Raw genomic sequence first — 90,346 nt, forward strand, 5'->3', positions numbered from 1 at the left:
GCCTTCAAGGACTGGGCGCACGAGCTCTCCCCCTCCCCCTACACCGAGCCGTTCGCCGCCCTGGACAACGGCGCCGCCGCATCGAGCCCCGAGACCGCCCCCGAGCACTACCGCGGCAAGGGCATGGAGCCGTGGGATGTGGTCGACGCGTTCGGGCTGGACTACTACCGGGGCTCGGCTCTGAAGTACATCTTGCGAGCCGGACGCAAGGGCCCCGCCGCTGAAGACCTGCGCAAGGCGATCCACTTCCTGCGTAAGGCGCTGGAGCTGGAAGAGAACAGAACGGACAACTGAATATGGCTAAGTGCGCGGTAAACAATTCGCAAATCGCAATCAAGGCGACAGGTTCGACAGAGTGGACCGACATCTCGGATCACTGCACTCGGTGGAGCATCGACGCCCGGGTTGGGGAGATTTATGAGTGCCGGCTGACGCTGTTTGACGGCAGCATCATCCAGATAGACAAGCGCCATAACGGGCTCAACGACCAGCCGATCAGGGTTGATGCAGGCGGCGAATCGGTGACAAGGGTGACGCGGAAGCACAATCCGCACTCGCTGAGGCTGGCGACCAACGATGTGATCTCGGTAGCCGGCCACGATCTTTCCGACCATATCAGCGGATACAGCCAGCACGTACGCGCGGGAGAACTCGACACGGTCGAGCTGGTCATTCAGTGCGACGACGATGTCCTCCGGATCAACGGTGTGCACCCATGGAACGAGAAGGACAACTGAATATGTACGAATACCCCAGCAACTCCCGGTCTCACGAAGAACAGCGACGCGCGTGGGCCCTCGAACTGGCCGCCAGCACCTTCGGCAGCCGAGCGGTGTCCAGCGACGTCGTCGCGTCCGCCCGGCGGTTCGAGGAGTACCTGAAGACCGGCGGGGAGCTCAGTAACGGGCCGCTGATCGGCGTCCAGATACAGTCCAAGCCCCAGAGCGACGCGGCCTGCGACAGCGGGCGCGCGTTCGAGAGGGCCATCGAGGAAACCATGAAGGTGATGAAGCGCAAGGGCAGCCTCCCCCGATGAGCTACGCACGCCTCGGCCAGAGCGGCTCCGACGTCTACGTCTTCATGGACATCAGCGGGCACCTCGAATGCTGCCTATGTGCGCTGATGCCGGTCGGCCGCATCCTGCCCGGGAGCTTCAGGGCGCACTGCACACAGGGCATGGTCGACCATCTGGCCGAGCACGAGGCGGCAGGCCACCACGTCCCCGATTACGTCGTGCCCGAACTGCCGGCCGACGACGCCGAGAACTTCCCCCGCGCGAAGGGAGGTGAACCCGAATGACGGGGCCGATTGACCCGATAACCGACCTGGCTATGGCCGCCGCGCAGGCACACGAGCTGTACCAGGCATATGTCGAAGCTGGATTCACCGAGGAGCAGGCTTTCGAAATCCTCAAAATCCAAGTCACTGCTGCTGCCATGCCCCCGCTTTTCGGACGGAGGTGAATTCGATGACAAGACTCCTTGAGATGAGTGACGAGGAACTCGCCGCCCGTTTGCGGGCCGCGCGCACCCTCTCACAGGATGACGTGTACGGTAAACGCTGCTGCAATAATCTGCCGATCCCCGCCCAGGCCAGGTACGAATCTGCCGCGCATCATCACGGCGTCGACGCCGCATCGGAGCACTGATGCACCGCGGCGACGCCGTGTGGGGCGGCCTCTTCGCTGCTGGTATCGGCTACGAGCTGTGGGCGATCCGCAAGGCCCGCCTGGACTACACGCTGTCGCGAACTACCCGCCGTGCGATGTTCCTGCACACCCGTGGCGGGCGGCTCGTGTTCACGGCCGGGTGGATGTGGTTCGCGGGGTGGTTTCTTCGTCACGTCATGGAGTTCGGAGAGGAAGGATTGTGATGGAGGAGGAACGCAAATGCCCGCCGTTTCGGCATTACTGGTATTCCGAAGCGGCGCGGGCACCGCGGGTGATCGCGATGGACTGGTGCTGCGTTTGCGGCCATCCGCGCCCGGTAGAGGACATTCCCGGGAACCGAAGGGCGGTGAAGCGGTGACCACCCCCAAGACGCATGTGCACGTCTGGTTCCAGCTCTACGTGTGCTACGACCCGAAGGCGCGGCTCGGCTCCCCCCTGGTCGAAGTACGGGCTTGCGGATGCAAGAAGCAGCATGCCCGACCCTGGCGGCCCGTCCCCGAACCATCGTGAGCCAGCCCGACGAACCAGCCCGGCCCGAACCCACCGTCGAACCCCAGCCACCAGCCGATGTCGGAACCGAATGGCGCTACTGCTCTTCCTGCGCCCGCCTCGAACCCGCAGACGAAGCGGGTGTCCTGCTGCCGCACCTGGCCTCCAAGTCGACGTCGTCGACGCTGATGTGCCAGGGCGGCGGCGAGAAGGGGCCGCTACTGCCGCCCAAGCCTGACATGGCCGCGGTGCACAAGTGCCCGTACATGAACGGCTGCAACATCTGCAAGCCCAAGGACGACGATGACGACTACGACGACTGAAACCGCGAGCAAGGGCGTGGACTCCGCCCTTCCGCCGGGGCACTGGGTGTGCCCCGGATGCTCCCACGACGGCACGATCGCGCTGTGCGGTGCCTGGCTGCTGGGCATTCCGGCGCCGCCGTCGGCGCCCCGCTGCGAGAGGTGCGACGACGCCCTCGCCGACCACATGGCTAGCCATCGAGGAGGTCACCGATGACCGACGACACCGTACGACAGATCCTGCGTGACGCGGCCGACTACATCGCCGAGCACGGGCACTGCAAGGGCCGGCTCGAATCCTGGTCGCCCGATGCCGATCTGCCGGCGGTGTGTGCGCTGGGGGCGCTGCGCCGCACCGGCCTGAGGCATGGGATCGCTGCGTACGGCGCCGCCGTGGGGCAGCTGGCCGACCACCTGCGCTCGCGGGACGACGACCCGCGCATTCCCTACGCCTGGAAGCGCTGGGTGGACAGCGCCCAGCTCATACCCATTTACAACGACCACGAGGCTACGACGGCTGAGGACGTGATCCTCGCTATGAAGCGGGCCGCGGAGGACCGGTGACAGGCCCTGGAGGAAGGAGGCGATCCGAATGCGGAAGGAGGGGTGGGCGCGTCGGCGTAAGGAACTCGACCTGATGCGCGCCAGGGGTATCGATCAGTACGTGCCCAACGACCAGCTCGTGGAACACCTGCGGTTCCTGGAGCGGTGGTGGCCTCGTACCGTGATCGCGGAGCGTATCGGGATGAGCCCCACGTTCGTACACGACCACCTGGAGGGGCGTTGTGTGCGGGTGCACCGGGACCATCTGGCGAAGGTGCTGGCGGTCACCGTCCCCGAGGACGAGCGGGTTACTGACGAGGACCGGTTCCTCGGTGCTCAGCGCATGGCCCGCGGCCTGATCGCGAAGGGGTTCACGTCGCGGGTCATAGCCGAGCATGCCGGGATGTCCGAGGAGTCGATGCGTTCGCTGACGTCGGGCACGAACCGGAACTGGCAGGGCATGAAGCCGTGGACGTACGAGCGTTTTCTGCGTGCGGCGGAGAAGCTGGACGCGGCCAGCCCGGGGGACTACGGCGTCTGCACAACGGCACAAAAGACCAACAAGACGCGGTCGGTGCAGAAGCATTGGGCGCCGCTCGGCTGCTGGGAACTGGCCGAGATCCACAAGCCCGATGCCATCCCAGAGTGGACGGGGGCATGCGGCACCGAGCAGGGCTACCAGATCCACTACCGGGAGAAACACGAGTTTCCCGACCCCGAACTGGGCACGGTCAGGGCCTGCGGGCCATGCCGCGAAGCCCACCGGGAGTACCGGCGCCGAAACCCGCAGGCGCCCCCGTGGGAACCGCACGCCGCCGCCGTACGCGAACTCATCGCCGACGGCCTGGGCGACACGGACATCGCCGCCGAGCTCGGCATCAACCCGCGAACCGTCGAACGCATCCGCAAACCGAGGAGGAAACAATGACTAAACCCGAAATCAACCAGGAACTCTTCCAGAAGATCCGCGACCAGTTTGTGCTACATCCCGAAACACACGCCCAACGGGACTGGGAAAGCTATGCCACCTGCGGCACTCAACGGTGCGTCGCAGGCTGGGCGCTCCACTTCCACAAGCCGCACCAGGACATTGACACGACCCGCAAGGAAGTGCTCTACACCCACGACAAGTACCATTTCAACCTCAACGGCGGCTACGAGGAGAGCGCCCGGATAATCCTCGGCCTCACCCCGGACGAGGCCACCCGCCTCTTCTACGAGATGGATGACAGCGCGGCCCGACGCATGGTCGAACTGTACGCGCTGAAGGGCCGCAACCGGGATCTTGCATGAGTGACACCGAGCGCGACGCCCGCATCCTCGCCGGCCAACACATCCACAGCCGCTACCCAGAAGGCGACGAACACTGCCACGGCGGCACCTCCGCCCACCTGTGCTCACAGTGGGAGCGGCAGCTCGAAGAATGGCGAGAAGGACTATGAGCATCACCGCTATCAAGCCGGAACTGGTGCCCGCTCCCTGCGACTGTTACGGGCACCCCGAACCTCTCAGAACCACCTTTGCTCCACCCTGGCTATCAACCTGCGGCTACGCCCACTGGAAGTACGGAACGACATACCACGATGGCGTCAAGATCTCTGCGGAGGCCGCGAACAACAACAAGATGAACACCCGCTGGTTCATCGACGACATCGAAGTCACCCATGCGGAAGCGCATGACGCCCTATTCCCCAACGGGCACCGGACAGCAGGCAACTGTGACGTCGGATCCTGCGCCAAGGCAGCAAAACCATGATCTTCCTTAGAGCCGCCCTCACCGCCACGCAGCTCGCCGTCGCCGGCCTCGTCATCGCCACCGCCCCACCACCCGGACCCGGCGACGACCACGCCCCCGACCCACGGCCCGCCGCCGAAACCCTCCGCGACAGCATCGCCGACACCGACACGGGCGGCGTCGAGGTCACTGTCGACGGCGCCGCCGTCGTCGTCCACACCGGGGCCGGGCAACGCTTCGACGCCGTGTGGATCACCCAAGACACCGACGGAAGTTGGACCATCGTAGAGAGGGCTCCGGAATGAGCAACCAGGAAGAAATCAGGAATATCCTGCGGGAAGCGGCCCGCATCATCGAGCGTGACGGCTGGCACCAGGGCGACTTTTTCCGGGACGATCCGAAGACGGGGCCGGTGTGTGCGCTTGGCGCTCTTCGGCGGGCCATCGCCAGCAGCGCCTCAGGCGAAGCCGTCAGTGGCAAACTGTACTGCGAGGCCGCCGGCCTGGTCGAGAAGGCCGCCAGCGAGGTCATTCCTCGTGTCGTCCTTCCGGCGTGGAATGACGCTCCTGAGCGGACCGCCGAGGACGTTATTCTCGCGTTGAAGCGGGCCGCCGATGGGTGACCACACGCCCCTGGACGGGTTCATGGCCGAGGCGGACCGGTGGCGGTCGGAGCACCCGTGGCGGTGCCGTTGGGGGCGGGTCTGGCGGCGTGCCGGCGATGTGTGGCGTGCCGTGCGCTTGGAGCCGGTGTGGGCGTGGCAGCGGGCCCGGCGCGGCTACTCCGAACGCGACCTGTGGTCGCTGGACACCTACATTGCCGGCGTCGTCGGGGCCGGCGTCCAGCATCTCAAGGAGGTCAAGCACAGCCATCCTGTTGAGGTCACCGAGCAGGAGTGGGACGACATCCTCGACCGCATTGCGGGGCCGCTACTCGCGTACGCGGAAGGCAAGTTCGATCCCGGGCTCAGCTTTGAGGACGAGCTGGTGCAGTACGAGGCTGCGCGTGAGGCGATGCGGTTGTTCGCTGAGCACCTGGGCTCGATGTGGGACTGACCCTCTCAGCGAGACAGCGGCTCGAAGGACACGGTCGGGGCGATGAGCCGACCGCGTCCGTCGGCCACGGCACGCCCGTAGTCGATCAACGTGTTGTTGACCTCGGCCTCGACGTGGTCCTCGGGCGACTGGCAGCCAGGGCAGCGGTACCCGGCCAGCCTGCCGTTCGCCATGACGGCGTTCCATTCCTGAAAGTCGCTGCCGTCCTTCCAGCATGCCCGGCCGCACGTGTCACAGTATCCGACCGGCCCAATCCTGCGCCCCACACCAACCGCCCAGTGTCCGTATCCCGGTAGCCCCCGTACAGCGTAGCGGCTACTGGCGCTGCCGGTTCTGGGCTTTGATCTGGCCGAGTAGTTGCGGCGCCAGCTCCCACGGGAACTCGTCGTGCGGCGGCATGGCGAGGATCTGCCACAGCCACACCGCCCAGTCTCGGGGCATGGTCAGCGTGAACCGCTGGTGGTGGCTGATGGCGGCCCCGTCGTACATGGCCCGCGCCCAGGCAGCGACCGCCAGGCGGCCAGCGTCGTGCGCCTCCGGCCACGGGTGGCACATCGACCAGTCCTCCATGCGTTCGGCAACGCACAGCCAGTCCAGGGCCTCGAAGGTGACCTGGTACGACGCCTTCCGCAGTTCGATCCTCACCGGGCGGCCTCGATGCCGAGAGCAGCCAGCAGCCTGGAGGCTTCGGCCCTGATCTCGTCCGCGGTGTCCCAGAAGGTGTCGAAATACTCGACGACCTTCTTGTCCATGAGCGTCGGGTCGTCCTCGTGCCCGTCCTCGTCGCGGTGGGCGTCGCGGACCTCGGACCACTCCGCGTTCAGCACCTCCCACGCCCTGATCGCATCAAGCAGCGGTGAGGGATCAAATGTCAGCCATGCGTCTGATCGTACACAGGCCGGCCCCAACCGAAAGAGAAACGAGTACATGACCATATTCGCTTGGGTGCTCATTGCGCTCATCGGGATACCCGGGGTTATTGCCCTGCTGTACGCGGCCTTTGTGGAGCCAGCCGTTGCCTTCGCCCTCGGCGTCGTATCCCTGGCCCTCGTATTCGGCTGGGCGCTTTCGGTGGTGGTGCAATGACCCCGTCAACCGCGAAAGTCGCCTCAGAGGGGAAGGTGCTGCTGTGAACACCGTCAACTTCACCGACGAGGAACTCCTCGCCCTCGCCGAATTCTTCAAGCCCGAAGGCGGCAGCATGGATGACGCCATCTTCGACCGCATCGGCCGACGGCTGCTCGTCGTCGCTGCCAAGGCCGACCTCATCGACCCGGAGGTGGCGTGATGGGCGCCCCTGAGATGTATCCCGAGGTGTACGCCGAGCACCTGACCGGCGACCCCGTATACGACAAGGCATTCATCGCCCTGGCCGATTGCCCCAGCTTCGCCCAGGTTGAGGCGGCACTGAAAACCTACGCTCGCGGACTGGCCGAGAAAATCCGGGAGGAGTCCCGCTTCTATGTATTGGAGTCCCCTACCGGGCACCGCTTTGACCCATACATGAGGGCGGCAGGCGTCATGGCCGCAGCCGCCGACCTCATCGACCCGGAGGTGACGTAATGAGCGCACGAGACAAGCTGGCGACCGTCGTAGCCGCATCGGTTAACGATGTGCAGGACGAGTCGGTGTTCTACAGCGCCCGGCAAGCTGGCGCCGACATCATGAAGGCGGTAGACGTCTACGCCCACGAGCTGGCGGAGATGATCCGGGACAACTGCAACTGCCCTTCTAAGGGCTACTGCGATTGTGACGGCGCCGCCGACCTCATCGACCCGGAGGCGTCGTGAGATGGAAGTTCTGCCTTCACAAGGGCGCGGCCTGGTGCTGGATGTGCCACGCGTTCCACTGCGACCCGTTCGTTGACATCACCACCCTCAGCGACCCGAAGCGCGTCTACTTCTGCCAGTTGTGCAGCGGGTTCAAGTACGAGGACTACGACGAGGAGGAGTTCGAATGACCGCCCGCGACCGCTTCTTCACCGCCTACAACGACCCCGGTGAATGCTATTGCGGCGGAACGTACTGCCTATCGCTTGAGCATCTCGTCGACACCCTTCTCCGCGAACACGCCCACGAGCTGGCGGAGAGGCTCCGGGAGGAGTTGGGCAACTGTACATCCTCCTACTCCTGGGATAGCCACAGTCGAAGGTGTCGCGAATACCACTACCGCGAAGGCGACGACGCGCCGCGAGTCCCCTGCGATGACTACACATCCGAGGACGCCGCCGACCTCATCGACCCGGAGGTGTCATGACCGACAACCCCATCAAGACCTACACCTACGTATTCGACATCGAAGAAGCGCGGCGTTCGCTGTTCAGGCGGCCGAGATATGACCTCAAGGTGTTCCTGAACGTTGGGGATCCGTATCCGTACGAACATGTTGGCCAGCAATACGGCTTCAGGACCTACGACCAGGCTTACGAGGCGGGCAGGCGTGCAGCTCAAGAGGACTACGAGCGCCGACTCTTCGAGTACTGGAAAGACGGGCAGCACGGTCTGGTACCCAAGATCCCGCCATCGCGTAAGCGGGTCACCTACCACCCGGAGGGCACCGATGACTGACACCCTCATCGACGCCCGAGGCGTCCCCATCACCCCCGGCGACACCGCCATCTACGGCTTCACCGTGGGCCGCAGTGTCGCGATGGCCGAGGCCGTCGTCCTCGGGGAGCTGGTCGGCCCCGACCTGCCTCCCGGCGTCACTGCTGCCATCGTACTGGAGGAGAAGGTGTCGCTGACGCCGTCGGGGCGGGTCCGCCTCCGCGTCGTCCGCAGGTCGTACGGCGGCGGCGAGAAGCCCGTCGTGGACGTCGCCCCTGACCGGCTGGTGGTTTTGAAGCGCGAGTCCGTCATTGTCGGCGACGTCGTTTGCTCCGGCTTCCCCTACCTCCCGCCGTTGCCGACGCAGGACGAGGAGGCGAGGGCGAAGATCGAGAGGGCGATCGAGTCCTACAAGCGCGGCCTCCGGGCGACGGAGGTGCCGCCCTTCTGGGCCGGGGAGGATGGCGACCTCCTCGGTTACCACGTCTGGTGCGCAGAACGCCTGGCCGACTGCCACGAGGAGTTGGAGAAACTCGATGAGTGAGAGGTCCGACCGCGACAAGGTGTACGACGCCCTCAGCGAGCTGTACGTCTCGCATCAGCGCGGAGCTGCCCCGTTCTGGGCCAAGTCGCCACACAACTGCACCAGTTGCGAGGCACGCATGGCGAAGGTCATGGCCGTCGTGGACGAGTACGCCGAGGAGGTCGCCTATCAGGCGGTCCGGGAGTACAGGGGGTTCGCCTGATGGGATACGGACCCTCGAAGAGGCCGATCAGGATTGCCGGGCGAGTGGACTGGTGGTGGGCCTGGCGGGCGTGCACCTGGCGCGGGCGCGCCCGGCTTGTCGCCACCGATCTGGCCTGGTACGCGTGGAGGACTGACCGTGATGAGTGAGAGCGCTGAGCTGCCGAGGTTCGTCCGGCGTCACCTGCCGGGCGAGATCGTGGACGAGATCTTCGCTTACGAGGCGAAGATCGACGGCGAATGGGGCTGCTGCTGCTCCCGCGGCCAGATCGAGCGCGGGGGGTGTCCGAACACCGACGTGGACCAGATCCAGATCCTCCGCCTCCTCGCCCGGCAGTGGCGGTGGGGCCCCGGCTTCCAGAGCAGGTGGGATTTCTGATGGAGCTGGAGGAGCGCTTCTGGTCGAAGGTCGACTGGGATATCCACGATGAAGATCGTTGCTGGGCATGGGAGGCCACAAAGATCTGGAACGGATACGGGCGCTTCAAGGTGACCCGCACCTGTCTGGGTCTAGCGCACCGTATCGCCTATGAGTTGGAGGTAGGCGAGATTCCAGAGGGTATGGTCATTGACCACCAATGCGGCGTCCGGCATTGCGTAAACCCCTCCCACCTTCGCGCGGTTACCCCAAGGCAGAACACCCTAATGGGCAACGGGCCGACCGCCGTCAACGCCCGTAAGGTCAACTGCCGCTGCGGTGGTCCCTATCGACAGATCAAGCTGCAACGCATATGTGAGAGGTGTGATTATGGCAGGGCGTCCTGACCGTGATGAATGGCATCTCCGTGGTGCGCAGTGGCTTTCCGAACAAGGTGACTGCACCCGCCGCAAGGTCGGCGCCCTCATCGTCGGCCCCGACAAGCGGTTCCTCGGCATGGGCTACAACGGCGGCCGACCCGGCGGCCCGAGCTGCCTCGAAGGGGATTGTCCAAGAGGACGGCACTACGAGCGGCCCCCGAAGCACCCCTGGCGACGGAACTGCCAATGCGTGGACTGCGATCCCGACCGCTGCGCCTGCGGCAACGCCTGGCCCTGCCAGCAGGCCGCCCAGCCGGGTGAGGGCTACGACGGCGTCGGCCTGGCGTCCTGGAAGTGCATCGCCACCCACGCCGAAGCCAACGCCGTCGCCGACGCCATGCAGCGCGGCGCCGGGCGCCTCGCCGGAGCCGTCATGTACATCTCCTGCGAACCCTGCGATGGCTGCGTGCGGCACATCCGCAACACGACCGACATCAAGGCCATCGTCTGGCCGAACGGAAAGATAGGACTGCCATGAACTACAGGCGCCTCGCCCTCCTGGTCGGCACCCCCGCCGGCGTCGCGGCCTGGTACGGACTGTGGGTGGTGCTGTTCTCGACGGTCATCTCCCCAATGGCAGACACGAACGCCTGGGGCTCGGCAGTCCTGGTGGCGCTCTTGTTCACCGGCATGGCCGTTTTCGTCGGAGCCGCCATATGGACAACTGGACTCCTCGAAGAAGTCTGGGACTGGCTTCACGAATGCGGCTGCAAGAAACAGTACGCCTACGGAGAAGGCCGGTACGCGGTCACCCGCCCCTGCAAACGCCACCGACACCGTGCCGCTGAGGACCGAATCCGCGAACTCGAAAAGGAACTGGGCCTGTGACCATCATCAACCTCGGCGACCTCGTCCACCGCATCTGCCAGCGCATCGACGCAGACCCCTCCACCGTCTTCCGCCTCAACATCACCCCAACCGAACTCACCGTCCACACCCACGTCCGCAACGACAACGGCAACTACATGTGGGACACCATCACCGACGCACCCGCCGAAACCATCACAAGATTCCCGATCAGCACCCAGCTCTCCCACGCCGAAACCAACGCGCTGATCGAAGAACGACTCAAGGAACTCCGATCATGACCGACCTCTACCCCGGCAGCCTCACCGGATACCGCCACTTCCACGCCGCCCCCGACAGCGAAACCATCACCTCGGTTTCATTCCGCAACCACCACTGGCACGCCGGCGACAACACCGCCACCTGCCACCGCCACCACGACCCGAACCTCTCCACCCCAGACAGCATCGAACAGCAAGCCGCCGCCACCGAAACCGAACTCGCCCACATCTACGACCTGCTACTCAACCGGGCAGCGCTCGCCAACTCCCCCCTCGCCTACGACCAGTGGCTGTTCCGGCAAGCCGAGCACGGCAGGTTCGAGACGGAAAACCGGCTGGGCCAGCTCTACCGCGCCCTGGAATCCGTTTCACCGCACCACCGCCTCGCCGGCTGCCGGTGCGGCTTCTACGCCAGCTACGACCCCGCCACCGACTTCTACAACTACCGCGGCGGCTCCATCACACGCCAGCTCCACGGCGTCGTCGAAGCCTGGGGCACCATCATCCTCGGCACCAAGGGGTTCCGTGCCAGCACCATGCGCATCAAGGCCCTCGCTCCCGCCTCCGGCTGGGACGACACCCCGGACAAGATCCGGCTCCTTGCCGGCCGCGTCAGCAAGGTTCTGCCGTCCGTGCACTGGTACGACACCACCAACGACATGATCGCAGACTGGCCGGAGCCCGACCGCAGCGGCCTCCCCGTCACCATCGACCGCACAGAAACGGGCCTCGGCCAGAATCATTACGGCGGCGAAGAGTGGGCGCCGTGAGAACCATCATCATCGCCAACACGGGATGGCGACGTCGCCCGCGGCCCGAAGCGCGCAGCGAACACGGTGACCGATACCTGTTCCTGGAACTCCGCACCCAACAGGACGCCCTGAAAGTCCGCGGCCTGAGCGTGTACGACATCGTCTGGGTGGAACCGGCACCACCCGAAGTCGTCGACGCCGTCATGCCCTGCCTGGCGTTCGGAACCAGGGCCCCGAGACGCACCTTCGCACGCCCCCCTGACACGAACCGCCCAGCACCCTAAAAGGACCCGCCATGTACGAATACATCAACCCCGACAACGACAACATCACCATCGGCGTCGACGTCATCACGAACGGCACCTACACCGTCGTCAACGCCAATACCGCCGACCGCGTCGGCCTGGGCGTCGCCAAGCGGCACCCCGACGACCAGCACGACACGGACACCGGCGCCTACCTCGCCATCGCCCGCGCCCTCATCGACCTCGGCCAAACCATCGAAGCCGACATCCGGGCGGCACTGTGACAACCCGACCCTGCTACTGCCAGGAAAACGACGGCTACCTCGCCGTCCCCGACACCGGCGCCTACCTGATCATCGACGGCGCCGTACGCCAAGTCACCTCCAGGTGGGGGGAACTGGGCCCGACCACCGACGGGCGCATCCGGTGGGGACTGGTCACCCAAGACGAGCACGACGCCCAGGGAGGCGAATTCAGGTGAATGCCCGCAGGAAGAAGTACATCGCCGGATCCCTCGCTGCTGCCGCCCTCCTCGGCGGAGGACTGGCCGCCTGCTCCACCGACGCCAGCATGGTATCCGAGAACCTGTCCAAGGCCGCCGACAACTTCGAAGTCAACCGGCGCATCGTCATGTTCAACGGCATCACCGACCAGTACCTGCTGACCATCGAAGGCCCCTGCTCGATCACCGACGAAGGCCACCAGCTCGAAGTCGTCTGCAAGACCGGATCCGGCGCCTACAAGAAGCACTTCCTCGGCCTGTCCGACAACGTGTCCTACTTCGTGGAACAAGGCGAGCCGGTCACCGCGAGCGCCAACCACTACCGAGTCACCTTCAAGCCCCAGCAGATCATCCCCGATGTCGACTTCCGCGGCAGCACGGAAGACCTGCCGAAGAACCAGCCGTAAGGACCCCACAATGAAGATCAAGTACAAGAAAGACGGCACCGTCAAGATCACAATGTCGAAGGAAGAAGCCATCAACATAGGCGGCCTGCCGCGTCCGCAGGACGAAACCATGCGTGCGCTGTGGCTAAACCTTCCCACATCCACGCCCGGGAGCATGCAGGTGCGTTTCGAAACCGAAATGACCATCGAACTCGAACGCCAGCGCATCCCTGAAAGCTTCATCTACCGGCAGATACACAACCCGTGAACCGCGACTGCAACACAGAAAGAGAACCGCTATGACACCCGAAGAACACCTCATAAAAGCCGCCGACGACCTCGCCCAACACGGCCACGCCAAATACGCCTTCTTCACCAACCAGGCCGCGGAGTCCTGGACCACAGCCCGCGCCTGCGCCCTCGGCGCCCTCGCCCGAACCGACACCGAAACCCACATCGCCCAGCAGAGCTGGGGCGTCCTGGTCAAGGACGTGCAGAACTGCCCGGCCGCCCACAAGCTCGCCCATCACCTCCGGGCCAAACACCCCGCACTCTTCGCCGAACCCCCTGCCGACGACTACGACACCATCACACAGTACAACGACCACCCCGACACCACCGGCGAAGACGTCATCCTCGCCATGAAACAGGCGGCACACGACACGGAACCGACATGACCACCCACACCCACACATGGCGCCGGCTGACCGTCCTCCTGGAGGACGGCGGCCCGGCCCTCACCTACAAACGCTGCACCGGCTGCGGAAAGCTGCTGCTATGAACCCGCATCCCCCTACCCGCGGAAACACCATGACCGACGACCTGAACGACCGCCTCTGCAAAGGCATCCACCTGTCCTGGCTCGTCGGCCACCACCACGGCACCTACAACGTCCACGACGGCCCCGCCGACCAATGCACCCGATGCTGCCCCTGCCCCAACCACGGCGGCCCCCACATGCACCCCTCACAGTGGCAACACCGCTGCCCAGAATGCCGCCAAGCAACCGGCCACAAAATGGACTGCACCACCGGACGGAAACAAACACCATGACCGCCCGCGACAACTTCCTCACCGCCTACAACGACAGCGCCGCCTGCTACTGCGGCGACGACACCTGCCCCAGCATCGGAACCCTCATCGACACCCTCCTCCACGACCACGCCCACGAGCTCGCGGAGAAGCAGCGGAACCAGTGTCGATGCTTTCGCTCCTGCGGCTGCTGCTCTTGCCGTATTACCCCCGGAGAGGCTGCCGACCTAATAGACCCGGAGGTGGCGTGATGAGCGCATGGCGACCCTGATTCGCTCGTTCGCCGTCATGTGCACCCACAAAGGAAGCCATGCATGGACGCGGTCCGCCAGTTCGAGAATGAGAACAGACCGTACAACTGAACACAGGAGAACGGATGCCCGACACGCTCACCGCCGCCCTCTGCTGGTACGCCGCCGGAGCATCCGTCGTCCGCACCGCAACCGACGGCACCAAGCGGCCGGCCGGCGAGTGGAAGCAGTACCAGCACACCCGAGCCACCCCCGCCCAGATCCACGCCTGGTTCGCCGGCGGGCACCCCGGCCTCGGCATCATCTGCGGAGCGGTATCCGGCGGCATCGAACTCCTGGAATTCGAAGGCCGCGCCGTCGACGACGGGCTCGTCCAGGAATTCCAGGAGATCGCGGAGAACTCCGGGCTCGGCGGCATCTGGCACCGCCTCATGCAAGGGTACGTCGAAGAGACCCCGTCGGGCGGGCTGCACCTGCTGTACCGCGTCACCGAAGGCCAGGTCCACGGCAACACCAAGCTCGCCCGCCGGCCCGCCACCCAAGCAGAGCTGGCGGACAATCCCGCCGACAAGATCAAGGTGCTGGTCGAGACCCGCGGCGAAGGCGGCTTCGTGATCACCGCCCCCTCCCACGGCCCCGTCCACCCCACCGGCAAGCCGTGGATCGCCTGCGTCGGCAGCCCCGCCACCCTCCCCGAGCTCACCGCCGACGAACGCGACGCGCTGTGGACCGTCGCCCGCACCCTCGACCGGATCCCCGCGCCCCCCAGCCCGGCCGCCATGCCAGCCGCACGGACACCGGGCAGCGGGCAGCGGGACGACGGGCCCTCCCCCGGCGACGACTACGAGCAGCGCACCGACTGGGCGGAGATCCTGGCCGGCTGGACCCTCGTCTACCAGCAGGGCGGCACCCGCTACTGGCGGCGCCCCGGCAAGACGACCGGCATCTCCGCCACCACCGGCCGCAACGACGACCGCGACCGGCTGTACGTCTTCACCACCAGCACCGCATTCCAGCCCGAAACGCCGTACACGAAGTTCGCCGCCTACTGCCTGCTGCACCACGGCGGCGACTACCGGCAGGCCGCCGGGGCGCTCGCAGGGCAGGGGTACGGGGCGCGCCGGGACACGCCGGCGGTGCAGCAGGGCGAGACGGTTCCACCGCCGGCGGAGGTGGGGGGCGGCGAGGGGGCCGAACCCCTCCGACGGCTGCATGTCGCCCCTATGTCGTCGGTCATGCCGAAGCGGGTGCGCTGGCTCTGGCGTGACCGGATTCCGCTCGGGGAACTGTCGCTCATAGTAGGACGAGGCGGCATTGGGAAATCCACACTACTCGCAGAATTCGGTGCGTGGATAACGCGCGGCACCATGAAAGGCGAATATCTCGGCGAACCGAGAGATGTCCTTTATGTCGTCAACGAAGATTCGCTGGAATACACAGTCGTCCCCCGACTTATAGCGGCAGGGGCGGACCTGTCACGCATTCACCGGGTACGGGTGCAAATAGGTGACGACTGGAGCCGCCTTATGCTCCCGCGCGACTGCGAACTCGTCAAGACAGAAGTGCAACAGCGCGACGCAGCCGCCATATTCTTCGACCCGCTCTCCTCGAATCTCACCGCTAAGAAAAACGACCAGGACGAAATGCGTTCTGCGCTGGAACGCGTACGCCTCATGGCCGAAGAGGCGGGCATCGCCGCCGTGGGTCTGGCCCACACCCGCAAGGCTCTGTCCACGAATCTCCTCGACGCCATCATGGGCTCCGTCGAGCTGGGAAACGTGACCCGCTCCGTCATGGGCGCCATGCGCGACCAGGACGACGAGGAGATCGTCGTGCTCTCCCAGGAGAAGAACAACCTGGGACGCATGGATCTGGAGCCGTATCGCTACCGCATCGTCGGCCACGCGCTCGACAACCCAGACGACCCGTTGCAGCCGATCACCACGTCACGCATCGAGTGGGACGGCAAGGGCGGCCCTACGGTGTCCGACATGCTCGCCGAGGGGATCCAGACAGTCAGCCGCAGCGACGTGAACGAGGCGGCCCAGTGGCTCAAGCAGTACCTGATGATGAACCCGGGGACGCAGCGCCAGCGGGTCGAGATCGAAGCGATGAAGGTCGGGTACAAGCCGTACACGCTGAAGCGGGCCGCGAAGAAGATCCACGTGGTTTCCGAGCTGTCCGGCTTCCCGTGCGTAGCTCACTGGAGCCTCCCGGCTCCGTAGAGTGCATAGCTGGCGCAATTCCCCGCCAGTGAGGGGCGTGCTCTGACTTGCTCCAGCTTGCGCCAACCTGCTCCAACTGTAGCGTCACGGAGAGTGAGCAGTTAGGGCCGGTTGGAGCAAGTTAGAACAAGTTAGTACATATATTCTCTCTCAGAGACACCGCGCCAACCACAGCGCCCCCGGCACGCAACGTAACCACAACTGAATACGGAGATCCCGGCCCATGACCCAAGGCCCTGTCGACACCGAGATCAAACTCGCCCGATGCCCCCGATGCGGCGGATACGTCTTCGCGTGCACCAGCTCCGGACTGAAAACCGCAGCGGACCCGGCGCCCGTCACCCGCGACGGCTACGTCACCGCCCTGGCCGCAGGACGCCGCCTCTTCGACCTCGTCACACAGGCTGGACGCCCCCACAAGCTCCTCACGCGCCCCCGAACAGCCCCAGCGCCCACCTTCGACCCCACAGGCGCCCAGACGCCCGTACACAGGCCCCTCGGGGGCGCCCTGCACGAACAGCGTCCCGTCCTGGCCGAGCACGGATGCGGCGCCCACGGCATGGACGCCACCCGGGTGGAGGAGATACCCGTGGGCCCTCCCCAAGCCCCTGTGACGCCTGGCGCGCACAGGGGTGGACCCCACCAGCCACCTGCCCACGCCTCCACGCCGACCTGGCCGCACCCGGCGGCATCATCGACCACCTCCCCGCCTCCTGCGGCACCTGCGAGCCGCCGCCGTTCTAGGGCGGTGGTCGACCTGGAGCTGCCCGCCGATCCGCTGCCGGTGTGCGGCGCCTGCCAGGCGGTGATCGGGCCGGGCGAGGCATTCACCGGCGTCCATCACGAAATATGGCAATGGGCTTTTCATGAGGAATGCAATGACAACTGAAGAAAGTACCCCCCTGGCTGTTCAGGTAACCAGCGAAGAGAACGGTGTATGTCTGGCACTGCTCACAGCTGCCGATATGGAACTCGTTCTGTCGGTGACCATAGCGCCCGAGCACGCTTACAGCATCGCCCAAAAACTGACGATGGCGGCTATTCGTGTCGAGGAGAGGGGAAAGCGTTGATTTGTGATGAGTGTCGTCACGAGGCGGACTCTGATTCCAGTACCCTGCCGTCGAATGCGTGCCCGGTGTGCCGATACGAATTCGGTGTGACGAAAACGGGGCGGGTGATCCAGCACGTAGATCCGCGAGACCCCGAGTATCGGAAATGCGCCGGTTCCGGCAAGGCGCCGCGTGGAAGGGGCCACGCCGCTTGCAAGGGGCACTGCCCCTGCCAGCACAAGCCGCGCCAATCGTGGAGAGGAGAGGGTCCTGGTGTCGATGCGTGAAATCGAGCGTAACGTCGCCGCCCTCAAAGACGGCTACGACGAGCGCATCGAATACAGAATCCGGGTCAACGGCGACTTTGAAGAGCGCGCCAATACCGTGCGCATGGCGGGGTTGCTGGAGCAGCTCCGGAAGGTCGCCATAGAGGGCGGCAGGTCGCCGGCGGGCCGTGCCGCGCGCCGGCCCCCGAACAAGCCGGGCAGCCAGCCGCCGGGACGCACAGACGGGCTCACCCTCCTGGACGAGATCACCGGGGAGGTCTACTACTGGGTCGACCGCGTCCTCATGGAGTCCGGCCGTGACCGCACCCTCGGCCTCAGTCCCATGCCCGCCCTGCTGGACGCCCTCGTCGCCGAAACCCGGCTCCTGGAAGACACACACCCCGCCCTGGTCGCCGACATCGCCGACGCCACCCGCACGTGGGTGCGGCGGGCGCGGCGCCTCCTCGGCCACGACGAGTCGTACGTGATGTTGGAGGAGAGGGTGTGTGGGGAGTGTGGTGGCGCTTTGGCGGTGGCCCGGGATGCTTCGACGGCGGTGCGGTGCGTCGGTAGCCCGGACGGCGGCGGTTGCGGTGCGCGGTATGAGCGGGATACGTGGCTGGGGCTTCTTGTTGGGGGTGGGGAGGCCGCGTGAAGTTGCTGACGACTGATGCGGCGGTTGCCGGCCTGACGCCGCCGGGGGCATCTCGGGCGGTTATGGCCTATTGGAGGCGGGCTATCTACAACGCGGCCGGACGTGGAGAGATCAGGAATTATGGGGGGTCTGGAAAGGGTGAGGCTCTCTGGGCGCCTGAGGAGATACTGGCCCTGCGGGAAAAACTTTCCCGTTAGGGCTTGACAAGCCCTGGTATGGATGTCCGATAATGTGGATCGTGCGGCACCCCCTACCCTGAAACAGGGTGCGAAAGGTCCGTCGCCAACAGAAGACCCCCCTCGCACGCACGAACAAGGCCCCCGGTCCTCATCGAGGTGAGGAAGCGGGGGCTTTTTGTGTTTGGTGTGGGGGGAGATGCCGCGTGGAGCGCAGGACTGCGACCGGGATGGGCCGCCGGTGCGAGTAGGCCCCCGTCCGCTGCGCTCCACGCAGGGTTACCCCGGCTTGAAGCGTGTCATTCCCACGGGGCGGGGAGACATTTGGGCCCGCCGTCCACGAGAATCTGATCCCGTGGAGCAAAGGTGCGTGATCATGACCGCCGCCAGCGCCGGACGCTCCACCAGGCGGTGGAAACGACTCTGCGTCGAACTACGCGCCACCTTGCCCCCGCTCTGCGGCATCTGCGGACAGATCATCGACCTCGACCTACCGCCGAGACACCCCCAGTCGTGGACGCTCGACCACATCATCCCCCGCTCCGTGCGGCCAGACCTCGCGGAGGACCCGGACAATCTTCGGCCAGCGCACTACGGGTGCAACAGCGCCCGGGGCGCCGCCGGGCATGAAAAAAGGCCGGGACACCTTCGGGTGTCCCGGCGATGGGGATGAATCACAGCCTTCCCTGGCGGTGCAGCGCCATGCGGCCCTCCAGCGTCCGCCTGAACGCCTCCTGCCGCGCCTGCCGCCTGTCCCTGCGGGCCGGTTCTGCTGCATCGGCTCCGTTGCGGGCACGGTGCGCCTCGCGCACCAGGGTGGCGGCCTCCTCCTCGGACAGGTACAGGAACTGCGTCTCCCTGGCTTTGCCGGCGCGGCACACCATGCCCCGGCCCGGCTCCTCCGGGGACGGCTGCGGCGGCCACACGTCGGTGAGCATCTTCCATGCCCGGTCGCTGTAGCGGATCAGGATGCGGGTCGAGAAGTTCTCCCGGATGTCGCCGCCTCCGAGGGCCGCTGCGGTCGCGTACTGCGCCACGGCCACGACATGCATCTTGGCGGCCCGGCCCATGAACATGATGTCCCCGAGCGCGTCGATGGCGTCGTACTTGTCGCGTGGCAGCTTTCGGCCGAGGGCCTGAAGCTGGCCCATCGTCGCGTTCATCTCTTCGAACACGACGATGATCCGCTCCCCTACCGGGGCTTCTTCGACGGGCCCGGGGAAGCTGTCGACGATCTCGTTGCGGCGGTGCACCTCCATGCCGAGCGCCACCAGGGCGTCCCCGATTTCAGGCAGGGTGGAGGCGTAGTCGGCGCCGGGCAGGTTCTTGGCCCATCGGTGGCTGTGCCGCTTCACGTCGAGGAAGGCGACCTTGTTGCCGGCGGCGAGGGCCTGGGCGGCGATGCTGCGGAGGATGACGGACTTGCCGCCTCCGCTGGCGGCGGAGATCAGTACGTGTGGGCTGTCGCTGTCCAGGTCGATGGCGACGGGTTCGCCTTCTCCGTCGATGCCGAGGAGGGGCGCGGATTCCAGGGCGTCGGCGATGAGCGGGCGGGCCTGGTGGTAGCCGAACAGTTCGGGGAAGCTGTTGGGGGCGGCGGGTGTGGCGAGGCCGGTGTAGGTGCTGGTGGTGGGTAGGTTGAGCATCGTCATTCCTCGGTGGGGTAGATCATGACCCCGTGATCGCTGGCGCGGCGCTTGCAGCGGGGGTCGTTGAAGACGGACAGGTCTTTCACGCACCTCGCCAGGTGGGCGGAGCATGAGGCTGATTGGGCTTCTCGGTAGCGGGCGTTGACCAGCCACCGGGCGCGGTTCTTGCAGTTGTGCGCGAAGCATGTGGGCGTGGTCAGCTCCAGTTGTCCCACCATGAGCGGATCTCTTCGGGGGACTCGTCGTACATGTCGGCCACCATCTCTTCGAACGTGGCGGTAGGCTTGACCAGCCGTGTGGCGACCATGCGGCGCATCAGCAGCAGCAAGTCCTGGTCCCGCTCAGGTGGGTCGCCCTCCTGGTGAAGCGCGTACAGCAGGTCGTCCTCCACCTCCGACATGAGCAGCTGGATTTCGCCGGGCGTGAACGTCTTCTTCATGATGATTCCCCTGTCTCGTCGATGATTCGGGTGCCTTCGTCCTTGACGTACGTTTCGTACGCCTCGCGGACGGCTTCTTCGTACGTGTCGGTGAGAAACGTGGATGCCCACGCCATGCCGTCCTCGTTGTCTTGGGCGTCCACGATGGAATCGATCGCCTCTTGGTCGTCTATGTCGACTTCCAGGGCATCTTCGAGCACGAGGTTGCCCCCGTGGTCCCAGCGTCCGAGCAGCAGAAAGGACATGGCCGTAGCTCCTTTCAGAATAGGATGACCGTCGCGGTGACTTCACCGCGACGGTCGGATGAGGACGGCGTAGTGTTTATGGCCGGGCGTGTTGTCGCCGCATTTCCATCCGCATTCTGTGCCAGGCATGAGCTTCTTTCCTTTTCTGAAGGGTGTTTGCGGGCATGGGGACGCCCGGCGAGGGAAGCGAGTCGAATGTGAGGGCGGGAGGCCATCACGGGTCGCGTGTCCCTGCCGGGCGTCAGTGCCCCGGTGCCGCTGTGACGCGGCTACGGCTCAACCGGGCCGGGGCTGTGGCTTCAGCCGGGGTATCGGGTACCGATGGTGCGGAGGACCGCTTCCCAGTCATCGCCATCGGGCCAGTGGCCGACTACTACGGACCCGTCTGAATACAGGTCCACGCCGACCAGTTGCATCCCGGGGTCGTCGTAGCGCTCGACCGCAAGGGTGGCGATGTCGTCTTCGGGGACCTCGATCACCGCCAGGGTCTGGTTAGCGTCCGTCTTGATCAAGAACTTCATGACTCTTGTCCGTTCATCTAGTCGACGTCACTCATGCTGCTCACGCCCGTTCATCGGTCGGGTCCCAGTGCCGGCGAGATCTTCCACGCGGACAACCCACGTGACAGCCTGGACGGTTGAGGGGAGTTCTTCGAGCCGCATGGCGGCTTCCCGGTAGCAGTGCGCGATGAGTGCGTAGCGGCTCTTCGCCGAGAGGCCGCGTTCACGGTTGCCGTAGGTTTCGCCTACGGCAATGTCGTGCGCGTGCCGGTCAACGCACACGGCCTCGGCATCCTCGGGGTCCAGGATGCAGCGGTAGAAGTTGCCGGTTTTGGCGTCCATCGGCAGAACTTCGGCGGGGTCGGTTCCGGCGAGGATTTTGGCGGCTTTGGCGAGCGCGTCGTGGACGTGCCCGTTGGGTTCGCCGTTCTCGAAGGTGGCGGCGGCGAGACGCTGGTTTTCGGGCCATGACTTGTTGGCGGACAGGGCGGCGATCACTCCGGCACCGGCCATCACGTTGCCTTCGCTGATCATGTCTGCGAGCTGGTGTGCGGTGCGGTACCAGGCGCGGCCCCGGGCGAGTTGGTCCGGGGTGGCCTTGCGCCATTCGTTGATGATGTTCTGGACGAACTGTTCCCGCTCTTCGGCGGTGAGCGTCTTCATATTGATCACGATACTCACCTCCGGGGGTGAAAGTCGGGCGGGTTGGTTGTTTGAGTGCCCGGTCACGCTGCGACGCGTGTACGGCTTGACCGCCGGGCCGGGATGTCTCACGGGTAGTTGTCGTAATGAGGATCGTCGGGTCCGTCGTGCTCTGCGTGAGCGGAGAGGATCTCGTCCGCAATCGCACCCTTCCCGAAGGCGCGGAAGAGTTCAGCGAGAGCATCGGCCTCGGCGCATTGCATGGTGCAGTCGTAGTCGTTGGGCAGAAACTGCGCGAGTTCCGCCCACGTGTCAACAAAGTTACGGGCGGCGGCGACGCGTGCGGCTGTTTCCTCCGCGTCGCGCCCCATGCCCTGGTCGTGGCAGTGCGCGCAGTACCCGTCTCCGGTGTAGTCGTCGCGTTCCTCGGGGGGTACGAAATCGTCGCTGCACCCCTTGCAGCGAAGCCAGCCATCAAACACGGCGGGTCACTCCCAGTCTCGTGCGTCAAGGATTATTTCTTCGGCGGTCACGATGAAGGCCCGGTCCGTGCCGACGAACCGGGCCTCGTAGATGCCGTCAACTACCTCGCTCCCCAAATCCACGGGTTCCCCGTTGTAGAGGAGTTCCGGCGGCGGGAACTCTGGCTCAGCCAACAGAAGATCGTCCTGGCAGTACGGGCAGTTCTCGTAATCCGGATGATCCTCGTGGTAGGCATCGTGCCAGCGATCAATCATGCATGTCATGTGCAGGGTGCTCCATCTCGTCATAAGCGGTTTCATCGTCCGCGTCCATCTCGGCTTCACAGGCAGGGCACCCGTAGAGCGTTCCGGGCCAGTGCGGATAGTCGACGTGTTCCGAATCGGTCATCACAGCCACTCGCTTTCACCGGTAGCGATGTTGAACACCGCCATTTCGCTCCGGGCGGTCGCCAGCGCATACGCGCTGCGTTCCGCCGGAACGTGGTCAACGACGTCCAGGTATGCGCGCCCGTTCTCAACCCACACTCCGAAGTAGCGCGCATTCGGGTGGGTACTCACGAAACCGGCCACGTCATCCGGGGTGATCCGGGAAACAGCCTTGACGAGCGTCCAGGACTGCCCACCGACCCAATATCCAGTTTCAGGGAGGGGTTGGCGGTAGCTGTCCACAGTGGCCCCGTCGCTACCGGTCCGAATGGCTCGGTACAGGGCGGCTGTGGTGGCAGGGGCATCGGTGAGGGTGTTAGTGGCCATGACGGATCGGGTCTTTCCGAGTGGGATGGATTGACGTGTTCAGCGGTCGAAAACGACGCGTGCGCCGTAGTCGTATGAGGTGAAGCTGCGACCCTCGCCGTTGCCTCGCGTAGGCGCGTCCCAACGGCACACTTCCTGCCCGCTGCCGTCCTCATGGAGGCACGCGGGAATGGGCGCCGGAGAGAAGTCGTGCACGCTGGCAACACCGAACAGCGCAACGGCGCTTGCTGCTGCGGCGACAAGGATTCTGCGCATGACGGACCACGCTTTCCGGGTGGGATGACTCTGTGAGGGTGGGAATGTGTTGCAGAGTCCGCTACGTAGCTCCGTTGGCCGGAGTCTGCGGATTGGTTACCGCCGGGTTATCCGAGTAGTCCCGAACGCGCTAGGCGCCTTGCTCAAGCGCCGTTATATGGCTTCCCTGCAACCCCCGGTGCTCCACACCTAGGGGACGCTCACACCATCAGTCCCCACGGTCCGAATCGAACGGACACCCCGTTTCCGAGAAACCGGGCGGGATCCTTTCGTGGGGGCGCTTTACACAAGGTGCGCGTCCTTTTCCCCTTCACCGGCCAGCTTTCCTAGTTCATGGAACGTCTGGGGCGACTGCCAGGGTCGCCGCTTGCCTCACCGGGTGGGGAAACTCTATAGAGGTGTCAAGCTAGGTGGGGTCCCTATAAGCGACGCGCCCGGTATGTCGGGGTCCTTCTACAGGGATTCTCATGTGGTAGGTACTCTGCCCCTCTGGGGTTTTCCCTTATGCTTCTATTGTACCCACCACACCCCTTATCACAACCCTTTCCCGAAGAAATCCACTGAACATTCCTAGATTCTTCTACTCATTAGTAAGAACTCAATCACAACAACATCAACTCTCATTCATTCAACTTCAATGATCACATTCACTACTGAATGATCAATTCATTCCCAACACCTCATCCATCCCAACATCACTAACCATCCTCACCACCATTACCCCTCCATACCCCACCCTCATCCATCCCTTGCCCACCCACCCCTATCCCATAGGATGCAAGCCCTACGATGCACCGCATCGCCACTAAGAGCATTCAGCACAGCAACAGCTTTCCGCTTTCGAATCAACTTTCACATTGAACACTTTCAACTCTTCGAAAGTCGCAAAGCTGATCAAGTCAACCGACGCTATGCATCCCACCTTCACATGAGCGCATCAACCCCCTCGCTTGGCCACCACTCAGGTAGTCCCTGCTGTACCCCAGTGGCCGTACCCCGCACTGCGGTACGCCCGGCATACACGGTGATAAGGCGTGCTACACGGTCCCCCATATCGGAGATATCCGCTCCGACGTAGCCCGACCCCCACGAACAAGGGACCAATCCGCACAACCGAGTTCGGATCGCCTCGCATCCGCCCCCACCACAAGTCAGGTAGCCACGACTCAGGTTGCCTTATCGCTGCGTGCGGATAGGCGCGTTCGCAGGTAGACCGGTTAGTTCCTTGCCCCCTAGGCCGGTGAGCGCATATCCATGCACCCGGTCGCTTCACAGGTATGCACGCGATATGCAGGCGAGCCCCCCGGGGGGTGGGGGTCCCGCCTTATTCACGCGCGCGCGGCTGACCCCGCCGTCGGCCGTTTTCTCTCTCTAGTGGAGATTTCCGTTTGCTACCAGCAAGTAGCAATGGCTTGACCTGCGGCTTTGCCGTGCGCTCGGGCAGCCGGGGCAAGGGTGTCCTATGTGCCCATTAGGGGCGCCCAAAGTCGGCGTTCCGCCAGCCGGCTCGGGGTGGCGGCCGTTCGGTCGTCATGCATAAAGCTCTGCATACCTTTCCAGATTCGAGTGGGCAGGTATGTGCAGTTCTGGAAACTCATGCGTTCGGGGTGCTGCTCATGAATTCTCGAACCGTCGAGGCGCATAAGCGTGTGAAGGTCAGGAAGAGGCAGAAGGCGTCTGGAAGACTCAGGATTCTCGTTCAGAATTCTCGAACCGGCGAGCGGCATGAACTCCAGGTGCCTCTGGCGTCTTCGAATAGCTGGCGCATCTCGGATTACGGACTTGAAAGCATCCTGGCCGCCGGCGCACGTTACTGGTCGCACGGGTGGGATATCGGGGAGATGCAAATCGTGTCGGTCGAGCGCGTCATAGAGGGCGCTGTTCCCGACGAGTAAGGCCGCGGGGTAGTTCAGCTCGGTAGAACGCCAGGGTCATGACCTGGATGCCGCCGGTTCAAATCCGGCCCCCGCTAGACCTCAAGGAGGGGAGTGCGCCGATGGCCGAATCGAATTTCCGTGAGGCCGTTCAGTCCGGTGATCGGCGCACAGAGCTCGAAGCGATCCGGGACTTCCTGGTCAACGAGCTGGAGGGCAACCGCTGCAAGACGTGCCTGGCTTCGAAGCTCCGGACGGGTGACACCGCGGCCCTGGTGCTGCGGCTGATGAAGGTGCTCGAAGAGCTGGCAGGTCTCCCGGCAGGTGATGCGGAGGTGTCGATCCTCGATGAGCTCCGAGCCCGCCGCGATAGGCAAGCAGACGCCCCGGATTCTCCACGTCCCCTCGGTTCCAAGAACGCGCAGCGCCGGCAAGGAGGCCGTCGAGCTGGCGGCCAGCGCCGGCCTGATTCTGGATCCGTGGCAGGCGCTGGTTCTTGAGCACGCCCTCGCGTTCCGCCCGGACGGCAGATGGGTCGCCAGGGAGGTCGGCGTCTGCGTAAGCCGACAGAACGGCAAGGGGTCGATCATCGAGGCCCTGGAGCTGTGGGGTCTCTTCGTCAACGAAGAGACGATCATGCACACGGCTCACGTGTTCAAGACCGCTGCCGAGGGCTTTCGCCGCGTCGAGGGCTTGATCCTCGGCACTCCCGAGCTCAAGGCGGAAGTCACCCGCATCGTGCGCGGCCACGGTGAGGAGTGCATCGAGCTGCGGTCCGGAGCGCGACTCCTCTTCGGTACCAGGAACGCCGGCAGCGCCCGCGGTCTCACCCTGGACCGGATCATCTGCGACGAGGCCATGTACCTCACCGAGGACCAGACCGCTGCGCTGGCGCCGACGGTCATGGCGGTCCCCAATCCGCAGATCTGGTACCTCGGCAGCGCCGGCACCAAGGTGTCCACGCAGTTTGGCCGCGTTCGCCGCCGGGCCCTGAAGGGCGACGACCCGAGTCTGGTCTATGCGGAGTGGTCGATCGACGGCTGCGACGACTTCTGCCTACCCGATTGCGAGGAACATGATCCGCACGACGCCGTGGAGTCGTATGCCAAGGCCAACCCCGGACTGGGTGTGCGTATATCGGTGGAGCAGGTTGAGTCGCTGCGGCGCTCGATGGGCCCGACGGTATTCGCGCGGGAGATTCTGAGCGTCGGCGATTGGCCGACCGACGCCGATGACGAGTGGCGCATCATCGGTCGCGAGCACTGGATGGCGCGGACGGACGAGAACTCCGTTCTAGAAGACCCCTTCGTCCTTGGCGTAGACACCGCCCCCGACGGCTCGTACTCGTGCATCGTCGCGGCTGGCCGGAACGAAGAGGGCCAGCCGCATGTCGAGATCACCGGCGCTTCTTTGACGGATCCCCAGGCCGTGGACCACAGGCCCGATATTCGTTGGGTCGTCCCACGTGTCTTGGCGATCTGGAAGGCGAACAAGCCGAAGGCCGTGGTCATCGACAAGGCCGGTCAGGCGGGGGCGTTTATCGAGCCCCTGGAGGCCGCTGGCGTCAAGGTGATTTCTCCGTTGACGCGCGAGTACGCGCAGGCATGCGGCGAGTTCTATTCGGCTGTCGTCCCGCGAGCGGGTAAGGAGCCGGACCTCGCGCACCTGGATCAGCCGCCCCTGACGAACGCGGTCGCTGGCGCCGAGAAGCGGGATCTCCACGACTCCTGGGCGTGGTCGAAGCGCAACTCCGCCACTGACATCACCCCCCTGGTCGCCGCGACGCTCGCGCTCTGGGGCGTCAAGAAATGCGGCTTGAAGAAGCGGGCACGAGCGAAGGCCATCTGGAGGTGAGCGCCGTGGGAAAGATCGCGCGAGCTCTGCTCACCGGCCTCGCAGCCGTTCTGTACGCCGTCGGCTACGCCTCCCGGAAGGTGCGCAACGCACCCGCCTGGATCGCTGCCGCGTTCCGTCTCGGTTGGGAGGACGCGGCATGAGTCTTCTCGACAGGGTCAAGGGCATACAGTCTCAGGGGCGGAAGGCGTGGTCCGAGCCCCCGTTCTGGTCGCTGGATCGGCTGCACTTCGTTGACGCCAATTTTGGCAACAAGGAAGTCATTGAGAACGACTTCGTCGGCTACATTCAGGGTGCTTTCAAGCGGAACGGCGCGGTCTTCGCCTGCATGTCTGCCCGGCAGATGGTGTTCGCTGAGGCCCGCTTCCTGTGGAGGCGGTTCAGCAACGGCCGGCCGGGCGATCTGTTCTTCTCGCAGGAGCTCACGCTGCTGGAGAACCCCTGGCCGGGCGGCACGACCAGCGACCTGCTGGCCAGGATGCTCCAGGACGCGGATCTCGCCGGCAACGCCTTCCTCACTACGGTCGACGACCGCGGTCGGTACGGCCTGGCCTCCGAGGGCGGCCCCGGCCGGCGCATCGTGCGGATGCGCCCGGACTACGTCGAGCTCATCCTCGGCTCCCGCAGTGGTGATCTTCGAGCGCTCGACACGAAGGTCATCCTCTACCGCTACAAGCCGCCGGGCCAGGACAGCACGGCCGTGGATCTGCTGCCTGAAGAGGTAGCCCACTTCTCCCCGATACCCGACCCCGAAGTCCGCTTCCGCGGCATGAGCTGGCTCACGCCAGTGATTCGTGAGATCCAGGCGGACTCTGCTGCGACGACGCACAAGAAGAACTTCTTCGAGAACGCCGCGGTGCCGAACCTGGCGGTCAAGTTCGATCGGGAGACCGAAGAGGACGAGGCCGAGGAGTTCATAGAGACCTTCAATCAGGAGCACCGGGGCGCGCTCAACGCGTACAAGACCCTGTTCCTGATGGGCGGTGCCGATGTTACGCCGCTGACGGCGGACTTTCGGCAGTTGGAGTTCAGCCGCACGGTGGGTAAGGGCGAGTCGCGGATCGCTGCCGCGGCCGGCGTGCCGCCATCGTGGGTCGGGTTCTCGGAGGGCATGCAGGGTTCGGCTCTCAACGCGGGCAACTTCGCTGCGGCCAGGCGACGCTACGCGGATGCCACGATCCGGCCGCTGTGGGAGATGGTGGCGCCGGTTCTTCAGCGGCTGCTCAAGGCGCCGGCTGGCGCGTCGTTGTGGTACGACGACCGGGACATCTCCTTCCTGCGCGAGGACAGCAAGGACCGCGCAGAGATCTTCCGTACTGACGTGGCCTCGATCGCGTCCGGGATTATGGCGGGTTTTCAGACCGATGCGATGGTCAAGGCGGCGCGTGATCACGACGTGTCGGAGCTGCTGGGTCAGCACACCGGTCTGGTGTCCGTGCAGATGCAGTCGACGGGCGTCCCGGACGAAGAGGTGGACAAGGCTCGCGTTGCCGCGGAGCTCATGGCGGCCCAGGCCGATGTCATCGTCACGCTCGCCTGGCCGAAGGGGCCGTTCACCGAGGAGTCGGCTATCGCCGCCGTTCAGGCCGGCGATCTGAGTCTTCTCGTGGTGTCCGACAGGCCGCATCCGTCTGCGGCTCCGCCTGGTCCGCCGCCGTCCGACGACGGCGACGAGGTCGAGGCCGAGGACGACGAAGAAGAGCAAGAAGATCAACGTGAGTGACCCGCGCTCCAGCCTGACACCAACGACGAGCCGGGAGGCGGTCAGTCATGCACAAGAAGGCGCTCCGGCGCGTTGAGATCAAGAATGCCGACAGGGGTGAGATCGCGGCCGTGTTCTCGACGTTCGACGTCGTCGACCACGACGGGGACGTGACACGGCGGTCGGCATTCCAGGATGGGGCTCCGGTCCTCATCTCGGCGTTCAATCACGCCAGTTGGGAAGGCGCGCTCCCGGTCGGCAAGGGCGTGATCCGAGTCACCGAGAAGGAAGCCGTCCTGGATGGTCAGTTCTTCATGAACACCACCCACGGGCGGGACACCTTCGAGACGGTCAAGGAGGCCGGGGAGCTTCAGGAGTTCTCCTACGGCTTCACGATCACGGATTCGGAGCCTGGCGAGGTCGAGGGCAAGAGCGTCCGCGTCATCAAGGGCGTCAAGGTGACCGAGGTGTCGCCGGTCCTCATGGGCGCTGGTATCGGGACCCGCACTCTGGCCCTGAAGGGCCACAAGCAGGACGGAAGCCTGATGGACGACGACGAGAAGAGCGCCGTGATCCCCGCCATCAGGCGCGCGATCCCGGCACACGAGACCGAGACCGTAACCCGCTCCTGGAACTCGGCGGCCACGACGAAGGCCCTGCCGGAGCAGGCCCGCCCGTCGGAGCTGCGGACGGTGTACGCCTGGGTCGACCCGGACGGGGACCCGGAGATGAAGTCCAGCTACCAGTTTCCGCACCACCACGGCGTGGGCGGGCCGGCCAACCTGCGCGCGTGCCTCCAGGGCATCGCGACGCTCAACGGCGCCAGCGGCGACCTCGGCATTCCCGAGGAAGACCGCGAAGCCGTGTACAAGCATCTGTCGGCGCATCTGCTCGACGCCGACAGGGAACCGCCCAAGCTGCGTACAGCTGAGGGCGCCAAGGGCAGGAAGAGGTTCAACGACGAGGCCATCGAGGTGATGGCCGGCGTCGCACACCTCATTGATCGCGCAACGGAAGTCGTGGCTCTCCGGGCGCAGAAGGGCCGGGGCATGTCTCCCGCCACCGCCGACCTCTTGTCGTGGCTTGAGGGCGATCTGGTGCGGCTGAAGTCCCTGCTGGAAACCCCCGTGGACGAGGACAAGCCGGATGAGCCGAGCGATGACGATATCGCTTCGACGGTCCTGGCGGCCCTCGCGCGGGTGAACGGACTGTAGGCGAATCGTTCCGCCTTCTCACAACTGAATATGGAGTGCCACGACGATGTACAACGACGATCGGGTTGCCGAGTTTCCTGCGCTGAAGGACGCGCAGTCCAAGCTCGACGCCAAGCGGAAGTCGCTGGCCGACGTCCTCTCCGAGGCCGGCCCCGAATACGATATGTCGAAGGTCAAGTCTCTGGCCGGCGACACCCACGCCAAGGTCGCCGAGATCGGCAAGATGAACGCCGAGATCGACGAGTGCAAGAAGAAGGTCGACGAGCTGCTGGTCGTCGCGCGCGCCGCTGCGGCAGCGAAGAAGGACGAGGTCGGCTCCGAGTCCGGAGACGGCGCCCGCGAGGAGGGCAGCCGCGAGCGCAAGGACGGTAGCCCGTTCAACCTGGGCGACACCTTCACGAAGTCGAAGGCGTTCAAGGAGTACCACCGTGGCACCAGCCCGGTCGCCAGCCTGGACGTCACCCTCAAGACGCTCTTCCAGACGACCGCCGGTTGGGACTCGGAAGACCTGCGCACCGGCCGTGTCGAGCTGACGCCGACCCGACCCGCCCCGCATGTCGTCCAGTTCCTCCCCCAGACCACGACCTCGATGTCGAACGTCGTGTACATGGAGGAGACGACCTTCACGAATGCCGCGGCGGAGATCGCTGAGGGTGGCACGTACCCCGAGGCGGCACTCGCCCTCACCGAGCGGCAGGAGCCGGTCCGCAAGGTCGCCGTCTTCCTCCCGGTCACGGACGAGCAGTTCGAGGACGAGCCGCGTGCCCGCGACTACGTCAACAACCGCCTGCCCTTCATGATCCGCCAGCGCCTGGACTCCCAGGTCCTGGTCGGCAACGGCACCGCCCCGAACCTCCGGGGCACCGAGAACGTCACCGGTATCCAGACGCAGGCCCTCGGCGCGGACTCGATCCCGGACGCCATCTACAAGGCGGCCCGGAAGATCCGCGACGACGGCTTCGCGGAGCCGAGCGTGGTGTTCATCCGGCCGTCGAAGTGGGAGTCGGTGCGGCTCCTGAAGACCGCGGACGGCGTCTACATCTGGGGTCACCCGTCGATGCCGGGCCCGTTCACGATCTGGGGCATCCCGGTCGTGGAGACGACCGCGGTCACGGAGACCAAGGCAGTTCTCGGCGACTACGCCAACTTCTCCGAGCTGGCGATGCGCCGCGGCATGGACGTCCAGGTGTCCAACTCGCACAGCACCTTCTTCGCTGAGGGCAAGCTCGCGATCCGTGCCGACATCCGGGCGGCCATGATCCATTACCGCCCGAAGGCTTTTGCCGAGGTGACCGGGCTCTAGATCATCTTCCAGCTGGGGGTTCGCCAAGCGAGGCGACGTAAGGGCGACAGGTCGTCCCTGTACCGCCCCCTCCCTCTCGGGCCAAGTACGCGGCTCGTGAAGCCTTTTGAGAGGACACTCCATGTCTTTCAACCAGTTCGTTAACGGGCGTCAGCCCGGCTCGCGGTCGCGGGTGATGAGCTACAGCGTCGGGTCGCCCGCGCTGGGCACAACGACCGCGGTTCATGCTGCGGTCACCGATGACGGCACCGAGCAGACGATCACCACTGCCATCACCAATCCCGACGTTCCTCGCGTCGTTACCGCCACTGCTGGAGGCACAGCTGGTGACATCGGTGCGATTCAGGTCACCGTCAACGGCACGGACATCCACGGCAACACGATCTCCGAGGTGCTGCCGGCGTTCACCGTCGACACCGCGGGGACGGTCACCGGCACCAAGGCGTTCAAGACCGTGACCAGCATCGTGATCCCGGCGCACGACGGCACCGGGGCGACGACCGCGGTCGGCGTCGGTGCCGCGCTCGGCCTTCCGGTGAAGCTGGACCGCGACACGGTCGTGGCGGCCTTCCTGGATGGGGTCCGCGAGTCGACCAGGCCGACGGTGACGTTCTCGTCTTCGGCGGTCGAGTCGAACAAGGTGACGCTGTCCAGCGCCCTGGACGGCAACGCGGTGATCGTCGACTACTACACGTAAGCAGGGGTGACGAGATGAGTGACACCATGAAGATCGACGCCCGCTGGTACCTCACCGAGGACCAGTCCCGCGTCGTGCCTGAGGCGCACCCGGAGGCCCGCTGGCTGCACTGGATCCCCGGCGATGTGGTGTCGCTCGAAGAGGCGGAGCGCCTCGGCGCGGTCAAGGCCGAAGCCGAGGCGCCCGCCGCTCCGCCGCGACGTAAGCCCGGCCGGCCTCCGGCAACCAAGGCGCGAGTCCCGGCGGAGAACAAGGGTCGCAGCGGTTTCCGCAGCGCGAACGTCGAAGGGTGAGTGACCGATGGCCAACAACATCAGGCAGGCCGTCGGCCGCTCGCACACGGTGCTTGCGTCGGCCGCGCGCACAGCGACTCCCGACACGGAGGAGCTGGAGGTCCCGGCCGGCGCGAAGTTCGGCGTCTTCGTCCTGGACGCCACCGCGGCGGCGGATACGCCGTCGGTCACGATGAAGATCGAGGGCGTGGACCGCACATCGGGCAAGGTGTGGCTGCTCCTGGAGGACGCTGCCGTGACTGGTGTGGCGACGAGCACGCTGAAGATCGGCCCTGGGCTTACCGCGGCGGCCAACGAGGTCGCCAATGACTTCCTTCCCCCGGTAATCCGGATCACCTGCACGCACGCTGATGCGGACAGCATCACCTACTCGGTAGGAGCGCACTTCTCATGAGTGCGGCAGGTGCTGGCGTTGGCGCTTTCAACGCGATGGTGAAGACCGGCGTGCCGATCCTGCGCCCTGAGCAGCGGTGGGAGTGCCCGAACTGCGAGCTGAAGCAGGTGACGCACGAGGCGAAGCCGCATACGCGGTTTCATCCGTGCCGCGGCTTGAAGGGTCTTGCGGCTCCCATGGTCCCGGCCGGCACGAAGTGCAAGGTCGAGGCTGTGGAGCGCGAGGACTACGTCGGCAAGGAGCTCGTCACGGTTGATGGCGAGAGCCGGCCGATTATGCGGGTTGAGACGACCCGGGACGATGGAAATGACGTGGCGGTGTTCGCACCCTGTGCAACCGCTGGAGGAGGTGCGAACTAAATGGCCTGGACTGACAGTCGGATGTTCCTTGAGTTCATCCGCATCAACTCTCTGAAGGATCCCGACGCAACGGCGCCGACGGGCTACGGAAACCTTCAGGCAGACAACCTGAAGGCGGCACTCTTCAACAATTCTGTAACCCCGGATAGGGATGCGGCGGTTGGAGATACGGGCTATAACACCGGTACCTGGCTGGTGGCGAACGAAGTCGATGATGGTACGAACTGGGACGCGGGCGGTGAGCCGGTGACCGGCGGAGCCATTACCGATCAGGGGTCTGGTGTGGTGCAGTTCGACGCTACCGATACGCCGCAAGGCGGCGCTTCGACCACGCTGTCGGATGTGCATGGCTGCCTGGTGTACGACGACGACATCACTGGCGGCACAGTAGCTGATCAGGGTATTTCGTACCATTATTTTGGCGGGGCACAATCCGTTACCTCAGGGACATTCACAGTTGTCTGGCATAGTAACGGATTGTTCCGGATCACCGTGTAATCGTCGACCCTGCCCGTCTCCGTGCCGCCGCCGAGTACCTGGAGGGCGGCTAGGCCGGTAGCGCGGAGGGGTGGGCATGGCGATCACGTTCTCGGATGCGGGTAGTGGGGCCAGCGCCACCGCTGGAAGCAGTTTCGGTATCAGCCCGTCGTTCGCGAGCGGGGACCTGCTGGTCGTCCACATCGTCCTGGGCGACTCCGGCCGTACGATATCGGCGCCCTCGGGGTGGACGGCCCAGTACAACACCGGCGGCCCCGAGGCCGGCCAGCAGCACGCCATCTTCACGAAGATCATGACCGGGGGTGAAAGTACCCCGCTCACGTTCTCGTGGACTGGCGGTAACTCGACGCATGCGCGTACCGCGATGAAGGTCGTGTCCAGCGTCAGCGATATCACGCTGCACAACTTCACCGTCAGCTCAACCGCGACGGACAACGCCAGCCCCTACACAACGTCTTCCATCACTTTCGCTGGCGGCTACGCCATCTACGGTGCGGCGGGCGAAGGATCGGCTTCTTCCTCGTCCTGGTCTCAGTCGCACGGTGACACAGAGGTCGCCGACGTCACTTCCGGTACCGGAACTGGCGAGGCGGCAGCCGTTTACCGTTCGGCGAGTACGCATTCTGGCTCGGTCAGTAAGACGATCTCGTCGTCGCCGAATGACCGGTTCGCTGCTACGTGGTGGATCGCTGAGGTGCGCGAGTCTGCTGCGACGGAGGCTGCTGCGGGGCATTCGGCAGCCACGGGTACGGCGAACGCCCCCAGGCCGGCTGTCGGTACGGCCGCGGGTGCTTCGTCGGCGGTCGCCGTGGCGAACAGCGCGACGACGGCGTTGGCCGCGAGCCCGCCGGCCGGACACGCGCCTGCCAACGCGAGCGCGTTCCCTGCTGTGGGTGCGCTTGGCGCTTCGTGTGGCGCGGCCACGGTTTCGGTTGCTGTAAACGACGCGTCGGTGTCGGTGAGCGATTCCGGGCCTGCTGGCGTTGCGGCGGTGGCGGCGGTTGCCGCCGGTCCTGGTGTCGCGGTTGCGGCGTCGGCTGGTCATGCTGCTGTTGCCGGTTCTGCGCTTGGCGCTCTGGTGGACGCGGACGACACGATCGGCGAGGCGCCGGCCGTGCAGGCGGCCGTTGTCGCTGGCGACGGGGTTTTGTCGCTTGGGGCGTTGCCGGGTGTCGCTTCGGTGGGTGCCGCGGCCGGCGATGGCTCGGTAGCGGTCGGTTCAGGGGTTGGGGCTGCGGCGGCTGCCGCTGCGGTGGCCGATGGCGTGGCGGGGCTCGGGGCAGCGCCTGGGCCGGCTGCGGGCGCGGTGGCGGTCAATGATGCTGCGGTTGCCGTGGAGTCCAGTGCTTCCGCTGGGGCGGTTGCGGGTACTGCGGCAGCCAACGATGCTTCGGTGTCGTTGGGGGTCGCGGCGGGGGCGGCATCCGCGGTTGCTTCGGTCGTCGATGCTGCGGTTGATGCGGACGACACGTTGGGCGAGGCCGGCGCGGTGGCGGTGTCGGCGTCGGCTTCCGAGGCTGTCGTGGCGGTGGCGCCGCAGGCTGGTCATGCTGCCGTGTCCGGGTCGGTGTCCGATGCTGTGGTTGATGCGGATGACACGCTGGGCGAGGCCGGTATCGCTGCGGTGTCGGCGGTTGTGGGTGACGTCCGGGCGGCGGTAGCTGCTGGGGCTGATGCTGCCGCGGGTTCGGTTACGGCGAACGATGCGACCCCGTCGTTGGCCTCGTTGCCCTCGGCCGGCCATGTTTCCGCGGCGGTCGCTGTGAACGACGGCCTGGCGGCGGTTTCTGTCGCCGCTGGGGGCGCGGCGGCGCAGGGCGTTGCGAACGATGCGACGGTGTCGTCCGAGTCGGCTACGAGCGCCCCTGCGGGTCTTGGGGCGGGTTCGGTTACGGCGAACGATGCTGCGGTGGCGGTTGCTGCTTCAGCCGGTTTGGCTGCGGTGCCGGTTGCGGCGAACGACGCGACAGCCGATCTTGCCGCGTCGCCACCTGCTGGGCACGCTTCGGTGGCGGTGTCGGCTGAGGGGTCTGTCTCTGGGGCTGGATCCTTGGCCGGCGGGGTGCCGGTTTCTGCTTCTGCTGGTGATGCGGCGGTGTCTGCTGCTGCGGGTGCAGGTCTGGCCGCGGGTGCGGGTGCCGCGGGCGATGCCGTGGCTGGTGTGGCGACGGTGTCCGGGGGAGTCGGGGTCGCTGCTGGTGCCGGGGATCCGTCGACTGCCTTGACGGCTTCTGCGGGGGTTGGGTCGGTTTCCGTTGTCGCGAATGATGCGACGGCGTCGACGGTTGCGGAGACTGATGCTCCCGCGGGTCTTGCCGCGGCAGGGGCGTCGGCCGAGGGCCCGTCGACTGCGCTCACGGTTCCGGCGGGTCATGCCGCGGCTGTGTCGGCGGCGTTCGATGCTTCGGTGTCGGTCGGTACGGAGGCGCCGGCTGGGGCTGCCGTGGTGTCGTCGCTTGTCGAGGGCGCTGTTGTGGGCCAGGGCGCCGGGGCGGGGGAGGTTTCGGCTGCGGTCGGGGCCGCTTCCGTGGCGGCGTCGATGGCGGTGGCTGTTGGTTCTGTTTCGGTGTTGGCCGGGGCGAATGATGCGACGGTGCTCATCGGTGCGGTTCCGCCGGCGGGGCATGTGGTGTCGGTGGCCGCGGCGTTTGACGCCTTGGTTGAGGTCGGTGCGCGTCCTGGTGCTGGGTTGGTGTCTGTCGGTGCCGCTGGGGTTGTTGGCGAGTCGAGTACGGCGCGTCGTGTCAATGCTGGCGCGGTCTTGGTCCAGGCCGTGACGGCGCATGTGTCGACGCCTCGCCGAGGTTTGAAGATCAGCAAGCTCAGTCGCTCCCCGTACTGGAACCGGGAGACGTAGCGAAGGAGGTGCGTTCGTTTGGCCCTCGGTGATCCCTACGCGACCCGTGCCCAGCTCAAGAGCTACCTCAAGATCACCAATAGTGATCATGACGAGCAGCTCGACGACGCTCTCAGCAGCTCGACGCGCGAGATCGAGAAGCATTGCGGCAGGCAGTTCAACGACGCCGTAACGACGTCGGCGCGGGTCTTCCGCCCACTGAACAGCCGAACGGCGATCGTCGACGACTTCCACACGACCACCGGCCTCGTCATCAAGACCGACACCGATGACGACGGGGTCTATGAGACCACCTGGGCCTCTACCGACTACGAGCTGGAGCCCTTGAACGGGATCCGGGACGGCGTACCCGGCTGGCCCTACTGGCGCATCAAGGCCGTGGAAAGCGAGCTCTTCCCCGACGGCCATCGCGCCACCCTCCAAGTGGAGGCCCGCTGGGGCTGGGCCGCGGTGCCGGCGCCTGTGAAGCAGTCCTGCCTCATCCTGGCCGCAGAAACGTTCAAGCTGGCCGGCGCCCCTCTCGGCGTGGCGGGTTTCGGGGAGTTCGGGGGCGTCCGGGTCCGGCACAACGCCATGGTGCAGCGGAAACTCCGACCGTTCTGCCGCGGCGCGAGGGTGGCGTAATGGCGTCGCTCTCGCAGATCCGTAGTGGGATCAAGACCACGATCGAGGCCAATGTCAGCGCTCTCACGGTCTATCACAAGATGCCGGAGCAGGTGAACGGGGATTCGGTGCTCTGCGAACCCTCTGGGACTGATTTCGCCAAGTCTTTCGGTCGCGGCTTGGATGAGTACGAGTTCAATCTCTTTGTGTTCGTGCCCATGGTCGAGTGGGACAGCGCTCAGGACCGCGTGGACGGATACATCACCGGTGCTGGAGCCAGCAGCATTCGGCAGGTCGTGTTCCAGAATCGGACTTTGGGGCTCACGTCCACGGATGCCCATATCTCGAAGATGATGGGCTACGGCGCTCAGTACAAGGTCGCCAATCTGCAATTCATCGGCGCGGCCCTGAAGCTCATCGTAGTGACGGACGGCAGCGCGTAACCAAAGAACTCCCCCAGCCCTCGCTGACGCGGGGGCTTTTTTCATGCCCGAAAGCAGACCAAGAAGGGGACGGTAATGGCCGCTCTCACAACTAACAACATTGTGTATGCCGGGACCGCTCCTACTTTCGAGTCGGCTGCGCTCTCCGACACGGCGGAAGTCGGGAAGAACAAGTTCGCCGTATACAAGAACACCGACGCCTCCACGCGGACCGTCACCATCGATGTGCCCACGGGGAATACCCCGTACACCGAAAAGGACCCGGACGTCGAGTACACGCTTGCCGCGAATACGGGAGAGCTGTGGATTCCGCTGCATTCGGATTATGACGACGGAACCGGTCGCTGCACCATCACCGTCAGCGCTATTGCTGGCGTGACGGTCGCCATCGTTCATGCCGGGTGGGTTGAGTAATGGGGCGGCGTAAGCAGCCGCGTGTTGTCTCGCCTGAAGTCCAGGCCGCCCGCGAGGAACAGCGCCGCAAGAACCGCGAGGCCAACAAGGCCCCGAGTCGTACCCCTGAAGAACTGGCCGCCCTGGAAGAGCAACGGCGCAGGAACCGCCTTGCCAATAAGTCTCCCGCCTATCTGGCTGAGCTTGCCGAGAAGGCCAAGGAAGAGGCGGAGGCCGAAGCGCCGAAGCCGGTCGATCCAGAACCCCCGAAGGCCGAATCCGCAAAGCCTGCATTCATATCGGCCAATGAAAGGGCCGCTTTTAGGAAGAAGGGGGCCTAACCAATGGCCGGAAAGCAGATTCTGACGAACTGCAAGATTGTTGTGGACGGTGTGGACTTCACCAACCACGCCTCCTCGGTGGAGATCACTGCGTCGAAGGACGAAGTGGACACCACGTCCTTCGACGGCGCTGGCCGGGAGCGTAAGGCCGGTCTCCAGGACAACTCGTTCACCATCAACTTCCAGCAGGACTTCGACGCCAACGAGGTCGACGCCACGCTGTTCCCGCTGTGGAACAACGCCACCGAGTTCACCGTCGCCGTCCGACCCGTCGACGCAGCGATATCCGCGACCAACCCCGAGTACAGCGGTACGTGCATCCTCCTGGAGTACACGCCGCTCGCCGGGTCTGTGGGCGACCTGTCGGAGACCGAGGTGACCTTCCCGGTTCAGCGAGGAACGTTCACCCGCGCTACGTCGTAATGCCTGCGATCATCCGCCGCCGTGGCCGGGACATGACGTTCCTTGTCGTTCCCGGTCCGGAGGTCCAGCGCGTCAGTGCAGCGCTCGGTCAAGAGGACGTTGCGATTCCCCGCCAGTCCCGCCAGGTCGTACGGCGAGAAGCTCGCCGTTTGGCGCGGGTCGCTCAGAACAAGGTCCGGAGCCTGCCGATCGCCGGCTCTTCCGGAAGGCACACGGGCCTGCGCAGGCGTGTCGCCGCCGGAGTGCGTGTCGTCGACGTCCCCGAAGGCGCCCACGTGCAAACCACGATGGCTGAAAGAGACGAGGCCATTATCCCGTGGGGTCTTGACAGTCCGAAGGGCTGGCGCCATCCGGTATTCGGGAATCGCGAAGTCTGGGTGCAGCAGCGACCTCATGTGCATGGCTGGTTCAGGGGCACGTTCGAAGACGGCGAGCATCTGATCGAGCAGTCCCTTGAGGACGTGCTTGAGCGTTCCGCTCGTCGAATCGCTGCCGAGGGCCGCATAAGGCCCCTGTGACTGGGGCGGCCGGAGGGTTTCGCGGGTTCCTCTCCGGCCGTCCCTCTTTTCAACCCGTGTGGACCCGTGACAACTCAATACAGGAGTACGAACCCATGGCGCTTCTCAGCAAGGAAGAACTTCTCAAAAACGGGAAGACTCTTCCCACCAAGGTCATCGAGGTCCCCGAGTGGGGTGGCGAGGTGACGATCCGGTGCCTTACCGGAGCCGAGCGCGACAGGTACGAGGCTTCCCTCGCCCGCCTGGACCGGAAAACTGGTGCGATGGTCCCGAACCTCGTCAATTCTCGGGCCCGGCTCGTGGCGATGAGCATCGTCGACGAGACCGGTAAGCGGATGTTCTCCGACGATGACATTCTGGAGCTGGGCGGTACCTCCTCGATCGCTTTGACGCGTGTATGGGTGGCCGCATGCCAGCTGTCCGGTATCAGCGAAGCTGAGGTTGAGGCCGCCGCGGAGGATTTCGACGAAATCCAGAGCGAGGATTCCAGCGAAGGCTAGCGCTCGCTCTGGGATACCCCAGCGTTGAAGACATGCTGGACGCGATGTCCTCGGCTGAATACACGCAGTGGCGCGGTTTCGAAAGAGCCTACGGTCCGATCGATCGGCGCTACAGCGACGAAGCTCTCGCCAATATTCATGAGCAGCTACAGGCCATCACCTACCTCATCGGTGCTCAGCTGACCAGCCAGAAAAAGGGCGCCAAGAACCCGGTTCCCCAGCCCAAGCACTTCCCTCGACCCCATGAGGTCGGCAAGCACCACGACTGAGGAAGGGGGCGGCTGGGGTGCCGGTTACGAATCTCGGCTTCAATATCGTCAGTGCCTACAATGGCCGCGGCGTCCGGCAGGCGCAGCGCGACATCCGGTCGCTCAACTCTCAGATCATCCGCGTCTCCAACATCACTCAGGGCGTCTCCACGATCGGAATCGGCGCTCTCCGCGGAGTCGCGGTGGCCACCGCCCCGGCGCTGCTGACTCTTACTCGCGCTGCGACGTCTTCGGTGGCCTCGATCACCGCGATGGGCGTAGCGGCGGGTTCGGTTGGTGGCATTTTCGCCGGCGCCATGACTGGCGCGATCAAGCGCACTATCGAGATGCGGGATTCTACCGGAGCCCTGCGCGGCGAGGTCGATAAGGCAAAGGCAGCCCTGGACAAGGAGAAGGCGGCACTCGCCGGCCTCAAGCCCGGTAGCCAGGCGTACAAGAACCAGCTTGATCGGATCAAGGAAGCGCAGGCTGCTGTCACCGAGGCGCAGAACGAGTACAACGCGTCCTTGAAGAGGATGACTCCCTCTCAGAACGCGTTTCTGAAGAGCCTTGACCTGACAACTACTGCTTGGAACAAGTTCATTGTTGCCACGCAGGACAAAACGTTGACGGTGGCCAGCCAGACCCTGACCGGTGTGGCTGGGGCGATCGGCAAGATGAAGCCGGTTGTGGACGCGATTTTCCCAGCGGTTCAGCGGGTGAGTCAGGCATTTCAGAAGTGGGCCACCGGCTCCGGTATGGACCGGTTCATTCAGGTGCTCCTCGATAGAGGGGTTCCCGCGCTGGACGCTCTTCTTCGTGCAGGCCGGTCGGTGATGACCGTGCTCGGCGCGGGTTTCCGCGCATTCGCTCCTCTTGGCGCGAGCATGGCGAACAGCATCATGCGTGGCGCTGCGGCCATGGCGGCCTGGGCTCAGGACGGCGGGTTCCTTCGCTTCATCGAGCGGGTGCGGCAGGACGCGCCTCAGGTCCGCGAGTTCCTGCGGGCCTTGAGGGACGGGCTCTCGCAGCTCCTCCAGGCGATCAGGGAGCTCGGACCGCTGGCGCTCGGGCTGTCGACGGCGCTCTTGCGGATCATCGCGTCCACGCCGATCCCCGTCCTTCAGGCGATCATCCTGTCCTATACGGCATGGAAGACCGCCCTGCTGGGACTGATCGTCGTCAAGGGTCTGTTCATCGGCGTGATGGGCTTGGCGCGGGCCGCGGTCTTCGCCTACAGCCTCGCGCAGATCCTCCTGACCGGAAGCACAAGGCTGCTCGGCGCCTCGACAATGGCGCTGAGCGTGCAGCTCCTCGTCATGCAGGCCCGCATGCTGATCATCGCGGCAGCGACCAAGGTGTGGGCAGCAGCGCAGTGGCTCCTGAACATCGCCATGCGCGCGAATCCCATCATCTTGATCGTCTCCCTGATTGCCACACTGGTCGCGGGCATCATCTGGGTCGCCACCCAGACACGCTTCTTCCAGACCGTGTGGAGCGCGGTATGGAACACCGTGAAGGCCGTAGCGGACTTCATCTGGAGCGCCCTTCAGTTCGGATTCCGCGCGATGGTGACGTTCTTCGTCATCGTTTGGCAGACCGTCTCAGGCGCCCTGGTCGCTGCATGGAACGTGGTCTGGAACCTCATGCGGGTGGCCGCCCAGGTCGTCTGGACCGTCCTCCAGGCGGCGTGGAACGTCTTCATCAACACGCTCCTCACGATCTGGAACGCGGTTTCAACCGCTCTTGCGGCGGCCTGGAACGCGGTTTGGAACGGCATCCGAGTAGCTGCACAAGCGATCTGGACCGTCCTCCAGGCGGCCTGGAACATCTTCATCAACACGCTCCTCACGATCTGGAATGTGGTTTCCACGGCCCTTGTCACGGCCTGGAACTTCGTCTGGAACGTCATAAGTACGGCCGCACAGGGGATCTGGACCATCCTTCAGGCGGCGTGGAACGTCTTCATCAACACGCTGCTGACCATTTGGAACACGGTCTCCGCTGCCCTTCGAGCGGCATGGGACCTCGTCTGGACCGGGATCCAGACCGCAGCAGAGACGGTGTGGAACTTCCTCACCGCGGCGTGGGAAACCTTCACCAACACGCTGCAATCGATCTGGGACGGCTTCAAAGACGGGTTCATGTCCGCCATCGAAGCTGTCTGGAAAAGCATCCGGTCCACGGCCGAGTCGGTCTGGCGCAGCATCGGTGAGGTCATCGAGGGCGCCATCAACGGCATCATCGGGATCATCAACCGGATCATCGGTGCTTGGAACAGGATCACGGGCGCTGTCGGGCTCGATTCGCTCAACATTCCGACGATCCCCACCGTCAGCATCAACTTCGCGTACGGCGGAATCGTTGGGGAGGCCCCCGGGTTCGCCAAGGGCGGCACCGTCGCAATGCACCGCAGGGGCGGTGTCCTCCCTGGGTATTCGCCCGGTCGGGACACCGTTCCGGCCATGCTCAGCCGCGGCGAGGGCGTCCTCGTGCCGGAAGCGGTCCGCGGCCTGGGGCCGAACTTCGTCCACTGGGCGAACCGGCACTTCTCCAGGGGCCGGGCCGGTAAGAACGTGGCCTACCCGGGCTACGCCGTCGGCGGGATCGCCGGCATCGAGGCGTGGCAGCGGGTCGGCGGCGACGTCGGCTGGGCCTTCCTTCAGGGCGGCGGTGTCGTCACGGGCGACGACGACACCCCGCGGCCGAACATCGGCCAGGGGGCGTTCTTCAGCAGCGACCCCAACCGCAGGGAGCGCAGCCCCAGCTTCGGTGGCGTTGCCGGTATCGGCAGTCCCGAAGCGCCGGAAGGGCCGATCAGCGGGTTCGTCACGAACGTGTTGGGATTCCTTGGGGAAGCGGCGATTCGTGCCGCGTTCAGCTTTGCGACCCGTCTGCTCGACGGCTTCAGCATGGCCGGCAACTTCGGGAAGATCCTCGTCGCGGGCACCAAGAAGATCCTCAACGCCATGATCGACGATCTGATTCGGCGGGACTCCGAGGCCAAGGCCGAGTTCGAGTCGATGGCGGTCGCGGGGAATCCCGGCTCCGTCTCGGCGTGGTCTGGCCTCGCGGCCCAGGCCCTCGCTAGGGCCGGCCTCGCCCCTGGCCAGCTTCCCCGGTTCCTCGCCCTGATGGCTGCGGAGTCCGGCGGTAACCCGAACGCGATCAACAACTGGGACATCAACGCCCGCAACGGCGTCCCGTCCCAGGGCTTGATGCAGGTGATTCCGCCGACGTTCGCCGCCTATCGGGACCCTTCCCTGTCTAATAACATCTTGGATCCCCTCGCCAACATGACCGCGGCTGCCCGCTACATCAGGTCGCGGTACGGCGGCCAGGTGCCCGGTTCTCCGTACGCCAACGGGACTCCGGGTGCGACCAGGGGGCCGCATCTCGTGGGTGAGAACGGTCCCGAGATGGTGAACTTCCGGGGCGGGGAGACGGTGATGTCCGCCGTCGATACCCGAAGGGCTCTTGGCAGCACGCGCGTCGGGGGAGGTGCGGCGGCTGGGGGTTCGGGCAGTATCGAGGATCTCCTCGCGATGTTCCCGGAGATCCAGAAGCACGTCGAAGACCTTGTGCCGCAGTGGCACGAGGCGATGCGTGCACGCACGGCCGAGACCTGGGCCGCGATGTCGGCGCAGCAGATCACGTCCTGGGAGGGGATGAAGGCATCCGTCTTCTTCCCGTTCCGCGATGAGATGACCGTGCAGATGCCTCTCCACCTGGAGGCCATGCGTCTGGCCAACTTCACCAAGTGGACCCAGATGGGCGCCGACAGCCTGGCCCAGTGGGAGCTGATGCGCACCGGGGTGTTCGTGCCGGCCATGGATCACATGACGGTGCAGATGCCGACGTGGGCTGCGCAGATGCAGGCGGCTGTCTCGGCGGCCTTCGCCGGCATGCTGGAGTCCGTCCAGGGCTCTTGGGCCGGCATGCAGGAGGCCACCCGCGGGCCGGTCAACTGGATCATCAGCAACAGCTACGGCAACGGCATCCGCCGGCTGTGGAACGAGGTCGCCGCGGTCATCTTCGACGGCGGTGGGCGCACGCTCCCGGCCGTGTCCACCCTCGCCACGGGTGGCCGGGTCGCCGGGCGCGGCACACGCACCTCTGACTCCAACCTCGCTCTTCTCTCCCGAGGGGAGCATGTGTGGAGCGCCAGGGAGGTTGCCGCGGCGGGTGGCCACCATGCAGTCGAGGCGCTTCGTGCCCGTGCTCGTGGCGGGCATCTGCCGGGCCTCGCGCTCGGCGGCTGGCTCACGAACGCCGGCGCGGTCTCGGGCAGCAGTCCGGCCGGCGTCCCGGTCAGCACCCCGCTGGTCCGGGGCTGGCTCGGCGACGACGTCATTCCGGTCCTGGAGAACATCGACGCCGCGGCCCGGAACGCCTTGGGCGGCTCCGCCTTCCGGCGCCTGGCCGCTCTCGGAGACGTCCTTCGACCGGTCGACTGGATGAAGCAGTACATCGAGCTCGACGACGAGCTGAACCGGGTGTTCATCGGCACGGGCCCTCCGTGGGTTCCGGGCGTCTCCGATGTCCGGACCAGCTGGGGCGGCGTGGCGGTGAACCAGCGTACGGCGCAGATGCTGAACATGGCTCTCGCGCTCGGCGCCAGTTTCAGCGCGACGCAGGGCTCGTGGAGCACCAGCGTTGCGGCGTCGGCCGGCACGCATGCCGGCGGCGGTGTCGTGGACCTGGTCCCGGCGAACAACACCAACGTCGCCGCGCTGCGGGCGGTCGGGTTCGCTGCATGGAACCGCGGTGCGGCGTGGGGCTCCCCCTCGTTCGCCCCGCACATCCATGCGGTCGCGATCGGCGACCCGACGGCATCCCCTGCGGCCCAGGCCCAGGTGGCGTCGTTCTTCGCCGGCGGCAACGGCTTGGCCAACGGCGGCCCGGACAACTTCGCCGGCGGGCTCTCGTTCGCTGGTCTGGCCAGCGGCGAGAAGCCGACCGGCCAGTTGCTGGCGCTGATCGAGCAGATGCGCGGGCCTGGCACGCCGGTCGATCCGGCGGACATCGACCAGTTCCGTCCGATCTCGTTCGACAGCGGGGGCATGCTGGAGCCGGGCTACACCCTGGCCTACAACGGCACCGGCAAGCCGGAACCCGTTGGTGAAACGGGCAAGGAGGTGCACATCCACATCCACGGAAATGTGTACACGAAATCGGCTGCCGAGTTCGAGGACATGCTCGCTGGTGCGATGCAGAACCTCAAGCGTAAGAACCGCTTGCCGCGATGAGGCGAAGGGAGCTTCCTGATGAGCATCACCCAGGTAGGAAGCTCCACCAGCGGGGTTGAGCCGGCTAGTACATCGGTTAGCGCTGACAGGCCGACCGGAGTACAGGAAGGTAACATCCTGATCGCGACCTTCCAGGCTAATGATCAGGATGCTACCTTCCCGTCCGGGTTTACAGAGTTTGTAGACGAGCTGACCGGGGTTTTCAGGCTCCAGATGGCCTGGAAGAAGGCGACATCTTCGGAGCCGTCGAGTTACTCGGTTTCGGTGGGCGCTTCAGCGCCCCTGGTTTTGAGTATTCAGGCGTGGGCCGGGGCCGATGCGGTAAGCCCCACCTATGCGGCGAGCCGGGCCGTTGCCTCGGATGCCACAGACCAGTCTGAGCCGTTCAGTACTCCGACGATCACCAACAACAACGTCGGCCGTGGCCGGAAGCTGTACCTTCGGGCCTGCCGGTCGACGAGCTCTATCATCACGTACACCACGGCTGTGTCCGGTGTCACAGAGGTCGAAGACGTCGGTGTCTTCTCCGGCGGCACCGTTCGCTACTCCCACGGGCTGTACAAGGACAACAACGACCTGGACCACGATGCCCGCGGCAGCCAGTCCGGGATCGGTATCACCGCGAGTGATACCGAAACCAACAACATCGTTGTCACCTACATCCTGACGTCGCAGATCAACGCCGGGCACGCCGCGGTCACAGCGACGGGCAACGCGCCCCGTGCAGGCGTCGGGGCAAAGGCCACCGCCGCTACGGCTACCGCCACGGCGAACGACGCCCTGGTCGTCACGGAGACCGTCGAGGCGCCCGCTGAGCCTGGGGCTGTCGCCGCTACCGCCAACGATGCGACCGCGGGGCTGGTCGAGTTCCCCCGGACCGCCTCCTACCAGATCTTCATCGACTGGGACAACGACGGAGGGCTCCAGCTCGGGGAGTTCGAGGCGACAACCGAAGGGTGGATCGGCTTCGGGAGCATCGCGCCGACGCTGACGGTCTCCGACACCCGGGCGAAGTCCGGGAACAAGTCGCTGCGCATCGACTTCCGAACCTTCAACCCGTTCCAGTTCGGTGTGGCCGGCTCCGGCTTCGACCAGGGCGGCTTCGGCGGGGACCAGTTCGACCCCCCGGAACTGCCGATCAAGTTCGACCAGGCCGGGCAGGGCTTCGACGACGGGCGGTTCGCCGCGTTCAAGGACCAGACGGCCCCCGACCCGGCCGAGCCCGCCTTCCAGTCACCCGGCATCGAGCGGCCCTTCACCGGTTTGTTCGTGGGGCGCGTCTACGAACTGGTGGCGTGGGTGTTCGTGCCCACCGGCAGCCCCGCGGTCCGCGTGGGCGTTCGCGGCATCGGCACGTCCGCCGCCTCCTCAACGAATGACGCCTGGGAGCGGCTGTCGTTCAGCTTCGCCGCCACCTCCACGGACCACGTCCTGGAGCTGACGACCGACGAGGACAACCCCGCCTCCGCCCCTGTCTGGGCGGACCTGTTCCAGGTTCTCGGCCCCGGAGAGGACGTATCGCACCGCGTGCTCGGTCTGCGGCAGGCGCTCGCCTTCTCGGCAGGCCGGGACACCGCGCGCTCCCTCGCGGCCATCAAGCCCGGGGAAACCCGCATGGTCTTGGACAACGAGTCGGGCGACTACTCTCCGGACAATCCCGGGTCGCTGCTGGCGAGCTTCCTTGGCCCCGGCCGGCCGGTACTGATCCGCGCGGAGCACGGGAACCGGATCTACAACCTGTTCCGCGGCTACCTGGACAGCTACGACCTGTCCCCGAACCCGGACAGCCGCAGCGTCGAGCTCGGTGCCCTGGACCTCCTGGGTGTCCTCGCGGACGCCGAGATGTCCACCCAGCTCTACTCCTCGCTGCGCACGGGAGCCGCGGTCAATGCCCTCCTGGACGAGATCGGCTGGCCCTCGTCGCTACGCGACATCGACCCGGGAGCCACGACCATCCAGTGGTGGTGGGAAGAGGGCACGACCGGGCTGGAGGCCCTCGCGAAGATCGTGGACTCCGAAGGCCCGCCGGCTATCGCGTACGTGGACACGTCCGGGAACCTCGTGTTTCGGGACCGGCACCACAGGATGACGCGGGCCGAGTCCACGGCCATCCAGGCGACGATCAGGGACGGCCACGAAGAGCCGATGTTCTCGCCGCCGCTGAACTACGACATCGGATGGCGCGACCTGATCAACGACGTGGTCATCGACGTGACGGAACGCCGCCCGGATGTGGAGCAGCGGGTCTGGTCGACGCAGGACCGCTTCGTGATCGAGCCGGGAGGGACTCGGGAGTTCATCGTCAAGCCATCGGATCCCTTCCTCAACGCGCAGGTTCCGGTGGGGCAGGCGTTCAACGTGGACGGTTACGAGGTCGAGCCTGATTTCGTGATCGAATCTGGTTCTGTCGGTGAGGTCACTCTGTCCCGTACATCGGGCCAGTCCACGAAGATCATCGTCAAGTCTGACTCGGGTGTACCGACGGTTATCCAGGGGATGGCTCTCCGGGCTTCTCCGGTGACGGTCCACCTGGAGCAGCAGGTGCGCAGGGCCGACACCGACTCTCAGGCGCAGCACGGCGTGAAGTCGCTCCAGGAGGAGGCGCCGTGGGTGACGGTGAACGACGCTGAGGCGATCTCCGAACTGATCATTGGGAACCGCTCACAGCGGCTTCCGGTCGTCCAGATCAGGATCACCAACGGAAACGCCCAGCGGATGGCGCACATCCTTCAAAGGCGCCTGTCTGACCGCATCCACATTGTGGAGATGCTCCAGTCGTTCATGGACCACGACTTCTTCATTGAGCAGATCTCTCACGAGATCGCCCAAGTCGGCTATGACCACAGCGTGGTTCTCGGTTGTGAGCGGGCCCGCGAGCAGGTGTTCAAGGCAACGGAGGATGAGACGGAGCCGCCGCCGGCCTTCATGTTCGATGTCGACGGCCAGGGGTTCGACGATGGCTATTTCGAGCCCGGCGACGGCTTCCAGCTCGCGGAGACCGTGTTCAAGCTGGGCTCCTCGCAGCTGGACGTAGACGGACTGGGCTACTAGAGGGCCTCGGCCCAAGGATCCCGGCGCCCCTGCCTGATCAGAAGGCGGGGGCCGGGGTCTTTCCATGTCCTCAATCAGGGAGGAACCCGCATGCATTTGATCACAGGCAGGGCTCGGGCACGTATGTACTGGGGCAACTGGATCGCCGATTGTCCCGGCAACTGCGGGTGCGCCCTGCGGCTCAAGCCGGCTCAGGCGTCGTTCCCTTGCCCGGAGTGCAAGCTCATCAGCGAGGTGGAGTGGCCGAGTAACGCCGACGAGATCTACCAGGTTCTGCTGAAGCGGCCGGCGCCGAGGAATCGGAACTGGTTCCCGGCCGGGCACGAGCTGGCCCTGCGTGCGGGCTGCCCGCACGGGCAGTCCGTAGCCGACCTGGAGGCGGAGACCGCAGAGCACATGGAGGGGTGACCCGATGGCTTGGACGTCCCCCATGACGGCGGTCGCAAACGACGTCTTCACTGCCGCCCAGTTCAATACGCACGTTCGCGACAATCTGCTGGAGACCGCGCCGGCGAAGGCGACGACCGACGGCGGGATGTTCTTCGCTACCGGGGCGAACGCCATCGCGGAGCGGGTGCCCACGACGGCGACGGTGGCGACGAGCGAGTCCACGACCAGCACCAGCTACACGGACCTGTCGACGGCCGGCCCGGCGGTGACCGTGACCACCGGCACCAGGGCGCTTGTGTTTATCAGTGCGGACGCACAGAACGACGCGGCAGGCAGCGATGCCCTGTATTCGTACGCGGTGTCCGGTAGTACTACGGTCGCCGCCGCCGACTCCTTCGGATCGTTCCTTGAGTCGTCCGGGAGCAGGCGCCACCGCTGGACGGTGGCCAGCATGCAGACCGGTCTTACGGCAGGTTCCAATACGTTCACGATGAAGTACCGGGTGTCTGCGAACACCGGCACGTTCCAGAATCGGAACATCGTCGTCGTGCCCATGTGAGGGGTGAGTCCTCATGGCATGGACCGCCCCCATGACGGCTGTGATCGGGCAACCCTGGACGGCGGCCCAATTCAACCAGCACGTCCGGGACAACCTGCTGGAGACGATGCCCGGCAAGGCCACCGCCGCAAACCGGTTGTATGTCACGAGTACGACGAAGGCCATCGCGGAGCGCGCACCCGATTCCGCGTTCCTGGCGACGGCGGCAACAACCACGTCGACGTCGTACGTCACCCTGGGAACCGGGCCGGCCGTGACGGTGACCACCGGCTCCACCGCGGTGGTGTGGTTCGGCTGCCAGCTCAAGAACAGCTTGACCAACGCGCAGGCGATGGCAGCTGTGGCGATCTCCGGTGCGACGACCCGGGACGCGGCGGACGCAGACCGGCTTCTGATGTCGGGTGTGACCGCGGACAAGGACAACCGGTTCGGGGTGTGCCGGCGCTTCACCGGGCTCAGCCCCGGCAGCCAGACGTTCACCATGCAGTACCGGGTGTCCGCAGGCACAGGCACCTTCTCCCGGCGGGAAATCGTCGTTCTGCCTTTGTGAGGTGACACGTGGCCTGGACGACCCCCATGACCGCCGTCGCTAACGCGACCATCACGGCGGCCGAGTGGAACACCCACGTTCGCGACAACCTGCTGGAGACCGAGCCTGCGAAGGCGGACGCTACGGATGTCTATCTGGTGTCGACAGGCGCGAACGTCCTGGCGAAGCGTGCGAGCGCCGGCGACCACATCGAGGCGCAGCAGGCCACGACCAGCACCAGCTACACGGACCTGTCGACGGCCGGCCCGGCGGTAACGGTGACCACTGGCACGAAGGCCATCGTGTGGATCTCTTGCGCCATGAACCAGACCGTTACGGACGCCCTCATGGCGGCCTCGTTCGCAGTCTCCGGCGCCACCGCGGTGTCCGCCAGCGACGACTGGGCGGTCATGACAAGCGGCGTCACCCGGAACCCGAACATGACGGGCAATCCTCGCGATAACCACAATCGGCGGGGTGTCGCCCGCATGGTGACGGGGCTCAACGCGGGATCCAACACCTTCACCATGAAGTACCGGGTCGGTTCTGGGACGGGCCACTTCCACAACCGGGAGATTGATGTTCTCCCTCTCTGATTTGAGGGAGGTTGAAGCTGTTGGCTTGGTCTGCTCCCATCACCGCGGTTTCCGGAGAGTTGCTGACTGCCGCTGAGTACAACGCGTCAGTACGGGACAATCTTGCCGAATGCGCTCCCAACATCGCAACGCAAGAGGGGTCCATATTTCAGGCATCTGCTCCGAATCGGATTGTTGAGAGGCAGGTTGTCTCGCACCGCGTACCCGAAGAGGATTCGATCCCGACACAGCAGACGAGCTACGTCGAGATCCGCAATGCTGGTCCGTTCGTGACGGCAGTCACCGGGGCGAGCGCGCTGGTTTTCGTGACCTGCGAGATGGCGGGGAACACGAATACGCAGTGCTCGGCGAGCTTCGAGGTCTCGGGGTCGACGAGGATCTCCGCCTCGGACAAGTGGCGGGTCGTTCATGACGCGATGGAGAAGGATCACTTCAGCCGCTATTCGGTAGCGCGACGAGTCGAGCTGAATCCCGGGTCGAATACGTTCCGCATGAAATATCGGACCGGTGGCCTTGGGCCTTTCCGGTTCAGGAATCGCGAGATCGTCGTCATACCGCTGTAGGAGGTCTCATGGCTTGGACAGCGCCCATGACGGCGGTCGCAAATACCGCCTTCACCGCCGCCCAGTTCAATACGCACGTTCGCGACAACCTGTTGGAGACCGCTCCGGCGAAGGCCACGTCCGGGGGTGGTCGTTTCTTCGCCAGCAGCGACACGAACACCATCGTCGAGCGCAGGATCCATCAGGCCCAGGTGCTGACGTCGCAGTCGACGTCCAGTACGTCGTACACGAACCTGTCCACGTCCGGCCCGACCGTAACGCTCACCACCGGCACCCATGCGCTGGTGATCGTGTCGGCGCAGTTCAGCAACAATACGTCGGACAACTCGTGCTTCATGAGTCATGAAGTGTCGGGGGCGACTTCGATTTCCCCGAATGACGACCGCTCTCTCAGGCTGCAAGGAACCCTTAACTACCAGGGGTCCCACGCGTTCCTTTGGACGACGCTCAATGCCGGGTCGAACACATTCCAGGCTAAGTATCGAGTATTCAGCGGCACCGGTACCTGGCTGAACCGCCGCATTACGGTTATGGCGTTCTGATGGCTTGGACTGCACCGAAGACATGGGTCGCCGAGCAGGTTCTCACCGCCGCCGAACTCAACACACACCTCCGTGACAACCTGCTGGAGACAGCTCCCGCCAAGGCCACCACCGAGGGTTCTTACTTCGTGGTGAGCGACCTGAATCAGATCGCCGAGAGGAAGCCCGAGGTAGCTCGCGTCTCGGCCGGCGAGTCCACGAGTTCCACTTCCTACGTGGATCTGGCCACGACAGGGCCGGAGGTCACGGTGACGACCGGGTCCAGCGCGATTGTGCTGATCTACTCGCAGTTGCGGAACACCGTCGAGGACTCGGGGTCGATGATGTCTTTCGCGATATCCGGGGCAACGTCCCGCAGTGCGCTGGACACCACCGCGATTCTGCACCGAGGCAACGCGAATCAATCGCAGCGCTTCTCCGCGTTCGACATGATCACCGACCTGACTCCCGGCTCCAATACCTTCACCGCGAAGTACAGAGTGACCGCCGATACCGGGACCTTTGGGGATCGGATGATCGCGGTTTTTGCGCTCTGAAAGGGGGAGGCGATGGCGTGGACCGCGCCGACCACCTTTGTCGACGGTCAGGTGCTCACCGCCGCACAGCTCAATACGTATCTGCGTGACAACCTGATGGCCACGGAAACGGCTGTAGCCAGAACCCCGGGCAGCTTTCTGGTCGCGAGGGCGCTTTCGCAGATCGTTGAGCGCAAGCCGGTCATTTCGCGGGTGGCCGCGGCCGAAACGACCGAGAGCTTCCAGTTCACCGACCTGAACACACCGGGCCCGCAGGTGACCGTAGAGACAGGCCCGTCGGCGATCGTTTTCCTCTACTGCGGCTCCAATAGCGATACCCCCGGAATCGCGTCAACCATGGCGTACGAGATCGAGGGACGAAACAGAGTCACGACAGGCTCCGTTCCGACAGGCGCCGTCGAGTTCCGCACCTCCGGAGGGGCAGGCTTCACGCGGCACGGCGGAGCCGTATCGATGATGAATGACCTCACTCCCGGCGAGAACACCTTCACCGCCAAATACAAGACCAGCGGTTCGGGGACCAGTACCTTCCGTGACCGCGTGATGATCGTGTTCCCGCTGTAACGGGAGGTTGGCCATGAACAACGAGGTGGAAGTCGCCTCCCGACTGGCCCGTATCGAAGCCCGGCTGGACGAGCTGGTGCGACTGAATCAGAGTCGCGGCGAAGACCACGAACAGCGCATCAGGACGCTCGAAAGATGGCGCTACGCCATTCCACCCACCGTCGTCGCGGCGGTCATCTCCGCCCTTGTGGCCATATTCGGAAAGTGAGAGCCGGTGAACCTCTTCACCCAAAAGCAGGTAGAAGATCTCTGTGTCCACGTCGGTTTCTCCCGCTCGGATGCCCGCATCGCTTCTGCTATCGCGATGGTCGAGGCTCCGGCCGAAGGCAGGCCCGGCTTCTGCGACGCCGACGCCGTCGGAGACCAGGAGCTGGCCAACTCCACGTGGGGCTACAGCTACGGCTTCTTCCAGATCCGCTCCCTGCGGGCCCACAAGGGCACCGGCCAGTACCGGGACGAGGACCGCCTCCGCAATCCCGACTTCGCATGCCGGTCGGCGCTGCACATCTTCCAGAACGCAGGCGGGGGTACGTTCAACGACTGGACGACCTACCGGACCGGTCAGTACAAGGCATACCTCCAGGACGAGTTTCCGCCCGACCCCGGCACGTATGTCGTCGTCTCCGGCGACACCCTCACCAAGATCGGCCTCAAGGTCGGTGTCGAGTGGCAGGAGATCGCCCGCCTGAACAACCTGCACCACCCGTACACCATCAACATCGGCCAGGTGCTCCGGCTCCCCGACGGCGCGGGACTGCCTCCTGAGCCGGTGCAGTACACCGTCGCCGCCGGCGACACCCTGTGGGCGATCGGGAAGCGCTTCGGCATCCCGTGGGAGCACATCGCCCGAGCCAACGGCATCGTCGGGCCGTACGTCATCCACCCCGGAGACGTTCTCGACATTCCCGGAACCCAGGGCGACCCTGCCCCCGAGCCCGAGCCTGAGCCCGAGCCTGAGCCCGTCGAGATCAACCTGTCGAACCTGACCTTCAACGCCCGCAACGACGACGTCGCCCTGCTCCAGCAGGCCCTCACAGATGCCGGCCACGACCCCGGCCCCGTCGACGGCTGGTACTACAACATGACCCGGGCCGCGATCAGGGCCTTCGAGGAAGCGGAGGGCCTGATCGCCGATGGGCTTGCCGACCGCGCGGTGTGCGAACGACTGGGCTTCGCCGTCACCGGCGAGGACCCCCCTGTTCCTCCGCCGAGCTCGGGCGCGGTGTCGGCCGACAGCATCCGGGCCGCGGCCACCGGCGGCACCCGCATATCCGGCACCTACTCGCACAGCAGCATGGCCAACCCGGTGTCTGTGTACCGCAAGGGCGACGCCGTCTACTTCCACGCCGGCATGACCATCGACTGCGACGGCCGGCCCGGCTCCATCTGCAACAGCACCACCGACCCGTGGTTCCAGCCGCAGACCGCTTGGCAGCAGTCCGACGGCCGGCACCTGGACGCCGCGGACCTGCCGTTCATCGTGATCCCGCTCGCGTCGTCGACCTGGGACTACCGGCAGCACGGTATCGGCGGCGGGGATTTGTGCGTCGTCGCTTACCGGGACCGCTTTTTGTATGCGGTCGTCGGCGACCTCGGACCCACGTACCGGATCGGCGAGGCGTCCAACGCCTGTGCCCGCGCCCTCGGCATCAACGGCGACCCGCGTGTCGGCGGCACCGGCAGCGGCGTGACGTACGTGGTGTTCCCCGGCGTGAAGGTCCGGCCCATCGAGTCGAAGGCCGAGGCGTCCCGCCTGGGCGCCCAGAAGCTGACCGAGTGGCTGGGGATCGGGACGTCGCCGGCGCCGTCCTTCGAGGGTGAGGTGCTGCGCCTCACGAATGTCGAGCGGCAGGCCGGCGGGCTCCGGCCGCTGTCCGCTGATACGCGACTGGACCGCGCCGCGGAGAAGCATTCCGCCCGCATGTCCGACGGCCTGGGCCTGGTCCACAGCGATCTGGCGGCAGCGCTTCGAGCGGAGGGCGTCAGCTTCCGGTCCGCGGCCGAGAACATCGCTGTCGGATACCGCACCCCGCAGGCCGTGGTCGCTGCGTGGATGAACTCGCCTGGTCACCGCGACAACATCATGAGCCCCGGCCTCACGCACCTGGGCGTCGGCCACGTACAGGCGTCGGACGGCCAGCACTGGTGGACCCAGATGTTCGCCTCCATGGCATGACACGCGAAGACAACTGAATAGCTGGAGGCTCGAATTGGCCACGCAAGCAGAACTGGACCGGGCCGCAGCATGGGCGCGCGCCCAGGTCGGTAAGCCGTATGTGCTCGGGTCGTTCGGGTCGTCGTTCGACTGCTCGACTTATATGTCCGGCATCGCAACGATGATCCGCGACGGTGTCGCGAAGCGGTGGTTCACCACCCACCCGTTCCACTCGGGTGCCCGTTTTCCGCTCGCCGGCTGGGAGCGCGACCTCCAGGCCCCGTTCATGATCGGCATCACGGCCGATGGGATCGGCCACACCGGCGGCACCCTGCTGGGCGTCAACTACGAAGCAACCGCCGCCGATGGCCGCCGGGTTCGCATGGGCCCCACGGCCCGCGGGGCTTTCCACTCGATGTACGAGCTCCGCTACGGCTTCCGCCCCTCGCTTCTCGAAGGGGCGCCGCTGCCTCCGGGAGGGGGAGAGAACGTGACCACCTACACGATCAAGCCCGGCGACACCCTCTACGGAATCGGCGAGCGGTTCGAGGTCGACTGGCGCGACATCGCCGAAGCCAACAACATCGACTCGCCCTACATCATTCACCCCGGCCGCGACCTGGAGATACCGGGCGCCGACAACCGGCCTGTGGTCCGCCTCTCCAACCTGACCTTCAACGCCCGCAACGACGACGTCCGCGTCCGTCAGGAGGCGTTGAACGCCAAGGGGTACAACGCGGGCCCGGTCGACGGCTGGTACTACAACATGACCAAGGCGGCCGTGCAGCGGTTCCAGGAGGCCCAGGGCTGGACCGGTCCTGACGCTGACGGCATGGTCGGCCTGGAAACGGTTGCCCGCCTCGGGCTGCGCGTGGAGGGCGGCAGCGTCCCCACCCCGGCGCCGGCACCGCCGCCGGCCCCGTCGCCGAAGACGGTGAACCTGGCGAACCTCGCCTTCAACGCCCGCAACGACGACGTCAAGATCGTCCAGCAGGCGCTGAAGGACAAGGGCTACGACCCGGGTGTCGTCGACGGCTGGTACTACAACATGACCCGCGGTGCGGTGCGTGCGTTCCAGGAGGCCCAGGGCTGGGACGGCGACGACGCTGACGGCATGGTCGGCCCCGAGACGGCCCGCCGGCTCGGCCTCAACCCCGTCGGCACCCCGCCGGTCGCCCCCGCTCCGACGCCCGTCCCATCGCCTTCGGGTTGGCGTGCGGCTTCGGAGCCGACGCACGACTACACGCGGGTGTCATGGGGCGGCAAGACGGTCAACCGCCGCACTGCGATCATGCTGGACCGGGCCATCGCGATTCTCCGCGCGGAGGGTGGCCCCACCTTCAGTTACCTCACGCAGGGCTCTTACAACCGAGGCGTCTCGGCTTCTGCCGGCACGCATGACGGCGGCGGTGTCGTAGATATCCCGTCGTCCAGCAGTGCGGTTGCTCTGGCGCTGCGCAAGGCAGGCTTCTTCGCCTGGGTGCGCACTCCGGCGCAGGGCTTCTCCTACCACATCCACGCGGTGGCGATCGGTGACCGGGAGCTGTCGTCCTCCGCTCGTGGCCAGGTCACGCAGGGCTTCCAGGACCGCAACGGCTTGGCCGGCCGCGGGCCTGACCCGGACCCGGATCCCTACCCGGACTGGACGAAGCGGTACGGCACACACGTGAGCCCGGACTGATGACCGCGATCCGGGATGTGCAGATCGCCCTCCTGGCGGCCGAGGCCGGCATCCCGGACGAGGAGCTGGCCACGGCCGTGGCGATCTGCCTGGGCGAATCCTCCGGTCAGCCTCGCGCCTACAACGGGCACGGAGGCGACCACAGTTTCGGGCTCTGGCAGATCAACATGCGGGGACGGATGGGCCCTGCTCGCCGCGCCCAGTACGGCATCTCGTCGAACGAAGCCCTCTTCGATCCGGTGGTCAACGCCAAGGCCATGGCGCGCCTGTCCTCGGGCGGCCGGAACTGGAAGCCGTGGGGCGCCTACACCAAGGGCGGCTACCGCAACAAGGGCCGCCTAGAGCGGGCGGAGGAGGCCGTACACCGGCTGCGCTCCGGCGAGGCGGTCGAGCCACCGATCGAAGCGCCGGCATGGCATCCGACGGTCAACGCCGCACACATCTACCCGGGAGGCCGCGGCCATTCGGTGTACGTCTTGCAGCGCGCCCTGGCCGCGATGTTCCCCGACTACCGAGTCCTGAGCTACCCCGACCGGCGGGGTGTGATGGACGAGGAGTCCGTGGCCTTCCTGAACCGGTGGATGGCCTCCGGGCCCGGCGGATCGTGGCCGGCGACCGGCTACGCGAACCTCGACACGCTCTCGCGGCTGGGCTACAAGGTGCCGCCGTCGCTGGAGTTCAAGGCGACCTGTGACCACGTTGACGCCGATGAGATGCACTTCTACGGAGGCTCCTGAAGTGGCAGTAACGGTTCTGCATCTGCACTGCGACCCGGCAGGCCGGGCGGTGCTTCACCTTCATTCGGACACCTACTTCAAAGCCCAGACGGTGGGCGTCGCCGTGCGTAGCAGCACCGGGCAGAACCTCGACTACCCGGGGAACGTGTCGAGCGTCAACGTCGGCCCCGACGGCTACATCTACATATCGGACCCCCGCACCCCGTTGCCGAACGGCACGTATACGGTGTTCGGCTTCTACCGCCTGGGCGGCGTCTGGCACAACCTTCCCTCGCAGCAGCTCGTGGTGCCGCCACCGCCGCCCGCGGAGGGCACCTATGTGGTGCAGCGCGGCGACACGCTGTGGGGGATCGGCCAGCAGCTCGGCGTGCCGTGGGAGGACATCGCCGCCACGAACGGCATCGAGGAGCCGTACACGATCTACCCGGGTCAAGTCCTCGTCATCCCCGACAGCCAACCGGCACCCGACCCCGAGCCTGACCCGGATCCTCCACCGCCGGACCCCGAACCCGATCCTGAGCCGGGCGGGGACACGACTACGGTTCCGGGCAAGATGGTCGTCTTCTCCGGGGACAACTTCCTGGACGGCGGCAAGTGGAACATCGGCCGCAGCTCCGCCTACCCCGGCGGCGGACCCGGACAGACCAACTACGGCGACAACAAAGCTGATTACATCCATCCGACCAACGCTCCCAGCCTCGTCCACGACGCGGACCTGGGCAGGCTGGTGTGGCGCTTCCGTGCGACCAGGAGGGGGCCGGACGCCTGGGATACGCCGCTGGCGACGACCGAGTACGTCCCGGGCGGCGGCGGGTTCGAGATCCGGCCCGGCGACACCATGACCGCCAAGCTGAAGCTTCCCGCTGAGCGGGGAGCGTGGCCCGCGTATTGGACGTGGGGCCGCGACAACCCTCCCGGGTATGGCGGGGTGCAGCCGGGGCACGGCGAAGTCGACATGTTCGAGTACCACCCGAACAATCCGGATCTGCTGGAGCTCAGCAACCGGGTCAGCGGCGGCGGCCACTACTACCGGAACAGTCAGGTGGTGCAGCCCGGACGCTGGATCGACATGCGCGTGGATTTCGGCACGGACGGCGTCGTCTGGCGCATCGACGGCCAGCACGTCTTCACCGCCAACGGGCTACCGAGCTACTGGCGAGCCTGGCCGATTGTGAACCTGTCGATTGTCTCGGCCGCGAACCCCTGGCATCCCGAACCGCTGTCGAGCGTCAACACGATCGACTTCTACGTAGCCGATTTCAAGGTGTGGCGCCCGTGAACAGGAAGGCGAGTCATGTCTGAAGGCAAGTTCCGGCGGGCCACGCACGTGGTCTCCTCGGGTGAGAACCTCGTAGAGATCGGCGCCATGTACGGGGTGTCGTGGCGCGACATGGCGGTGGACAACGAGCTCGACAACCGGGACCTGATCCACCCCGGGCAGGTGCTCAAGCTGCCCTACTGCGAGTACACGGTTGTCGAGGGCGACACCCTCACGGGCATTCACGAGGCGTATGTCGCGAAGCGTGCGGCGGGATGCCCGGGATGCCATGACGCTGGCCCGTACGGGGCTTCCCTGCGCGACGTTGCGCGGTACAACCAGATCGACAACCCTGACCTGATTCACCCCGGGCAGGTTGTCAAGCTGCCCTTGCGGTGATCGGGCATGGGACGCGCGTCTTCCCCCGTGCCCGGCTACAAGGTCACCTACCCGTACGGGGTGCGTAACGCCCGCTACGCGGCTGGCTTCCACACTGGCCACGACTACGCCGCCCCTACCGGCACCCCGGTGGTCGCCGTTCGCGATGGCGTCATCGCCTGGTCGAACAGCGGCGGAGGGGCGTACGGCCAGTGGATAGGGCTGCGTGCCGACAACGGCCGCGATTACGTCTACTGCCACTTGTCCGCCCGGAGCGTCCGCACTGGCCAGAGGGTCAAGGCCGGCCAGAGGCTTGGCGCGGTGGGTGCCACTGGCAGGGTTACGGGCCCGCATCTGCATTTTGAAGATCGTCCGCGTGGCGGTGGCTACGGCAACGTCCGCAGGCCCTCTTGGTGAAGGAGAAACGATGAAGGATTCCACACGGAGGACCGTGCGTACGGTCTTCCAGAACGCTGTCGCTGTGGCGGCCGGTATGCCGCTCCTGCTGGACGCTGCCGGCATCGATGAGACGGTGCCCGGTGTTGCCGTCGTTCTCGGTGTGTCGGCCGCGGTGACGCGCCTGATGGCGCTGCCGCTCGTCGACTCCCTTCTCCCCGCGTTCCTCCGCAAGGGCGACGCCTGACCTGGAGGTGATCCCCGGTCTCGCGCCGGGTAGCGCCCGGCAAAACTGTGCCCCCACCCCCTCCGCTCCGGCGGTCGGGGTGGGGGCCTTTTTTGCGTTCGGGTCCGCTACCGGAGCCCTTCTGGGCAGGGATGCTCGGGCCTCCAGAAGTTCGGGCAGGCAATGAGGTGGATGGCGTAGAAGGTGGAGCCGCCGTTCCCCCACCAGCCGCCGACGACGTCGCGTTCCATCTCCAGGGCTTCGCGGGCCGCGGCCAGCCGGGAGTCGAGCACACCGGGTTCCTTGATGTGCTTCTCGTCGAAGCGGTCGAGGTGCTGCCGAACAGTTGCCGAGTACCACTCCAGAGCCGGGCCCGTGTCCTTGAACGTGCCCTTGATCATCTTCCTTGGCTTGAGGAGCCAGTTAGCAGGCTCGATGGGAGCCACAGAGGTCGACCCGAATCCTGTGCCCAGCGGGCGTCTCTGCGAGTCGTTGCCGTACTCGGATCCGGAGCCGACCCACACGTATCCGTGGTGGTGAACTGCCATGCACCCCAACCTTCTTCAACCGGCAGGGGCGGCCCCTCGTCGAGCGAAGAGCCGCCCCTGGTCTCACGTGTGAGCGGAGCCTACCGTGCTACTTGCGTCCGCAGCCGTCGCCGTCGCCGCAGCCGCCTGACGGGTTGCCGCCCTTCCCGTCGTCCTCGTCGCCGCCCATCAGGGTGGACGTCTTGCGCAGTGCTTCCTTGAGGTTCATGGGCTTCTGCCTCTCTCAAAGGGTCCCGGCTGGGGACTTCCCCCGGACCGGTAGTGCACTTGCCAAGCCGGGATGTCCCGGCAGTCCCCTTGCCCGGACTCGAACCGGGGCTTCCGTGGTCGGTGCACCCTATGGGTGATGAGCTCGACCCCAGGGCGGAGTCGGGTGCAACGGCCGTTTCGACGTTCTGCCTGACTGAACTACAAGGGGCAGCACACTGGTCAGACGGGGCGGACCTCTGACACCTCGCACCACACGCGTTCGAACTTGTCGTGGTCCTTGGTGTGGGCGGTATGGGTCATGCACGCCTCGTCACCGGCTTTGAGGTCGGCTGTTGCTGCCAGAAGCCACCGGCACTCAGGAGCCAGGCAGCGAGCGCTCATGGTTCGTTCGCTTTGCGGGTGTGTGCCGATGCCGTAGTCCACGAAACGGAAGACGCTCCTCACGCTGCCGCTCCCCACCGACCGCCGTGCCGATGGTTGTCGAGCTCGTGGTTGCACATCGCCACGGCCCCGGCGTCGCCGGCGTCACGGGCGATTTCGCGACTGTTCCGGAGGGATTCGCAGACGCCGCAACCGTCCACTCCAACGGGCTCCAAGTTTCGTTGTCTTGTCACGGACGCTCCGGCGGCGCCCTCGCTCGTCGTCATGACGAAGACCGTAGAAGACCAACAGCCCCGACGTCATTGGTAGTTTGACGTCGGGGCCTGGTGGACTACTAGTTTCTCAGACGGGAACTCTCACCGCCTGGGCCAGTAGCCGCATCTCGGGTGTCAAGGTTCGACGGCGGTCCAGGAGTCGGGTGACGACGTCCCTGGCGTATCGCTGGTTCGGTAGCCACTGGGGGGCGGTCTGGTGGATCTCCATCAGCTTGCCCACGGCTTCGCCGTACTGCCGCATGGCGACATGAGCGTGCGCGACGTCGAGCTGATGCCGGTTCCTGTTGCTGCGCGAAGGCCGAACCCCGGTATGAGAAACCACCTGCTTGGCCAGCTCCAGCACCTTGTCCGGCCGCTGCTGAATCGACGCGTTCTCCGCGCGCTTCATCAAAACAGTGGTCGGCCCATACGTGCGCGTGATCTCGGACGCCGGCTTGCACTCGCGGCCGAGCAGCTCAGCCGCCACATGGGCGAAGCGCATGGCGTCCTCGGCCTCTCCGGGCCGGTTGTCGCGCACAGACGCGTTCGAGACACGCAGCAGCATCCATCCCCAAGCGCAGAGCTCGTCGGGCGTCGCGCGGGTAACACGCCGGGGTTCCATCTCGTCGGCCCAGTGGATCGCCAGATCGCGCGCCTGCCCCAGCTTCCCTTGACGCAGCAGTAGCCAGCACCGGTTGTTGATGCTGACCGAAATCTCCAGGCGGTCGATGGCGTCGTCCATAGCCCGGTCGATGGCGAGGTCTGCCACCTCGAACTGGCGTGTCTGGGTGAGCAGCCAGCCGGTGAGTTGCAGGACGCGGACGCGGACGGCCCGGCCTTCCGGCCCCAGGGCGTCCGCGTCCCTGACGATGCTCGGCATGATCCTGGACAGCGCGTCGAGGTCCAGTCTCTTGAAGAGGGGCTCGACGTCCTGGAGGGCGGCGGTCACTCCGTCCACGGTCGGCGGCTGCTCCAAGCCATCGGCCAACCTGGGCGGGTGCTCCAGGGCTTTGCGGACGGCATTCCACTGGTCCGCCGTGGGCTGGTGGGCGGTCTCGCGGTCTCCTTCGTCTCCGAGGAGCTTCGTGGTCGGGACACGGAGAACCCTGGCCAGGCTGTGGAGCGTCTCGGCCCGGGTCTCCCCGGCACGTTCCTGTTCAAGGAGCCGGATGGTGGCGATCGACACCGGCTTGCAGTCGTGTGTCTCCTTGGTCAGGCGTGCCAACTCTGCCTGTGTAAGCCCTCGCAGCTTGCGCATGTCGCGCAGCCGGCTACCAATCGTGGCGCTCATGCAAGCCAGGGTAGGCGGCGATGCGGTTGGCTCGGCACTGCCAGACCAGCCCTGATATTGTGCCGGGTGTCGCTCCGGTGACGGCCCGCAGTACACGGACCGGGGCGCAAACGGAAGCCCCCTCTCACTTTCCCTGAGAGGGGGCTTCCGCAGGCTCGTTTCCCTTGTTCACGGGGACTTAGTGCGGTCGAAGTCGGTGACGTTCAGCTTGACGTCCGCGGTGTCCAGGGTGGTGGGGAAGTCTCCCTTCGTGGTCTGGCCGGGGAGGACGTCGGTGACGAACTGGGTGGAGTTCGCCATGCGGGTTCCGTCCGGTGTCACGGCTTCCCAGTCCCATCGGTAGTTGGACTTCTCCGAGCTGTTGTTCGTGATCGTCCATGTGATCCAGATGTTCTTGATCCCGAAGTCGGACCGGTCGTCGATGGTGAAGCTGACAAGATCCTTACGCTCCCGGGTCTCTTCCTCGGCTGCCGGGTCGGCTGGTGCTGTGGTTGCCGGCGGCGGCGTGGTCTCCTCGGCCGGCGGCGTGGTACTCCCTCCGCTGGTGGCGGTGCAGGCCGCCGTGGACAGGAGGGCGGCGATGGCGGTTCCGGTAGCGATGACGGTTCGTGGGTGCTTCATGTGATCGCCTCCCTGTCGTTGGGGCTGCTGCCGAGGTTGATGGCGTCGGCCCCGGCTAGGTGTGCTGTGGACTTGTTCATTGCGCTGGCCTCTTCGAAGCCATCGCGGTAGCCGGCTTGGTATCCGATTGATTTTCCGATGGCCTGGCCGCGTCGGAAGGCGTCTTCGACGGGAACGGCGAAGGTGGCGAACATGAAGAGCACGTTCGACAGGACGGCCATCCCCAAGACGATCCGCATGGCTACAGGTTGCTCCCGCAGCGGCCAAACGCTTACCCATAGGGCGACGGATATAGCGAGGTAGCTGACTCGGGAGCGCCACATCCGAATGTTCACAGTGACACTCCTTGGACGTTGGTGCCTGGTTAGTGGTTCAAGCGTAACGCGCCTCCTACCAAGACCGGTTGCTATCTGTTTCGTTATCAGTTTCGTTGCTGCGGCCCATGATGCGCCGGAATAGACCGGGATGTGACAGCTCGACGGAGCCGACCAAGAACTCCAGGCTGTTCCAGGCGAGAGTCCGCATACGTTCGCGGTCTTCGACGGGGAGTTGGTCGATGTCTTGGACTGCCGAGGCGAAGCGCTCCACAAGTGGATCAATGGTCGGTGTTTCGGGGAGCTTGGCGTTCGCCTCCTCTTCGGTGAGAGCGCCGCATCGTATGGCGATCTCTAGTGGCTCAACGTCCAGGGCTTCAGCGAGGGCGTGCCAGAACTTGGGGTGTGCGGGCGACTTCCCGTTCCGCCAACGACTGATGTTGAAGTCTCCAATGCCAGAGGCTTCTGCGAGGTCTCGCGGCGTGTAACCCCGCGCCTTCATGCGCTTATCCAGCCACTCTGCGAAGTCCATGATCAACCTTTCTGGTTTGTAGCGGCTGTCCAGAGCTACCCCTGTGCGCTTGTCCAGGCTACGCCGGTTTTGCACTGATAGCTCCCGTGTGGCAGGGGGTGCTTGCGTGCGCTGCGGGCTGCTGATCGGGCAGCTTGTCTGCCAGCAGGAAAGAATCTTGATGATTCGCTTGTGTTCATGCACACAGCGGCGTATACCTGAAGACAGGCAGGCAAAACCGACGAATCGGGCAAAGTGGCCCGGGGTTCGGGAGCCGGCCCCGGGAGCCCGAAAAGGGTCTCCCAGCAGTCTTCGAAAGCTTCGGGCGCCGCCACTGCACAGGCATGCGGTCATAGGTCTAGGCCACCTTGGCACGGTCTGCTTTACCGCCTCCGATAGGCGCACTCGGGCGCCAGACTTGGTCGGTTCGAATCCGGTCGGAGGCACGTGGAGGTGAGACGCACATGGACGGCAATAGAGGCGCAGACGTCACGCTCGGCGGCAAGGTGTTCAAGGCCCTGGCGACGGCGGACTCTCTCACAAAGCAGGGCCGAATCCGCGAGGCTCGCATGATCATGTCCGAGGTGCGACGCATGCAGCGCGCCGTGAAGTTCCCCCCTCGCACCGTGTCACACCTGAAGGGGCGGTGGCTGTACCGCCTCTGGGCGGCCGACGACACCCTTCTCTATGTCGGGATCACCGACCGCGGCAGAGAGCGTGAACGGGAACACGTCCGGACGAAGATCTGGTGGCCGGAGGTTCACCATATAACGGTGGAACCGATAGCCACCCGGGCTGAACTTCTGCATCTTGAGCGAGTGGCGATCAGCAGAGAACGCCCCCGCTACAACACCCAGCACAATCGGGACTGAGGTCATCGGATTGCCCGCACGGCCCCGGCTGCCGAGCGAGTCAGAAATCTCTGACCGCGTAGCCGAGTGTTGCGAGCTGCAACTTCGGCCTGAAGGCCGAGGTAGCGTTCCGTGGTTTCTTGGTTCTTGTGGCCGAGGAATACCATCGTTTCTCTCAGTGCGTGATCATGCGAGACCTCGTCGCGGAGGCGATCGAAGTAGATCCGTGCCACAGATCGGCGAATCGCATGCCACGCCTCACCGGCTTCAAGGTGGATGCCGCAGGAAACCAGGAGGGCCTTGAGGCGTTCGGTCGCCCACATGTATGAACAGTGCTTCGTCGGGTCGGGTACGTAGTACACGTACCCGGTACCCGCGGCGTTCCTGCGCGACCAGCCTGGAAACAGGTAGATCCGTTCCGCCGTTGGGATGGCGCTGTCTTTTGTGTACCACGCCAGGTAGCGCCGAATCTCTTCTTCAAGGTCGAGGGTCAAGGGCAGGGCGTCGAAGCGGCCGGTCTTGAGGACCCACACGTATAGGTCACCTGTTTGCAGGTCTATGTCACTAAGTTTGATCTTTCGTATGTCGGAAATCCGAAGGGCGGTCGATGCTGCAACAGCGATCATGCAGCGGAGTATTGGATGCTCCGCCTTTTCGATCAAGAGCCCCAGTTCATCCTCCTGGAGGCGAGTAGGAGCTATCTCGTGCGGTGCGCCGCGCTCCCTAAAAGGTGACTTCGGGCATCGCAGTTCCTGCCGGATCCATCCCTTGTGCTTGGCGTAGCGGAACAAGGCGTTGATCGCCGAGCGGTACGACGTGCCGGTCTTCGGGCCTCGGCCCACGAGGATCCCGCCATCCCCGTACAGGAAGTCGGCCAGATCGGATTCCCTGATCCCTGCAACCTGTCGTCCCTGGAATCGGCCGGCCAGGCGGTTGTTGACCAGGCGATACTGCTTGATCGTGCCGGCTGGCACGCCGTGCGCCTGCTGGGCCTGCGTGAACCTGACGACGGCTTCATGTAGGGACGGGTGATCGGTACCCACGACGACATAGCTCCTTTGAGGGCAGCACCACCGGTGCAAAAGCCCTGCTTATTCATTATAGACCCCAAAGAGGACATATGCCTACCGACTAGGTAGAATACGACTTCTTCCTCTACGGCTCGGCTGCCGCCCTCGTGTTCAACACGCTGTTCTTCCCCACCGCCGACCCGCTCGTGGGCACCCTGATCGCCTTCGTCACCTATGCCATCGGGTTTGCCGCGCGGCCTCTCGGCGGCATCGTCTTCGGCCACTTCGGGGACAAGGTCGGGCGCAAGAAGCTGCTGGTGGCCAGCCTGCTGATGATGGGCGGCGCGACCTTCGCCATGGGCCTGCTGCCCACGTACGGGACCATCGGTGTCGGCGCCCCCATCCTGCTGACGATCCTGCGCCTGATCCAGGGCTTCGCGCTGGGCGGGGAGTGGGGCGGGGCCGTCCTCATCGTCTCCGAGCACGGCGGCGACAAGCACCGCGGGTTCTGGGCGTCCTGGCCGCAGGCCGGCGCGCCCGGCGGGAACCTGCTCGCCACCGGTGTGCTGGCGCTGCTGGCCGCGTTCCAGTCGGAGGCCGCCTTCCAGTCCTGGGGCTGGCGCATCCCGTTCCTGCTCTCCGGCGTCCTCGTGGTGATCGGCCTGTGGATCCGCGTGTCGGTGTCCGAGTCGCCCGTGTTCCTCGCCGCCCAGGCCAAGGCGGAGGCGGAGGCCGCCCGCGGCGTGAAGGAGAGGGCGCCGGTCGTCGAGGTGTTCCGGCGGAGCTGGCGCGAGGTCCTGTCCGCCATCGGCACCCGCTTCGGTGAGAACATCTCGTACTACATCCTCACGTCCTTCCTGCTGGTGTACGTCACCGTCCACCTGGAGTTGGCGAAGAGCACCGCCCTGAACGCGGTCCTGATCGGTTCGGCCGTCCACTTCGTCACCATCCCCCTGTGGGGAGCGCTGTCCGACCGCATCGGCCGCCGCCCGGTCACCTTGATCGGTTCCGTCGGCATGGCCGTCTGGGCGTTCCTCTTCTTCGGCCTCGTGGACTCCACGTCGTTTCCCGTGATCACCCTGGCCGTGACCGTCGGGCTGCTGCTGCATGGCGCGATGTACGGGCCGCAGGCGGCCTTCATCTCCGAGATGTTCGACACCAAGGTCCGCTACTCCGGCGCCTCCATGGGGTCGCAGCTCGCGTCCATCGTCGCGGGTGCCCTCGCGCCGATCATCGCCGTGGAACTCCTCAAGGACTTCGGCTCGTCCACGCCGGTCAGCGTCTACCTCTGCGCGGCCGCCGTGGTCACCACGGTCACGGTGGCGGTCGCCCGGGAGACCCGTGGGCGTGACCTGGCGCGGTCCCGGGACGAGGAGCGGGCCGCCCCGCCCGCGGTCGTCTCCTGACGCCGCCGCACCGGTGAGCCGCCCGGTTCGCCGCGCCGCCCCCCGACGTGCAGGCGGACCGGGGCCGGTCGTGCTGACGGCGCCGGGCGGGCGGCGTACTCGCTGCCGATCCGTGCGCGTACGTCAGCGCGTGAGGAGGCTCTCGGAACCGGCGAAGCGCTGCACGGCCCCACGTGGACGTGGTCGTGCAGCGCTTCGCCGGTGTCGCGCGGACGGCGGCCCGGTCAGGCTGTGACCGGGCCGGCTGCGCTGCTCTCCGGTGGCTGGGTGCGCCCCGCCGGAGCGGGCTGCGGGGGCCGGACCCGGATCCCGGCCCCGCCGCCGGCAGGGAGTGCCGTCAGGCGAGGGACAGGAACAGCTTCTCCAGGCGGGCGCGCATCTCTTCGCTGCCCTCGCCGTTCTTGCGTCCCGACTCGATGTCGGTCACGCACTGCTCCAGGCCGGTGGCGATGATCGCGAACCCGGCCCGGTCGAGGGCCCGTGACGCGGCGGCGAGCTGGGTCACCACGTCTTCGCAGTCACGCCCCTCCTCGATCATCCGGATCACGCCGGAGATCTGGCCCTGCGCGCGGCGCAGACGGTTCAGCACGGCCTTCAGGTCCGCTCCTACGAGCTCGACTTCCACGATCCACTCCTCGGTATACCCCTAGGGGTACTGTACGTCCCTTTTGGGAGGGTGTCGACGGCCGTACCGGGGCAGCGCCGCCCGCCGGCGCCGGTCAGTTCCGTGCGGTCGCTGCGGCCTCGCGCCGCACCGCGTCCATGTCGACGGCCCGCACCTTGCCGATGAGCTCCTCCAAAGCCTGCGGCGGCAGTGCGCCCGGCTGGGCGTACAGGACGGTCCGGTCGCGCACGGCCATCAGCGTGGGGATGGAGGAGATCCCGAAGGCGGCGGCGAGTTCCGGCTGCGCTTCGGTGTCGACCTTGCCGAAGACGATGTCGGGGTGGCGTTCGGCGGCCTTCTCGAAGACGGGGCCGAAGACCCGGCAGGGTCCGCACCAGGCGGCCCAGAAGTCGATCAGCACGATCTCCGAGCCGGTGACGACGTCGTCGAAGGTTTCCTTGGTCAGGTCGAGGGTCGGCATGGTCGCTCTCCTTTCGTATACCCGGAGGGGTATATGCGGTTCAACCGGCCCCCGGCGGGGTTTGTTCCCGCCGGGGGCCGGCCGTCACGGGTGGGTGCGCGGTGCGGGGGAGGCCGCCGGGGGCCCTTCGGCACCGGGACGCCTGCGGCGGCCCCGCACCGTCCCCGCGACCACGGCCGCCGTCACGGCGAGGCCGACGCCGGTCCAGGTCAGCGGGCTGGCCCAGACCGCGGGGTCGAGCTGCCGGCTGAGGACGAAGACGCCCATCACCACGATGAACCAGCCGAACGCCTTGCGCAGGGTGTCCTGGGGGATGCGTCCGGCGAGACGGCTGCCGACCAGGCTGCCGACGACCGCCACGCCGGTGACGGCCAGCGCCAGGCCCCAGTCGATCTGGACGCCCGCGAGGTGGCCGGCCAGCCCCGAGAACGACTTCATCGCGATGACCAGCAGCGAGGTGCCGACGGCGACTCCCATCGGCAGGCCGCCGAGCAGGGCGAGCGCGGGGACCACGAGGAAGCCGCCTCCTGCGCCGACCAGACCCGTGACCGCGCCGACGGCGATCCCCTCCAGCACGATGAGCTTCATCGGGACGTCGTGCCCGGCGGGGGCGTGCGCGGCGGGCTTGCGGGGCCGGCGCAGCATCGCGGCGGCGGTGGCCAGCATCATCAGCGCGAACGCGATGAGCAGGACCGTGCCGGGGACGTACTCGGCGAGGCGCCCGCCGCCGTAGGCGCCGACCATGCTGACCGCGCCGAAGACGAGCCCGGTGCGCCAGCGGACCCGGCCCGCGCGCGCGTGCTGCACGAGCCCGACGAGGCTGGTCACCCCGACGACGAACAGGGACGTGGCGATGGCTTCCTTGCTGTCCTGCCCGGCGAGGTAGACGAGGATCGGGACGGTGAGGATCGAGCCGCCGCCGCCGAGGACGCCGAGGCTGATCCCTATGACGACGGAGGCGGCCAGGACGAGGGTGATCACGACCGGTCCCGCAGGGAGGCGACGACGGTGCGGATGTCGGTCCGCGGGCCCCGGTTGTAGGGGAGCTTGGCCAGCAGCATGCCCATGGCGCAGGTGTTGCTGAGGGCGGCGAAGGTCAGCCCGGCGCCGATGGCGGTGCCGATGAGGTGTGCCCCGGGCACGAACACGCCGACGAGACCGGTGAGCAGGACGACGGATCCGGCGATGAGGCGGACCTGCCGTTCCATGTCCCAGCGCTCCGGGCCCCGGTTCACGGGCGCCCCTGCGGCCTCCCAGGCGGTCATCCCGCCGTCGAGGACCCGCAGGTTCGGCAGGCCCGCCTCGGCGAGCACCTGCTCCGCCTGGGCCGCACGGGCGCCGGAGCGGCAGATCAGGACGACGTCCTCGTCGAGGTGGGCGCGCAGCTCGGCGCGGTGTTCCCGCAGGGTGTCCAGGGGCACGTTGTAGGCGCCGGGGATGTGGCCGGTCTGGAACTCGCCGGACGTGCGGACGTCCAGCAGGCGGGGGGCGCGTCCGTCGTCGATCAGCTTCTGCAGGGCGGCGGGGCCGAGCCCGGCGGCGCGGGAGGCGTCGGTGGTCATGAAGGCTCCTTGGGCGTGGGGGAGAGGGGGTGTGCGGGGTGGGGGCCGGGTGGCGGTCGCCGGGTGGTGCCCGGCGGGGTGCCTTCGTGCGGCCGGGTGGTGCCCGGCGGGGCACGGTGGGGTGCCTGCGGGGCCCCCGGGGCACCCGGTGGGTGCCTCCCGTGAGGCCGGGCGGTGTTCGCCGGGGCGGCCCCGTGGGGGTGCCTGCGGGCCGCCGGGTGTGACGGCCCGGCGCGGGGCCGCGGGCCAGCACCGCGCCGGACGCTCAGACGGTGACGGGGGCGTTCAGCAGCGCCCAGGCGGCGTAGCCGCCCAGCACGTCGGAGACGTCCCCGAAGCCGTGGTGACGCAGCAGGCTGGCGGCGATGGAGGAGCGGTGGCCGCCCGCGCAGTGGACCACGACCGGCCGGTCGGCGGGGATCTCGTCCATGCGGCGCGGCAGTTCGCCCAGCGGGATGTGCAGGGCGCCCTCGATGAAGCCGTGCTCGCCGCGCTCGCCGCAGGTGCGGACGTCGACCACGACCGGCGCCTCCTCGTGCTCCAGCGCGGCGCGCACCTGCGCGGCGGTCAGGCGGCTCGCCGGGGCGACCTCCCCGGCCAGGGCGGCCAGGGCGTCGTCGGGGGAGCGCAGGTAGCCCGCGACCCGGTCGAAGCCGATCCTGGCCAGGCGGGTGACGATCTCCTCCTCGCGGTTCTGCGGTGCGACGACCAGCAGCTCCGCGTCCGGACTGAGGACGGTGCCGGCCTGTTCGGCGAACCGGCCGTCCGCCGGCACGTTGACCGAGCCGCGCAGGTGCCCGGCGGCGAACTCCTGCGGGTCGCGGGCGTCGACGACCACGGCCCCGGCCGACCGGCGCGCGCCGAACTCCTCGGTGCCGAGCGGGCGCGGCGCGACCGCCGGGTCGAACAGCTCCCGCTCGCGGCGGTTGAGGTCGGCGTCGTAGGAGAAGTACCCGGGCGCCGCCGCCTGCCCTGCGGTGACCAGGGCGACGAAGTCGTCCCGGCTCATCGGCGTGCAGGCGTAGTTGGTGGCGCGCTGCTCACCGATGGTCGACTGCTTCTCGGTGGACAGGTTCTTGCCGCAGGCGGACCCGGCGCCGTGCGCGGGGAAGACCCGCACCTCGTCGGGCAGGCCCATGAGCTTGCCCTGCACGCTGTCGTGGAGCATCGCGCCGAGTTCCTCGGCGGTCACCCCGGCGGAGGCCAGCAGGTCGGGTCGGCCCACGTCGCCGATGAACAGGGCGTCACCGGTCAGCACTCCGTAGGGCACCGGGTCGTCGCCGTGCTCGTACACCAGGACGCTGATCGACTCGGGGGTGTGCCCGGGCGTCTCCATGACCTCCAGGGTGACCTCGCCGAGGCTGAGCGTCTCGCCGTCCGCGAGCTTGCGGATGGGGTACTCGGTCTCGGCGCGGCGGCCGTACCCGATCCAGGCGCCGGTGCGGGCGGCCATCTCCAGGTGGCCGGCGACGAAGTCGGCGTGGAAGTGGGTGTTGATGACGCCGACGACCGTGAAGCCGTGCGCCTCGGCGTCGGCCAGGTACTCGGTGACGTCGCGGCGGGGGTCGACGACCACGGCCTTGCCCGTGGTCTCGTCGGCGATCATGTACGACGCCTGGGAGAGGCAGTCGAGGTAGTACTGGGCGAAGTACACGGGAAGACCTCCGTGACGGGTCGGCTCCTGTACCCCGGGGGGTATAGGAGAGGGTGGATGTCGCCCGGGTCCGGTGGCCGGGTCGGGCGGTGCGGCGTCAGGTCGCCTGGTGGGAGGCGGGCCCGCCTGGGGGCGGTCTGCGCGGTGCCGGCCGCGGGGTGCGGCCGACGGGGGGTGTCCCGGGCCTGCGGCGGGTCCGCTCGGGGCCGCAGGCCGCCGTGGCCGTCGGTCAGCGTCGAGCGGGCCGCAGCGGCTCGGTGGATCGCCGCGCCGCCCGGTGTGGTCGCCGCGGTGAACCGCATGCGGCCGGACCGTCGCGGCGGGTGTGCCACCTGGGCCCTTGCGGGGGGCGTCCGGGCGGTGCGGCCCGTGGTGCGGCGAAGCCTCGCGGCTGTTCTTCGCAGGTCATGGGGCTGTCCTCTCGGATACCCCCCCGGGTATGTGTCTTTGACGGTAGGGGGTGGGGGCGCCTGTGTCAAATACCCCACGGGGTATCTGTGAGGGTGGGGGGGAGGAGGGGAACGGGCGGTGCGGAGGCGCGCGCCGCTTCCGGCGGCGACGGTCGAGCGGGCGGCGGTGGGGCCGGGCTCCAGGGCGAAAGGGGTGCCGGAGGGTCGCCCCGGCCCGTGCCGGTTGGTCCCCGCCCGCTCGGTCCCGGATTCGCCGGTACCTGTCCCGTACGGTCCGGCCGCGCGGGGGGTGGCACGCTCTGCCGCACCGCACCGCACCGCACCGCACCGCACCGCACCGCGCGGCGGGCGGGCGGAGCCGCGGCCACCGCCTCACCGGGCGTGTCGCGGCACGCGGCGCCGACCGGCGGAGCGTCGGACGCGTGGTGGTTGCCGGCGTGGCCCCGGCGGTACGGACCGGCACGGTGCGGCTGCCGTGGTGGCGCGCCGCCTGCGGGGCCGGAGCGACGGCCGCCGCGTCCCCGGAAGGGAGCTCGCCCCCCGGCTCGTGCGGGCCGGGGGGCGAGGGGCGCCGGCGAGTGCCGCCGTACCGCCGGAGATCGGGCGGTCGTGGCCCCGGGCGGCCGGGCTGCCGTGCAGGTGGCCGACGGGCCGGCCGGTCCGTTCGGCGGGCGGGGAGGACGCGGGGTCGGGGGCGGGGCGGCGCGGGTGCTCGGGCTTCGGGCGGCCGGCGCGGCGAGGGGCGGCGAGTGGCCGGGCTGACGGCTCACCCGCGCGGGCAGTGCAGGACGGCCCCCAGGGCTTCCCCGGGTGCCGCAACGGGTAGGCCCTGCCGTCCGGCGCGGTGGCGCCGCCCGGGTCGGTGGACGGCAGGCGGGTCTACGTGGGGTACCCGGAGGGCCCCGGCCGATGCGGGCGCAGCGTCGGCCGGAGCCGTCGGGGTCGGCTCAGGCGGGCTCGAAGGTGAGGCAGTCGACCTCGTGCTGCACGTACCCCACCGTGATGCCGGGGGCCTGGCATTCGTACCGGGCGTTGTGGCGGCAGTTCGCCACCTTGCAGGCGCCGACCCGACCGGTGGTGTCCGGGTCCCCGCCCTTGCTGGCGGAGGTGAAGAACGTGTCGCAGTGCGCCTTGTGGGTGTCTCCCACGGTGATGGCCAGAGCGTGGCAGGCCTGCTCACGGTTGTAGGCGCAGTCGTCGACCGAGCACTCGCTGATCACGGGCATGTCCATGTGGGTCCTCCTTGTGCGGGGTGGCCGTCGAGGCGTCCGAGGTGCGGGCGCAAGGCCCGAGCATGGGCTCCTCGGGCCGCGCGTCGGCGGCGACGGGCCGACCGGGTGCGGGCATCCGCTGGAACGGAGCACCCTCAAGGACGTCCCTGCCGGTCCCCGCCGGACGTTCCTTCCGCCGCCGTGGCGTGTGAGGAGCCCCCGGTGCCGGTGCGACGCGGCTCCCCGCTGCCGGCGCCTGCTACGGCTCCTGCCGTTCGGCCGCGAGCGCGGCCCGCACCCGGCGGACGAACCCCCGCTGCCAGGGCACTTCGACGGCACGCCGGTGGTAGCGCCCCCTGACCCATGCGGCGGCGTCCTCGGGGGCCCGCGCCCGCACCCGGGCCGGCACCCCCCGGGACGGGAAACCGCCCCGAGCCGAAGGGCGGTGCCGGGGGCGGCCCATGCCGGGCGCGGGCGCGGCGGCGTGTGGTCCCCGCCTCCGGGACGCCGTTCGTGGAACGCGCGACGCCCCGGCCGCAGGGCGCGGCCGGGGCGTCGTTCGGGCAGGGCGGGTCAGAAGTCGTTGCGGTGGGCCGTGACGACCTTGCACTCCACCTTCTTGGCGGTGTCGAGCTTCTCGGTGCTCACGAGGATGCCCGCCTCCTTGTCGGTGAAGGTCTGCTTCGGCGCCAGGTTGTCGGCCGTGGACATGAAGTCGCTGATCTTCTTGCCGTCGGCGAGGACCTCGCCCTGCAGGAGGTACGAGTAGCGGCGGTCGCCGTTGTTGGTGTAGTCGACGTGCAGGGCCAGTTCCTTGCCGAGGTCACCCGTGACGATGTCGCACTTGGAGATGCGGAAGTCCTTCAGGACCGGGTTGTCCTTCGCGTCGTCGCCGACGGTCGCGGAGTCGTACGACTGGTCGAGCTCCTTCTGCGTCTCCTTGACGACCTCGTCGACGGCCTTGAAGAACACCGCGTTCATGACGAAGAACAGCACGATCGAGAGGATCGAGGTGACCAGGGCGGTGATCGACGCGCCCTTGCCCTTGCCGGCCTTCTTCGACTTGGCGAGCCCCACGCCGCCGAAGACCAGGCCCAGGATCGCCAGCGGCCACACGACCACGTTGACGATGGGGATGAAGCTGACGACGAGCGCCAGGATGCCGAGCACCAGGCCGGCGATGGCCAGTCCGTTGCCCTTGGGCGGCTGCGGGGCCGCGTAGTCGGGATGAACGGGCTGGGTGGGAACGTGCGACAAGGAAGAGCCCCCCCTGGGCATGAGTGTGGCGTGATCACCACATGTGGATGCCGGGGCAACCTAGAACACGTGTCCAATGGGGTGCAAGTCGATTACGCACGGCAACCACCCGCCGCGCGGCGCCCGCCGCCAACCGGCCGGCCCGGCGCGGACGCGGCCCGCCCGTGCCGGGCGGGCGGGAACCGTACTGCCTTCACTGCCGCAAACGAGTGGTCGGGCCCGACGCGCGCCCGGACAGCCGCCCCGGCGGGCGGTGCCCCCGACCCCCGGGCACCGCACCCGTGTTCCGGAAACGGCAACAAAAATTGCCCGGCCCCCGGTGGCGACCCACGCTGGCGGCGGAGGTGATCGCCGTGAGCGACACGCACAACGACACACACGACGGCACGGGGGACGGCATGGGCACCGGTACGGACGGCGGTACGCACGAGGGAACGTCGTACGACGTCGTCGTGATAGGCGGCGGGGCGGGCGGGCTCAACGCCGCGCTCGTCCTGGCGCGGGCCCGGCGCCGCGTCGCCGTGGTCGACGCGGGACAGCCGAGGAACGCCCCCTCGCCGCACATGCACAGCTTCCTGTCCCGGGACGGGGCGTCCCCGCTGGCCGTGCTGGAGATCGGGCGCGCCGAGGTCGAGCGGTACGGGGCGGTCCTCGTCGACGGCCGGGTGGACCAGGTCGAGGCGGCTCCCGAGGGCGGCTACCACGTGCGGCTGGACGGCGGGGCGGTGCTGGACGCCCGCCACGTCGTCCTCGCCACCGGGCTGCGCGACCACCTGCCCGACATCCCCGGACTGCGGGCGCTGTGGGGCGGCGACGTGCTCTTCTGCCCGTACTGCCACGGCTACGAGGTGCGGGACAGGCCGCTCGTGGTGCTCGGGGTGCACCCGTTCTCCGCCGGGCAGGCGCTGCTGATCCGCCAGTGGTCAGCGGACGTCACCTACGTGGACCACGGGCAGGGACTCGCGCAAGAGGAGCGGGAGCGGCTGGCGGCGCGGGGCATCCGCGTCGTGGAGGGGCCCGTCGCGGGCCTGGCGACCCGCGACGGCGCCCTGCACGCGGTGGAGTTGGCCGACGGGCGGGAGGTGCCCTGCGCCGCGGTGTTCCTGTTCCCGGTGATGACGCCCAACGACGCCGCCTTCGACGGGCTCGGGTGCGAGAAGGACGAGCGGGGCTGGCTCGTCACCGACCGGGCCGGGCGGACGAGCCGGCCGGGGCTGTGGGCGGTCGGCAACGCGGTCGACTCGCGGGCCCAGGCCGTCACCGCGGCGGGCATGGGCGCGGCCGCCGCCTTCGCCCTCAACCACGACCTCGTCGACGAGGAGAGCGAACGGGACCTCGCCCGGTACCGCGCCGGTGGCGTCGAACCGGCCCTCGCGCCCGCCCCGTAGCGGTTCCCGCGCCCGCCCCGTGCGGGCGCCCGCACGCGCCCTCCTCCGGTTCAGCTCCCGGAGGCGGGCGCCGTGCGCCCGGGGCGGGCACGCACGTGCATCCGCTCGCCCTGGCGCCCGAAGAGGCTGAGGATCTCCACCGGGCCCTCCCCGGTGGAGCCGAACCAGTGCGGCAGCCGCGTGTCGAACTCGGCGACCTCGCCGGGCCCCAGCACCAGGTCGTGCTCGGCGAGGATCACCCGCAGCCGCCCGGACAGCACGTACATCCACTCGTAGCCCTCGTGGGTGCACAGGTCCGGGTTCTTCCGGTGGGCGGGCAGGATCATCTTGTACGTCTGCAGGGGCCCCGGCTGGCGGGTCAGCGGCAGCACCGTGCCCCCGTTCACCCGGTGCGGCCTCAACCGGACGCGCGGATCGCCCACCTCCGGAGCGCCGACGAGTTCGTCGAGGGGCACCTGATGGGCCTGCGCGATGGGCAGCAGCAGCTCCAGGCTGGGGCGGCGCTGCCCCGCCTCCAGGCGGGACAGCGTGCTCTTCGAGATGCCGGTGGCCTCCGACAGCGCCGCCAGGGTGACACCGCGGGCGGTGCGCAGCCGCTTGAGCCGGGGGCCCACCTCGGTCAGTACCTGGGCGATGGCCGGAGAGTGCTCCATGCCGCCATTAGAGCCGCACAACCACGCAAGTGGCAACGAAACGTGCTGATTTGGCGAAAACCGGGGTGTGGCGGGCTGGTCGTTCACAGGCCGAGCGAGCGGCCGATGAGCTCCTTCATCACCTCCGTCGTCCCGCCGTAGATCGTCTGCACCCGGCTGTTCGCCCACTCGCGGGAGATCGGGCTCTCCTTCAGGTAGCCGTAGCCGCCGTGGAGTTGCAGACAGCGGTGGGCGATGTCCACCTGGAGCTCCGTCGTCCACCACTTCACCTTCGCGGCGTCCGTCACCGACAGGCGCCCGGCGTTGAACTGCCCGATGCAGTGGTCCAGGAACACCTGGGCGACGGAGAGCTCGGTGTCCATCGTCGCGAGCTGGAACCGGTTGTGCTGGAAGCTGCCGATGGTCCGGCCGAACGCCTCACGGGTACGCGCGTACTCCAGGGTGTCCGCGAGCATCCGCTCGGCCGCCGCCACCGCCACCGCGGCGATGCTCAGCCGCTCCCGCGGCAGCCCGGCCATCATGTACGCGAGCCCGGCGTCCTCCTTGCCGAGCAGGTTGCCGGCGGGGACCCGGCAGTCGTCGAAGAACAGCTCGCAGGTGTCGCTGGCGTGCCAGCCCAGCTTCTCCATCCGCCGGCCCCGGGTGAACCCCGGCGCCCCGCGCTCCACCACGAGCAGGCTGATGCCCCGGCCGCCGCGGTCGCCCGACGTCCTGGCCGCGACGACGACCACGTCGGCGTTCTCACCGTTGGTGACGAACGTCTTCTGGCCGTTCAGGACGTACCCGTCGCCGTCGCGCACCGCGGTCGTGCGGATCTCCGACACGTCGGAGCCCGCGTCGGGCTCGCTCATCGCGATCGCGGCCACCAGTTCGCCGGCGCACAGCCCCGGCAGCCAGCGCTTGCGCTGCTCCTCCGTGGTGCGGGCCGCCAGGTACGTGGCGAGGACGTCGTTGTGCGCCACGAACCCGGGCGCCGTCGCCCGCGCCCACATGACCTCCTGCGCGAACACCGCCGGGTAGCGGAAGTCGGGCTCACCGCCCCCGCCGTACGCCGGATCCACACCGATGCCGAGCAGCCCGGCCGCCCCCGCCCTGCGCCACACCTCCCGGCTGACGATGCCCTCCCGCTCCCACCGGGCGTGGTGCGGGACGACCTCCCGGGCCAGGAACTCCCGGCACACCTCGCGGAACTGCTCGTGCTCCGGCCCGTACCGTCCGCGTGCCACGCCCTCACCCCTCCCCGACGACGGTGACGGCCAGGACGTCGTCGGCGACGACCGACAGCGTGTCCCTGGGCCGCTGCACGGCCGCGAAGTGCCCGCCGCCGATCTCCACGCGGCGACTGGGGGCGCTGCTGTGCGCCGACCACGCCCAGACCTTCCCCGGCGGGGCGTGCACGTCCTGCCGCGCCGCGATCAGCGTCAGCGGGAAGTCCACTCGCAGCCCCGCCGCCTCCTCGGCGAACTCGCCCCGCACGGCGTCGTCCTCACGCAGCATCCGCACCAGGATGCGGCTCACCGTGGGATCGGCCAGCACCGCGGGAGGCGTCCCCCCGTCGGCTGCCGCGCGCGCCAGCACCTCCTCGTCGGGCAGTGACGCGAGGCCACCCGCCCGCTGGAGCCGCGGCGGCACCGCCCCGGACAGCACCGCGCGCACCGGCGCCACGCCGGCCCGCTCGGCGACCGCCGCGGCCACCGCCAGGCCCGTCGTCGCCCCGAAGCTGTGCCCGAACACGGCCCAGCGCACCCCGGGCCGGCGCTCCCGGCAGGCCAGCAGATCGGCCGCCACCTGCGCGGCCATCGCCCGCACCAGCGCGTGGAAGCCGGACGCCCTGGGCTCCCGGCGGCGGGTCCCCCGGCCCGGCGCGTCCACGCCGCGGACCAGCAGGTGCGGCTCGCCCAACGGCTGCCACGACCGGTACACCAGCGAGGTCGCCCCCGCGTGCGGGAAGCAGTACAGCAGCACGGGCGCACCGGCTGCGGGTCGCACGATCACGGGCCTCACTCCTTCGTGCCGCGGGCCAGCTTCTCGGCCAGCATCAGCGTGGTCAGGTTGGTGGGGGCGCTCGGGATGGCCGGGAACAGCGACGCGTCGGCGATCCGCAGGTGCTCCGCGCCGTGCACCCGGCCCTCCTGGTCGGCGACCGCCCACGGGTCGTCCGCCGGGCCCATGCGGGCCGAACCCGCCGCGTGCCAGCCCGGGTTCATGATGTTCCGCACACCGCTGCGCACCACCCCGTCGTGGGCGACCATCCGGTCGCTCCAGAACTGGGTCCGCGTCAGCCGGCCCGCCAGGCCGGGGGACCGCAGGAACCCCCAGGCGCGGCGCACCCCGTGGCACAGCCGCTCCACGTCCTCGCCGTCCGCGCCGAGGCCCAGCTCGATGACGGGCGCGGCGGACGGGTCGGCGCGTTCGAGGAACACCCGGCCACGGGAACGCGGCCGCAGCAGCATCACCGACATCCCCACGACCAGGGGCCAGCCGAGACGGTCCACGAAACCGGGAATGGTGCGGCTCTCCACGTTGTTGAGCAGCCCCACCTGCACGTCCACGTCGTCGTCGTAGCCGCTGCTCATCCGCGCCGCGACCTGCCGCCACGGCAGCCCCGGCGTGCACACCCCGTCGGCCGGCCGCGACCAGATGACCACCGACGGGTGGTCCACCAGGCCCCGTCCCACACCGGGCAGGTGCACCACGGGCGTGATCCCGAGGCGCCGCAGCAGCGCCGCGTCGCCGACGCCCGAGCGCTGGAGCAGGGCGGGCGTGCCGACGGCCCCGGCGGCGAGCACCACGTGCCGCGCCCGCACCTCGGCGAGCCGGCCACCGGCCTCCACCTCCACCCCGACGGCCCGGTTCCGGTCGAACAGCACCCGCGTGACCCGCGAGCAGGTGCGCAGGCACAGGTGCGGCAGGTCGAGGGCGCCGCCCAGGAACGCGGTCGCGGCGTCCACGCGCTCCCCGTCCACCGCGTTGCCCGGGATCGGGCCGACACCCGCCTCCCCGCCCGCGTTGAGGTCCGCGACGTCGGGGACGCCCTGCCGCACGCACTCCTCCCAGAAGGCCGCGTCCAGCGGGTGCACCCGCTCCCGCGGGGGCCGGCGGACCGGCAGCGGGCCGCTGTCGCCGTGCAGCCGGCCCGGGAAGTCCGCGTCGTTCTCGACGTCCTTGTAGAACGGCAGCACCCGCTCCCACGACCAGTCCGGGTTGCCGTACGCCGCCCAGGCCGCGAAGTCGCGGGGCAGCCCCCGCAGCGCGATGGCCCCGTTGACGGCGGAGCCGCCGCCCACGACCTTCCCCAGCTGGTACGGGAACCTCTCCCACAGGGCCCGCGCGGCCCCCGCCCGGGAGCGGGCACCGGCGGGCGCCCCGGGCCTCGGACCGCCCTGCTCCCGGACACGGCCCGCGAGCAGGTCCTCCAGCCGGCTGCTGGTCCGCAGGTTCGCCCGGTAGTCCCAGTTGTAGCCCTCCAGCACCAGCCGCCCCGCGTCCGCGAGCGGGTGCGCCCGGTCCCGGGGCCGCGGCTGGTCACCGCCGGCCTCCAGCAGCAGGACGCCCCCGGAGTCGCGGGCGGCCAGCCGCGCGGCGGTCACCGCGCCCGCCGAACCCGCCCCCACCACCACGTACTCCCAGGTGGTGCGGTCCGCGCCGGTCATGCCGCGGCCCCCTCGGCGGACGCCACGAGCCCGGCGAACGAGGCGATCGACGCGTTCATGAACAGCGCCTCCACCATCTCCTGCTCCGCGTCGGCGCCGACGCCGAACTCCGCCCGCAGCAGGGCGAGCAGGCCGACGGCGTGCAGCGAGTCGCCGCCGATGTCGAAGAAGCCCTCCTCCACACCGAAGTCGGCGTGCCCGAGCTGCCGCGACCACAGCGCGAACAGCCGCTCCTCCAGGCCGCTGCGCGGCGCCACCCGGGCGTCGCCGCCCTCCGCGTCGTCGTTCCACGGCGCGGGCAGCGCCCGGTGGTCGACCTTCCCGTTCACCGTGAGCGGCAGCGCCTCCAGCGGCAGGAACCGGCTCGGCACCATGTAGCCGGGCAGCAGCGCCGCCAGCGCCTCCCGCAGCGCCACCGGGTCCGGGTCCGCGCCGGGCTCGGGCACCACGTACGCCGCGATCTGCCGCTGCCCCGTACGGGCGTGGGCGGGCGCCGTGACGAGCGCCGTCCGCACCCCCGGCTGCCGCAACAGGGCCGCCTCGATCTCCCCGAGCTCCACCCGGTAGCCGTTGATCTTCACCTGGAAGTCCTCGCGCCCCAGGATCTCGATGTCACCGCCGGGCAGGTAGCGGCCCAGATCACCGGTCCGGTAGACCCGCTCACCGGTGACCGGGTGCACGGGGAACCGCTCGGCGGTCCGCTCCGGGTCACCCAGATACCCCCGGGCCACGCCGACACCGCCGATGTGGATCTCCCCGGTCACCCCGACCGGCGACGGCTCGAACCACTCGTTGACCACGTGCATCGTCTGGTTGGCCAGCGGCTTCCCGTAGGGGATGCTCGACCACTCCGGCCGCACCGCCTCCACCGGGTGGTGGATCGACCAGATCGAGCCCTCCGTGGCACCGCCCAGGCTGACCACCCGCAGCGCGGGCAGCTTCTCCCGGAGCCGGTCCGGCAGGTCCACCGGGATCCAGTCGCCGCTCAGCAGCGCCAGCCGCAGCCGGCAGCCGCGCGGCACCCCGCCGTCGCCGAGCGACTCCACCCACACGCGCATCGGCGCGGGCACGCTGTTCCACACGGTCACCCCGTACCGCCCGACGAGCTGCGACCAGTGCGCCGGGTCGCCGGCGCGGTCCGCGGCCGGCACCACGACGGCACCGCCGGCGCCCAGCACCCCGAACACGTCGTACACCGACAGGTCGAAGCCGGCCGGGGCGAGCGCCAGCACCCGGTCGTCCTCCCCGACGGCGAACCGCCGGTTGACGTCCTGCACGGTGTTGGCCGCGCTCCGATGCGTGATCATCACGCCCTTCGGCTCACCCGTGGAACCCGACGTGAAGATCACGTACGCGAGGTCGTCGACGCCCTGCCGCCGCTCCGGCGCCTCCGCCGGGCACTCCCGCACGGCCGCGTCCCGCGGCGTCACCACCTCCACGCCCGCCGGCCAGGCCAGCGCGTCGCGCAGCTCCGGCTCCGTCACCCCGGCCCGTACGGAGCAGCGCGCCAGCAGCCGCAGCCGCCGCTCCTCCGGCAGCTCCGGGTCGACCGCCACGTACGCCGCGCCCGCGTGCAGCACACCGAGCAGCGCCGCGATCTGACCGGCACCCGGACGCATCGACACCGCGACGATCCCGCCCGCCCCGGTCCCCGGGACGCGCAGCAGCCGGTGCGCGATCCGGTGCGCCGTCCCGGTCAGCTCGCGGTACGTGGTCTCCTCGCCCGGCGTGACCACCGCCACCGCGTCGGGGCGCCGCCGGGCCGCCTCGGCCACCAGCTCGTGCAGCAGCGCCGCGGGGATGTCCTCCGCCGTGGCGTTGGCCCGCTCCCGCTCCTCCGCCTGCGCCGCCGGCAGCGGCACGACACCGCGCACCGCCTCCCACACCGACGGATCGTCCACCAGCCGGTCCAGCAGCGCCGCGTACGCGTCGAGCATGTCCTCGACCATCCCGTCGGGAAACAGGCCCCGCACCGCGTTCCAGTGCACGGCGAGCCTGCCGTCCAGCTCCAGCACCTGGTTCTCCAGCCACACCTGCGGGGTGCGGCTGTGGACGTGGACCAGCTCCCCGAACGACTCCAACGCCTCCGCGCCCGGCGCGCCGTCCCCGCCGCCGAGCGTGCTGGAGAAGACCACCGGCATCGACGCCCGGCCGTCGTCCCTGCGGCGGGCGAGGTCCCGCAGCACCCGGATCCCGCTGTGCGCGCAGTGCGCCAGGTCCGCCAGGGCCCGCTCCTGGAGGTTCCGGGCCCGCCGCGCGAACGTCTCCCCGGGCCGGCCGCCGACCGCGAGCAGCCCCGGCGACAGGAAGTCGCCGAGGATCTCCCCGACCTGCGGATGCAGCCCCAGCCGGTGGAACCGGGTGACCGTCAGCGTGAACGCCTGCCGCCGCGACCACGTCCGCACCACCTCCGCGTAGGCCGCGAGCAGCACCCCCGACGGGGTGAGCCCGTGCCGTGCGGCCGCCGCCCGCAGAGCGGCCCAGCGCTCCGGGGCCAGCTCCCTGCGGTGCCGCACGAACCGGGGCGTGCCGAGCTGCTCCGGCGCCACCGCCAGCGGCAGCTCCGGCGCCGGCGGCAGCGTGTCGAGGCGGTCCGCCCAGTACGCCGCCGCCTCCCTGCCGGGGCCGTCACCCCGCAGGTCCTCCTGCGCCAGCACGTAGTCGCGGAACGACAGGGAGAGGGGCGCCGGCCGCCACGCCGGATCGTCGTAGGACCGGCGCCACTCCGCCAGCAGCCGGAACAGGCTCGGCAGGTCGACGAAGAGCAGGTCCACGGCGAGGTGCAGCCGCATCCGGCCGCCGTCGAGCAGGGACGCGTGGGCGTCCAGCTGCGGCGCCCGGTCCACCGGCAGCACCTGTTCCGTCAGCTCGGTGCGGACCCGTTCCAGCGCGGCCGCCCGCTCCTCGTCGGTCAGGCCCCGCAGATCCGCGGTGCCGACGCGGCACGGCCCGACCTCGTCCGCGGCGAGGATCCGCTGCGTCCCGTCCGCCCCGGCCACCGTGCGCAGCGCCTCGTGCCGGGCGACCGCCTTCCCGAGGGCCCCGGACAGCCGCTCCACGTCGAGAGCCGGGCAGTCCCACTCCAGGTAGTACTGGCTGGAGACGCCGCCCAGCTCAAGCCCCTTGTGCCGGCCGATCAGGTACGCCTGTTGGATGTCGGTCAGCGGGAACGGCTCACGGCGCCGCTCCGGCTGTGGTTTCAGGTCCGGCAGCCTGCCGCCGTCCGGTCCGGGGCCGCCGGCCCGGTTCCGCAACTCGGCGAAAAGGTCTTCCATCGACGTCCGCCCCCTGGTGTCGGAATACTTGACGGGTGGTCTCATCGCCTCACGAGGCCCGCCTCAGGAGAAATCGCTCCAGGGGCCGTCGCGTCACGCACCATCGCCTTACGGAAAGGGGACGCTAGGCGGCGGCCGCACCGGGTCTCAATACGGTCCCACCGAAGGGGCGACCGAAGAATTACGGCCCTGCACACCCGTCGGTGGCGCGGCGGCGCTCGATTTCCGCTGGACCCGCACCGGACTCTCGCCGGAACCGTCCCCGACGCCCTTGACCTGCGGCGGGAAGGCGGCGACATCATCGGAGCATGGGAATGGAGAACTCCCCGGAGACGGCCGGGAAACGCATACTCATCGGCGCCACCGGTTCCCTTACGGTGACCCGACTCCCGTCGTACGTCGAGGCGATGCGCCGGCACATCCCGGGCAGCAGCTGCACCGTGCTGATGACGCACACCGCGACCTCGTTCCTCCCCCCGGAAAGCGTCGCCCTGTTCGCCGAACGGGTGGTGAGCGGGGAATCCCCGGCGGACTGGCCGACCGACAAGCCGTCCCGACTGGCCGCCGACCACGACATCCTCGCGGTGCTGCCCGCCACCGCCCACACCCTCGCCTCGGCAGCGGCCGGTGCCGCCCCCAACCGGCTGATGACGGTGGCGCTGTCGGTCGACTGCCCTGTCGTGTACTTCCCGGTGATGGGGGCCCGGATGTGGCAGAAGCCGGCCGTGCAGCGCAACATCGCGCGGATCCGTGAGGACGGGCACCTCGTGAACGAGCCGGAGTGGCACGACAGCTTCGACCCCACCACCGGCACCGCCGGCCGCCACCCGTCCCTGCCCGCGCCGGACGCGGTGGCCAAGCTGATCGGCGACCTGCTCGCGGCCCGGCGGCCCCCGCGGTAGGGGGCGGAAGACGACGGCTCCCGGCCGGTGGGTCCGGCCGGGAGCCGCTCTCGTGCGCCCGCCGCGGCGAGGCGCACCGGTCGCGGACGCGCCACCCCGGAGTCCGGGGCGGCGCGTCCCGTGTTCCTGCGCCTGACGGTGTTCCGCGTCCGCGGCCCGCCGTCAGGCGACGATGGCCGTGGCCTCGATCTCGATGAGGAAGTCCGGTTCCGCCAGGGTGGCGACCCCGATGAGCGTGGTGGGGCGGACCACGTCGGCACCGAGCCGGGCGGCGGCCCGCCGGGCGCCCGCGGTGACCTCCGCCCACTTGGGCAGGGACCAGTCGACGACGTACATGGTGAGCCGCAGCACGTCGTCGAAGGTGGCGCCGGCCGCGGCCAGCCCGGTGGCGATGTTCAGGTACGCCTGCTCGGTCTGCGCCGCCAGGTCTCCCGTCCCCACCGGTTCACCGGCGGCGGTGCGCGCGACCTGGCCGCTCAGGAACACCACGCGGCTTCCGGTGCCGACGGCGAGCTGCCGCCATCCGTCGGGCTTGGGCAGTCCGGACGGGTCGATCGTCTCCACAGCCAAGGCTCTGTCCTCTCTCGGTCGGTCGTGCAGGGTCGTGTCGGGTGGTGCCGCAGCGTGCGGGGGTGCGGCAGGGGCGGTCGGTGGAGGCCCCGGCGACCCGCACCGGTCGTGCCGGGCGGCCCGCGCCGTACCGGTCCCACCGGTCATGCCGGTCGCACCGGCCCCGTCCGACCGGCTCGGGCCCCGCGGGTCGTGCCGTTGCGGGCCGGGTCGTGGTCAGTGGTGCTCGCGGCAGGTGGCGTAGTACTTCCGCAGGAGACTGACGAGTTCCGGGTCGAAGCGGGACGCGAAGAGCAGCTCGGGCGGGGGAGTGAACTCGGGGTCGAGCTGCTCCGCCCAGGCGAGGGTGGCGGGGCGCAGGTCCGTCTCGATCCAGCCGTGCCACTCCACGGGGATCGTCCAGTCCTGCTCGTAGCCGATGCCCATCTGGTGGTCCACCAGGACGTCCACGGTCTGCTCGCGGCTCCACGCCTGGATGGGCCGCCGCACAGGCGTGAAGCGCTCCAGGTCCGCGCGGGGCTCCTCGCCCAGGATCCGCGCCGCGAACTCCTCCGCGAGGAGCGGCGACAGGTGCAGGCCGTCCCGGTACGTGCCGGTCATGATCCACAGTCCGTCCATGCCGCCCCCGCCGAGCAGCGGGAAGGCGTCCACGGAGACGGGGCGGTTCCCCACCTGGACCTTGGCGACGTCGCTGTTCCACAGGGTGCGGCGCACCTGGCGGTGGGCGCACTGCAGCAGGAAGACGAGGTCCCGCATCTCGGCGGTGTCGCGGGGCTCTGCGGAGATGACGTTGGTGGCGCCGAGGTAGACGTGCCCGTCGGCCCGCGGCACCACGTGCAGTCCGCAGGCGAAGGAGCGGTTGGGCGTCCGGACGACGCTGCCGGGAGTCGTGCCGTCGACCGTCCTGACGAGGGACGAGACGCCGTAGCCGCTGACGAGGCGCGGGATGCGCGGGCCCACGGGCAGGGTGTCCAGGAGGTCCTGGGTGCGGACTCCGGCAGCCAGCACCACGTGGTCGGCGCCGAGTTCCCTGCCGGTGGCGAGGACGACCCCGGTGGCCCGCCCGGCGCGGTGCACCACCCGGGTCGCCTCCTCGGCGACGAGGGTGCCGCCCGCCCGGACCACCGCCGACTCCAGCCGTTCCAGCAGGGCGGCGGCGTTCACCGCGTGCTCGCCGGGTATGTGGAACGCCTTGAGCGGGCGGGAGATCGGTTCGGCGTCGACCCAGTCGAGGTCGGACGGCTCGACGTCCTCGAACGGCTCTTCGTAGCGGGTGAGTTCGGTGCGGATGGCCTGGTAGTTGGCGTCGTCGATCTCGGCCGTGCCAATGGCGTTGAGGATGACGGTGGTGCCCTCGGCGGTCCTGACGGCGGAGCCCTCGCCGTGGTCCTCCAGCTCCTCCAGCCACCGCGGCCATCGCCGGGTCGCCTCGATGCCCAGCTCCAGCTTGGCCCTGCCGTGCGGAGTGGCCAGCAGGGAGGTGGTGACCTCGCCGAAGCAGCCCAGCATGGCGCCGGCGGCGGCCGAACCGGCCCAGGGGCGGTGCGGCCGGCCCAGCACCGCGACCCGCTGCCCTCGCCGCGCCAGGACCCAGGCCAGCGAGAGCCCCACGGCTCCGTTGCCGACGACGACCGCATCGAATCCGGTGCGGTCCGCGTTCCCGTTGGCGTTCATCGCGTTCCCCTCTTCCGGCGCTCGGGTGCCGCCGGCATCAGCAGTGACATCGGTCAGGGGCGGTACGTGCTCAGCGGCGCCGGAACTCGTACAGGGTGTAGTCCATGCCGACCGTTCCGCGGCCGTCGGCGTGGGCCCGCACCACCGGGGAGTCCCCGAGGTCCGCCGCCGGCAGGGCGACGGACTCCGAGCGGTACCTGCGGCCCGTGAATCCCGCGTCCGCGGCGGCCCGCAGCGTCTTGCGCGGGTTGCCCATCGCGTCGCTGGTGCCCAGGTAGACGCGCCCGCCGTCCGCGAGGCGGGCCGCCGCCCCGCGGAAGAACCTGCGTTGCAGCCCGTACCCGGGGTCGAAGACGGCCCGCTCGATGTCCCCGCCGTAGGGCCGGGCCTCGGGCGCCTCGATGAACGGGGCGTTCCAGAACACCGTGTCGAAGCCCTCGCCGGGGTCCAGCGCGTCGAACAGGTCGCTGGTCGCGGCCGTCACCCGGTCGGCGACCCCGTGCCGTACGGCGTTGCGGCGGGTGTTCTCCACCGCCGCCGGGTTGACGTCCAGCGCCACCACGCGCCCGCAGCCCCGCAGGGCGGCGACCACGGAGGCGACGCCCGCCCCACAGCCCATCTCCAGGAAGCGGGCGCCCTCCACGTACGGCACCCAGGAGGCGAACAGGCCGGGGCCGGGGTCCGTGTACGGCGGGAACACGTCGGGCAGCAGCTCCCACTCCCGTCCCAGCAGGGAGAACACCGCCTGCTGCGGCCGGTCGGGGTCCCGGATCTGCGCCAGGGTCCACGTGCCCAGTGCGTAGCCGAGCTCGTTGTCCATGCGGTCCTCCCTGCGGGGCGGGGGCGGGGTGGCGCCGGTGCGTCAGCTCCCGGCGGGTCGGGGGTCCTGCGCCCGGCTGCGGGCCATCCTCCGGTCGAGGAGCACCACCGGGACGGTGAGGGCGGCCAGGCCCGCGCCGAGCCAGGCCACGGACGTCAGCCCGGCACCGGCGCCCAGGGCGATGCCCGCGAGCACCGGCACGATGCTGATGCCGAGCTGGAACATGGAGACGGCGGTGGCCCCGGCCAGGGTGGGTGCCTGCGCCGCGACGGTGAAGACCCGCCCGTAGATCGCCGGGTTCAGCACGAAGCCCGCCACGCCGAGCAGCAGCACCAGGGGCACGACGGCCACGGGATGCCCGGCGAGCACCGCGAGCAGGACCGAGGTGACGAGGATGCCGGCGGCCCCGATCAGCAGCGCGTGGTGCGGGCGCCCGTCGGCGATCCGGCCGCCGATGGACAGGCCGACGAAGGCGCCGACACCGAACAGCACCAGGATGCCGGGCACCCACACGGCGGGCACCCCGGTGACGTCGGTGAGGAAGGCGGCCAGGTAGTTGTACGTGATCATGTACGCGGCGGTGCTGAGCAGGGTGGCGGCGTAGACCACCCACAGCTGGGGCTGCCGCATGGTGCGCAGTTCCCGCCGGACGCTCGGCTCCTCGGCCGCCCGGGTCGCCGGCACGGCGACCAGGGTCAGCACCGCGCCCACCGCGGTGAGGGCGACCACCGCCCAGAACCCGCCGCGCCAGCCGGTGAAGTGGCTGATCAGCGCGCCGGCCGGGCCGCCGCCGACCATGGCGATGCTCAGGCCGCTGACCACCACGCCGGAGGCGCGGGCGGTGCGGTCGGGGGTGACGAGGCTGATCGCGGTGACCGCGGCCACCGCCCAGTACCCGGCGTAGGCGAGGCCGCACAGGAAGCGGGTCGCGAGCAGCACGGCGTAGCTGTCGGTCACCAGGCCGACCGCCACGGCGGCGGCGAACAGGGCCTGCGAGACCACCAGGGTGGTCCGCCGCGGCCAGCGCAGGGTCAGCACGGCCAGCGGCGGGCCGCCGATGACGACACCGACGGCGAACGCCGAGATCAGCGCGCCCGCGGAGGACAGCGTGATGTCCAGGTCGTCCGCGATGGCCGGAAGGACACCGGCGAGCAGGAACTCGGCGCTGCCCATGGCGAACAGGCTGAACGCGAGCAGGTAGACCGCGAGCGGCAGACTCCCGCGGGTGCCGCCGGAGGCCGGTGCCTTCGGCTCGGTCTCGACGCTCATCGGACGTGACCTCCCGCCGGCACGAGGGCGGTCGACCGCACGGGACGGGACTGCGCCGGGCGCGGACGCGGGGGACGGACGTGCCCGGGGCGGGGCTGCGCGGGGCGGACGGGTGCACGGCGGGTCTGCACACGGCGGGGCTGCGCGGGGCAGGCCCGCGCGGGGCGGGCGGGCGCGACGACGCCACTCGCCGGCCCTGCGGCAGGTTGACGCATGGGGAACTCCTCGTTCGGGTGGCTCGGGTGAGCGGGATCAGGGCGGGTGCCGGGGCGGCCGGCCACGGGTCGGGGCGAGGCCGGGTGAGGTCGGGGCACGGCCGGGCGCGGGGCGGGCACCGGGGCCCGTCCGGAAGCGGCCCGGGGCGCGACGTGCGCGCCGAGCCGGCCGTCCTCCGGCGGACCCGACCCCGTGTGAGGCTCCCCGGGACCGTGGTGGCCGCCGCCGGCCCCATGCTGGAACCCGCCGGGGCGGACGCACCACCTTTGTTGCCGATCCCGGGAAGGCCGCCGGTTCAGTCGTCGCCCGGCAGCGCCTCGCCCCAGCCCCACTTCTTGATCGTGGTACGGGACGAAGGAGGCGCGCCGCGCTGGGAGTTGGCCATCGCGCGGCGCGAACCGAACTCGATGTAGCCCACGAACGCCGAGCGGAACTCCGCGTCGTCGGGCAGCCCCGCCACGTCCATGGCCTCCAGCATCAGCTCCACCCAGCGGGCGCGCTGCTCGGGCCGGATGGCCCGTCCGCGGTGCCGGGACAGCATGTGGGGGTAACCGCCGTGCTGCTCGGTGTAGCGCTCCGGGCCGCCGAGCACCTCGCCGAGGAACACGGCGACGTGCTGCGGGTGGTCCTCCGCCATGTGGGCGAAGAGCGGGGCCAGCAGCGGGTCCTTGCGCACGCGGGAGTAGAACTCCTCGGTGAGCCGTCCCAGCGCCTCGGCGCCTCCGGCCCACTCGTACATGGTCGGGATCCGGTCCGTCACTGTGTCACGTCACCTCTCGGTCGGCTCGGGTCGGGGGACCCCGTCGGATGCGGGGCGGGCGGCCGGGCTCCGGCGCGGTCCGCCGCGTCTCGGGTGCGGGCAGGTGCGATGCGGTGCGGCGCGGGCCGGAGGCGTGCAGCCACGGCTGCCGCGCGGGCCCCGAGCAGCGGCCCCGCCGCGGCGGACCGGGCGGCCGGACCGCGGCCGGGGCCGGCTCCGGTCAGGCCGCGTACAGGTCGAAGGTCGGGGTCGGACGGCCGCCCTGCGCGACCACGTCGAGCCGCGGATCGACGGACAGCACCGCCTGGTGCAGCCGCTGGAGCTGCGGGGACGGCTCGATGCCGAGCTCCTCGACCAGACCGCGGCGCAGCTTGCGGTACAGCTCCAGGGCGGCTGCCTGCCGACCGGACCGGTAGAACGCCACCATGGCCTGCGCGTGCAGCCGCTCGTCACGCGGATGGCGCTCCGTCAGCTCGCGCAGCTCGGCGAGCAGCCGGCGGTGCAGGCCGAGCCTGAGCTCCGCGTCGACGCGCCGTTCCACGGCCAGCAGCCGGCTCTCCTCCAGCCGCACCACCTGGATCCGCAGCGCGGACCCGGCCCGGACGTCGACCAGCGCGGGCCCCCGCCACAGCGCCAGCGCCTCACGCAGCAGGCGCGCCGCGCGCTCGCTGTCGCCGTCCTCGAAGGCGGCGTGCCCCGCCCGCGCCGCGCGCTGGTACGCGAAGGCGTCGACGCCGTCGGGCTCGGCCCGCAGCAGGTAGCCGCCGTGGCCGGTGGCGAGCAGTTGCCGCGCCCGTACCGCACCGTCCGGACCGAGGGCGGCGGCCAGGCAGCGGCGCAGCCGGAGGACGTAGGTCTGCAGGGTCGTGTGCGCGCTGCGGGGTGGCCGGGAGCCCCAGATCTCGTCCCGCAGCGCGGCCACGGGGACGACCTGGCCGGGGTGGAGTGCGAGAAGGGCGAGCACCTGCCGGGTCTTGCCCGCGGTGGGGACGGCGGGGTGTCCGCCCGCCTCGGCGTGGAGCGGGCCCAGAACCTGAATCTTCACACGCTTCCTCCGTGACTCGCCCGGGCCGGTCCGGGTTTTTCCCGGTGCCTTCCGGCTGTCCGGGAAGGAACCTAGGAGGGCGGCGCGGCGGCCTCAATACGGTGGCACCGTAGGACTGACCGAAGAATCGGGGGAAGCGGCGGGGGAGGAGGCCCGGGAAGGGGGAAT

The 90,346-nt window shown here is 68.0% G+C and carries 121 protein-coding genes, 1 tRNA gene and 1 pseudogene (1 of these 123 only partly in view); 86 read left to right on the forward strand and 37 right to left on the reverse strand.

Annotated elements, in window-relative coordinates; translation table 11 throughout:
* The 16 genes from BJP40_RS23695 to BJP40_RS23750 form a co-directional block, all read left to right on the forward strand.
* Positions 1–294, forward strand: the 3' portion of a protein-coding gene (locus BJP40_RS23695; RefSeq protein WP_071282182.1) for a DUF3310 domain-containing protein. Its footprint begins 81 nt before the window's first position; the window shows 294 of its 375 coding nt (coding positions 82–375); its start codon lies beyond the left edge, outside the window; its stop codon occupies positions 292–294.
* A 2-nt stretch (positions 295–296) separates the two neighbouring features.
* Positions 297–737 carry a hypothetical protein gene (locus BJP40_RS23700; protein ID WP_071282183.1) on the forward strand — a complete coding sequence of 147 codons (441 nt, stop codon included), beginning with the start codon at positions 297–299 and terminating at the stop codon, positions 735–737.
* 2 nt (positions 738–739) lie between these two features.
* Positions 740–1,036: a hypothetical protein gene (locus tag BJP40_RS23705; protein WP_071282185.1), complete on the forward strand. Its 297-nt coding sequence runs from the start codon at positions 740–742 to the stop codon at positions 1,034–1,036.
* Positions 1,033–1,299, forward strand: coding sequence for a hypothetical protein (locus BJP40_RS23710; RefSeq protein ID WP_071282187.1), 267 nt, complete (start codon positions 1,033–1,035; stop codon positions 1,297–1,299). The genes BJP40_RS23705 and BJP40_RS23710 overlap by 4 nt, the downstream gene beginning before the upstream one ends.
* A gap of 187 nt (positions 1,300–1,486) precedes the next feature.
* Positions 1,487–1,648, forward strand: a complete 162-nt coding sequence (locus tag BJP40_RS34545) for a hypothetical protein (RefSeq protein WP_177204462.1) — start codon at positions 1,487–1,489, stop codon at positions 1,646–1,648.
* Positions 1,648–1,872: a hypothetical protein gene (locus BJP40_RS23715; RefSeq protein WP_071282189.1), complete on the forward strand. Its 225-nt coding sequence runs from the start codon at positions 1,648–1,650 to the stop codon at positions 1,870–1,872. Before BJP40_RS34545 ends, BJP40_RS23715 begins: the two co-directional genes overlap by 1 nt.
* Before the next feature lie 151 nt (positions 1,873–2,023).
* Positions 2,024–2,179, forward strand: coding sequence for a hypothetical protein (locus BJP40_RS34550; protein ID WP_177204463.1), 156 nt, complete (start codon positions 2,024–2,026; stop codon positions 2,177–2,179).
* Positions 2,176–2,481, forward strand: a complete 306-nt coding sequence (locus tag BJP40_RS23720; RefSeq protein WP_071282191.1) for a hypothetical protein — start codon at positions 2,176–2,178, stop codon at positions 2,479–2,481. The genes BJP40_RS34550 and BJP40_RS23720 overlap by 4 nt, the downstream gene beginning before the upstream one ends.
* Before the next feature lie 192 nt (positions 2,482–2,673).
* Positions 2,674–3,024: a hypothetical protein gene (locus tag BJP40_RS23725; protein ID WP_071282193.1), complete on the forward strand. Its 351-nt coding sequence runs from the start codon at positions 2,674–2,676 to the stop codon at positions 3,022–3,024.
* Between the two features lie 28 nt (positions 3,025–3,052).
* Positions 3,053–3,931, forward strand: coding sequence for a hypothetical protein (locus tag BJP40_RS23730; RefSeq protein ID WP_071282195.1), 879 nt, complete (start codon positions 3,053–3,055; stop codon positions 3,929–3,931).
* A complete protein-coding gene (locus BJP40_RS23735; RefSeq protein WP_071282197.1) occupies positions 3,928–4,296 on the forward strand; it encodes a hypothetical protein in 369 nt (122 codons plus the stop codon). The genes BJP40_RS23730 and BJP40_RS23735 overlap by 4 nt, the downstream gene beginning before the upstream one ends.
* Positions 4,293–4,445 carry a hypothetical protein gene (locus tag BJP40_RS34555; RefSeq protein WP_177204464.1) on the forward strand — a complete coding sequence of 51 codons (153 nt, stop codon included), beginning with the start codon at positions 4,293–4,295 and terminating at the stop codon, positions 4,443–4,445. The genes BJP40_RS23735 and BJP40_RS34555 overlap by 4 nt, the downstream gene beginning before the upstream one ends.
* Positions 4,442–4,759 (forward strand): hypothetical protein, encoded by a 318-nt coding sequence (locus BJP40_RS33720; protein WP_143066000.1) that lies wholly within the window; start codon positions 4,442–4,444, stop codon positions 4,757–4,759. Before BJP40_RS34555 ends, BJP40_RS33720 begins: the two co-directional genes overlap by 4 nt.
* Positions 4,756–5,043 carry a hypothetical protein gene (locus BJP40_RS23740; RefSeq protein ID WP_071282199.1) on the forward strand — a complete coding sequence of 96 codons (288 nt, stop codon included), beginning with the start codon at positions 4,756–4,758 and terminating at the stop codon, positions 5,041–5,043. Before BJP40_RS33720 ends, BJP40_RS23740 begins: the two co-directional genes overlap by 4 nt.
* Positions 5,040–5,360, forward strand: coding sequence for a hypothetical protein (locus BJP40_RS23745; protein ID WP_071282201.1), 321 nt, complete (start codon positions 5,040–5,042; stop codon positions 5,358–5,360). The genes BJP40_RS23740 and BJP40_RS23745 overlap by 4 nt, the downstream gene beginning before the upstream one ends.
* Complete coding sequence (locus BJP40_RS23750; RefSeq protein WP_071282203.1) at positions 5,353–5,793, forward strand: hypothetical protein; 441 nt, start codon at positions 5,353–5,355, stop codon at positions 5,791–5,793. The genes BJP40_RS23745 and BJP40_RS23750 overlap by 8 nt, the downstream gene beginning before the upstream one ends.
* A gap of 5 nt (positions 5,794–5,798) precedes the next feature.
* Here the strand turns inward: BJP40_RS23750 and BJP40_RS34560 are convergent, their stop codons facing one another.
* The 3 genes from BJP40_RS34560 to BJP40_RS23765 form a co-directional block, all read right to left on the reverse strand.
* Positions 5,799–5,966, reverse strand: coding sequence for a hypothetical protein (locus tag BJP40_RS34560; protein ID WP_177204465.1), 168 nt, complete (start codon positions 5,964–5,966; stop codon positions 5,799–5,801).
* Positions 5,967–6,108: 142 nt separating this feature from the next.
* Positions 6,109–6,438: a hypothetical protein gene (locus BJP40_RS23760; protein ID WP_071282205.1), complete on the reverse strand. Its 330-nt coding sequence runs from the start codon at positions 6,436–6,438 to the stop codon at positions 6,109–6,111.
* A complete protein-coding gene (locus BJP40_RS23765) occupies positions 6,435–6,620 on the reverse strand; it encodes a hypothetical protein (protein WP_071282207.1) in 186 nt (61 codons plus the stop codon). Before BJP40_RS23765 ends, BJP40_RS23760 begins: the two co-directional genes overlap by 4 nt.
* Before the next feature lie 100 nt (positions 6,621–6,720).
* Here BJP40_RS23765 and BJP40_RS34565 point away from each other — a divergent pair, with 100 nt between their 5' ends.
* The 27 genes from BJP40_RS34565 (at position 6,721) to BJP40_RS36400 (ending at position 19,161) form a co-directional block, all read left to right on the forward strand.
* Complete coding sequence (locus tag BJP40_RS34565) at positions 6,721–6,879, forward strand: hypothetical protein (RefSeq protein ID WP_177204466.1); 159 nt, start codon at positions 6,721–6,723, stop codon at positions 6,877–6,879.
* A gap of 43 nt (positions 6,880–6,922) precedes the next feature.
* Positions 6,923–7,081, forward strand: a complete 159-nt coding sequence (locus tag BJP40_RS34570) for a hypothetical protein (RefSeq protein WP_177204467.1) — start codon at positions 6,923–6,925, stop codon at positions 7,079–7,081.
* Entirely contained in the window at positions 7,081–7,356 is a 276-nt protein-coding gene (locus BJP40_RS23770; RefSeq protein WP_071282208.1) for a hypothetical protein, read from the forward strand. Before BJP40_RS34570 ends, BJP40_RS23770 begins: the two co-directional genes overlap by 1 nt.
* Before the next feature lie 50 nt (positions 7,357–7,406).
* A complete protein-coding gene (locus tag BJP40_RS34575) occupies positions 7,407–7,583 on the forward strand; it encodes a hypothetical protein (protein ID WP_177204468.1) in 177 nt (58 codons plus the stop codon).
* On the forward strand, positions 7,580–7,753 hold the full coding sequence (locus BJP40_RS34580; RefSeq protein WP_177204469.1) for a hypothetical protein: 174 nt from the start codon (positions 7,580–7,582) through the stop codon (positions 7,751–7,753). Before BJP40_RS34575 ends, BJP40_RS34580 begins: the two co-directional genes overlap by 4 nt.
* On the forward strand, positions 7,750–8,049 hold the full coding sequence (locus tag BJP40_RS23780; RefSeq protein ID WP_071282212.1) for a hypothetical protein: 300 nt from the start codon (positions 7,750–7,752) through the stop codon (positions 8,047–8,049). The genes BJP40_RS34580 and BJP40_RS23780 overlap by 4 nt, the downstream gene beginning before the upstream one ends.
* Entirely contained in the window at positions 8,046–8,360 is a 315-nt protein-coding gene (locus BJP40_RS23785) for a hypothetical protein (RefSeq protein WP_071282214.1), read from the forward strand. Before BJP40_RS23780 ends, BJP40_RS23785 begins: the two co-directional genes overlap by 4 nt.
* On the forward strand, positions 8,353–8,883 hold the full coding sequence (locus tag BJP40_RS23790) for a hypothetical protein (protein WP_071282216.1): 531 nt from the start codon (positions 8,353–8,355) through the stop codon (positions 8,881–8,883). Before BJP40_RS23785 ends, BJP40_RS23790 begins: the two co-directional genes overlap by 8 nt.
* The gene (locus BJP40_RS23795) at positions 8,876–9,085 is read left to right on the forward strand and encodes a hypothetical protein (protein ID WP_071282218.1); all 210 of its coding nucleotides are present in this window, start codon (positions 8,876–8,878) and stop codon (positions 9,083–9,085) included. Before BJP40_RS23790 ends, BJP40_RS23795 begins: the two co-directional genes overlap by 8 nt.
* Positions 9,086–9,226: 141 nt before the next feature.
* The gene (locus BJP40_RS23800) at positions 9,227–9,463 is read left to right on the forward strand and encodes a hypothetical protein (protein ID WP_071282220.1); all 237 of its coding nucleotides are present in this window, start codon (positions 9,227–9,229) and stop codon (positions 9,461–9,463) included.
* On the forward strand, positions 9,463–9,849 hold the full coding sequence (locus tag BJP40_RS32225; protein WP_079171410.1) for an HNH endonuclease signature motif containing protein: 387 nt from the start codon (positions 9,463–9,465) through the stop codon (positions 9,847–9,849). Before BJP40_RS23800 ends, BJP40_RS32225 begins: the two co-directional genes overlap by 1 nt.
* Positions 9,833–10,360, forward strand: coding sequence for a deaminase (locus BJP40_RS32230; protein ID WP_079171411.1), 528 nt, complete (start codon positions 9,833–9,835; stop codon positions 10,358–10,360). The genes BJP40_RS32225 and BJP40_RS32230 overlap by 17 nt, the downstream gene beginning before the upstream one ends.
* Positions 10,357–10,710, forward strand: coding sequence for a hypothetical protein (locus tag BJP40_RS33725; RefSeq protein WP_143066001.1), 354 nt, complete (start codon positions 10,357–10,359; stop codon positions 10,708–10,710). The genes BJP40_RS32230 and BJP40_RS33725 overlap by 4 nt, the downstream gene beginning before the upstream one ends.
* Positions 10,707–10,970, forward strand: coding sequence for a hypothetical protein (locus tag BJP40_RS23810; protein ID WP_071282224.1), 264 nt, complete (start codon positions 10,707–10,709; stop codon positions 10,968–10,970). Before BJP40_RS33725 ends, BJP40_RS23810 begins: the two co-directional genes overlap by 4 nt.
* The gene (locus BJP40_RS23815; protein WP_071282226.1) at positions 10,967–11,719 is read left to right on the forward strand and encodes a hypothetical protein; all 753 of its coding nucleotides are present in this window, start codon (positions 10,967–10,969) and stop codon (positions 11,717–11,719) included. The genes BJP40_RS23810 and BJP40_RS23815 overlap by 4 nt, the downstream gene beginning before the upstream one ends.
* Positions 11,716–11,985: a hypothetical protein gene (locus BJP40_RS23820; protein ID WP_143066002.1), complete on the forward strand. Its 270-nt coding sequence runs from the start codon at positions 11,716–11,718 to the stop codon at positions 11,983–11,985. The genes BJP40_RS23815 and BJP40_RS23820 overlap by 4 nt, the downstream gene beginning before the upstream one ends.
* Positions 11,986–11,996: 11 nt before the next feature.
* Complete coding sequence (locus tag BJP40_RS23825) at positions 11,997–12,230, forward strand: dsRBD fold-containing protein (protein WP_071282229.1); 234 nt, start codon at positions 11,997–11,999, stop codon at positions 12,228–12,230.
* Entirely contained in the window at positions 12,227–12,427 is a 201-nt protein-coding gene (locus tag BJP40_RS23830) for a hypothetical protein (protein ID WP_071282231.1), read from the forward strand. Before BJP40_RS23825 ends, BJP40_RS23830 begins: the two co-directional genes overlap by 4 nt.
* Positions 12,424–12,855, forward strand: coding sequence for a hypothetical protein (locus BJP40_RS23835; protein WP_071282233.1), 432 nt, complete (start codon positions 12,424–12,426; stop codon positions 12,853–12,855). The genes BJP40_RS23830 and BJP40_RS23835 overlap by 4 nt, the downstream gene beginning before the upstream one ends.
* 10 nt (positions 12,856–12,865) lie before the next feature.
* Positions 12,866–13,102, forward strand: coding sequence for a hypothetical protein (locus tag BJP40_RS23840; protein ID WP_071282236.1), 237 nt, complete (start codon positions 12,866–12,868; stop codon positions 13,100–13,102).
* 31 nt (positions 13,103–13,133) lie between these two features.
* The gene (locus tag BJP40_RS23845; RefSeq protein ID WP_071282238.1) at positions 13,134–13,511 is read left to right on the forward strand and encodes a hypothetical protein; all 378 of its coding nucleotides are present in this window, start codon (positions 13,134–13,136) and stop codon (positions 13,509–13,511) included.
* 315 nt (positions 13,512–13,826) lie between these two features.
* Positions 13,827–14,117 (forward strand): hypothetical protein, encoded by a 291-nt coding sequence (locus BJP40_RS23850; RefSeq protein WP_143066003.1) that lies wholly within the window; start codon positions 13,827–13,829, stop codon positions 14,115–14,117.
* Positions 14,118–14,242: 125 nt separating this feature from the next.
* Positions 14,243–16,342: an AAA family ATPase gene (locus BJP40_RS23855; RefSeq protein ID WP_071282242.1), complete on the forward strand. Its 2,100-nt coding sequence runs from the start codon at positions 14,243–14,245 to the stop codon at positions 16,340–16,342.
* 748 nt (positions 16,343–17,090) lie between these two features.
* Entirely contained in the window at positions 17,091–17,231 is a 141-nt protein-coding gene (locus tag BJP40_RS34585) for a hypothetical protein (protein WP_177204470.1), read from the forward strand.
* Positions 17,221–17,412, forward strand: coding sequence for a hypothetical protein (locus BJP40_RS33735; protein ID WP_143066005.1), 192 nt, complete (start codon positions 17,221–17,223; stop codon positions 17,410–17,412). Before BJP40_RS34585 ends, BJP40_RS33735 begins: the two co-directional genes overlap by 11 nt.
* A 252-nt stretch (positions 17,413–17,664) precedes the next feature.
* On the forward strand, positions 17,665–18,312 hold the full coding sequence (locus BJP40_RS23860) for a hypothetical protein (RefSeq protein ID WP_071282244.1): 648 nt from the start codon (positions 17,665–17,667) through the stop codon (positions 18,310–18,312).
* Positions 18,313–18,864: 552 nt separating this feature from the next.
* The gene (locus BJP40_RS36400; protein WP_079171426.1) at positions 18,865–19,161 is read left to right on the forward strand and encodes an HNH endonuclease; all 297 of its coding nucleotides are present in this window, start codon (positions 18,865–18,867) and stop codon (positions 19,159–19,161) included.
* A gap of 1 nt (position 19,162) precedes the next feature.
* On the opposite strand, the gene BJP40_RS23865 is transcribed toward BJP40_RS36400, so the two are convergent.
* The 9 genes from BJP40_RS23865 to BJP40_RS23900 form a co-directional block, all read right to left on the reverse strand.
* Positions 19,163–20,134, reverse strand: a complete 972-nt coding sequence (locus BJP40_RS23865) for a hypothetical protein (RefSeq protein ID WP_071282245.1) — start codon at positions 20,132–20,134, stop codon at positions 19,163–19,165.
* Between the two features lie 2 nt (positions 20,135–20,136).
* The gene (locus tag BJP40_RS33740) at positions 20,137–20,355 is read right to left on the reverse strand and encodes a hypothetical protein (RefSeq protein WP_143066006.1); all 219 of its coding nucleotides are present in this window, start codon (positions 20,353–20,355) and stop codon (positions 20,137–20,139) included.
* Positions 20,334–20,576, reverse strand: a complete 243-nt coding sequence (locus BJP40_RS23870) for a hypothetical protein (protein WP_071282247.1) — start codon at positions 20,574–20,576, stop codon at positions 20,334–20,336. Before BJP40_RS23870 ends, BJP40_RS33740 begins: the two co-directional genes overlap by 22 nt.
* Positions 20,573–20,821 (reverse strand): hypothetical protein, encoded by a 249-nt coding sequence (locus BJP40_RS23875; protein ID WP_071282249.1) that lies wholly within the window; start codon positions 20,819–20,821, stop codon positions 20,573–20,575. Before BJP40_RS23875 ends, BJP40_RS23870 begins: the two co-directional genes overlap by 4 nt.
* Positions 20,822–21,120: 299 nt before the next feature.
* Positions 21,121–21,342 carry a hypothetical protein gene (locus BJP40_RS23880; RefSeq protein WP_071282250.1) on the reverse strand — a complete coding sequence of 74 codons (222 nt, stop codon included), beginning with the start codon at positions 21,340–21,342 and terminating at the stop codon, positions 21,121–21,123.
* Between the two features lie 27 nt (positions 21,343–21,369).
* Positions 21,370–21,984: a hypothetical protein gene (locus tag BJP40_RS35900; protein ID WP_256220816.1), complete on the reverse strand. Its 615-nt coding sequence runs from the start codon at positions 21,982–21,984 to the stop codon at positions 21,370–21,372.
* A 107-nt stretch (positions 21,985–22,091) separates the two neighbouring features.
* On the reverse strand, positions 22,092–22,445 hold the full coding sequence (locus tag BJP40_RS23890) for a hypothetical protein (RefSeq protein ID WP_071282252.1): 354 nt from the start codon (positions 22,443–22,445) through the stop codon (positions 22,092–22,094).
* Between the two features lie 6 nt (positions 22,446–22,451).
* Entirely contained in the window at positions 22,452–22,700 is a 249-nt protein-coding gene (locus tag BJP40_RS23895; RefSeq protein ID WP_143066007.1) for a hypothetical protein, read from the reverse strand.
* A 132-nt stretch (positions 22,701–22,832) separates the two neighbouring features.
* Positions 22,833–23,198, reverse strand: coding sequence for a hypothetical protein (locus tag BJP40_RS23900; protein ID WP_071282256.1), 366 nt, complete (start codon positions 23,196–23,198; stop codon positions 22,833–22,835).
* A 1,871-nt stretch (positions 23,199–25,069) separates the two neighbouring features.
* On the opposite strand from BJP40_RS23900, the gene BJP40_RS33745 reads away from it, so the two are divergent.
* The 39 genes from BJP40_RS33745 to BJP40_RS24065 all read left to right on the forward strand — a co-directional run bounded on the left by BJP40_RS33745 (position 25,070) and on the right by BJP40_RS24065 (position 59,398).
* Positions 25,070–25,348 carry a hypothetical protein gene (locus tag BJP40_RS33745; RefSeq protein ID WP_218153234.1) on the forward strand — a complete coding sequence of 93 codons (279 nt, stop codon included), beginning with the start codon at positions 25,070–25,072 and terminating at the stop codon, positions 25,346–25,348.
* Positions 25,349–25,351: 3 nt separating this feature from the next.
* Positions 25,352–25,425, forward strand: a tRNA-Met gene (locus BJP40_RS23905).
* Between the two features lie 250 nt (positions 25,426–25,675).
* Complete coding sequence (locus tag BJP40_RS34590; protein WP_071282258.1) at positions 25,676–27,181, forward strand: hypothetical protein; 1,506 nt, start codon at positions 25,676–25,678, stop codon at positions 27,179–27,181.
* A 5-nt stretch (positions 27,182–27,186) separates the two neighbouring features.
* On the forward strand, positions 27,187–27,324 hold the full coding sequence (locus BJP40_RS34595; protein ID WP_177204471.1) for a hypothetical protein: 138 nt from the start codon (positions 27,187–27,189) through the stop codon (positions 27,322–27,324).
* Positions 27,321–28,904: a phage portal protein gene (locus BJP40_RS23915; RefSeq protein ID WP_071282260.1), complete on the forward strand. Its 1,584-nt coding sequence runs from the start codon at positions 27,321–27,323 to the stop codon at positions 28,902–28,904. The genes BJP40_RS34595 and BJP40_RS23915 overlap by 4 nt, the downstream gene beginning before the upstream one ends.
* A gap of 47 nt (positions 28,905–28,951) precedes the next feature.
* Positions 28,952–30,097 carry an HK97 family phage prohead protease gene (locus BJP40_RS23920; RefSeq protein WP_071282261.1) on the forward strand — a complete coding sequence of 382 codons (1,146 nt, stop codon included), beginning with the start codon at positions 28,952–28,954 and terminating at the stop codon, positions 30,095–30,097.
* A 46-nt stretch (positions 30,098–30,143) separates the two neighbouring features.
* A complete protein-coding gene (locus BJP40_RS23925) occupies positions 30,144–31,400 on the forward strand; it encodes a phage major capsid protein (RefSeq protein ID WP_071282262.1) in 1,257 nt (418 codons plus the stop codon).
* A 121-nt stretch (positions 31,401–31,521) separates the two neighbouring features.
* A complete protein-coding gene (locus tag BJP40_RS23930) occupies positions 31,522–32,097 on the forward strand; it encodes a hypothetical protein (RefSeq protein ID WP_143066010.1) in 576 nt (191 codons plus the stop codon).
* Between the two features lie 14 nt (positions 32,098–32,111).
* The gene (locus BJP40_RS23935; protein ID WP_143066011.1) at positions 32,112–32,390 is read left to right on the forward strand and encodes a hypothetical protein; all 279 of its coding nucleotides are present in this window, start codon (positions 32,112–32,114) and stop codon (positions 32,388–32,390) included.
* Positions 32,391–32,397: 7 nt separating this feature from the next.
* Positions 32,398–32,784, forward strand: coding sequence for a hypothetical protein (locus tag BJP40_RS23940; RefSeq protein WP_071282265.1), 387 nt, complete (start codon positions 32,398–32,400; stop codon positions 32,782–32,784).
* Positions 32,781–33,143: a hypothetical protein gene (locus tag BJP40_RS23945; RefSeq protein ID WP_143066012.1), complete on the forward strand. Its 363-nt coding sequence runs from the start codon at positions 32,781–32,783 to the stop codon at positions 33,141–33,143. The genes BJP40_RS23940 and BJP40_RS23945 overlap by 4 nt, the downstream gene beginning before the upstream one ends.
* Entirely contained in the window at positions 33,144–33,641 is a 498-nt protein-coding gene (locus tag BJP40_RS23950; protein ID WP_071282267.1) for a hypothetical protein, read from the forward strand. It begins immediately after the preceding gene.
* A 76-nt stretch (positions 33,642–33,717) separates the two neighbouring features.
* Complete coding sequence (locus BJP40_RS33750) at positions 33,718–36,498, forward strand: hypothetical protein (RefSeq protein WP_143066013.1); 2,781 nt, start codon at positions 33,718–33,720, stop codon at positions 36,496–36,498.
* A gap of 18 nt (positions 36,499–36,516) precedes the next feature.
* Positions 36,517–37,122: a head-tail connector protein gene (locus tag BJP40_RS23955; protein WP_071282268.1), complete on the forward strand. Its 606-nt coding sequence runs from the start codon at positions 36,517–36,519 to the stop codon at positions 37,120–37,122.
* On the forward strand, positions 37,122–37,544 hold the full coding sequence (locus BJP40_RS23960; RefSeq protein WP_071282269.1) for a hypothetical protein: 423 nt from the start codon (positions 37,122–37,124) through the stop codon (positions 37,542–37,544). Before BJP40_RS23955 ends, BJP40_RS23960 begins: the two co-directional genes overlap by 1 nt.
* A 75-nt stretch (positions 37,545–37,619) precedes the next feature.
* On the forward strand, positions 37,620–37,958 hold the full coding sequence (locus BJP40_RS23965; protein WP_071282270.1) for a hypothetical protein: 339 nt from the start codon (positions 37,620–37,622) through the stop codon (positions 37,956–37,958).
* Positions 37,958–38,278 carry a hypothetical protein gene (locus BJP40_RS33755; RefSeq protein ID WP_143066014.1) on the forward strand — a complete coding sequence of 107 codons (321 nt, stop codon included), beginning with the start codon at positions 37,958–37,960 and terminating at the stop codon, positions 38,276–38,278. Before BJP40_RS23965 ends, BJP40_RS33755 begins: the two co-directional genes overlap by 1 nt.
* Positions 38,279–38,281: 3 nt before the next feature.
* Entirely contained in the window at positions 38,282–38,701 is a 420-nt protein-coding gene (locus tag BJP40_RS23970; protein ID WP_071282271.1) for a hypothetical protein, read from the forward strand.
* Positions 38,701–39,219, forward strand: coding sequence for a hypothetical protein (locus tag BJP40_RS23975; protein ID WP_071282272.1), 519 nt, complete (start codon positions 38,701–38,703; stop codon positions 39,217–39,219). The genes BJP40_RS23970 and BJP40_RS23975 overlap by 1 nt, the downstream gene beginning before the upstream one ends.
* A 95-nt stretch (positions 39,220–39,314) precedes the next feature.
* A complete protein-coding gene (locus BJP40_RS23980; protein WP_071282273.1) occupies positions 39,315–39,719 on the forward strand; it encodes a hypothetical protein in 405 nt (134 codons plus the stop codon).
* A 32-nt stretch (positions 39,720–39,751) separates the two neighbouring features.
* Positions 39,752–39,988: a hypothetical protein gene (locus tag BJP40_RS23985; protein WP_071282274.1), complete on the forward strand. Its 237-nt coding sequence runs from the start codon at positions 39,752–39,754 to the stop codon at positions 39,986–39,988.
* 17 nt (positions 39,989–40,005) lie between these two features.
* Complete coding sequence (locus BJP40_RS35905) at positions 40,006–45,216, forward strand: transglycosylase SLT domain-containing protein (RefSeq protein ID WP_071282275.1); 5,211 nt, start codon at positions 40,006–40,008, stop codon at positions 45,214–45,216.
* Positions 45,217–45,702: 486 nt separating this feature from the next.
* Positions 45,703–48,267, forward strand: coding sequence for a hypothetical protein (locus tag BJP40_RS23995; protein WP_143066016.1), 2,565 nt, complete (start codon positions 45,703–45,705; stop codon positions 48,265–48,267).
* Positions 48,268–48,357: 90 nt separating this feature from the next.
* The gene (locus tag BJP40_RS24000; RefSeq protein ID WP_071282279.1) at positions 48,358–48,675 is read left to right on the forward strand and encodes a hypothetical protein; all 318 of its coding nucleotides are present in this window, start codon (positions 48,358–48,360) and stop codon (positions 48,673–48,675) included.
* A gap of 4 nt (positions 48,676–48,679) precedes the next feature.
* The gene (locus tag BJP40_RS24005) at positions 48,680–49,216 is read left to right on the forward strand and encodes a hypothetical protein (protein ID WP_071282280.1); all 537 of its coding nucleotides are present in this window, start codon (positions 48,680–48,682) and stop codon (positions 49,214–49,216) included.
* 31 nt (positions 49,217–49,247) lie between these two features.
* Entirely contained in the window at positions 49,248–49,766 is a 519-nt protein-coding gene (locus BJP40_RS24010) for a hypothetical protein (protein WP_071282282.1), read from the forward strand.
* Positions 49,767–49,792: 26 nt separating this feature from the next.
* Positions 49,793–50,341, forward strand: coding sequence for a hypothetical protein (locus BJP40_RS24015; RefSeq protein ID WP_218153235.1), 549 nt, complete (start codon positions 49,793–49,795; stop codon positions 50,339–50,341).
* An 11-nt stretch (positions 50,342–50,352) separates the two neighbouring features.
* Entirely contained in the window at positions 50,353–50,904 is a 552-nt protein-coding gene (locus BJP40_RS33760) for a hypothetical protein (protein ID WP_143066017.1), read from the forward strand.
* Positions 50,905–50,912: 8 nt separating this feature from the next.
* The gene (locus BJP40_RS24020; protein ID WP_071282286.1) at positions 50,913–51,446 is read left to right on the forward strand and encodes a hypothetical protein; all 534 of its coding nucleotides are present in this window, start codon (positions 50,913–50,915) and stop codon (positions 51,444–51,446) included.
* Complete coding sequence (locus BJP40_RS24025) at positions 51,446–51,982, forward strand: hypothetical protein (protein ID WP_071282288.1); 537 nt, start codon at positions 51,446–51,448, stop codon at positions 51,980–51,982. Before BJP40_RS24020 ends, BJP40_RS24025 begins: the two co-directional genes overlap by 1 nt.
* Positions 51,983–51,994: 12 nt before the next feature.
* Positions 51,995–52,546, forward strand: coding sequence for a hypothetical protein (locus tag BJP40_RS24030; RefSeq protein ID WP_071282290.1), 552 nt, complete (start codon positions 51,995–51,997; stop codon positions 52,544–52,546).
* Between the two features lie 13 nt (positions 52,547–52,559).
* Positions 52,560–52,754 carry a hypothetical protein gene (locus tag BJP40_RS24035; RefSeq protein WP_071282292.1) on the forward strand — a complete coding sequence of 65 codons (195 nt, stop codon included), beginning with the start codon at positions 52,560–52,562 and terminating at the stop codon, positions 52,752–52,754.
* Positions 52,755–52,760: 6 nt separating this feature from the next.
* On the forward strand, positions 52,761–54,722 hold the full coding sequence (locus BJP40_RS24040; RefSeq protein WP_256220817.1) for a LysM peptidoglycan-binding domain-containing protein: 1,962 nt from the start codon (positions 52,761–52,763) through the stop codon (positions 54,720–54,722).
* A gap of 34 nt (positions 54,723–54,756) precedes the next feature.
* Complete coding sequence (locus BJP40_RS24045; protein WP_143066018.1) at positions 54,757–56,382, forward strand: peptidoglycan-binding protein; 1,626 nt, start codon at positions 54,757–54,759, stop codon at positions 56,380–56,382.
* Positions 56,382–57,119 (forward strand): transglycosylase SLT domain-containing protein, encoded by a 738-nt coding sequence (locus BJP40_RS24050; RefSeq protein ID WP_071282298.1) that lies wholly within the window; start codon positions 56,382–56,384, stop codon positions 57,117–57,119. The genes BJP40_RS24045 and BJP40_RS24050 overlap by 1 nt, the downstream gene beginning before the upstream one ends.
* A gap of 103 nt (positions 57,120–57,222) precedes the next feature.
* Positions 57,223–58,398, forward strand: coding sequence for a LysM peptidoglycan-binding domain-containing protein (locus BJP40_RS35015; protein WP_218153236.1), 1,176 nt, complete (start codon positions 57,223–57,225; stop codon positions 58,396–58,398).
* A gap of 15 nt (positions 58,399–58,413) precedes the next feature.
* Positions 58,414–58,776 (forward strand): LysM domain-containing protein, encoded by a 363-nt coding sequence (locus tag BJP40_RS24060; protein WP_071282299.1) that lies wholly within the window; start codon positions 58,414–58,416, stop codon positions 58,774–58,776.
* Positions 58,777–58,782: 6 nt separating this feature from the next.
* The gene (locus BJP40_RS32250) at positions 58,783–59,172 is read left to right on the forward strand and encodes a M23 family metallopeptidase (protein ID WP_079171414.1); all 390 of its coding nucleotides are present in this window, start codon (positions 58,783–58,785) and stop codon (positions 59,170–59,172) included.
* A 10-nt stretch (positions 59,173–59,182) separates the two neighbouring features.
* A complete protein-coding gene (locus tag BJP40_RS24065; RefSeq protein ID WP_071282300.1) occupies positions 59,183–59,398 on the forward strand; it encodes a hypothetical protein in 216 nt (71 codons plus the stop codon).
* A gap of 107 nt (positions 59,399–59,505) precedes the next feature.
* Here the strand turns inward: BJP40_RS24065 and BJP40_RS24070 are convergent, their stop codons facing one another.
* The 6 genes from BJP40_RS24070 to BJP40_RS32255 form a co-directional block, all read right to left on the reverse strand.
* Positions 59,506–59,925: a hypothetical protein gene (locus BJP40_RS24070; protein WP_071282301.1), complete on the reverse strand. Its 420-nt coding sequence runs from the start codon at positions 59,923–59,925 to the stop codon at positions 59,506–59,508.
* Positions 59,926–60,354: 429 nt separating this feature from the next.
* Positions 60,355–60,558, reverse strand: coding sequence for a hypothetical protein (locus BJP40_RS33765; RefSeq protein WP_143066019.1), 204 nt, complete (start codon positions 60,556–60,558; stop codon positions 60,355–60,357).
* 300 nt (positions 60,559–60,858) lie between these two features.
* On the reverse strand, positions 60,859–62,061 hold the full coding sequence (locus BJP40_RS24075; RefSeq protein ID WP_071282302.1) for a helix-turn-helix domain-containing protein: 1,203 nt from the start codon (positions 62,059–62,061) through the stop codon (positions 60,859–60,861).
* A 168-nt stretch (positions 62,062–62,229) separates the two neighbouring features.
* Positions 62,230–62,682: a hypothetical protein gene (locus BJP40_RS24080; protein ID WP_079171415.1), complete on the reverse strand. Its 453-nt coding sequence runs from the start codon at positions 62,680–62,682 to the stop codon at positions 62,230–62,232.
* Complete coding sequence (locus BJP40_RS24085; RefSeq protein WP_143066020.1) at positions 62,679–62,921, reverse strand: hypothetical protein; 243 nt, start codon at positions 62,919–62,921, stop codon at positions 62,679–62,681. Before BJP40_RS24085 ends, BJP40_RS24080 begins: the two co-directional genes overlap by 4 nt.
* A gap of 151 nt (positions 62,922–63,072) precedes the next feature.
* A complete protein-coding gene (locus tag BJP40_RS32255; protein WP_177204472.1) occupies positions 63,073–63,711 on the reverse strand; it encodes a helix-turn-helix transcriptional regulator in 639 nt (212 codons plus the stop codon).
* Between the two features lie 260 nt (positions 63,712–63,971).
* Between BJP40_RS32255 and BJP40_RS24090 the strand changes: the two genes are divergently transcribed.
* The gene (locus BJP40_RS24090) at positions 63,972–64,379 is read left to right on the forward strand and encodes a hypothetical protein (RefSeq protein ID WP_071282304.1); all 408 of its coding nucleotides are present in this window, start codon (positions 63,972–63,974) and stop codon (positions 64,377–64,379) included.
* A 2-nt stretch (positions 64,380–64,381) separates the two neighbouring features.
* Here BJP40_RS24090 and BJP40_RS24095 read toward each other — a convergent pair whose 3' ends face one another.
* Positions 64,382–65,401 (reverse strand): tyrosine-type recombinase/integrase, encoded by a 1,020-nt coding sequence (locus tag BJP40_RS24095; protein ID WP_071282306.1) that lies wholly within the window; start codon positions 65,399–65,401, stop codon positions 64,382–64,384.
* A gap of 98 nt (positions 65,402–65,499) precedes the next feature.
* On the opposite strand from BJP40_RS24095, the pseudogene BJP40_RS24100 reads away from it, so the two are divergent.
* A pseudogene (locus tag BJP40_RS24100) lies at positions 65,500–66,774 on the forward strand (MFS transporter); the annotation flags it as partial.
* 337 nt (positions 66,775–67,111) lie between these two features.
* Here BJP40_RS24100 and BJP40_RS24105 read toward each other — a convergent pair.
* The 7 genes from BJP40_RS24105 to BJP40_RS24135 all read right to left on the reverse strand — a co-directional run bounded on the left by BJP40_RS24105 (position 67,112) and on the right by BJP40_RS24135 (position 73,953).
* Positions 67,112–67,399: a metal-sensitive transcriptional regulator gene (locus BJP40_RS24105; protein ID WP_071265535.1), complete on the reverse strand. Its 288-nt coding sequence runs from the start codon at positions 67,397–67,399 to the stop codon at positions 67,112–67,114.
* A 94-nt stretch (positions 67,400–67,493) separates the two neighbouring features.
* Positions 67,494–67,859 carry a thioredoxin gene (trxA, locus tag BJP40_RS24110; protein ID WP_071282308.1) on the reverse strand — a complete coding sequence of 122 codons (366 nt, stop codon included), beginning with the start codon at positions 67,857–67,859 and terminating at the stop codon, positions 67,494–67,496.
* Between the two features lie 84 nt (positions 67,860–67,943).
* The gene (locus BJP40_RS24115) at positions 67,944–68,840 is read right to left on the reverse strand and encodes a sulfite exporter TauE/SafE family protein (RefSeq protein ID WP_071282310.1); all 897 of its coding nucleotides are present in this window, start codon (positions 68,838–68,840) and stop codon (positions 67,944–67,946) included.
* Positions 68,837–69,421, reverse strand: a complete 585-nt coding sequence (locus BJP40_RS24120) for a rhodanese-like domain-containing protein (RefSeq protein ID WP_071282312.1) — start codon at positions 69,419–69,421, stop codon at positions 68,837–68,839. Before BJP40_RS24120 ends, BJP40_RS24115 begins: the two co-directional genes overlap by 4 nt.
* A gap of 265 nt (positions 69,422–69,686) precedes the next feature.
* On the reverse strand, positions 69,687–71,075 hold the full coding sequence (locus BJP40_RS24125) for an MBL fold metallo-hydrolase (protein WP_071282313.1): 1,389 nt from the start codon (positions 71,073–71,075) through the stop codon (positions 69,687–69,689).
* A gap of 1,357 nt (positions 71,076–72,432) precedes the next feature.
* On the reverse strand, positions 72,433–72,717 hold the full coding sequence (locus BJP40_RS24130) for a DUF1540 domain-containing protein (protein WP_071282315.1): 285 nt from the start codon (positions 72,715–72,717) through the stop codon (positions 72,433–72,435).
* 552 nt (positions 72,718–73,269) lie between these two features.
* Positions 73,270–73,953 carry a DUF4190 domain-containing protein gene (locus tag BJP40_RS24135; protein ID WP_107416848.1) on the reverse strand — a complete coding sequence of 228 codons (684 nt, stop codon included), beginning with the start codon at positions 73,951–73,953 and terminating at the stop codon, positions 73,270–73,272.
* Positions 73,954–74,306: 353 nt separating this feature from the next.
* Here BJP40_RS24135 and BJP40_RS24140 point away from each other — a divergent pair, with 353 nt between their 5' ends.
* Positions 74,307–75,341: an FAD-dependent oxidoreductase gene (locus BJP40_RS24140; protein WP_319020068.1), complete on the forward strand. Its 1,035-nt coding sequence runs from the start codon at positions 74,307–74,309 to the stop codon at positions 75,339–75,341.
* A 50-nt stretch (positions 75,342–75,391) separates the two neighbouring features.
* Here BJP40_RS24140 and BJP40_RS24145 read toward each other — a convergent pair whose 3' ends face one another.
* The 5 genes from BJP40_RS24145 to BJP40_RS24165 form a co-directional block, all read right to left on the reverse strand.
* Positions 75,392–75,994, reverse strand: coding sequence for a helix-turn-helix domain-containing protein (locus tag BJP40_RS24145; protein WP_071282319.1), 603 nt, complete (start codon positions 75,992–75,994; stop codon positions 75,392–75,394).
* Between the two features lie 83 nt (positions 75,995–76,077).
* Positions 76,078–77,220 carry an acyl-CoA dehydrogenase family protein gene (locus BJP40_RS24150; protein WP_071265310.1) on the reverse strand — a complete coding sequence of 381 codons (1,143 nt, stop codon included), beginning with the start codon at positions 77,218–77,220 and terminating at the stop codon, positions 76,078–76,080.
* Positions 77,221–77,224: 4 nt separating this feature from the next.
* A complete protein-coding gene (locus tag BJP40_RS24155; RefSeq protein ID WP_226962390.1) occupies positions 77,225–77,989 on the reverse strand; it encodes a thioesterase II family protein in 765 nt (254 codons plus the stop codon).
* Positions 77,990–77,994: 5 nt separating this feature from the next.
* Positions 77,995–79,647, reverse strand: coding sequence for a GMC family oxidoreductase (locus tag BJP40_RS24160; RefSeq protein WP_071282321.1), 1,653 nt, complete (start codon positions 79,645–79,647; stop codon positions 77,995–77,997).
* Positions 79,644–82,922, reverse strand: a complete 3,279-nt coding sequence (locus tag BJP40_RS24165) for a non-ribosomal peptide synthetase (protein WP_071282322.1) — start codon at positions 82,920–82,922, stop codon at positions 79,644–79,646. Before BJP40_RS24165 ends, BJP40_RS24160 begins: the two co-directional genes overlap by 4 nt.
* Before the next feature lie 308 nt (positions 82,923–83,230).
* On the opposite strand from BJP40_RS24165, the gene BJP40_RS24170 reads away from it, so the two are divergent.
* Positions 83,231–83,824 carry a flavoprotein gene (locus tag BJP40_RS24170; protein ID WP_226962389.1) on the forward strand — a complete coding sequence of 198 codons (594 nt, stop codon included), beginning with the start codon at positions 83,231–83,233 and terminating at the stop codon, positions 83,822–83,824.
* Between the two features lie 162 nt (positions 83,825–83,986).
* On the opposite strand, the gene BJP40_RS24175 is transcribed toward BJP40_RS24170, so the two are convergent.
* The 6 genes from BJP40_RS24175 to BJP40_RS24200 all read right to left on the reverse strand — a co-directional run bounded on the left by BJP40_RS24175 (position 83,987) and on the right by BJP40_RS24200 (position 90,178).
* On the reverse strand, positions 83,987–84,394 hold the full coding sequence (locus BJP40_RS24175) for a RidA family protein (RefSeq protein WP_071282326.1): 408 nt from the start codon (positions 84,392–84,394) through the stop codon (positions 83,987–83,989).
* A gap of 216 nt (positions 84,395–84,610) precedes the next feature.
* On the reverse strand, positions 84,611–86,068 hold the full coding sequence (locus tag BJP40_RS24180) for an FAD-binding oxidoreductase (protein ID WP_079171419.1): 1,458 nt from the start codon (positions 86,066–86,068) through the stop codon (positions 84,611–84,613).
* Between the two features lie 70 nt (positions 86,069–86,138).
* A complete protein-coding gene (locus BJP40_RS24185; RefSeq protein WP_071282328.1) occupies positions 86,139–86,888 on the reverse strand; it encodes a methyltransferase in 750 nt (249 codons plus the stop codon).
* A gap of 42 nt (positions 86,889–86,930) precedes the next feature.
* Positions 86,931–88,157, reverse strand: a complete 1,227-nt coding sequence (locus tag BJP40_RS24190; RefSeq protein ID WP_071282330.1) for a Cmx/CmrA family chloramphenicol efflux MFS transporter — start codon at positions 88,155–88,157, stop codon at positions 86,931–86,933.
* A gap of 511 nt (positions 88,158–88,668) precedes the next feature.
* Entirely contained in the window at positions 88,669–89,133 is a 465-nt protein-coding gene (locus BJP40_RS24195; RefSeq protein ID WP_071272691.1) for a group II truncated hemoglobin, read from the reverse strand.
* A 220-nt stretch (positions 89,134–89,353) separates the two neighbouring features.
* Positions 89,354–90,178, reverse strand: a complete 825-nt coding sequence (locus tag BJP40_RS24200) for an AfsR/SARP family transcriptional regulator (RefSeq protein ID WP_071282332.1) — start codon at positions 90,176–90,178, stop codon at positions 89,354–89,356.
* Between the last annotated feature and the right edge of the window lie 168 nt (positions 90,179–90,346).

The organism is Streptomyces sp. CC53 (assembly GCF_001865245.1).
In the GTDB taxonomy this organism is placed as follows: domain Bacteria; phylum Actinomycetota; class Actinomycetes; order Streptomycetales; family Streptomycetaceae; genus Streptomyces.

Coding starts and splice junctions, on each gene's coding strand:
- BJP40_RS23700 (WP_071282183.1), top strand. CDS start 297: ATGGCTAAGTGCGCGGTAAACAATTCGCAAATCGCAATCAAGGCGACA.
- BJP40_RS23705 (WP_071282185.1), top strand. CDS start 740: ATGTACGAATACCCCAGCAACTCCCGGTCTCACGAAGAACAGCGACGC.
- BJP40_RS23710 (WP_071282187.1), top strand. CDS start 1,033: ATGAGCTACGCACGCCTCGGCCAGAGCGGCTCCGACGTCTACGTCTTC.
- BJP40_RS34545 (WP_177204462.1), top strand. CDS start 1,487: ATGAGTGACGAGGAACTCGCCGCCCGTTTGCGGGCCGCGCGCACCCTC.
- BJP40_RS23715 (WP_071282189.1), top strand. CDS start 1,648: ATGCACCGCGGCGACGCCGTGTGGGGCGGCCTCTTCGCTGCTGGTATC.
- BJP40_RS23725 (WP_071282193.1), top strand. CDS start 2,674: ATGACCGACGACACCGTACGACAGATCCTGCGTGACGCGGCCGACTAC.
- BJP40_RS23730 (WP_071282195.1), top strand. CDS start 3,053: ATGCGGAAGGAGGGGTGGGCGCGTCGGCGTAAGGAACTCGACCTGATG.
- BJP40_RS23735 (WP_071282197.1), top strand. CDS start 3,928: ATGACTAAACCCGAAATCAACCAGGAACTCTTCCAGAAGATCCGCGAC.
- BJP40_RS34555 (WP_177204464.1), top strand. CDS start 4,293: ATGAGTGACACCGAGCGCGACGCCCGCATCCTCGCCGGCCAACACATC.
- BJP40_RS33720 (WP_143066000.1), top strand. CDS start 4,442: ATGAGCATCACCGCTATCAAGCCGGAACTGGTGCCCGCTCCCTGCGAC.
- BJP40_RS23740 (WP_071282199.1), top strand. CDS start 4,756: ATGATCTTCCTTAGAGCCGCCCTCACCGCCACGCAGCTCGCCGTCGCC.
- BJP40_RS23745 (WP_071282201.1), top strand. CDS start 5,040: ATGAGCAACCAGGAAGAAATCAGGAATATCCTGCGGGAAGCGGCCCGC.
- BJP40_RS23750 (WP_071282203.1), top strand. CDS start 5,353: ATGGGTGACCACACGCCCCTGGACGGGTTCATGGCCGAGGCGGACCGG.
- BJP40_RS34560 (WP_177204465.1), bottom strand. CDS start 5,966: ATGGCGAACGGCAGGCTGGCCGGGTACCGCTGCCCTGGCTGCCAGTCG.
- BJP40_RS34565 (WP_177204466.1), top strand. CDS start 6,721: ATGACCATATTCGCTTGGGTGCTCATTGCGCTCATCGGGATACCCGGG.
- BJP40_RS23770 (WP_071282208.1), top strand. CDS start 7,081: ATGGGCGCCCCTGAGATGTATCCCGAGGTGTACGCCGAGCACCTGACC.
- BJP40_RS23780 (WP_071282212.1), top strand. CDS start 7,750: ATGACCGCCCGCGACCGCTTCTTCACCGCCTACAACGACCCCGGTGAA.
- BJP40_RS23785 (WP_071282214.1), top strand. CDS start 8,046: ATGACCGACAACCCCATCAAGACCTACACCTACGTATTCGACATCGAA.
- BJP40_RS23790 (WP_071282216.1), top strand. CDS start 8,353: ATGACTGACACCCTCATCGACGCCCGAGGCGTCCCCATCACCCCCGGC.
- BJP40_RS23795 (WP_071282218.1), top strand. CDS start 8,876: ATGAGTGAGAGGTCCGACCGCGACAAGGTGTACGACGCCCTCAGCGAG.
- BJP40_RS23800 (WP_071282220.1), top strand. CDS start 9,227: ATGAGTGAGAGCGCTGAGCTGCCGAGGTTCGTCCGGCGTCACCTGCCG.
- BJP40_RS32225 (WP_079171410.1), top strand. CDS start 9,463: ATGGAGCTGGAGGAGCGCTTCTGGTCGAAGGTCGACTGGGATATCCAC.
- BJP40_RS32230 (WP_079171411.1), top strand. CDS start 9,833: ATGGCAGGGCGTCCTGACCGTGATGAATGGCATCTCCGTGGTGCGCAG.
- BJP40_RS33725 (WP_143066001.1), top strand. CDS start 10,357: ATGAACTACAGGCGCCTCGCCCTCCTGGTCGGCACCCCCGCCGGCGTC.
- BJP40_RS23815 (WP_071282226.1), top strand. CDS start 10,967: ATGACCGACCTCTACCCCGGCAGCCTCACCGGATACCGCCACTTCCAC.
- BJP40_RS23825 (WP_071282229.1), top strand. CDS start 11,997: ATGTACGAATACATCAACCCCGACAACGACAACATCACCATCGGCGTC.
- BJP40_RS23840 (WP_071282236.1), top strand. CDS start 12,866: ATGAAGATCAAGTACAAGAAAGACGGCACCGTCAAGATCACAATGTCG.
- BJP40_RS23845 (WP_071282238.1), top strand. CDS start 13,134: ATGACACCCGAAGAACACCTCATAAAAGCCGCCGACGACCTCGCCCAA.
- BJP40_RS23850 (WP_143066003.1), top strand. CDS start 13,827: ATGCCGCCAAGCAACCGGCCACAAAATGGACTGCACCACCGGACGGAA.
- BJP40_RS23855 (WP_071282242.1), top strand. CDS start 14,243: ATGCCCGACACGCTCACCGCCGCCCTCTGCTGGTACGCCGCCGGAGCA.
- BJP40_RS33735 (WP_143066005.1), top strand. CDS start 17,221: ATGACAACTGAAGAAAGTACCCCCCTGGCTGTTCAGGTAACCAGCGAA.
- BJP40_RS36400 (WP_079171426.1), top strand. CDS start 18,865: ATGACCGCCGCCAGCGCCGGACGCTCCACCAGGCGGTGGAAACGACTC.
- BJP40_RS23865 (WP_071282245.1), bottom strand. CDS start 20,134: ATGCTCAACCTACCCACCACCAGCACCTACACCGGCCTCGCCACACCC.
- BJP40_RS33740 (WP_143066006.1), bottom strand. CDS start 20,355: ATGGTGGGACAACTGGAGCTGACCACGCCCACATGCTTCGCGCACAAC.
- BJP40_RS23870 (WP_071282247.1), bottom strand. CDS start 20,576: ATGAAGAAGACGTTCACGCCCGGCGAAATCCAGCTGCTCATGTCGGAG.
- BJP40_RS23875 (WP_071282249.1), bottom strand. CDS start 20,821: ATGTCCTTTCTGCTGCTCGGACGCTGGGACCACGGGGGCAACCTCGTG.
- BJP40_RS23880 (WP_071282250.1), bottom strand. CDS start 21,342: ATGAAGTTCTTGATCAAGACGGACGCTAACCAGACCCTGGCGGTGATC.
- BJP40_RS35900 (WP_256220816.1), bottom strand. CDS start 21,984: ATGAAGACGCTCACCGCCGAAGAGCGGGAACAGTTCGTCCAGAACATC.
- BJP40_RS23895 (WP_143066007.1), bottom strand. CDS start 22,700: ATGATTGATCGCTGGCACGATGCCTACCACGAGGATCATCCGGATTAC.
- BJP40_RS23900 (WP_071282256.1), bottom strand. CDS start 23,198: ATGGCCACTAACACCCTCACCGATGCCCCTGCCACCACAGCCGCCCTG.
- BJP40_RS33745 (WP_218153234.1), top strand. CDS start 25,070: ATGAATTCTCGAACCGTCGAGGCGCATAAGCGTGTGAAGGTCAGGAAG.
- BJP40_RS34590 (WP_071282258.1), top strand. CDS start 25,676: ATGAGCTCCGAGCCCGCCGCGATAGGCAAGCAGACGCCCCGGATTCTC.
- BJP40_RS23915 (WP_071282260.1), top strand. CDS start 27,321: ATGAGTCTTCTCGACAGGGTCAAGGGCATACAGTCTCAGGGGCGGAAG.
- BJP40_RS23920 (WP_071282261.1), top strand. CDS start 28,952: ATGCACAAGAAGGCGCTCCGGCGCGTTGAGATCAAGAATGCCGACAGG.
- BJP40_RS23925 (WP_071282262.1), top strand. CDS start 30,144: ATGTACAACGACGATCGGGTTGCCGAGTTTCCTGCGCTGAAGGACGCG.
- BJP40_RS23930 (WP_143066010.1), top strand. CDS start 31,522: ATGTCTTTCAACCAGTTCGTTAACGGGCGTCAGCCCGGCTCGCGGTCG.
- BJP40_RS23935 (WP_143066011.1), top strand. CDS start 32,112: ATGAGTGACACCATGAAGATCGACGCCCGCTGGTACCTCACCGAGGAC.
- BJP40_RS23940 (WP_071282265.1), top strand. CDS start 32,398: ATGGCCAACAACATCAGGCAGGCCGTCGGCCGCTCGCACACGGTGCTT.
- BJP40_RS23945 (WP_143066012.1), top strand. CDS start 32,781: ATGAGTGCGGCAGGTGCTGGCGTTGGCGCTTTCAACGCGATGGTGAAG.
- BJP40_RS23950 (WP_071282267.1), top strand. CDS start 33,144: ATGGCCTGGACTGACAGTCGGATGTTCCTTGAGTTCATCCGCATCAAC.
- BJP40_RS33750 (WP_143066013.1), top strand. CDS start 33,718: ATGGCGATCACGTTCTCGGATGCGGGTAGTGGGGCCAGCGCCACCGCT.
- BJP40_RS23960 (WP_071282269.1), top strand. CDS start 37,122: ATGGCGTCGCTCTCGCAGATCCGTAGTGGGATCAAGACCACGATCGAG.
- BJP40_RS23965 (WP_071282270.1), top strand. CDS start 37,620: ATGGCCGCTCTCACAACTAACAACATTGTGTATGCCGGGACCGCTCCT.
- BJP40_RS33755 (WP_143066014.1), top strand. CDS start 37,958: ATGGGGCGGCGTAAGCAGCCGCGTGTTGTCTCGCCTGAAGTCCAGGCC.
- BJP40_RS23970 (WP_071282271.1), top strand. CDS start 38,282: ATGGCCGGAAAGCAGATTCTGACGAACTGCAAGATTGTTGTGGACGGT.
- BJP40_RS23975 (WP_071282272.1), top strand. CDS start 38,701: ATGCCTGCGATCATCCGCCGCCGTGGCCGGGACATGACGTTCCTTGTC.
- BJP40_RS23980 (WP_071282273.1), top strand. CDS start 39,315: ATGGCGCTTCTCAGCAAGGAAGAACTTCTCAAAAACGGGAAGACTCTT.
- BJP40_RS23985 (WP_071282274.1), top strand. CDS start 39,752: ATGCTGGACGCGATGTCCTCGGCTGAATACACGCAGTGGCGCGGTTTC.
- BJP40_RS24000 (WP_071282279.1), top strand. CDS start 48,358: ATGCATTTGATCACAGGCAGGGCTCGGGCACGTATGTACTGGGGCAAC.
- BJP40_RS24005 (WP_071282280.1), top strand. CDS start 48,680: ATGGCTTGGACGTCCCCCATGACGGCGGTCGCAAACGACGTCTTCACT.
- BJP40_RS24010 (WP_071282282.1), top strand. CDS start 49,248: ATGACGGCTGTGATCGGGCAACCCTGGACGGCGGCCCAATTCAACCAG.
- BJP40_RS24015 (WP_218153235.1), top strand. CDS start 49,793: ATGACCGCCGTCGCTAACGCGACCATCACGGCGGCCGAGTGGAACACC.
- BJP40_RS24020 (WP_071282286.1), top strand. CDS start 50,913: ATGGCTTGGACAGCGCCCATGACGGCGGTCGCAAATACCGCCTTCACC.
- BJP40_RS24025 (WP_071282288.1), top strand. CDS start 51,446: ATGGCTTGGACTGCACCGAAGACATGGGTCGCCGAGCAGGTTCTCACC.
- BJP40_RS24030 (WP_071282290.1), top strand. CDS start 51,995: ATGGCGTGGACCGCGCCGACCACCTTTGTCGACGGTCAGGTGCTCACC.
- BJP40_RS24035 (WP_071282292.1), top strand. CDS start 52,560: ATGAACAACGAGGTGGAAGTCGCCTCCCGACTGGCCCGTATCGAAGCC.
- BJP40_RS24050 (WP_071282298.1), top strand. CDS start 56,382: ATGACCGCGATCCGGGATGTGCAGATCGCCCTCCTGGCGGCCGAGGCC.
- BJP40_RS24060 (WP_071282299.1), top strand. CDS start 58,414: ATGTCTGAAGGCAAGTTCCGGCGGGCCACGCACGTGGTCTCCTCGGGT.
- BJP40_RS32250 (WP_079171414.1), top strand. CDS start 58,783: ATGGGACGCGCGTCTTCCCCCGTGCCCGGCTACAAGGTCACCTACCCG.
- BJP40_RS24065 (WP_071282300.1), top strand. CDS start 59,183: ATGAAGGATTCCACACGGAGGACCGTGCGTACGGTCTTCCAGAACGCT.
- BJP40_RS24070 (WP_071282301.1), bottom strand. CDS start 59,925: ATGGCAGTTCACCACCACGGATACGTGTGGGTCGGCTCCGGATCCGAG.
- BJP40_RS24075 (WP_071282302.1), bottom strand. CDS start 62,061: ATGAGCGCCACGATTGGTAGCCGGCTGCGCGACATGCGCAAGCTGCGA.
- BJP40_RS24080 (WP_079171415.1), bottom strand. CDS start 62,682: ATGAAGCACCCACGAACCGTCATCGCTACCGGAACCGCCATCGCCGCC.
- BJP40_RS24085 (WP_143066020.1), bottom strand. CDS start 62,921: ATGCGGATCGTCTTGGGGATGGCCGTCCTGTCGAACGTGCTCTTCATG.
- BJP40_RS24090 (WP_071282304.1), top strand. CDS start 63,972: ATGGACGGCAATAGAGGCGCAGACGTCACGCTCGGCGGCAAGGTGTTC.
- trxA (WP_071282308.1), bottom strand. CDS start 67,859: ATGCCGACCCTCGACCTGACCAAGGAAACCTTCGACGACGTCGTCACC.
- BJP40_RS24120 (WP_071282312.1), bottom strand. CDS start 69,421: ATGACCACCGACGCCTCCCGCGCCGCCGGGCTCGGCCCCGCCGCCCTG.
- BJP40_RS24130 (WP_071282315.1), bottom strand. CDS start 72,717: ATGGACATGCCCGTGATCAGCGAGTGCTCGGTCGACGACTGCGCCTAC.
- BJP40_RS24145 (WP_071282319.1), bottom strand. CDS start 75,994: ATGGAGCACTCTCCGGCCATCGCCCAGGTACTGACCGAGGTGGGCCCC.
- BJP40_RS24160 (WP_071282321.1), bottom strand. CDS start 79,647: ATGACCGGCGCGGACCGCACCACCTGGGAGTACGTGGTGGTGGGGGCG.
- BJP40_RS24165 (WP_071282322.1), bottom strand. CDS start 82,922: ATGGAAGACCTTTTCGCCGAGTTGCGGAACCGGGCCGGCGGCCCCGGA.
- BJP40_RS24170 (WP_226962389.1), top strand. CDS start 83,231: ATGGGAATGGAGAACTCCCCGGAGACGGCCGGGAAACGCATACTCATC.
- BJP40_RS24180 (WP_079171419.1), bottom strand. CDS start 86,068: ATGAACGCCAACGGGAACGCGGACCGCACCGGATTCGATGCGGTCGTC.
- BJP40_RS24185 (WP_071282328.1), bottom strand. CDS start 86,888: ATGGACAACGAGCTCGGCTACGCACTGGGCACGTGGACCCTGGCGCAG.
- BJP40_RS24190 (WP_071282330.1), bottom strand. CDS start 88,157: ATGAGCGTCGAGACCGAGCCGAAGGCACCGGCCTCCGGCGGCACCCGC.